Raw genomic sequence first — 115,343 nt, forward strand, 5'->3', positions numbered from 1 at the left:
TCTTCTGGAGCCCATAGGAAACATCCCTCCGGCTGAAGCGGAGGAACGATACTACGCCACGCTGGATCAACCGGCGGTGGCAGCATAACTTAAGCCAAACAGCCTCCGGCGAACCCGGCGCGGTTCAGACGGAAGCACATACTCAATCACAAATGCTGGCTTACAGTGGCTAGAAGGCTTTTCGGATCTTCCTGGAACGATTGCGAGTCCTGCGGCGCCATCGTCCAAACGAACGAGCGTCGCGCATGCTGCCAGAGCCCACAATGAAGAGCAGCTTGATGCATTCAAAACGCGATTGATGGAGCTGGAACCAGGCCAGTTCGAGCACTTCGTGAAAGCACTGCTCGACGCCATGGATTACGAAGATGTTCAAGTCACCAAACTCAGCGGCGACAAAGGTGTCGATGTGGTTGCGCGGGTCCAGTTCGGGATCACAGAGATCACCGAGGTGGTGCAAGTGAAGCGAACGGAAAGCACAATTGGCCGTCCAAAAGTAGATGAACTGCGCGGTGCGCTCCCTTACCACAAGGCCATTCGAGGAACGATCATCAGCTTGGGGAGCTTTGCGAAGGGTGCACAAGAAGGCGCATTGTTTGTGGGAGCGGCACCGATCACGTTGATCGACGGAAAACGCCTGTTGGAGCTCTGTACGAAGCACCAAGTGGGCGTGAAACGTCGCCCAGTGGAAATCTACGAGATTGACGAAGCATTCTTCCGAGAAAAATTCTCTGTAGAATCAGAGGTCACAGAAGACGGAACGGTTCCACTCGACTAACACTCAGGAGAAAGAGGCGTTCCTGTTCCGCTCGACCTATGAACTTTTACTGGAAACTAGAATCTGCAGCCCAGCGCTTTCTGTGTCTGTCAGAAAGTTAGTTTCGGTGTTTTATGATGGCAAACATCAGAACTCTACGCCTACGCTACCTTCAGCGAAATGTATCGCTAGGGCAGAAGATAGGGCAGATGTAAAGCCTATCTACAAGCACCTGATTCAATTGATCTTTTAAAGAAAAGTGGCGGAGAGGAAGGGATTCGAACCCTCGAGACCCTTCCGGGCCTACTCCCTTAGCAGGGGAGCGCCTTCGACCACTCGGCCACCTCTCCGGTCCGTTCCATTTAGAGGCGGAGGCCTTGGGAAGCAAGCCCTTTTTGGTCTGCGGCCGCTGTTTTCCACGTCCGGCGGGCGGATGTTTTCTCGAGACATACCGCGGCCTTTAAAGCCGGGTTCATTCCGGCTGTTTTTGCTAAAAACCGGCCCGCTTTCTTCAGGCGCCGTTTACGAAACGGAGAGGTCCAGGCGTGCAGATGCGGATCGGGACCGGATTTTTCACGGACTTGTCACGCTTGCCATGCACCACTTCACGTTGATCATGCCGCCGGAACCTGAGCGGACTGTTGACGTTTCCCGCGTTCCGAAACCCCTAGCGGCAACAAGAACCTTCGGAAAATCCGGTCCACCGATGGAACAATTGATAAACCAATTTGTTGGTAAATTATCCACTGGTGAATGAATTCATTACCGGTAACGGGAAAAGACGGGCAAGTAACCGGATGTCCCGGGAGGGTCGGCTGGTCGCGTGAGTTCGCCGGCTGTCGGGGAAACGGACGGCCCTGCCATCGCGATGCGGCCGGAGCCGGGACAGCGGGATTGTCTTGCCTGAAGCGCGGACCGGGATCCGCGCGCGGTTTCGAACAACAACAAGCTTCTGCAAAATGCGGAGGGTGATTGAGTGCACATCAAACGTATCGACCCGGCCAATATGAAGGGCCTGTCCGGTCAGCATATTCAGGAGCTCGAAGCGTTCCTCAAACATACGTCCGGCGTCCTGCGTCCGGGCATGCCGCTGTTCGATCGGGTGGTGTTCACCTCCGCGCAGGCCGACGGGGATCACATCCCGAAGATCGGCTATGTGGGCAAGAGCAGCTATATCCAGGACGTGATGTCCGGCCAGTTCGGTGCCGATTTCGCATCCGCGATCCGCAATCAGGATCCCCAGTTCGACGCCGCCGTGGCGGGAGGTTTCGCGCGGGCAGCCCAGGGTCACCGGGTTTGCGAACTGGTGGAAATGGAAGTCAGGCCGCCCGGCGCGCTCAAGGGCATTCCGGTCAGCTATTACCGGCTCATCGACCGCCTCTGGCTGGGCGCGCCCAGCCCGGTGCTCGTCAATCTGACTCTTCCGACACTGGCCCAGTTTCACGAACGTCAATTTTTGCAAGATAGAGTACATCTCTTGCAGAATTGAACAGGAACATGTCGTCCTGGCGCCTGTCCGGCGGAAGCTTGAGCCACTTCGTGGCATAAGGGTAAGTGTGCAGAGCGCCATAGACCTCGCCCAGGGACTTGCCCACCCTGTCGGCCCGTGCCAGGCCGACACTGGCGATGGCGCCGCGCCAGGTCACGAGTCCCAGATAGAGGTTCATTCTGGAAATCAGCGCCAGGCGTTCCAGCGACTTGCGCGCCGAAGCGTAGCCGGGCACGTTCAGCGCATCGCCGGAATAGATCACCTTGCCCTTGATCTTCATCATCGGGGGGCACTCCCACGACGGATCGACCGGAAACTCGCTGCCATAGATCCGCGCAAGCTGCGCCCTGTGGTAGTTCAGGTAATCCATGCCGCCGGTATCGAACAGCTGGCTGCAATAGAACGAGACCGGATTTCCATCCACCAGCGCGACATGACAAAAGCCGTTGTGCTTGTTGAAGTCGAAAAAACGGCTCTGGAAAAAGGGGGTGACATCCTTGCCGGCTTCGGTGAGAAGCGGTCCCACTTCCTCGAAATCGTTGAGGACCTGAACCGTGCAACCGAGTGCCAGAAGCCGCGAGCGGCAGGCAGAATATGCATTTATCAATGTTGCAATGTCGTCCGGCCCCAAGGAAAGTCCCCTCGAATCTGTGTGTCACAGGTTGGTATAATTGCGAGCGTTTAGAAATGGCAAAGATAAGTTTGCCAGCCGAATTCCGGCGGCATCCGGCTGATGACCTTCCGCGCCGCCATTGCGGCTACAAATTTATTTAAGATTTCTCAGGGAAATCCGGAAAATTTGAACAACCTCGCCCGATGGAACGGTGTCAGGCGACCTGAAAGGAACCGGTCCTCCGGCCCGCCGGTGGTGCCGGCAACCGGCCGGACGGGAGTGACGCCTCCCGTCGGCACACAGACTGCGCAACCTGACTGTGACCGGGAGCAGGGTCAACCAGCCATGACTTGCAGGGCAGAGCGCCTGCATCCGCAGGAGCGCACGCACCATAAATCCGACACAGTGTCCGGTCTGAAATCCTGACCGGAACTGCCGGGAAACAGGGGCGTATCTGTGGGGACCGCGGAACGGACATTTGTCAACAACCTGGTCGCGGACAGGTTTTCCTGGATCTGCGCAATCTGGCTCCATCTGCTGTTTTTCGCGCTTCTGAGCAGTCAGGCGGGGCGTGAGCGGACCGCCCTCCCCGCCCCCGAGCCGATCTCTGTCGAAATCATCGTTCAGCCCTTCCCCGTTCCCGAAGAACCGCCGCAGGCGCGCGAAAGGCCCGAGGCAGGAAATGCAGAGGCGCTGTCGGCGGCACCGGATCAAGGCCCCGCCGGGCCGACGGGCGCCCGCGAGCGGGAAACGATGCCAGGCGAACCGCCTGCAACCGGCGCCCCACGCGAAGAGCCCTCTGAAAGCGGCTGGGTCGTCGCCAGCGGATTTTATGCGGGAGATGTGTTGAGCGATCCGCGCTCGGCCCAGGCCCGGCAGGCGCTGACGTCGGTGACGGGAGACGACCGGATCGACCAGCTCTGCGCGCTGGAAGCCATGGAACAGGTCCGCCACAGTCGGCCGGGGTTCCGTCCGACGCGGGTCATGCCGCATGCCCGGCGCAATTCATTCCGGAAAGACAACCTGCTGCTTGCCCCCGCGGGTGCGCTGCGGAGCAATCGGATCTGGTATGAAATAGCCTACAGATGCCGGCTGGACGCCGGCGGTACGGCGATCATCGGTTTCGAATATGCGCTCGGCCCGCCGATCGTCCGGACGCTTTGGGACGAGCTCGGCCTTGCCCCGATCCACTGATTGCGGAAAGAAGCCTTCGTTCCGGCAGGCAGGCAGGGGTCCGACGCGATCCCGGGCAGTTTGCGGCCGCGTCAGACCGGACGATGTCGTTTCATTCTACCATCCGACAGGAACAAGCACCTGTTCGGCCGCAACGGAAGAAGGCTCTTCAGGGAGCGTGTCGCAGAACGATGAGAACCATCGATCAGGACGCGCGACGTGGCAGAACACTCTTCAGTTGCGGCCTTGCGCGACCTGTACCGGCCTGGCGGACAGCGGTGCGTGACCCGAACGACCAGCCAGACCGTTCCCCGCACCGCTTCCCGCCGGAAAGTCGGGCCAAGTCCCCGGACAGGTGCCTGTTCCTGTCGGACGATATGAAGCAGCCTTTGCCGGCCTCAATGCATCGAAAGCCATTCGCGAGCGGAACGCTGGGCTTCCGCGATTTCGGCCGGGCTCATTTCTCCGGAGATTTCCTTGCGGTAACGGACAGCTTCGCTGTTGCCCTTCAAGGCGGCAATGTTGAACCATTTGTGCGCGGTCACAAGATCCGTACTGCCGTGACGGCCGCAGGCGCTGTCCAGTCCCATCTGGAACAGGATATCGGCAGTTACCGGCTTTTCGCCCATGATGGCCATATCGGCCGAATGCATTTCAAAACGAGCCATAACGCTCCCCTTTCAATCTCTGTAAGACTTCCCTGGAGCACCCGGTGTTCCTGCGAACACAGACGAGATGCTCCACACCCCGTTATCGATCTACACATCCCGCATCCGGATTGGAAAACCGGGACATATACTGATCTAGAAACGCAAGCTTTTGCGAAGCTTTCCCTGTCGTTTCTTGAAAACTACTTGATCACCGGCACTTAAACGGCCAGTTAAAATGTAAGTTTAACGTAATGAGAACAAAATTTTAAATAAGTCTGAAATTCATATTTCCGTAAGCATGTGATTTCAAATTTCTCTTATAAATCAATAGCATTATCCGAAAAATCGACAGATACGATCAAGGTTTTGTTCACCATGGATTCGTTTCCCGGAAAATAGCGGCCGGGTTTCCGCCTTTTGCGATGGCGATGACGCCGGTCCGGAAACAACAGGACCAAATGTGTAAAAACCCGGCCTGCTGACGCCACGACACGGGTTTTCAGGCCTTTGCCAAGCGGATACATTACCTTTCCGTAAACGGAAGGTTATCCGTATTGGGAGGAAACATGCTGAAATCTGTTTTGACTGCCGCGATCGCCGCGGCCGGGTTCCTTGCCGCAGCGTCGGCGGGAGCGACCGCTGCCGACGCCCGGGGGGACTGGGTGCGCGCGAACGGGGCGTCCAAAATCCGCATCACCTCCTGTGGCAACGCGCTCTGCGGCAAGCTGATCTGGCTGCGCACGCCCCGCAACGACACCAAAAACCCGGATACCGCAAAGCGCGACAGGCCGCTGCTCGGCATCGACATCGTGCAGTCCATGAAGCCCACCGGAAAAGGCGGTCAGTGGAAGGGCAAGGTCTATAATGCCGAAGACGGCAAGACCTATACGGGTTTCATCGCCCTGGAAGGCGCCGAAAAGCTGAAACTCGAAGGCTGTGTCATGGGCGGGCTCATCTGCAAGGGGGAAACCTGGACCCGGGCGCAATAATTCTCTGGATTACCATCCGGACCGCCAACTCCTTGCACTGCGGACACAGCCCCGTCGCATTTGCCGGAAAGAAATTGTAGCGTAGTTCTTTCCAGCGCTGCGGCGGGGTGATTTCGTGCAGATTCTTTCCTTTTGTCTTTCGTCGACCACCGGCCCTGTCGGGCACACCGGAAGGCTCGTTCGGGCCGGTCTGATCGTTTCCGGCCTCCTTTTCGCAGGCGGGCACGCTTCGGCCGCTCCCGATATCAACGGCTCCTGGCGGACCCCGGCAGGTGCGGTGATCCGCATAACCGATTGCGGCAAGGTTCCCTGCGGCAAGATCGTGGACTTCAAACCGCCCAGAGGCCACACGGTTCAATCGACCCGGGACAGCAACAACAAGGATGCGTCCAAACGCAACCGCAAGGTTCTCGGTCTCAAGGTGCTCTGGCGCCTGAAGCCGGAAAGCAAAAGCTGGAGCGGCCGTGTCTACGATCCCCGCCGCGGCTTCAGCGCAAATGCCAGCGTTCGCAGGAAGAGCGCGTCCGAGCTGGAAGTCCAAGGCTGCGTGCGTGTGGTGTTCAATGTCTGCGAAAAGGAAATCTGGCGGAAGGTGAACTGACCAGACTGCTGGTTTCCAGCGCTATCCGGGTTGCCGGAACCACGTCGTCCGGAGGCATCGTCTCCCTCACACAAGCATCTTCTTGTAGCCCAGATGGCTCTGATCGTAGCCGAGGCGCTTGTAGAAATGGTGTGCGCCTTCCCGTTCCCTGTTGGACGTAAGCTGCAGCAGGCAGGCGTCCGCCTGTCTGGCGAGTTCCTCGGCCTTGTCCAGCATCAGGCGGCCGATACCGGTTCCGCGCTGGTCCAGGCGCACATGCACGCTTTCCAGCTCCACGCGCGGGCGGCCCTGGAAGGCGATACCCTTCAGGAAATGGATCTGGAAGGTGCCGACCACCTCACCGTCGCCATTCAAGGCCACATAGATATCGGCTTCCGGTGCAGCCCGCAGGGCGTCGAAGGCCGGACTGTAGTCCTGCCAGCGCTCATATTCCCTGCCCCGCCGCGCGCTCGTTGCCCCGGCATTGATGACAGCCACGATTTCGCGCAGATGTTCGGGGCGGGCTTTTTCGATCGTGATTTCGCGGCTCATGGCTCCCCCGCAGTTCTAGCCTGTTCAGGTTGGATCGAGGCTGTCTGTGCGGCCCCTATTGGCAGATCCGGCTGGCGGGATCGAGCTCCGCGACGCCCCACCAGGTGGTTCGCCAGCCGGGTGACTTCCAGAGATGTGGCCAGGAGCCGGTCAGATAGCGCGCGGAGACCGGGGCCTCCGCCGGCCAGAACGCGGCTTTTGCGAAGCGGGTCGCCGCCGGCACATCCGGCGCGCGTTCCCCCTCTTCCCAGACAAAGAAGCATTTTCCGCGCGGCGGGGTCCTTGCCGGGATCGCCTTGGTGACAACGCGGGCGTCCGGGAAGAGGACACGCAGGTTCCCGCCCGTGTAGCCGTCTTCGGCGATCAGCGTCGCATTCGCGGCGCCCAGCGCGCCGAGCGGTGCTTGCAGGTCCGCGTAAGGCTTCATGTGCCGGCATTTGCCGCCGCACCAGAAACGGTCGGGCGCGAGAATGCCCGGCACGCGGGCGAAAAAGGCAACAGCCACCAGGGCCAGCACGATGGCGCCAAGCCAGCGCCACTGGCTGCGGAAGCCGAAACGCTCGAGATCGGCGAACAGATAGACCGGCAGGAGCAGCAGCAGCGGATGCATGTGCCGTTCCTTCACATAGGTCGCGCCGGTCACGAGGATCAGCAGAGCCGTCAGGAGGATCATGAAGAGGACTGTTCGCCCGCATAGTCGCCCGACATCGCTGACCTGCGGCAGGAGCGGCTTCCTGCGGCCCAGATAGCGGGGCCAGAACAACAGCAACAGCAGCGGCACCAGTGGAACGGAGAAGCCGATCAGCCCGAAGGCCAGCTTGCCGAGCCCCTCGCCCGCGCGTGCGACATGGGAACTCTGTGCCGTGACCCCCATGGTCTGGGAGACGGAGGCCAGCAGCGTCAGCCCCTCGCTTGCGATCCACCAGGCATAGGGACTGTAGACGAGCGCGGCCGCGGCCGGGACAAGCAGAAGACCGGCAGTCCGGAGCCTCGGGCGCCAGTGGCTGTCGCTCACTGCGGCGGCAAACAGGGCCAGCACGAAAATCGGATAGGAATGCTTGCCGAGCAGACCGGCACCGGCACACAGGCCGAAGAGGAGATAAAAACCCAGCCTGCCCGTCTCCAGCGCCTTGACGAACATAAAGGCGCTTGCCGCACAGGCGGTCGTCAGCACCACCGTATGGGTGACGCCTTCATGCAGGTTCCAGCCGAACTGGTAGTAGAGCGAATAGGAAAAGGCGCATAACGCGGCCAGACGCGGATTGGAAACGGCCTTGCGGGCGATCAGGAACAGAAACAGCGCGGCAACTGAAATCAGGCCGTATTTGACGAAAAGCGCCGCCCAGATGGTCGGTCCGAAGACCTGCTGCGCGGTGAAGAGCAGCCATTCATACAGGGGCGGCTGGCGCAGCATGTAGCCCGGCTCCAGCGTCTGCACGAGCACGGTTTCGAACATGTCGTCCGTGCCGAGCACGGACGTCGACAGCGCGCGCAGCAGGAGATGGGCCAGACCCCAGGCGGCAACGACCGCCCAGACGCCGAACGGTGTTGCATAGAAGGGCGTTCTGGCGGGAAGGGTCTTTTCGGCGGAAATCATGAGCCCCGAAGCGTGGTGGAACGTCTTTCAGCCGTTTAACCCATTTGCCGGGTGTTTCCTAGGCCCGGCCTCAGAAATGAAGGTGGAATGGATTGGGTGAACCGGTCTTTCCCCAGGAGCGAACGCGCAGTAAACGGAGGGCATCTCCATGCCCTTACAGCGCTGCTGAGGAACCGTTCAATCTCAATTCTCCGGGACACGTAATCGCTTCACACCGCCCCATCAGCGTGCCTGAGCCCCGCTCCGCGCTCGCTCCTGAGGCGGTTTCGCCTTAATTTATGAGGTCACACCCAAAGGCGTCTGCGTCCATTCGAACGCAGACGGCACCGGGTTTCCGGACCTGCCGAACCTTTGCCGCCGCGTGAAGGCGGGTGCGGTTACTCCAGGCCGATCTTCTGCTTCAGCATGTCGCTGACCGCCTGCGGGTTGGCCTTGCCCTGGGACTGTTTCATCACCTGGCCGACAAACCAGCCGAGAAGTCCGGGTTTTTCCTTCGCCTGCTCGACCTTGTCCGGATTTGCGGCGATGATCCCGTCCACGATCGTCTCGATCGCACCGAGGTCGGTCACCTGCTTCATGCCGCGCTCTTCGACGATTTTCGCCGGGTCCCCGCCTTCGCTCCAGACGATCTCGAAGAGGTCCTTGGCAATCTTGCCGGAGATGACGCCTTCCTTGATGAGATCCACGATGCCACCCAGCTGGTCAGCGGAAACCGGGCTTTCGGAAAGGTCATGCCCCTCCTTGTTCAGACGGCCGAAGAGTTCGTTGATCACCCAGTTGGCCGCGAGCTTGGCGTCCCGTCCCCTGGCAACATTCTCGAAGAAATCGGCAGAGGCCTTTTCGGCCACCAGAATGTCGGCGTCATAGACGGACAGGCCATAGTCGGCGATGAAGCGGTTCTTCTTGTCGTCCGGCAGTTCCGGCAGATGCCGGGCCAGTTCGTCGACATAGTCTTGCGTGAATTCCAGCGGCAGCAGGTCCGGATCCGGGAAATAGCGGTAGTCATGCGCTTCTTCCTTGGAGCGCATGGAGCGGGTTTCGCCTTTCACCGAGTCGAACAGGCGGGTTTCCTGATCGATCGAACCGCCATCTTCCAGGATAGCGACCTGGCGGCGGGCTTCATATTCGATCGCCTGACCGACGAAGCGGATGGAGTTGACATTCTTGATCTCGCAGCGCGTGCCGAACTCCCCGCCCGGACGGCGGACGGAAACGTTGACGTCCGCCCGCATGGACCCCTGGTCCATGTTGCCGTCACAGGTACCGAGATAACGCAGGATGGTGCGCAGCTTGGTGAGATAGGCCTTGGCCTCATCCGCGCATCTCAGGTCCGGCTTGGAGACAATCTCCATCAGCGCGACGCCCGAGCGGTTCAGATCGACGAAGGACATGGTCGGATGCTGGTCATGCAGAGACTTGCCGGCATCCTGCTCCAGATGCAGGCGCTCGACGCCGATCTCGACCTGTTCGTCCGGCATGTCGAGCAGGACCTTGCCCTCACCGACGATCGGCTGCTTGAACTGGGAGATCTGATAGCCCTGCGGCAGATCCGGGTAGAAATAGTTCTTGCGGTCGAAAACGGATTTCAGATTGATTTCCGCCTTGAGGCCGAGGCCGGTGCGGATCGCCTGACGCACACATTCCTCGTTGATCACCGGCAGCATGCCGGGCATGGCCGCATCCACAAAGCTGACATTCCCGTTGGGGTCCTTGCCGAATTCGGTCGAGGCACCGGAAAAGAGCTTGGCCTGGGACGTCACCTGGGCATGAACCTCCATGCCGATCACGATTTCCCAATCGCCGGTCGCGCCCTTGATGAATTTCTTCGGATCGGGTGTGCGTACGTCGACAAGCGTCATGTTCGTCAAAAATCCTGTTCTGTTCCTGTCTGCGCCCGTTTCGGCAGCGGGGGAAACATTGCTGCGGTGCGCATTTCCAGCCGAATGATGCCTAGTCGGGAATTGCCCTGCCTGCAAGGTTTTCCTTGTCAGGATAAGCAGCTTTGCCAAGATTTTCCGATCCCGGTCCAAGGCGCACCGGGCGGTCGCGGCACATTTCAGCCCTCTTCGGACAGGCCATCCGGGCGCGGGGGATGCTGCGCCTGGCCCGTGCGCATGATGAAGCCGATCAGGACGGCCACGGCCTGATACAGCTCGATCGGAATTTCCTGGTCGACCTCGATCTGCGACAGGGCCTCGGCCATCATCGGGTTTTCCTCTATGGGAACCCCGGCCTTGCGCGCGACCGCCTCGATCTGCTCGGCAACCGTGCCTGCGCCCTTGGCGGAGACCAGAGGGGTGCCCTCCTTGTCATACTGAAGGGCAACAGCGAGCTTCTTTCCGGGTGTGCTTTTTTCCGTCACGTGTCTTTCCCGTCAGGATTGCCGGTCGATCAGAGCGCCATATCTGGCAGCGGTCGCAGGCGGCAGCCCGCGGATCAGCCTGAGTTCCTTCAGGTCCAGACCGGCATCCGCGAAGGCCGCCTCCATAGTATCGCGAACGGCGTTCAACTGGTCGAAGGTTTCCCGGCGATCGACCCAAAGACTGGCGTAGGTGCCCCCCCCGCGCAGGCTGATCGCCGCTTCGAGCGGGCCGGTTGCCGTCAGATCCATGGCAAACCGCAATCGCCATGCGGGCTCCGCGTCCTCTTCCCCGTCCTGTCCGCCGCCATCCCGGCCGATCTGCATCTGCATCACCGCCGTCTCCTGGCCCAGTGCAAGGGGAAGATCGAGCACAAGCTCCATGGGGCGCCCTGCCGACTGCGGGCGTTCGTCACCGGCAAGGCCCGAATTGACCAGCTGCGTCAGGCGCATGCGGGCAAGCGCCGAATCCGTTTCCTGAAGCAGCGACTGGAGATTCTGCGGCGTGTTTCCGGCCCAATACCCGCTCGCCCCCTGTTGTGCCTGGCCGCGCGGTGCCGCATGCCGGGACGGGGCCGCCGGTTGCCCGGCAGGGCGGGTGACCTGTGCCTCGGCTCCCAGTTGCTGCAACAGGCTCTTCAACGAAAGCAGCGCGGACTTCAGATCCGGAAGGGGTTGCGGACCGCCGCCGTCCGGTCGCAGCAGCTGTGCTTCCCGGAACTGTCCGGACAGGCGCACCGCCTGCTGGAGGTCCTTTCCTCCGGCGGTGGCCGGGTTCAACCTCAGTCCCAGAATTTGCTGCATGGCCTTGGCGACCGTATCGGGGAGAGAAACCTTGCCGGCGGCCTGCGCGTTCATCAGCGCCCCCGCCTGGGCAAAGAGCCCGCCGAGACCGGCCTGCTGCTCGGCGAGCGGCTGGCGCACCACGGCCGCCGCCTGCTGCAGCGCGGTTCCGCCCGTGGAAACAGAGTCCCCCGCCGGACCGGTCTGTGTGCGGGGTCCTCCGGTGGCCGGATAAGGCTGTGCGGGAATGGCGCGTGCGAGCGGTGTATCGGGCAGTGCACTCCGGAGGGTGGCGGCGGTTGCGGCGGGACGGTCCGGTCCGCTCACCCGGGTTTCGTTCCCGCGAACGACGGACTGTAGCTCTGTCTGCCCCCGGCCCGTTTCGGAACCCGCAGACACCGGGGTCGGGGCGGTTCCCGGTCCAGCCGGGCCCCCTTGCAGGGGCTGCCCGGCGGCAGGCTGCACACCGATTGTCGAAGCCGGCGCCGAAGGTGCCGTTCCCGGCCCGGAAAGCTGCCCGGAACCGGGAGCCGACGCCCCTTGTGGGCCGGAGCCCGGACTGACAGCGCTTCTGGAAGGCAGGGGCGGCGAAGCGACGGTCTCCGATGGGGCGCCTGTCTGCGGGACTGTCACCGATGCCGGCGGCGCCTGGCTCCCTGACGGAGATGGCAGGACGGTCCCGGCGGACGTCTGCCCGGAAGCGGAAGGAGGGCCTGAAGTCGCGGGGGGCGAAACGGGCTGCCCGCCGGCGCCCGTTGCCGCAGGCAGTGGCGTTGGCCCGCCCGACACGGGGACAGAGCTGCCCTGTCCGGACACAGCCGGCGCGGAGGGCGGAAGCGCCGGACTTCCAGCTGATACACCTCCAGCAGATGCAGACGCCAGACCGCCCTGCGGGCCGGGAGCCGGAGGCTGCCCACCCGCCGTTGCTCCTCCCTGAGGCGACGTCGCCGTCTGCGGAGCGGTGGCGGATCCCGTCTGACCGCCGGGCATCGAAGCGGCTGCGGGACGCGTGGAACCGGGGACGGCTCCCCCGGCCCCGTCCTGGGTGGAGAATGTCTGCACCAGATGGGTCAGCGCCGGATCGGAACGCGGAACAGTCCCGCTTCCCGCCGCTTGCGGAGTACCGGCAGGCACGCTCCCTCCGGCTCCGGGCTGGTTGCCCTGCGGCACGGGAGGAAGCTGTTCGGACCGGGGCGCCTGTGTGGACGCGTTCGATAATGTAATACGAATTTCCGGCTGCAGTTTGCTGCCAGACACCGTGACGGTGACATCGGCTCCGGGGGGGAGCGGAGCGGAGGCGCGCAGCTCGATGCGTGCGTCGGCCGTCGCCAGACGGATGACGCCACCCGGGAGATTAGCCTCCACCCTGGCCTTCATTTCCGTTCCCGGCTCCAGCCCCTGGGCGGAAGCACTGCCGCCCACCCCCTGGGAAACCGGCAGCGCAGTCACCGTTTCAACCATCACACCAACCCCTGGCGGTCCGCACAGTCAGAGAATCGCAAGCGGTGAGTATGGCCGGTTTGGGAATGCTTGCCCATACTTGACACGGATCAAGGCCTGGCCAATCCGGATCGTGCAGGTTTCGCCGATAGTCGGGCAAACCGGCAGAATACCCGCCTGCATGCAGTCTTCCCAGGTTTCCATGCGAATGCGGGTCGATCGTACGGATTTACATTCCAAATCCGTCCGGGAGAGGAGAACGACTGTGAACTGGATGGAGCGCCTTAACGAACGCGCGCAATTGATGGGCAGGATGATAGAGACCATCGGAGCAATGAAACAGGACAGGAGCAGTGCGCAGACAGATCTGGCGCTGCGCTCCGCTGCCATTCGCTGCATAAGATGCACGCATACGGAAACCTGCCGGAAGTGGCTGGAGGAACATCCGGAGGGCGCCGAAAAAGCCTTGCCGGAATGCCCGAACGCTTCCCTTTTCAACAGCTGGATCGATGACTGAGTTCCATCGCGGCAGATGCACCCGGAATCAGTTTCTTCTGCTGCGGATCCAATAGGCGAGACTGCCGGCCAGCAGACCGCCCGTGAACCGGAACGGAAACATCGCCAGGGCACCGGCATCCTGCGCGATCGGCTGCGGCAGATGCAGTATTTCGACGCCCGCTTCAAATATCAGCGACAAGGCGGCTGCGGCAAATCCCGCGATCCAGAGCTTTTGCGGTTGATCCGCGCGCCATCCCAGATAGGCGCCGATCAGCAGCGCAAACGGATTCAAAAGGCCCGATAGCCCGAGAAGATCTAGCCATGTGTGGGAGAGTATCGTCATGGCTTCCCTCTTACAGTCGGCGACATGAAAAAGCGAGACCTATCGCCTCGGGCAGCGCGCGCGACAAATTGCTACAGTATTTTTATTGCTTACATTAGACCGTCAGGTCAAATTGCCGCTCCATCGCGCGAGCTTACCCGAATATACAGAAACAACCAGCAACATAAACGGGTATTCACCTGACTGTTTTTCATTTTATTTGCGGAAGCGTTATGCTATCCTGATTTCTTAATGAAATAAAACTACCTACCCTCAGCGAACTCTTTGCAGATAAGATTTAAGCCTTATGTCAGCTCTTACATCCATTCAGGCGGATGACCCCACTGTTGAAGCTTTAAGTAAGTCCGATCGCAGACTTGCTATCCTGTGCAATAGTTGCGGCCGGTTCCGGTATATGAATCCGTCCCGATTTTCCGCCGGCAAGAAGGTTTCGGCCCTGAGCAAGACTCTTGCCTGCGGCTCCTGTGGTTCCAAGGATGTCAACGCGGTTGCCGTCTCGCGGAATCCGGGCAACGGTTACTGGCCCGCGGAATACAGCTGACCGCTGCAACGGCCGCCTTAGGGTATCCGCACTGCCAACAGCGTTGCGCCCCCCTCCCCTTCCCGCATGCCAAACGCCTCTCATCCATATGAGAGGCTTTATGCGCGTTTCACGCGAGACCCGGTAATTTCCGGCTGACAGCAGCCGGGCGATGCACACCAGCACTGCATGAGATCTGCTGCAGTGACCGAGAATCTGCATTCGAAATCGGGATTCTCAAAAATCAATGGACATTCCCAAAGCCGAACAGCGGGTCCTGCACCTGCGGGCTCAAGGCAGCTGCATTCTCGTGAAGAAGAAGAACGAGGACGGCCGTATTGTGAATTTCGAAACCCTCACGCGGGACGGATGGTACTGGGGAGGCTGCTCCATGCGCCTGTTCCGCAAGCTGAAGTACAAGCGCCTGATCGCCTCGAGCAGCGGTGGCCCTTACAAGGTCACCCGCCCGGGTCTGAGGCGGGTTCGCTCGCAAGCGGACAACCGACAAAAGGGGATTTTCCCGCCAACACCAAAATGCGCGCCGTCCTCCCGGCGCGCATGCTTTCAGCGCCTTGCGTTCGGACTGACCCGGTCCGCGCTTTCCTCGCCGTCAGCCTCCCTGTAATCGGACCGGTCGCCGAGCAGGTAGCGCGGCCCCCGGCCGTGCCGGGCGGCAGAGTCGCCGGCGTTGTACAGCCGGCAACTTTTCAGGGACAGGCAGCCGCAGCCGATACAGCTATCCAGCTTGTCCCGCAGCGCTTTCATGCGATCGATCCGCCGGTCCAGATGGCCGCGGAAATGTCTGCTGATGCGCGTCCAGTCAGCCTTTGTCGGCGCTCTGCCGTCAGGAAGCAGCGACAGCTGTTCGGCAATCTCGGCTATGGAAAAGCCGAATTCCTGCGCGATCATGACAAAGGACAGACGGCGGATGTCCGCGCGCAGAAAGCGGCGCTGGCCGCCGGCATTGCGGCTCGGGTGAACAAGGCCCTTTTCTTCATAGAACCGGATGGCGGACACGGACAGGCCGGTGCGTTCCGCCAGCTCGCCTATGGTGAGATCTCCTGCCCTGACAGGATTCTTCAACATTCCGGCCTCCCCCTCTTGACCTCAACTTAACTTGAGGAACTATCTCAGGTGTCCTGTTTGAGTCAAACCTAGAAAGGACACCCCATGAGCACTGCATTTCTGGAACATGTGAATGTCACGGTAAGCGATCCCGCGGCGACCGCAAAACGGCTGGAAGACTGGTTCGGCTGGAAAATCCGCTGGCAAGGCCCCAGCCTCGGTGGCGGGACGACCTGTCACATCGGCAACGAGAGCAGCTATGTCGCCGCCTATTCACCGCCGGACGCGACCGGACGGGCGGCAGGCGACAGCTACAGCCAGCGCGGTGGCCTCAATCACATCGCGGTCGTGGTGGAGGATCTCGACGAAACGGAAAAGCGCATAAAGTCCGGTGGCTACGAAACCCATAGTCATGCCGACTACGAGCCGGGCCGGCGTTTCTATTTCCACGACGACGACGGGATCGAATTCGAAGTGGTCAGCTACAGGACCTGAAACTGGCCTGATGACCGGATGAGCAGATACCGGCGGTGCGCGAACCTGCGCACCGCCGATCTCCTGTTACCTGGGGGCCATGCGGATGGCACCGTCGAGACGGATGGTTTCGCCATTGAGCATGTCGTTTTCGCAAATGGACCTGACAAGCCGCGCATATTCGGCGGCCTTGCCGAGACGCGAGGGAAACGGCACCTGCTGCCCCAGCGAGTCCTGGACCTCCTGGGAAAGTCCAAGCAGCATCGGCGTTTCGAAAATACCCGGCGCGATGGTCATCACCCGGATGCCGGATCTGGACAGATCCCGCGCCACAGGCAATGTCATGCCGGCGATCCCTGCCTTGGAGGCCGCATAAGCGACCTGGCCGATCTGGCCGTCGAAGGCGGCAACCGAAGCTGTCGACACGATCACGCCCCGTCCGCCGTCATCGGTACACGGCTCAAGCTCCGCCATGCCCGTCGCAGCGATCGAGATGCAGCGGAAAGAGCCGACGAGATTGACCGCGATCACCTTCTCGAACATGTCCATCGGATGCGCTTCGCCGCGAGAGGTCGTCTTGGCGACCGGTGCGATTCCGGCGCAATTGACCAGGATGCGCTCCTGGCCATGGGCTGCACGCGCCTTCTCGAAGCCGGCGACCACGCTGGCCTGATCGGTCACGTCGACATCGGCGAACAGGCCGCCGATCTCCGCGGCAACCGTTTCCCCCTGTTCGGCGTTGCGGTCAAAAAGGGTAACCTTGACGCCCTCCGAGGCAAGCATGCGGGCGGTTGCCGCCCCAAGGCCCGATGCTCCACCGGTCACGATGGCCGAGAAAGTTGAATCCAGCTTCATAATCACCTCCACAATCCATTGAAAATAATGGATTAAATCTCTTTTATTGACGGTTAGGTCAAACTATCGTGCAAGGTGACCGAGATTGACACCCCGGTCAAGCGCCTTTGCGTCGTCCCGCGCCATGGCGGCAGGTCAACGCGACAGCACGACAAGGTCGAGCGGTTGCGCCACACCGGGCACATCGGCTCCGGGACGCTCCTCGACCGGGGACATTCGCAAGCCCTGATCACGGGCCAGGTCCCAGGTAGGTCTGTCGGTCAAGACCCGGGTCGCCTGAATCTTGTTGGCGTCCTCCAGCTTCGCGGCCCTGTTGACCGCATCGCCGATGACGGTGAATTCCAGACGGGACTTCGATCCGATCACCCCCGCCGTGACCGTGCCCGCGGCAACCGCCGCGCCAACGCTCAAACGGCCGGGCCAGCCCGCCGCGGAAAATCGGGATTGGCCGGCATCGACACTTTCGACCAGACGCGTGGCCGCCCGCAATGCGTCGGCGGCATAGGTAGCAGAGGGCTGGATGGCACCGAATGTGGCCAGGATGCCGTCGCCCAGGAACTTGTCGACGCGTCCGCCCTCCTGAACGATCACGTCCACGACCAGGTTCTGGTACTCGGCAAGCACTGCCAGAACCGTCTCTGGCGGCAGGCCGGAGGATGTGGCCGTAAAGGCCCTGATGTCGGCAAAGAGGATCGCGGCATCCCGGAGAGTGCCCTCCCCGGTCTGCAGCTGCATTTCCGCGCCGGTGATCGACGCGGCTACTTCGGGCGAAAAGAAGCGGCGCAGGTCTGTCGCCGCCGCATGGTCGCGGGTGGCCTCGAAGAGCATCGACCGCCCCCGGTAGAGCACGGCGGAAAGAATGACGGTCACCGCCAGGATGACCATCGTCTTGTCGAGTTCCGCCCCGATCAGGATCGTGTTGCCGGTCAGATAGTCCACATAATTGCGGGTCACCCGCATGTGATCCATGTCCGCCAGAACCGCATAGAAGACCAGTCCCAGCCAGCCGGCAACGGCGGCAAGCCCCGTGGTCAGAACATAACGCGGATCGAACCTGAGCGCCCTCAAGGCAATGAAAATGAACACATACATCAGGGTCGGGGTCTTGAGATAGAATGTCGGATGCTGGCCGTACTGGATGTGGAAGGAAAATATCAGCCCGACCAGCAGCGCCATGTCGACGCCGATCGAGACCAGCAGATACCAGTTCGGAAGCTCGAACCTGTAGGACAGGACCAGTCGCGACACGGTGAAAAGGAAATAGATGCCCAGAGCGACCGGAACGAAATTGAACCCGGCCGATCCCTCCGCCCTCGGGGCAATCGCGTAAAGGGTCGAAAAGAAGAGCACCAGACCCAGCTGGACCCAGCCGATCAGCCGCTCCGATGATGCTTCACGGGCGCGAATTTCCGCCCGCACCCTGGCCGGAATGCCGGTCTCCGGCGGACCGCCGCGGAAAATATAGCGCAAGGTATCCAGAAATGAGCTCATGCTTGTCCAGTCGGGAGCCTGCTGTTTTCAGATAGACGCGGGATCGCTCAAGGGCCCAGGTCCGCTCAACCTTGCCGCTTCGAATGTTGCCGCTTGATGGCAAGTAGATCGGGGCGATTGACGGGAGTTTCAACTCTCGCGACCGAATGTGCAACACGCGCAACGGGAAAGTGAGCGATGCGTGACAACGCGCACCGGAAAGCCACCGCCGGACCCGACACCCGATCAACCGCATCTTTCGACTCTAGAAGCCCCCCTGCAGCCGCATTTGTTCGATTTTCCGGACAAGTTCGCTCTGGCGCCGGCAACCGGATTTGGCCAGGGATGCCTTGACCTGGTTTCGCACGGTATAGATGCTGACCTGACGGGTTTCAGCGATCTCGGCGAGGGTCAGGCCGTCGGCCAGCAGCAGTGCGGACCGGGCCTCGGCGTGACTGAGACCGAAAGCCAGCTGCAACTTTTCCTGTACGGACGCCGGGCTGACATCCTTCCTGATCGCCAGCAGGATGGCCGAGATCGACTTTGTCAGAAATCCCGGGAAAGGAGACCAGTCCAGATCTCCCATGCGCAGCCCCATGAGCCGGCAGGTCCAGCCCTGGCCCTGTCCGTCGACGAGACGCCAGCTTTTGAAGATATTCTGGTTCCCTTTGAGCTGAAGACGGGACAGCGTGGCGAATTGTCTTTGATCCTCCTCCGAGCGGAACTGAAGACGGCGGTTGAACCCGCAGCCCACCGGCGTTCCCTTTTCCAGCATCTTCTCCCCCGCGCGGCAGGCATGGTGGATCGTCATGGTTGGATCAACGACAAATATGGCCGTATCCGTGCCGAGCATGTGCTGTTCCGCGGCCCACTTTTCGAAGGACAGTCCGGATATCGCACGGCTTATTTCCAGCGACTGGCGAATAAGAGGCGAGATCGCCTTGCACAGGCGAAGCCATTCCTGCTCGTATTTGTCACGATCCTTCGCCCGCATATTGCCACCGATGAGCACCATACGGCCAGGATCGTTGACCACCATCGCCGCCCCTCCGCCATGGATATCCTCCAGCGGCCGGATTATGTCGGTGTAGAAACCGGTTTTCTTCAGTTTCTCTGGCGCACAGAGCTGATCCGTTGAGATGACATCGCCGACCGTGCATTTTCTGAAATTGGCCGCGAACGGATTCTTGTCGGCGTAATAGGTTTCATAGAGCTTCACGATGTCTGCATCGTAACCCGAGGAACAGGCAAGCGGCGCTGACCTGGTGAGCATATCATAGCCGATAATCTGGGTGCAGACGCGCGTACCGACCGCATTTCTCATTGCGTCGAGAAACTGCTGCCAGCGATCCGGATCCATCGCCGCAGCAACGACAAGATTCGAGAGATGTAGATATTTTTCCGCAGAAACGTGCACGATCCCCCCTTGGACCTGATGTCAATTATCCCGGCGGCTTCAGATCGTTTGGCATCAAACCTTTACATGAGCGTTTTGTCGCACCTTAGCCCAAATGGACCATGCACTTAATGTATACACCCTGTAAACAACTATTGATCGCATTGGACTGTCAATCGGGACGTGTTTTTCAAGCTCCGACTGACGGTTTCCCGGTTGCGCTACAGGAATTCCCGCATTCCTGCGACCGGCAATCGATCAACTTTTAAGCCATAGTGTTTTTTGGGCGGCCGTTTGGGCCGCCCTTTTTTTTCGCCGGATGGCCTGCAACAGGCACAGAAGATCACTGTCCGCGGGCGTTTCCACATTGACGGGCCGGCTTGTCACAAGGTGGCTTTCCCCGGCATGTGCCATGCGCCAGCTTGTCTGTGCGCCCCGGGAAAATCGGCCGGTTTCTGTGGTCCTCGAAAGATTTCAGTCATCCGGCGACCGCAGGCGGCATCTTTTCCGGAGCCCCTGAATACGAGTTCGCAGAACACTTCGCAGACAATGAAGTCCGGTGTCATGGAAGCCGGAACGCGGGAAAGGCGGGAAAAGGAGCGGGTTTCACGGGAATGCCCCTTTCCGCAGCCCGGCATCGGCAGCAGTTTCTTCCGCCCGCCCCCACTCCGTTCAGAGAATGAAAAATACAACCTGCCTGACACCTGGCGGCAAATTCAGCACGACCCCGGCGCCGGAAGCGCTTTTCATGCCAGGGGAAGCAAGGGTCCTGACGAAGGCCGTGACCATCCGCCCGGGCCGGTCCGTTCGCAAGAAGCCATCAGGGGCGCAGGATCATGCTTTCGCTCGCGACCAGCATGCCGGGATAGGCATCCTGCGCGGCAAGGCCGATCTCATCCAGTTCATCGTCCGTGCGGCGCGGGTCATGGTGGAAGAGAACCGGGGTCTTGACGTTTCCCGCCCTGGCAAGCTCGACCGCCTTTTGCCAGGTGGAATGTCCCCACCCCTTGAAGGTCGGATATTCCTCGTCCGTGAACATGGCATCGTAGATCATCACATCCGCGTCCCGGACGAATTCCGGCAGAGCGGCATCGATCTCCGGATCTCCGTGTTCATGGTCGGTGATGATGCAGATGGATTTGCCGTGATAGTCGAAACGGTAGCCACAGGCCCCGCCCGGGTGATTGAGGCGGGTGGTGCGGATCTCCAGATCATCCGTGCGGGGAATGGGGTCGCCGGCAGTGAAGGACTTGAACTCGACCGCTTTCAGGGTCTTGGCGGCGACCGGAAAGATCGGCGGCGACATGATGCGGCTGACAATTTCGATCAGGCTGGTGTCATCCTGAAAGTGCCCCGCCCAGGCAGTCACCTCGAAATTGGGATCGTAGGCCGGCTTGAAGAAAGGCAGTCCGCAAATGTGATCGAGATGCGTGTGGGTGAACAGCAGATCGAACGAGCGCGGCCTGCATCCGCACAGCTCCATGCCGAGGTTCCGCGCACCGGAGCCGCAATCGACGAGCACGAGTGCGTCACCTGCCCGGATCTCGAAACAGGAGGTTTCGCCTCCGTACCGCAAAGTGCTTGACCCGGGTGTCGGGGTCGAGCCCCGGACGCCCCAAAAGCGCAGCGAAAATTCCTCAGACACGTATTACTCCCTAACCGCCGCCAGCTCCCCGGCGCGCATCGGCCAGATCACGGGTCGTCCGTTCAAGCCGCAGCGCCAGTGTCCGCATGACTTCCAGCGAAATATCCGGAAACTCTTTGAGGAGTTTCAGAAAATCATCTTTCGAAACCGTTAGAACGTCCATGTTATTTGCAGCGACCAGCGTGGCCGTCCTCGGAACATCGCAAAGAATGGCGATTTCGCCGACAATGGAGTTCTCCGAAACCTGGGCGACCTTCTTCTCGCCCTCCGGCGTGTTGACCAGAACATCCGCATCGCCGGAGAGAATGATGAATGCGCAGTCTCCCTCTTCTCCCTGGGCACACAGGCGTTCACCGGCCGGATATTCCGTCCTGTCGCTGATGAATGCCAGAAGGCGCAATTTTGTTTCGTCGATACCATGAAACAGAGGAACCTTGCGCAGGGCTTCGACTTCGGCTTCCAACGTCATTTTCTACCTCCGGACGGAATGTGCAGGCTCCGGTCTATTCGCAATCGGGCACAAGTCCGGGGACTGTAGACCCACCGCGCTCCAGTATTCGTCGCCATATCGCTACCCTTTATCTGAAATCCGTCCCTGGTCCAGAATGAACCGCTGATCGAATTCTGCCGCTATATCGGCATTGGACGTACCGAACAGGAAAGTCTTGCCGGACAGTATTTCCTGCAGACCACGGCGCAATGCCTTGTCGTCTTCAGTCGTACCTGTGGCGATATCATCCAATATGGTGATTTTTGCATTTTTCAGAAGCCCCCGGACCAGCGCGATCCGGCGCCGCTGGCCTGCGGACAGACGGGACCCGGATACGCCGACATGGTAATCGAAGCCTGCGTAGATGATCGGACGCCGCAATCCGGTCTCTTCCACGATCGCGCGGATGACGTCGTCGATGCGACGGCGCGCATCCCGACGGTCGACCCTTGCCCGGCCGAAGAGAAGGTTGTCCTCGATGGTCAGCGGCGGCAGATAGACATCCGGATCGAAGGCGACGAAGCCGGGATTGTTCTTGACGACTGTTTGCAGGAAGGCCTTGCGCGCCTCGATGACCTCATCGCGGAACGCGTCGGTCATGATTCCCAGACGATGGCGGGCCGGGACCATCTTGAACGCCAGCCCCCTGAGTCTGGACCTGTCCGCGTCGCTCAGTCCCGGCCGCTGCTGGTCCGATTTGGCGATCCGCACGATCCGCTCGAATTCGGGGATTTCATCCTGGGTGATGAACGAATACGCGCCCAGAAGGCCGCTGTCTCCGGAGACGTTCGAAAACAGTTCCAGCATGGTCTCGGCGATCTTCAGGCCGACCTTCTGCAGCTTTTCGTCAAGCCCGGTCTCGGTGAGGAAGGCTCTGACCTCCGCCATTTCCGGCACCTGATCCATGGTGATTTCAGGATCGGCGGGAACGGCGAAGAACAGGTTGTCCGCAATATTCGCGCTCGCGTTGAAGCGATCGGGATGCCAGAGCTCCACCAGACCTTCGAGGGCCGGCTCCTGCAGGATCCTGGAGGCGAGACTCTTGCGCACATTCAGGATCTTCCCGGTGAAGGCGTCATCCATCGACGGATCGAAACGTGACTGCAGGCCGAGACGGTAGATATCCTTGTCGAGCCCCACGGATTCCAGAAGCTCCAGCGCCTTTTCGTCGAGCACATGGATGTTGTCGGCTCCTGCCGCTTCCAGGTCGTCCCAGACCGCCTCCAGATCGTAGACCGGATTGCGGGTTTCATTCGCTTCGCTGACACGCCGCTTGTACAGCCGCAGCTCTTCGCCTTCGCGTTGGGGCGGAATCAGCGGTCTGTGGCGCAATCCGTAATAGAGATTGTCGCGGATGGTCCCGGTCCACACGTGGACCGCACCTCCTACATAGGCAATCTCGCGGCCGAGAGTGGAATCCGTCAGCTTGTCGAGATCGTGGGGGCCAATGCAGATCTTGCCCGAGGAAGGCGACACCAGTCCCGCCGCCAGTTGCAGCACTTCCGAACGGCCGGAGCCGTCGGGTCCGGCAATGGCGCAGGCGGTGCCCGCCGGAACGGTCAGGGAGATGTCCATGACCTCCTGGCCGGCAGCCCCGCCGGAAAAACTGACATTGTCGAATACAAGATCGCCACTGAGCTCGACCTTGTCGTCCGCGGTCAGACGTTCGGTGTCGTAAAGGTCCGGCGGATCGAAATTCTCGACAACCGTCTGATACTTGACGCTGACATCGGCAGTCATCTGATAGAAGGACAGCAGCTCCTTCCAGGGACCGGCCAGATCCTTGTAGGCCGCGATCACCGCCAGCAGCGCACCGATGCTCAGGTTGCCTTCGATCACCAGATAGCCGCCGATCAGGTAGAAGAAGAACGGCGTCAGCTGGTTCATGAAGTTGTTGAGGAACTTGATGAGGAATTTCCGGTTGAAGATCTCGTAGCGGATCCGGAAATTCTCATAGAGGCGGTCGGAAATATCCGCCGAATGCCAGGCCGCGGCATCGTTGGCGTGGATCTCCGCCACACCGGTGATGCTCTCGCCCACCTTGTCGGCGATCACGCGGATATTGCGGACCCGCTGGCGCGACAGAATGACGACCCGCTTCTGCAGCATCGGGATGACATACCCCTGAATCGGATAGGAGCTGACCGCCGCCAGGCCCAGCAGCGGATCCTGCATGAAGATGAACCCGAGCTGGACCACCAGCATACCGCCCTGATAGGCGGGAAGCGCGAAGGCCTCGCCGATATATCCGCCGACATCCTCGACTTCCGACGTGATCATCGGGATGATTTCACCGGAGCTGACTTTGCGGAAATGCGGCAGCCGAAACCGCAGGACGCGCTGGAACAGTTCGAAACGCAGGCGCCTGAGCATGCGTTCGCCCAAACGTCCCTTGTAGACGTTCAGATAGAACTTCAGGCCATTGGAGACCACCACGAGGCCGAGAAAGGAAAAGCAGAGAAGCAGAAGGTAGGGGATCTGGTCGAAGTCGACGCCAAGTATCGAGCGGGGAAAGTTGGCACCCTGAACCGCGTCGTTGACGATCAGTTTCGGCAGCTCCAGAAGAACATAGACCACCGGGTAGGACAGCACTGTGACCAGAAGAATATAGATCTGTTGCCGGGCGCTATACTTCCAAATAAAGCTAAAAAGGCTTTTTTCCATCAGTTCATCCAAACAGACATGGATCAAATATGTGCAAACAGATCATATCTGGTATATTAACGATCCCAATTCGATGCGCCAGCCAGGATTAGCATTTGCCACAAGCACTTTGAAAGTGTCATCAGACCGTTCCCTGTCGAAAGTTTCATGTCAAGCCACAACGAGACGTGACAAAGACCGATCATTTGGGACATAAGGCTCTGAGCCACCCTCTGACGAAATAGGCTGAAATGGTATGAGTGAGTTTGTTCGGATACGAGGCGCAAAGTGGCAGGAGGCCCTTCGGCTTCCGGTACGTTACATCGTCGCAGCGGAGCAAAACATTCTTTCGGACAGGCTGCGATATCGGTTACGCTCCTCCTCGACACAGGCCACCGGGCAATTTCCGCTCGCCGTGCGGCTGGAGAGAACCTGCCACGATCTGGTGCACCTTTTCGGTCCGTTCAATAAGCATGCGGCTCACAGAAGCCTTACAATTCCAGGGGCATCATGAGTTCCAAGACGCCGAAGATTCTGATTTACAGCCACGATTCCTTCGGACTTGGCCATCTGCGGCGCTGCCGCGCGATTGCTCATTCCCTGGTCGGGGATTTTGATACGCTGTCCGTGCTCATCCTCTCGGGCTCGCCGATCATCGGCAGTTTCGAGTTCCGTTCGCGCGTCGATTTCGTCCGCATTCCGGGCGTCATCAAGCTGCGCGACGGCGAATACACGTCGCTTTCCCTGCACATCAACATCGACCAGACGCTGGCGATCCGCTCGTCGATCATCGAGCATACCGCCAAGGTCTTCGAGCCCGACATCTTCATTGTCGACAAGGAGCCGCTCGGATTGCGCGGCGAGGTGCTGCGCACGCTGGAAGCGCTCAAGGAGACGGACACGCGGCTGGTGCTCGGTCTGCGGGACGTGATGGACGACCCGGAGGTTCTCAAGGAAGAATGGGACCGCAAGAACGTCTATCCCGCGCTGAGGGATCTCTATGACGACATCTGGATCTACGGCCCGCAGGACATATGCGATCCGCTGGAAGGCATAAGCCTGCCGGATACTGTTGCGGACAAGCTGCGCTATACCGGTTACCTGCGCCGCGGCCTGCCGAATGCGGTCAAGGACAATCCGCCGCCAACCCCCTTCGGCGAAGAACCCTATATCCTGGTCACCCCCGGTGGCGGGGGCGACGGCGTCGAAATGGTGGACTGGGTGATGCGCGCCTATGAAACCCGCCAGCGCCCGCTTTTTCCCGCCCTGATCGTGCTCGGCCCGTTCATGCCGGCCGCGGCCGCGACCCAGTTCAGCGAGCGGGCGGAACATTTGCGCGACGTGGAGATCATCCGCTTCACGCCGCAGATCGAACCCTATCTCGCCCATGCCACGGCAATTGTCGGCATGGGAGGCTACAACACCTTCTGCGAGATCCTATCCTTCGACAAGCCGACACTGATGGTGCCGCGGGTGGTGCCGCGCCGGGAGCAGGCCATCCGCGCCGAACGGGCCGAACAAAGCGGCCTGCTCAAGGTCCTGCCGATCGACCGCTACCCGGATCCGGATCTCATGTCGGCCGCCCTGTCGGAACTTCCCGCGATGGCCGCTCCCTCCTCCGCCGGCGTCGACAATCTCCTTGGCGGACTTGAGGTCATCACCTCCCGGGTGGGTGAAATCTTCGAAGAACAACTGTCCGCCGACGGCCGCAAACTGGTCAATTTCTAACAGGCGGCCAGAGCCGCTTCCCATCCTGCAGCAAGAGTCCGTAAATGTCCCGTATCGCCGTTGTGGTCAAAGGCTACCCGCGCCTGTCCGAGACCTTCATTGCCCAGGAGATTCTCGGCCTGGAACGGCGGGGCATCGGCATTCTGATCGTCGCGCTGCGCAAGCCCTACGACCCCTACATTCACGAGCTGCACCGCCAGATTTCCGCCGAGGTGATGTATCTGCCCGAGTATGTGAAGGACGACCCGGCCCGGGTCGCCCGGGCCCGGCGCTGGGCCGAAAGACAGCCGACCCATGACGCTGCCAGGGCCCTGTTCGATGCGGATTTCGCCCGCCAGCCCAATGCGGACCGCCAGCGCCGCTGGGCGCAGGGCTGCGTGCTTGCCCACGAACTGCCAGACGACGTCTCCTGGATCTATACCCACTTTCTGCACACGCCCTGCTCGGCCGGCCGCTACGCGGCCCATCTTTCCGGACGCGGCTGGTCCTTTTCCGCCCATGCGAAGGACATCTGGACCAGTCCGGAATGGGACCTGAGAACCAAGATCAACGATGCGGCCTGGGGCGTCACCTGCACGCGCGTCAATGCCGACCATCTCAAAAACCTGTCGGACGACCCGGACAAGGTCGAGCTGCTTTATCACGGCCTGGATTTCTCCGGTTTTCCGATGCCCGATCCCGCCCCTGCCCGCCGCGACGGCACTGGTGAGCCGGTCCGGCTCGTCTCCGTCGGCCGGGCGGTGGAGAAGAAGGGCTATGACGACCTTCTTGCAGCGCTCGCCCGTCTGCCCGGGGGGCTCAACTGGCATTTCACCCATATCGGTGGCGGCGAACTGTCGGATGTCCTGAAGGCGGAAGCGGACGGACTTGGCCTTTCGGACAGGATCGACTGGCGCGGCGCGCAGCCGCGCGAGGAAGTGATTTCCGCCTGCCAGAAAGCCGATCTCTTCGTACTGCCGTCCAAACTGGCGAAATCCGGGGACCGGGACGGCCTGCCCAATGTTCTGATGGAAGCCCAGTCCATGGGGATTTGCTGCCTGTCGACGCACGTGTCGGCCATTCCGGAACTCATCAGGGACGGCGAGACCGGCGTTCTGGTCGCGCCCGGAACGCCGGGGGATCTTGCCGAGGCCCTGGAGAGTCTTGTCCGCGACCCGGACCGCCGCAACGTGCTCGGGCTGGCGGCCTCCCGCCGGGTCCGCGAGGAATTCGCCACCAACCCGGGCCTCGATCGCCTGGAAGAAAAGTTCCGGAAGGTGCTCTGAGTGCCCGGCCTGGAAGGATCCTCATGAAGATCGCCTTTACCGCGCCGATGAAACCGCTCGACCATCCCGTTCCCTCCGGCGACCGGACCATGGGACGGCTGATCGTCAAGGCTCTGCAGGCGGGCGGGCATGAGGTCAGTGTTGCCAGCACCTTCCGGTCCTGGCGCAAGGACGGCGGCGATGCGATCCAGTCGGACGTCAGGGCCGACGCCCTGCGCGAGGCGGAGCGGATCGCCGGCGACTGGCAGAAGAGCGGCTACCGGCCGGACCTGTTTCTGACCTATCACCTTTACCACAAGGCGCCGGACTGGATCGGCCCCGCGCTCGCCGACCGGTTCGGCCTGCCCTATGCCATTGTCGAGGCCAGCCGCGCCCCGAAACGTCGGACAGGCGACTGGGCCTTCGGCTTCGCCTCCGCCGACGCGGCTCTGCAGCGGGCCGACGCCGTGGCGGCCATCCATAATGCCGATGCCGAATGCCTGCGCGCGGTCGTTCCGGACGCGCGGCTGGAGGTGCTTCTACCGTTTCTCGACACCGCCCCCTACCGGCAGGCGGCCGAGACCGCAAAGCCGCTGGCGGCCCTGCCGCTGAAGCTGCTGGCAGTCGGCATGATGCGCGAGGGCGACAAGACCCGCTCCTATGAGGTTCTGGCCGCCGCCCTGCAGCAGATTCAGGACAGGGCCTGGCAATTGACGATCATCGGCGACGGGCCGAACAGGGATCATGTGCTGAAGCTGTTTCCACCGGACAAGATCGCCTGGCTGGGCGCCCTGCCCGAAGACCGGCTTGCCGTTCACTATGCGCGCCACGACCTGCTTGTCTGGCCGGCCATGCGCGAGGCCTATGGTCTCGTGCTTCTGGAAGCCCAGGCGGCGGGCATCGGGATTGTCGCCGGGGACACTTTCGGCGTGCCGGATATCGTCGTTGACGGCGAGACGGGCCTGCTTTCTGCGGAAGGTGACCCGCAGGGCTTCGCGGTCAACCTGGAACGCATTCTCGACGACCCTGCGCTGGCCGACAGGCTGGGGCATGCGGCCCGCCAGCATATCGAAAGCCGTCATTCTCTCGAGGCCGGATCGGCGCGGCTCGATGCCTTCGTGCGCAGGGCGGTGCGAAACCATGATGTGCGCAGGGAGACCGGTGCCCCATGAGCTTCAGGGCCTTCATTCATGTGCAGCATCTTCTGGGCACCGGCCATGTGGTCCGGGCAGCCAGCATCGGCAAGGCGCTTGCCGAAAGGGGCATGGAGGTCACGCTGGCCAGCGGCAACCGGATCCCGCCCACGCTGGACACCGGGGACCTGACGATCGTCGAGCTTCCGGCCTGCAAGAGCCCGGACGCAGCCTTCAAGCGCCTTGTCACTTTGGACGGTGAAGTTATTGACGAGGCTTGGAAATCCGCCCGTGTTAAAGCATCGATTCAAGCGTTCGGAGCGCAGGACTTCGACCTGCTGCTGACGGAGACCTATCCCTTCGGCCGGCGTCAGCTCGATTTCGAGCTGACGCCGCTTCTGGAAACCGCCAGGGCGCGGGCAAGACCGCCGCTCATCGCCACCTCCATTCGCGACATTCTCGTGCGCAAGAAGGACCTGTGGAAAGAGGAATGGATGGCGGATCAGGCGCTCAGGTTCTACGACCGCATCCTGATCCATTCCGATCCGGACTTCATCCGGCTTGCCGACAGTTTTCCCTTCGCGGAGCGTGTCGACCCTCTGGTGCGCTACACCAGCTATGTGGGCGGTGGCGCGCGGCCGGCGGCGGAGGGACGCGACGGCCAGGACGAGGTGATCATTTCCTGCGGCGGCGGCGCGGTCGCCGAAGGCCTGCTGTCCGCCGCCCTTGAGGCCCGCCCCCTGTCGCGGCGTGCGGAGGACACCTGCTGGCGGGTGCTGATCGGCCACGATGTGTCGCAGGAAGCCTTTGCGATCTACCAAAGGAACGCGGGCGACGGCGTGATCGTGGAGCGTGCCCGCAGGGATTTTCCCGAGCTGCTGAAACGGGCAAGGCTTTCGGTGAGCCAGGCCGGCTACAATACGGTGCTCGATATTCTCATCGCCGGGGTTCCGGCGGTTCTCGTGCCCTTTGCCCAGGCCAACGAGACGGAACAGAGCCAGCGGGCCGAAGCTCTGGCGCGCCATGGACGCGCCGTCGTGGCTCCGGAGGCAGGCCTGACGCCGGAGCGGCTGGCCGGTGCCATCGACGACGCCCTCGCCCTGCCCCGCAGTCACCACCGGGTGATGCTGGGCGGCGCGGAAAAGAGCGCCGACATTCTTCTGAACGATCTGGAGGGCCGCAAGGAATGACACCGGACCTGCAACGCTTCAGGGATGAACTGACCGCCCATCTGGACTGGTTTGCCGAGCGGGGCCGCAAGGTGCGCTTCTGGTGGCGGGACGACGATGCGGTCGAACCGACGCCGGCGCTCGAGCGCATGCTCGATCTGGCCAACCGGCACGATGTCGACATCGCCCTTGCGGTCATCCCGAAGGATGCCACCGCAGCGCTGGCCGACCGGCTAAGGGACGAGCCCCATGCCCATGTGCTGCAGCACGGCTGGCAGCACCGGAATTTTCAGCGCAAGGACCTGGGCGAGAAGGCGGCCGAACTCGGATCGCGCCGCGATCCTCAGGAACTGATGGCTCAGCTTGCCGACGGCAAGGCGCGGCTGGAAGACCTGTTCGGCGGAAAATTCATTGCCGCCATGGTGCCGCCGTGGAACCGGATCGATGCGGAAATATCCCGCCGCCTGCCGGACATCGGCCTGCCGGGCCTGTCCACCTTCACCTGGCACAATTTTCCCCGCCCCCATCAGATCCAGTCCCATGTGGACATCATCAAATGGAAGAAGCAGGTGCGTTTCATCGGCTGGGAAAGCGCCCGCCTGCGCTTCGACCTGCACCTGACCCGCCGCCGCAACACCGGCGGCGAACCGCTCGGCCTGCTGACGCACCATCTGGCCCATGACACGGGCTGCTTCGACTTCCTGGAAGAATTCCTGGCCATTGCCGCCCATCACGAGGGCGCCGAGTGGCCGGACGTGAGAGATTTGTTCACCGGGCCCAGCTCATCTTGTTAGGCGGTCTGCGGAGGCAGCCAAACGACTCTCTGCAAACGAGTGGACCCCGGCTCGGCGCTGCGCTTGGCCGGGGAGGCACGCTGGGGGAACCGGCGGACTTTCCGGGGGCACGGCGGGACTGCGGATCTGGCTGACAGGGACGGTGGCGGAGCGCGGTAATTTGCGGGGACGTTTGGTCCGGGTGCTGGTAGAGGTGCGCGCGGAGAGCTATTCCGCTGCGTCTGCGTGGTCCCGCAGGACCGAGCCGTAGTCCTTCCGCAACAGCGCCAGTTTCGGGTCGATATAGGTCTTGCAGAAGGGGCGCTCCGGGCCGTTCAGATAGTAGTTGCGGAAGCGCGCGTCGGAGGGCCTGAACGCGGCCAGGGTCAGGACTTTGGTCACCAGCGGGGCGTCGAAGCCGCGCTGCAGGGCGCGCAGCACGCGGCCGGTCTTCACCCCGGTTCCCGCGTCATAGACGTAGACCGCGCTGCGGTACTTGCCGCGCATCTTGTGGCGCGAGGTGCTGGCATGGGTGCGCAGATGGATCTCGATCAGGACCTCGAGCGGCAACACCGCCGGATCGAAGGTGACGATAACGGCTTCCGACCATGCGTCTTCCGGCGGATCGGAGCCGATGAAGCCCTGGTCCACCCGGGATATGCCCGCAATTGCCTGAAAGACGGCTTCGGTGCACCAATGGCAGCCGCCGCCGAGTCCGATTTTCACCATTGCCTCCGCAACCTGTCTCGCCGGCGCACAGTGTGCCGTGTCCTGACGGGGATGCAAAACGGCTCGGCAGAGATTCCCCCAGAGGAATCGGGAACGCGCAAGGACGGCCGCAGCCGGAACATCATCGGACCGGCTGCGACGTCCTGGCAGAATGCGCCTGTCAGGCCGTGTCGCCCAGGCCGGCCACCGGCGTCCGCTCTTGCACGGGGCGCAGCTTGAGCAGGACGAAACCGGCGATCAGCGTCATGCCCACATGCCCGACAAGGGACGACTGGGTATAGGCTCCGAAGCCCATCATGAAGCTTCGCCCGACCACCGGGGCAAGGAGCCCCTGGGCGACGAACCAGAGAACAAGGCCGGCGATCGCGCCGGAAAGAATCAGGTTCATCCGGGTGACCAGATGTGTCACCAGCACGAAGGATGAAAAGCCGATGGCGCCGATGGAAAAATGCACCAGAAACCCGATCCAGTAGGGAAGGCTCACGCCCAGGCCGATATTCGCCAGCGCAACGATCAGATTGGCCGGCTGCAGCACCACGCCGAAGATCAGGGGGGATATGAACCAGGCGTAGCCTTCGAAGGCAACTTCGGCCAGAAGGCCGGCGACAAGGAGATTTCGCAGTGTGATGGACATTGGTGGTCAGACTTTCCTGGACGGGTTTGGCGTTTCGCGATCATGATCGCCGCAGATAGGCACTGCGGCCCGGTTGCATAAGCCCGGGTGCCGTCAACGTGAACGCGGTTCATATCCCGTGAGCGGCGCGACGACCGTTGACGCCCCCATGTTGCGACATATCTCTCCCCGAAGCGGGAGCCGAATTGACAGCACCGGACCTGCGTCCTCATATGAGGTTCATCCCGTTTCAGGAGCCGCCCATGTCCGATCACGATCACGACCATTCGGATCTTTCCGACACCGAGCTGCGTGTCAGGGCGCTGGAAACCCTCCTGACCGAAAAGGGCTATATCGACCCGCCCGCTCTGGACGCGCTGATCGAGACCTACGAGACGAAGATCGGCCCGAAGAACGGCGCGATGGTCGTGGCCAGAACCTGGGTCGACCCGGACTACCGGCAAAGGCTGCTGGAAGACGCGACGGCGGCCATTGCCGAGTTCGGCTTCGCCGGGCGCCAGGGCGAGCATATGGTTGCGGTCGAGAACACCGACGAGACCCACAACATGGTCGTGTGCACCCTGTGTTCCTGCTATCCGTGGACCGTGCTCGGCCTGCCGCCGGTCTGGTACAAATCCGCGCCCTATCGCTCCCGTGCCGTGCGTGACCCGCGCGGAGTTCTGGAAGAATTCGGCGTCCGGCTGCCGCAGGGCAAGCACATCCGGGTGTGGGATTCCACCGCCGAGGTCCGCTATCTGGTCATCCCGCAACGGCCGCTGGGGACCGAGGACTGGAGCGAGGAGGATCTTGCCGGTCTCGTCACCCGCGACAGCATGATCGGCACCGGTCTGGCCATCGACCCGCTGCACAAGGAGCCCTCCGCATGAACGGCGCCCATGATCTCGGCGGACAGATGGGGTTCGGGCCGATAGCCCCGGAAGCGGATGCGCCGAACTTTCACGCCAGATGGGAAGAACGCGCCTTCGCCATCACCCTTGCCATGGGCGCCACCGGGTCATGGACCCTGGACGCCTCGCGCTACGCCCGCGAATCCCTGCCGCCGGCCGTCTATCTGTCCTCCAGCTACTACGAGATCTGGACCCGGGGGCTGGAGAAGCTCGTGGTCACCCATGGCCTGGCGACGGACGAGGAGGTGAAGCAGGGCAAGGTTCTGGTGGCGGCCAAACCGGTACAGCGGGTGCTGAAGGCGGAAGATGTGGCGGATACCCTGGCCAGAGGCGCCCCGGTGGACCGGCCCCGGCAGCAGGCGGCCAGATACCGGGTGGGTGACCGGGTGCATACCAAGCGCATTCATCCGGTAACCCATACCCGCCTGCCCCGCTATGCCCGCGACGTGGCCGGCAGGGTAGAGACCATTCACGGCGTCCACGTGTTTCCCGACAGCAACGCCCACGACAAGGGCGAACAGCCGGCCTGGCTCTACGGTGTTGCTTTCAAAGGCACAGATATCTGGGGGCCGGACAGCGACCCGACCCTGAGCCTGCACCTCGATCTGTGGGAGCCCTATCTTGACCTTGCCTGAGGACGCCGGATCGATCCGCGACGCATTGCCGGACCTGCCGCGGGACCGGGACGGCGATCCGGTCTTCAGCGCCCCGTGGGAAGCCCGGGTGTTCGCGATGACCGTCAAGGCCCATGAGGCCGGACTGTTTTCCTGGAAGGAGTGGACGCAGGCTCTCGGGGCGGAGATTGCCCGCACGGCCGACGATGCTCCGGATGCTCCCGGCTATTACGATCACTGGCTGGCCGCGTTCGAAGCCCTGTTGACGGCAAAGGGTGTTGCCGACGGGGGGCAACTGGCCGCCCTCAGGGATGCCTGGGACGCGGCTGCCCGGGCAACACCCCACGGCCAGCCCATCGAACTCGACAAGGGGCGGAGCTGACATGGAACTGAAGGTCCCGCCGGTGATTGTCGTGCTGGTCGCAGCCCTGCTGCTGTGGATCGGCGCCTGGCTGATGCCACATCTGACCCTCGCGCTTCCGGGCCGGCGACTGCTTGCAGTGCTGCTGATCCTCGCCGGCCTGATTTCCGGCCTTCAGGCCGTTCTGACATTCCGGCGGCGCACGACGACAACAAATCCCATGGCTCCGGAAACCGCCTCCGTCCTGGTCACCGACGGCGTTTACCGGTTCACCCGCAATCCGATGTATCTCGGCCTGCTGGCACTGCTGCTGGCCCTGGCCATCTGGCTCGGCACCCTGACAGCGCTGATCATCGTGCCGGGTTTCGTCTGGTACATGACCGAATTCCAGATCAAGCCCGAAGAAGAACGCCTCGGCACTCTCTTCGGCCCGCCCTATCGCGAATATCTGAGCCGGGTGCGCCGCTGGATCTGACGGTGCGGGTCCGAGGCCTGGTCAGTGGCAGGTCATGCACAGCGGGAGTCCATGTGATCCGGTCGGCTCGATGGAACGCATCCGGACCCGCCACATCGCGAAGGCCCTGCCCGATTGCTCCGCTCGTAGCTGCCCGTGCAAAGGGCAAAGCCCTGTCCCATCGTCCATTCTTTAGGCGGCGGCCTCCTGCCGGCTCAATAAAACAGGCGTTTCCCCGAAATATCGTGGCATGAAACTTGCGTGTACCCACAGGGTCAAAAGCCGCATTGGGGGACCAACATGAGCGGAAATGCCGCGCGTCTGAGCGCAATTTCAACGATCACATCGACACCGCCGGTTGAATCGGGGTTCGATTTCGCATCCAGCCCGACCAGCAGTGTCTGGGGCCAGAATGTCTTCAGCCTGAACGAGATGGAGCAGCGCCTTCCCAAGGCGATCTTCAAGTCTCTGAAGAATACCATCACGTCCGGAAAGCCGCTGGACATCGACACGGCCGATGCGGTCGCCGAGGCGATGAAAACCTGGGCGATTTCGAAAGGTGTCACCCATTACGCGCACGTCTTTTATCCGCTCACCGGCCTGACGGCCGAAAAGCACGATTCCTTCTTCGATCCGGACAGCAACGGCGGCACCATCGGCACCTTCGCCGGCAAGGCGCTGATCCAGGGCGAGCCCGACGGGTCGTCCTTCCCCAATGGCGGCATCCGCCAGACCTTCGAGGCACGCGGCTACACGATCTGGGACGTTACCAGCGCGGCCTATATCATCGAGAACCCCAACGGAACGACCCTGTGCATTCCGACGGCCTTCGTTTCCTGGACCGGTGAAGCGCTGGACAAGAAGACCCCGGTCCTCAGGTCGATGCAGGCCCTCAACAAACATGCGCAGCGGGTGCTGAGTTTCTTCGGCACAGACGGCCCCTTCGTCTCTTCCTCGGCCGGTGCCGAGCAGGAGTATTTTCTGGTCGACAACAATTTCTTCTATGCGCGCCCGGACCTGCTGGCCGCCGGCAGAACCCTGTTCGGTGCGCCTCCGCCCAAGGGCCAGGAATTCGACGATCACTATTTCGGCGCCATCCCGGAGCGGGTGCAGGCCTTCATGTTCGAAGTCGAGCGCGAATGCTTCAAGCTCGGCATTCCGGCCAAGACCCGTCACAACGAGGTCGCGCCCGGTCAGTTCGAGCTGGCCCCGGTCTATGAAATGGCCAATGTGGCCACCGACCACCAGCAGCTGGTCATGACCACCTTGAAGAAGGTGGCGCAGAAATACGGCATGACCTGCCTGCTGCACGAAAAGCCCTTTGCCGGTGTCAACGGCAGCGGCAAGCACGTGAACTTCTCGATGGGATCCCCGAAGGCGGGCAACCTGTTCGACCCCGGCGAAACACCGGCGGAAAACGCGCAGTTCCTCGTCTTCTGCGCCGCGATGATCTCGGCGGTCTACAAGCATGCCAAGCTGCTGCGCAACGTGGTCGCCTCCGCATCCAACGATCACCGCCTGGGCGCCAACGAGGCCCCGCCGGCCATCCTGTCCGTGTTCCTGGGCACCGAACTCAACCAGGTGATGGAATCCATCGTCAACGGCAGCCCGGTGACCTCGAAGAAAACGCCGCTCAACATCGGCGTCGATGTGCTGCCGCAGATCCCCAAGGATTCCGGCGACCGCAACCGCACCAGCCCGATGGCCTTCACCGGTAACCGGTTCGAATTCCGCGCGGTTGGCTCCAACCAGTCCATAGCCGGGCCGATGGTGGCCATGAACACCATCATGGCCGAAGCGCTCGACGAAGCCGCAACGGCACTGGAAGCTGCCGATACCAGCACGCAGGAAAAGCTCGGCGCGGCCGTCGCGGCCTATGTGAAGTCTGTCTGGCAGGACTGCTCGAACGTGGTCTTCAACGGCGACGGCTATGCGGACGAATGGCAGGTCGAGGCGGCAAAGCGCGGCCTTCCCAACCTCGTTGCGACGCCCGATGCCCTCGGTGTCCTCAAGGAACAGACCTACACCGACCTCTTCGCCAAATACGGCGTCCTGTCGGAACGGGAACTGGATTCGCGCTACGAGGTCTATGCCGAGCAATATGTTGCTAGCGTCAATGTGGAATCCAACCTGGTCGTGGAAATGGCCAAGACCATGGTCTTCCCGGCGGCGGTGCGCTACCAGGGCGAACTGGCGTCCAGCCTGGTCGACCTGAAGGCACTCGGCATCGAGGCCGACCATGACACCCTCATCAAGGTGACCGGCCTGATCAAGAAGCTTCAGGACTCCGTTGCGGAGCTGGAGGCCCTGAAGGCCAGCGAGCACGACGCGGAAAGCGTCGCCGCCCACTGCTTCATGATCAAGGACAAGGTGTTGCCGAAAATGGTGGAAGTCCGCGGTTACGTGGACGCCCTGGAGACCCTGGTCGCCGACGACCTGTGGCCCCTGCCGACCTATCAGGAGATGCTGTTCATCAGGTAGGAATTGGCATGTGAAACCTGACCTGTCCGGCGTCGTGCCGGGCAGGTTTCAAGGGCGGTCGAATGGGTTCCTGTCAACTGCGCCTGGTATAAGTGCGGGATTGCTGTCAGCAATACCGCTCGGGTCCGGCCCATTGGGCTTCCGAGTACCGGTCGCCGTGGGCCCAGCCGACCGGCAGCACCGCCTCGATACGCTCCAGATCCTCTGCCGTGAGGCTGAGGGCCGCGCCCGAGATGCACTCGCGCAGGTGATCCACGGACCGCGTTCCCGGGATCGGGATCACATGCGGTCCGCGGCTCAGCAGCCAGGCATTCGCCAGTCCCGCCGCCGTTGTGCCCATCTCTGCCGCCAGTTTGCGGAAGCCTTCCATGATGCGCAGGTTTTCGCTCAGGTTCGGTTCCGTGAAACGCGGGTTTGCGGCGAGGAACGGCAGATCGGCGATCCGCTCGCGCGGGATCGGGGCGTCCGTCAGCAGCGAGCGGCCCAGGGGCGAGAAGGCCACCATGGCGACACCGAGCTCCGCACAGGCCTGCACCAGTCCAAGATCGGGCGCCCGCGTGGAGAGCGAATATTCCGATTGAACGGCGGCGACAGAGAAGGCTGTCATGGCGCGCCGCAGGGTCGAGGGCGCGATTTCCGAAAGACCGATCGCGCGGGCCTTGCCCTTTTCGACCAGCCGGCCAAGATTGGCCGCCGTTTCCTCCGGGGTGAAGCGCGGATCGCGGCGATGGGCATAGAAGAGGTCCACGCACTCCACACCGAGCCGTTGCAACGACTTGTCCAGCTCGGTTTCCAGGTGCTCAGCCGAATTGTCAAAGCTGCGGTTGCCGTCCGCATCGCTTGTGATCGTGGCCTTTGTCGCGATGACGAACTCTTTGCGCGCGCCCGGATCGGCTTTCAGATAGGACCCGATGGCGTTTTCCGATTTCCCCATGCCGTAGACATTTGCCGTGTCCAGATGCGTGACACCCAGATCGCGGCAGGCATCAAGGACGGCGTGGCTCTCAGACTCGTTCGTCGGCCCGTACATGTCGGAAAAGGACATGGCACCATAGCCGATAGCGCCTATTTCCGGCCCATTGGCACCCAGTCTGCGTTTTTCCATCTTGCCCTCTATCCGTCGGAAAACCTGAAGAATTCTTTCTTAAGCCATTGTCCTGATCCCTGAAAGGGACGGATCCGAGAATCCTGGTGGCCAGGTTTTATCTGCCAAATACTTTGCGTGCTCATGGTCCCGGCGAAAGGTGAAGGGGAGACAGGCCTTTTGGTTGCGAGCACCCCGGAAATTCGGCTGATCTGATTATTCGGGCCAATTGCAATCGGCCCATTTCGGATGTTGGTGGGTTTGCAATGAACGGCAGGAACGGGTCCTTGTTGACGTTGGAGATTGGCGGAAAGAGGTGACCACTTCGAGATCACATCCGCTGTGCCAATGGTTTGGTAACCGTCGCGTGTCAGATCTTAGCTGAATATGCGCTCAAACACGTCCCGAACGGCTGTCGGTTGGCGACCGAGGAGCTTTTGCAGCGTCGGATCAAGGGTCGCAAATTCGCCAGCCCGTGCCGCGCGATAGTAGCCCACCATGACCGCGATGGCGCCTGCCGGAGCACCTGCACGCTGCGCGTTTTCCACCATGATGTCTTCGCTGACGAAGCACCGCTCAATCGTTCGTCCAGACGCTTCACCCGCCAAATGCGCAAGGTCGGTGAGGTCAAACGCCTCGTTCCCGGTCAGCGGTGGCGTCGGACCATCTATGAACTCGCGCCCGGCCAGCAGGAGAGCATCGACCGCAGCCAGGTCCTCGTGGGCCGTCCAGGCGACTTTGCCGTCCTCCGGGCCGGTCAATACGCCGCTCTCGAAGCCTTTCGCATTCATGGCGAGCATACTGTCAGCGTAGAACCCATGGCGCAGTGCGGTCCAGGCTATCCCGGCGCTTGCCAGCATCTTCTCAGTCGCGGCGTGATCGCGTCCCGGCGGGAACTGCGAGTCCGGAGAACTCGAGACCTGGCTGGTGTAGAACAGCCGCTGCACGCCCACCTCCTTGGCGACCGCAATGGCCGTTTCGTGTTGTTTCAGCGGATCTCCCCCCGTGGCCGCGGCATTGGAGGACACCAGCAGTATCCGTTCGGCATCTTCCCAGGCGTGGCGCAGGCTGTCGGGCTCAGAGTAGTCGCCACGCCGGACACGCACGCCGCGCTTGGCAAGGTCAGCCACTTTCTCCGGCGCGCGGACGCTGACGCCAATGCGCTCTGCAGGAACATTATGCAGCAGCGCATCGACGATCATGCGCCCCAACTTTCCGGAAGCTCCTGTAACGATAAGCATAATCCCGTCTCCAATCGTCTTTCCTGCGCCGCGCCATGGACGGCATTTCCATCAGCAGGCAACATGACTGTTCTCCTTAGGTTGGAAAACCCACCGAATTTCGAATACCTTGTTCTCTATGAAGAACAGTGTCTCCGTCGATGATCTCGCCGTCTTTCTCATGGTCCTCCGCGAGGGGGGCTTTCGGGCCGCAGCTCGAAGACTTGGTGTGGCTCCCTCCAAGATCAGCACGACAATCACCCGGGTCGAGGCACAGCTCGGCGTCCCGATGCTGCGCCGCACGACGCGCAGCCTGCATGCCACCGACGCAGGGCAACAGCTTGCGGATCGTATCGCACCATTGCTCTCAGAACTGGATGCGGCCTGTGTCGAGGCGGCCAACCTGGGCGGTGAGGTGAAGGGACGACTGAAACTGAACGTACCGGGGGCCGTAGTGCCGGATATCCTGCCACCGCTATTGGCCGAATACCGGACACGCCACCCCAGTGTGGAGGTTGAAATCATTGTGGAAAGCGACTTGATCGACATTGTCGCCGCAGGGTGCGACGCGGGCATCCGCTACGGCTCCCTGCTGGAACAGGACATGGTTTCGATCCCGATCGGACCGAGGAAGCAGCAGTTGGCGCTGGCGGCATCGCCCGCCTATCTGCAAGCCCACGGTGTCCCCCGGAAACCGGAAGAGCTGACCGCGCATGATGCGATCCGATATCGCCTGCCAGGCGGCCCATTGCTCCCATGGGACCTGCAATCCGGGAAACGGTCAGTCCGGGTCGAACCGGTCAACCGGCTTGTACTCAGTGTTGCTGCGCTCGACACGGGGCGAAGCTATGCGCGCAACGGGATCGGAATCATTTATGCATTCCGCAATTGGCTGGACGAAGACATGGCCACAGGCGCGCTTGTCCCCATTCTGCGGGACTGGTGGCCAACACAGGAGGGGCCGCACCTTTACTACCCGAGCCGCTCGGCTCCTGCCCCGCTACGGGCCTTCATAGATGTTTGCCGGTCCGGTGCCGTGACCCGTTGAACTGACACCAACTCAACGCGAGCAGATCGCGCCGATGCCATATTGACGTTCAGGGGCTGTGCGAACGGCAGCCTGACCCGCTGTATTGCCGTTGGTTCGGATCGCAGCGAAAGTCAATTTCCCGCCCATTGCAACACGCCTGAGCTAATCAGCGCCCCAGCCCAAAAGCCAGACCTGGCTTCTGCTCGCACTCAGACAGAACCGATCTCACCTCACCCGACCGGCTTGACCAGCCGCATGCGCCAGGTCACGCCCTTCTTGTCCGACACCAGCCGGTAGTCGTCCAGCACGTCCCATTGGCTGTCGTCGTCGGTGGCCTGCCACAGGGCGTTGATCAGGCGGTTGGCGCCCGATTCCGGCTTCTTCGGGGAATACATGGACAGGGCGATGACGCCGTCCGGTTTCAGGAACGGGCGGTAGCGGGCGACGAGGGCCGCCGGGTCTTCGGCGAAATGCAGGACCTCGTTGAAGACAATGGCCGAGAAGGTCTCGCCGTCCTTCGGCTCGAAGGTGTGCATGTCGCCTGCCCGCAGGCTCGCGATGGCCGGATCGACGTTGGCGATTTCGAGGGAGGCCGGGGAGAGATCCATGCCGACATAGCGCTTGATGCCCATGGGCTGCAGGCGCTCGTAGAGCAGCCCCTCGCCGCAGCCGATGTCCAGAACCTCGTCCATGGTACCGGTCAGGGAAAGCCACATGCCGATGATGCCGTAGCGGCCGCTTTCGGGCAGCGAGCGCAGAAAGGCCCAGCGCCCGGCTTCATATTCCTCATCCCAGCCTTCGGCGGTGGTGGCGTTTTTAGACATGGTGTTTCCTGACGGCAAAGGCGGGCCGCAAGGCCCGCCGGAACGAATGATTTTTCAGATGCATCACTTATAGGGATCTGCCGCATCGCGCAAACCGTCGCCGAGAAAATTGAACGCCAGAACCACGATGATGATCGGCAGCACCGGCGCCATCAGCCAGGGATAGACGGTGACGACGGAGATGTTCTGCGCCTCGTTCAGCAGAACGCCCCAGGAGACGGCGGGACGCCGCAGGCCCAGATTGAGGTAGGACAGCGCGGTTTCGCCCAGGATCATCGCCGGGATCGACAGGGTCGCGGAAGCGATGATGTGGCTGGTGAACCCGGGCAGCAGATGGCGGGTGATGACCCGTCCGGGCTTGGCGCCCATGAGCACCGCCGCCTTGGCGTATTCCTCCTCGCGCAGCGAAAGAAGCTTGGAGCGCACGGCACGCGCCAGCCCGGGCCAGTCGAGCAGGCCGAGGATGACCGTCAGGCCGAAATAGATCCAGACCGGGCTCCAGGTGACCGGCAGCGCCGCGGAGAGCGCCATCCACAGGGGCAGTTCCGGCAGGGAGCGGATGATCTCGATCATCCGCTGGATCATGTTGTCGAGGAAGCCGCCGAAATATCCGGCAATGCCGCCGAAGAACAGGCCGAGCACGATGGAGATGGTCACGCCGACAAGCCCCACCGTGAGCGACAGACGGGCGCCATAGACGAGGCCGGAGAACTGGTCGCGGCCCAGCCGGTCGGTGCCCAGAAGGAACAGGGTCCCCTCCTCCGCCGGACAGAACAGGTGAAAGCTGGTGTCGAACAGGCCCCAGAACTCGTAAGGGGCGCCGCTGCAGAAGAAACGGATCCGCTGCACGTCGCTCTTGTCGTCCGTGAAGACCCATTGCAGGGTTTCCATGTCGAGGGACGACTGCATGCCGTAGACGAACGGCCCCACCAGGCGGCCCTCATGGAACAGATGCACCGGCTGGGGCGGCGCGTAGAGATGGTCGCTGTCGCGCATGTTGGGCGTGTAGGGGGCGATCGTCTCGGCGAAGGGAACGCAGAGGTAGAAGAGGATCAGCACGACGCCGGACCAGACGGCGAGCTTGTGGCGCTTGAACTTCCACCACATGATCTTCCACTGGGAAGCCTGGTAGAAGCGCTCCTGCTCGGCCGTCATTTCCTCGGTGACCGCCGGATTGAACGGAGCCGGGTCGACGTAATGCTCGACGTCCCGATCCGGGGTCCTGTCTCTCAGGTCCATGCTCATGACGAAGCCCCCCCGCCTAGCCGTATCCGGGGATCAAGCACCGCCAGCAGCAGATCGGAAATCAGCATGCCGATGAGCGTGAGCACCGCGACGAAGAGAAGGATGAAGCCGGAGAGGAACTGGTCCTGCGACTGCAGCGCCGACAGCAGCACGGGGCCGACGGTCGGCAGGCTCATCACCACGGAGACGATCACCGACCCGGAGACCAGCGACGGGATCAGGTTGCCGATATCGGCGATGAAGGGATTGATGGCCATGCGCAGCGGGTATTTGACCAGTAGCTGGCTTTCCTTCAGGCCCTTCGCACGGCCCGTGGTGACATACTGCTTGTGCAGCTCGTCGAGAAGATTGGCGCGCAGGCGCCGGATCATGGCGGCGGTTCCGGAAGTGCCGATGACGATGGTCGGCACGATCAGATGCGCCAGCACCGACGTCGCCTTGCCGAGGCTCCACGGCTGATCGATGTATTCCGGCGCCATCAGTCCTCCGACGGACAGGCCGAACCAGCGGTTGAAGAGATACAGCAGGATGAGGGCCAGCAGGAAGTTGGGCGTCGCCAGCCCCAGATACCCCAGAAAGGTGAAGCCGTAATCGCCCCAGGAATACTGGCGCGTGGCGGAGTAGATGCCGATGGGGAAGGACACCACATAGACAAAGAGGATGGTGGCGAAGTTGAGCACGATGGTCAGCGGAAGCGTCGGGCCGATGACCTGGTCGACCGGCTTGTCGAACTCGAAGGACCAACCCCAGTTGCCCTGGATGAGCCCCTCGAAGCCATGCGGCCCGGGCCACAGGCCGACCCACACGAGATAGCGTTCGAAGAACGGCCGGTCGAGCGAGAATTCCCGGCGCAGGAATTCCAGCTTGGCAATGGAGGACTGCTCCCCGCTCGATTTCAGGGCCGCGATCTGGTTGGAAATGTAATCTCCGGAGGGAAGTTCAATGATGAAGAATATCAGCAGGCTGATCACCAACAGGGTCGGGATCATCATCAATATCCGGCGAAAAATGTAATACAGCACCTAATATCCCCTCTGCCCCGATAGTGTCCGCAAGGCAGTCCCCGGAGCAACCTGTTCTCGAGCGAAACCGGATTGCTCCAACACTTTATAACCGATCCGCTCTTCCGTGACCCCGGTCGATGCGCATTCACTCCGCTCGACCAGGGCGGAGGCGGTGCCGCCGGTTCGTTCAGACCCTGTCCCAACAAACCGGCCGCTGCTCCATGTCGCGCAACGCCGCAAGCCCTGCATCATCGCCCTTCGGGCTTACTTAGCCTTGTAGAACTCATCCATGCGGTGGATGCCGAAATGCGCGCCCGGATCCCAGCCGTAGATGCCTTCAAGCGGCACGTTGCCGACTTCCTTGATCACCACCGGCTGGGGAACGCTGGAGACCAGACCGATGTGGATGGTCTCGTCGGCATGGATCTGCAGCATTTCCTCCCAGATCTTCGTCCGCTCTTCCGCCGTCCGCGAGGTGAGCCAGGAATTGTACAGCTCCATCAGACGCTCGGCAGGTTCCCAGTCCGGCTTTTCGCCGCCTTCACCGCCGGTCTCGTAATAGTCGCCCCAGGCATTCCAGCTGAACCGGTCACCATGCACGGGGGCATAGTCCTCCGGCGGCATCTCGGACGTCGGGATACCGTTTTCGAACCCCCACCAGACGGACATGACCAGCTGGCCGGTAATCGCCCGCTCGCGCATGTTGTCGCGCTGGCTGGGCTTGGGAAACAGTTCCACGCCGACCTCGCCCCACATCTCGGTGACAAGTTCGAGGGCATCGTCCTGAACCTGTTCCTCGCCTGCGGTCTCGACGATGATTTCCAGCGGCCGGCCGTCCGGCATCAGGCGGATGCCATCGTCATTGCGCTCGGTCAGGCCGATTTCGTCCAGCAGCGCATTGGCCTGTTCCGGATCGTATTCAGCCCATTTGTTCGTGTATTCAACCTTGTAGAGCGGGCTGGCGGGCAGAACCGTATCATTGCCCGGCTTGCCGAGACCGAAGAACAGCACGCGGTTGAGCAGCTTGCGGTCGATCGCCAGCGACAGCGCATGGCGGAAGCGGGTGTCGCGCAGCAATTCACGCCAGACCGGATCCTTGACCGTCAGGTTCGGCAGGATGGAGATTTCCGATCCCTTGGTGTTGGCCCAGAGGGCCGTCGTGTAGTCGTTCTGCTTTTCACCCTTCTTCAGCACGGTGATGTCGGCGAAGTTGAGATTGCGCGCCTGAAGATTGCTCTCGCCCGCCTGGGCCTTCGCCGGGATCAGCTTGCCGTCGGCGACGGTCATGATGACCTCGTCGAGATAGGGAAGCTGCTGACCGGCGGTGTCGACGCGGTGATAATAGGGGTTGCGTTCCAGAACGAAGCGCAGATCGCTGTCGCCGCGCTTGCGCACCCAGGGCTGCAGGCTCGGCATATCAACGTTCTGGGCGTTGTACATGTCGTCCTTCTTGTTGTGCAGCGGCGCCCAGCTGCGGGCCTTCACCTTTTCCGCCTCGCTGGTGATGAACTCCGGATCGCCGTATTTTTCATGAAACTGCTTCAGGTAATGCGCCGGCCGGTAGATGAAGGGCGGGCGCGCCTTGGCCAGCTCCGGCAGGAAGAGCGGGTTGGGATCGTCCCAGGTGAAGCGCACCGTGGTCTCGTCCAGAACCTCGAAGACAGGGCCCTTGCCGTTGACTTCCAGGAACGGCGGCAGGCCCGCCGGATTGAGCATCTCGTTGCTGACCACATCCTCGAAATAATAGCGGATGTCCTCGGCGCCGAAGGGATGGCCGTCCGACCATTTGTGCCCCTTGCGGGTCTGCAGGGTGAATATCCGGCCGTCCTCGACCGTCACGTCCTTCAGGATGTCGGGAACGAGTTCAAGTTCCTCGTTGTAGCCGACCAGCCGGGCATAGCCCCAGACGTTGATCAGCCGGACATCCTTCGCGCGGCCGATCAGCGTGTCGATCGACCCGCCGTGGGTGCCGGTCTCGCGGCCCTTCGCTTCAAGGTCGACGATCAGGGGCTCGGCCGGGATCCGTTCGGCCACCGGAGGCAGCGAGGAATCGAGGCCCGGAGTTTCCTTCAGCTCCAGCGCGGCGAGCGGCCCCGCAATCAATGCGGCGGTCAGGAACAGACCCGCCCTTATGGAATTCAAGAGTGTCATGCTGCAGTCCCCTCAAGTGCCCCGGAATTCTTCAGGCCGGGTGCACAGACAAAATGATCCGGTTCCATTTCGACAAGCGACGGCACGACGCCGTCCGTCAGGCGGAAAGGTTCCGGCCAAAGTTGCGGCTCCGACGCCCTGTTGGCGTCGAGAGCTGCGAAATCCAGTTGCGCCGACAGGTCCGGTTCGGGAACCGCGGACAGGAGCGCCTTGGTATAGGGGTGAAGCGGATTGCCGGTCACCGTGCGCGTCTCGCCCACTTCCACGAGGCGGCCACGGCACATCACGGCGATCCGGTCCGCGAGATAATCCACCACCGCCAGATTGTGACTGACGAACAGATAGGTGAGATTGAGGTCCCGCTTCAGATCCTGCAGCAGGTTCAGGATCTGCGCCTGAACCGACACGTCCAGCGCGGAGGTCGGCTCGTCGCACAGGATGAATTCCGGATTGAGCGCGAGCGCGCGGGCAATGCCGATGCGCTGGCGCTGGCCGCCGGAGAAGGAATGCGGATAGCGGCGCAGGAAGCGCGGATCGAGGCCGACCAGATTCATCAGGCTGCGGGCGCGCTCCGCCCGCTCCTGCGGCGTGCCGATGCCGTGCACCTCGAAGGGCTCCATCAGGGTATCGTTGATCGTCCTGCGCGGGTTGAGCGAGGAAAACGGGTCCTGGAAGATCAGCTGCACCCGCCGGCGGTAATCCATCAGATCCGCGCCCTGCAGGGCGGCGATGTCCTCCAGCCCCTTGCCGCGGTTATAGAGAACCTTGCCGCCCTGCAGGTTGATCGCCCGCAGGATCGCCTTGGCGGCAGTGGTCTTGCCGGAGCCGGATTCGCCGACCAGTCCGAGACATTCGCCGCGGCGGATGGTCAGGTTGATGTCGTCCAGGGCGGTGAGAGTCTTGGGCTTGCCGCCGAGAAACGATCCCTTGCGCAAGGTGAATTTCTTGGTGACGCCGCGCATTTCCACCAGCGGCTCGCCGGGCGCGACGTCGCAATGCGGACGGTTGCGGGTCAGATCCTCCGACTTGAGGATGATCGGACGGATCGGCACCAGGCGCTCGTCCCTGTCCATGTGGAAACTCGGCACCGCATTGAGCAGGGCCTTCAGGTAATCGTGCCGGGGATCGGAAAAGAGCTGCCGGGCGGTGCCCTTCTCCATGATTCGGCCGTGGTAGATGACGGCGATCTCGTCAGCCATGTTGGCGACCACGCCAAAATCGTGGGTGATCAGCAGCACCGACATGCGCAGTTCGGCCTGAACCTCGCGCATGAGCTTGAGGATGTCGGCCTGGATGGTCACATCCAGTGCCGTAGTCGGTTCATCGGCGATCAGCAGGGCCGGCCGGCAGATCATCGCCATGGCGATCATGGCGCGCTGCCGCAGGCCGCCGGAGAGTTCGAACGGATAGGTGTCCAGCGCCCGCTCGGGATCGGGAAACTGCACCAGGCGGAGCATGTCCCGGGTCAGCTCGCGGGCCTGCGCGCCGGAGACATTGCGGTGCAGAAGCGCGGCTTCGCCGATCTGGTCGCCGATGGTGTGCAGCGGCGACAGGGATGTCATGGGTTCCTGAAAGATGATCGCGATGCGGTTGCCGCGCAGATGCCGCATGCGCGGTCCCTTGCGCTCCAGCGTGGCGATGTCAACGGGCGGCTCGGCGCCGGTCGGGTCCGCAAGGATCACCTTGCCCGAGCTGATCGACGCTGCATCGGGCAGCAGCCCCATGATCGTCTGGGAAATGACCGTCTTGCCCGAACCCGATTCCCCCACAAGCGCGACGGTCCGGTTTTCAGGCACCACGAACGACACATCGTCGACGGCCCGGACAGATCCTTCCGCTGTATTGAAATCAACTGTCAGTCCCTCGATCGAGAGAACATTCACCGCGCTTTTCCTTCCCGCCCAGGATTGACTTGGAGTGGCTTACCAACACCAACCGCAATTGATAGAAAGCCCTTGTTGCAATACAAAGACAACCAAAATCGCAGGAGGATAGCAATGCTGAAAAGCAGTCGAAGCGTCTGTGATTTGCGTCACATCCGCATAAAAATCCTTTTCTGTTCAGAATCTTGATCGCGCCGGCAATAATATTTGCGTTCTATTCGGCGGCGCTGACCGGCACGTCTTCCCTGATCGGAGCCCGGGATTCCTCCACCGGGAACGGATCCAACCAGTAGACCTCCATCAGGCCGCTGCGGCCGCGCAGATAATGCTCTCCGACCGGCCGGTGGTCACGCTCGTAAGGAAGCCGGGCAATGGTATCGGCGCTTGCCAGAATGGTGACCTCCGCATGTCCGGGGGTCTCCTTGCCAAGGGTCTGCAGACGCTCGGCCGCATTCACGGTGTCGCCGACGACGGTGTAGTTCCACCTGTCGAGCGCCCCGACGTTGCCCACGACGGCCTGTCCGGTGTGAATACCGACCCGCAGGAACATTTTCGGCCGACCGTTCTCCTCCGCCGCCTCGTTGGCCGCATGAAGGGCAGCGGCGATGCGCCGGACGGTCCGTACCGCCGCCTCGGCGTGGTCCGGCCGCTCGTCCGGAGCGCCCCAGAATGCCAGCATGCCGTCGCCCAGAAACTTGTCGACCGTGCCGCCCTCGTCCTCGACGGCTTTCACCAGAATCGCAAAATGATCGTTGAGAAGCTGCGCCGTCTCCTCAGCGCTCAGATGTTCGGACAGGGCGGTGAAGCCGACAATATCGGTAAAGACAATTGTCAGCTCCGCCTGCCGGGCTTCGGCCGCATTGCCGCCGCCAAGACGCATGAGCTTGATGAACAGGGATCGCGGCACATAGGTGTTCATGGCCTTGAGGCCTTCCACCATGGAATTGAACGCAACGGCGACCTGATCGATTTCGGCGACCCGGCTGCGCGGCAGGGGCTCGACCTCCGACAGGGACAGGGTGCCGACGCGTTGCGACTGCTTCGCAAGTTTGCGCAGGGGCCGGGCGACCCTGAGCCCCATGACGTAGGCAATCAGAACCGAAATCACCAGAGCGCCGAAGCCGACAAGCAAGGACCCCGACAAACGCCTGACTTCCCTGGAAATGGTTGCGCCGCGATAATACTGGCCGATGGTCCATGGCTGGTCGCTGAAGCCTTCGAGGCTGGCCTTCATGACGATATATTCCTCGCCATTGGCGTTGATGATCGACACCTCGATGCCCCTGTCAGCCGCTTTCCGGAATTCGTCCAGCAGCTCCTCATCGGCCAGGGACGCGAGAACCGGATCGCCGGCCGTCTCGTATGAGGCCGGCAATGCCTTCTTTATGCTGCCGCCGGTCTGAAGCCAGTTCTCGTCGGAATGCATGATCACTTCGCCGTTACCGGCGATGATGAAGACCGTATTGTCGATGCCTTCATCCTGTCCGGTCACGATATGGGCCAGGTCGTTCATGGAACTGGCGGCCGTCAGGACGCCGACGAGCTTGCCATCGCGAACCAGCGGAACGGACACATTCGCGAACAGGCCGACCTCATGGCGCACCACCGGCCCCCAGGTCGGCGGGCTGTCCGCCGTGATCGCCGGGAGTTTGGGCATCCCCATGCCCGGAGGCGGTACATCCGACTCGATCCGCCACAGTTTTCCCGAGGGAGACCGGTACATTCCGATACGCCGGCCCTCCAGATCGGTCACCGCCAGCGTGCTTACATCAGAGTTGGAATTCAGCGCAATCGACAGGTCTTCCAGGGTTTTCTTCGTGTCGTGGAAACCGATCTCCCCGTCGTCGAAATAGGGCTTCAGGCCGGTAACCGCTTTCTCCACCGATCTGAAATGCGTGCGAAGCTGGGTTTCCAGCGCTTCCGTGCTCAGGATGGCCTTGTCGTTGAGAAGGGAGAACGTGTTCCGGAAATTGGCCTGGACGGACAGGCCCAGCACCAGACCGATGGCTATCGCCACAAAGGCACCGAAGCCCAACCCGACAATAATTGTCAGGGGCAGCTTGATACGTCGGCCGGTGTGGTTTCTGGTCGCCATCGGGCGAGGTCCTTCTTCAGCAGTGATCAGACTACCTGCCAAAGTGTTGGCGTCAAATTAAGGCGAGTCCGGCAAGCTTTGTAACCGAACTGTCAACAATTGTATCAGGACCGGACCGTCGCTGTTTTTCGCAAGGCAAGGTTCTGCAGAAGTATTATTGTCTTGGCGTCGCGGATCTCTCCGGAACGGATCCTGTCCAGCGCCTCCGGAAGCGGCACGTGCAGGACTTCTATGTCCTCCCCTTCGCTCCTTTCACCGCCGCCTTCGGCGACCTTGTCCTGCAGATGGTATGTGCCGGCGAAAAAGGAAAGATATTCCGTCACGGACCCGGGGCTCATGTGGACGTCGAAGAGATGCTCCAGCCGGGAAACCTCGTAACCGGTTTCCTCGATCAGTTCGGCCCGCATCCGGTCCTCCGGCCGGGCTCCCTCCAGAAGACCCGCAGGCGTTTCGATCAGGAAAGGATCCCTGCCGCTCAGCCAGACCGGCAGGCGGAACTGCCTTGTCAGCAGGACACAATCCGTTTCGGGATTGTGAAGCAGGCAGGTCACGCCATTGCCCCGGTCATAGGCCTCGCGGGTCTGCTCCTGCCACGTTCCATCAGAGCGCCGGAAATCGAACCTGTATCTTGTCAGGGTTCCCCAGTCGTCGGACAGGACCCTTGTCTCCAGGATCTTCAGAAATTCCGGCTCGGCCATGACGATATCCAATGAGGAGGTTTGCGGAATGCCCACCGGCGGGCAGCAGGTCAGCGGGGCGCGTCATCGCCGCCGGCATCCGGCGCCAGACCGAGCTCGCTCAGGATTTCCTGCGTATGCTCTCCCAGCTCGGGGGCGGCGCGTTCCAGCACAAGCGAGCCGTTGCGGAACCGGATCGGTGTGCGAACCGAGGCCGCCGATCCGCCAGCGACACCAGAGGCGGGAAGGTCGACCTTCAGTCCCCTGTGCCTGACCTGCCTGTCGTTGAAGACATCTTCCACCGAATTGATCGGCCCGGCCGGCACCCCTTCCAGTTCCAGCGCATCCAGAAGATCGTCGCGCATCAGCGTCGCGGTCCGGGCGCTCAGAAGCGGAACCAGTTCCGACCTGGCCGCGACCCGCGCGGCGTTGGTGGCAAACCGCTGCTCCTGCGCCAGTTCCGGCAGCCCGAGCACGCCGCAGAGCCGCCCGAACTGGCCGTCATTGCCCACGGCGATGATCAGATGACCGTCCCGGGCGGGAAAAACCTGATAGGGCACGATATTCGGGTGGGCATTGCCGAGCCGTTTGGGGGACTTGCCTGAGACGAAATAGTTGAGGGCCTGGTTGGCGAGAACGCCGACCTGCGCATCCAGCAGGGCCATGTCCACCCATTCGCCCTCACCGGTTTCATCGCGCCGCCGCAGGGCCGCGAGAATTCCCACCACGCCGTAGAGGCCGGTAAAGATATCGGCGAAGGCAACGCCGATCTTCTGCGGGTCCCCGTCCGGTTCGCCGGTCAGGTCCATGATCCCGCCCATGCCCTGAATCATGAAGTCGTAGCCGGCACGATGCGCATAGGGCCCGTCCTGGCCGAATCCGGTGATCGAGCAGTAGACCAGCTGCGGATTGACCTGCCTCAGGCTGTCGTAATCCAGCCCGTATTTGGCAAGACCGCCGACCTTGAAATTCTCGATCAGGACATCCGCGTCCGCCACAAGCCTGCGCACGATGTCCTGACCTTCATCGGTGCGGAAATCGACCGTGATGGACCGTTTGCCGCGATTGCAGGCATGAAAATAGGCGGCGTCCCTCTCCTGTCCCGCCTCGTCCTTGAGAAAGGGCGGTCCCCAGCTTCTGGTGTCGTCCCCTTGCGGGCTTTCGACCTTGATTACATCCGCGCCGAGATCCGCCAGCGTCTGGCCGGTCCAGGGGCCGGCCAGAATCCGGGCGAGTTCGACAACCTTGATGCCTTTGAGCGGCGCGCTCATACGCGTTTCTCCGGTTTTCAGGCTTCCGCGGCCTTGCGGTAGATATGATAGCGGCCCTGATGAATGCCTTCCGGCTTCTCAAGGGTCTCGAAATTCGCCAGCTTGAGTTCAAGCGCCGTCAGAACGTAGCCGCCGACGGCCATGCGTTCATTGACCAGCGGCCCGAGCCAGTTGACGATGGCCAGATCGTTGGTCGGGTCGGCGGAGCCGATGTCGATATGGGCGAAGGCCGCCCTTGCACCGACGCGCGGGCCGCAGAAGGCCAGCGTGTCGCGAATGTCGCCCAGGATCATGTGCTCCGCATCCGGCGCACAGCTCGGATGACAGTTCATGGCGAAATCGAACACGAAGATTTCCTTGTTCGGGTAGATTTCACGCAGGTGATCGTAGGTGCGACCATTTCCCAGACCAAGCTCCAGGACAGGACCCTCGACTTCGTTGACCTTGTCGACCAGATATTCCAGCAGAATTTTCTGGGACGTCATTCGGCGGATGAAACTGTCCAAGCGGCTCATAAAAATGGTTCCTGTTACTGACAACTCCCCCCACATAGACAATGCCTTGCGTAAGGTCAAAGCAGTCTCCGCCAATTCACTGTTACGTTCGTCGAACCGAGCCGCCGGCCGGTCCGGAGGAACAGGACTTTGCCACAACCTCCGATCATGCTAACGGCTAGGCTTCCGGGTGGGACTCAGTGCCTCACCCGACATTTCGATTTGATCAGTTGATTTGCTTCAGGAGAACTTGATGCGTTCCGAAACGGCGCCGGCCATCCGGCTGGAAGACTATCGACCGCCCGCCTATCGCATCGACAAGGTTCATCTGAACGTCCTGCTCGACCCGGCGGCCACGGAGATCACGGCAACACTGTCGCTGTCCAGGGCCGAGGGAACGCGGGAAGGCACGCCGCTGGTTCTGGACGGCGACGAATTGTCCCTCACCGGGCTGAAGCTGAACGGCCAGGACCTGCCTGAAACCGCTTATGCGGCTGCCGCCGACCGGCTGGAAATCCTGACCCCGCCCGCCGCACCTTTCGAGCTGACCATCGTCACGCAGGTCAATCCGGACAGCAATACCAAGCTGATGGGGCTCTTCAGGTCTTCCGGCACCTATTGCACCCAGTGCGAGGCGGAAGGCTTCCGCCGCATCACCTATTTCCTGGACAGGCCCGATGTCCTGGCGGTCTATACGACCCGGCTGGAGGCGCCGAAAGCGGAGTGTCCGGTGCTGCTCGCCAACGGCAACCTCGTGGAGGAAGGCCCCGTCGAAGGGAGCGGCCGCCACTATGCCGTCTGGCACGACCCGCACCCCAAACCGGCCTATCTGTTCGCGCTGGTCGCCGGAGATCTCGCCAGGGTACCGGACAGCTTCACCACGGCCTCGGGCAAGGAAGTCGCGCTCAACATCTATGTGGAGCACGGCAAGGAGACCCGATGCGGCTGGGCAATGGACTCCCTCAAGCGCTCCATGCGCTGGGACGAGGAGACCTTCGGCCGCGAATACGACCTGGATGTCTTCAACATCGTCGCCGTGTCGGATTTCAACATGGGGGCCATGGAGAACAAGGGCCTCAACGTCTTCAACGACAAATACGTTCTTGCCGACCCGGAAACCGCGACCGATCAGGACTACGCCAATATCGAGGCAGTGATCGCGCATGAGTATTTCCACAACTGGACCGGTAACCGGATCACCTGCCGCGACTGGTTCCAGCTCTGCCTCAAGGAAGGCCTGACCGTGTTTCGCGACCAGGAATTCTCCGCCGACATGCGATCGCGTCCGGTGAAACGCATCGCCGATGTGAGCCTGCTCAAGTCCCACCAGTTCCCCGAGGACGCCGGGCCGCTGGCCCATCCGGTCCGGCCACGGCTCTATCACGAGATCAACAACTTCTACACGGCCACGGTCTACGAGAAGGGCGCCGAGGTCGTGCGCATGCTCAAGACGCTGCTGGGAGCCGAGACATTCCGCGCAGGACTTGACCTCTACTTCCAGCGCCATGACGGCGAGGCAACGACCATCGAAGCGTTTCTCGCCTGTTTCGAGGACGCCGCCGGCATCGATCTCGGCCAGTTCGCCCTGTGGTACGATCAGGCAGGCACCCCGGTGGTGACGGTCTCGACACGCTACGACCCGGAGCGCCAGACCTTTTCCGTCTCCCTTTCCCAGGAAATTCCGCCCGTGCCGGGCCAGGCTCCGACAAAGCCGGCGGTCATTCCGCTTCGTTTCGGCCTCATCGGCCCCAACGGCGAGGACATGGACATAGAGGCAGCGCCCGAAGGGGCCAGGATTTCCGGGGATGTCATCGTGCTGGAAAAGACGCATCAGGACGTCACCTTCCGCAACATTGCCTCCGCGCCGGTGCTTTCGCTGCTGCGCGGCTTCTCCGCGCCGGTGCGGCTCGATCACAAGCCGCGACCGGAAGAACTTCAGTTCCAGGCCGCCCAGGACAGCGACCCTTTCAACCGCTGGCAGGCGGTGCAGACCCTTGCCATGCAGGATCTCGTCCGGCTGGCGGGAGAATTCCGCAAGGGGGCAGATGCCACGCCTTCCGAAGATGTCATCCGGGTGTTCGGATCCGTCCTGACGGACACCTCCCTGGACCCGGCGCTCAAGGCTCAGGCGCTCACCCTGCCGAGCGAAGCCGATATCGCCCAGGAAATCGGCAAGAATGTCGACCCGGATGCTGTTCATGCGGCACGGCAGCGGCTTCGGCAGGCGGTTTCCAGCCAGCACGGCGACGCGTTCCTCGCCCTTCTCGCCACCGCGTCGCGCGAGGACGGCTACTCCCCGGATGCAGCCAGCGCCGGCAAACGCGCATTGTCCAATCGGGCTCTTTACTATTACGCGGCAGAAGGATCTGCCGACGCCGCCGCTCTCGTCTGGGACCGATATGCCTCCGCCGACAACATGACCGACCGGCTCGCGGCGCTGACCTTGCTCGTCCATGACCACATGCCACGGGAAACGGAGGCACTGGACCTGTACAAGGCGCGGCACGAGAGCAATTCGCTCGCCATGGACAAATGGTTCATGACCCAGGCCACGGCGCCGGGCGACGAGACTCTGGCGAAGGTCCGCGCCCTGATGACCCATCCGCTTTACGATGCCGGCAATCCCAACAAGGTTCGTGCCCTGCTGCAGTCCTTTGCAACCGGGAACCCGACCCAGTTCGCCCGCAAGGACGGCGCCGGGTTTGCGCTGATTGCCGAATCGGTTCTGGAGATCGACAAGCGTAATCCCCAGGTTGCCTCGCGCCTTCTCACCAGCTTCCGCTCCTGGCGCGCCCTTGACCCACAACGTTCTGCCCTTGCGGAATCTGCCCTCCTGAGGGTTTCTTCATGCGAAGATCTGTCGAGAGACAGCCGCGATATCGTCGACAGAACACTGCAATAGTCGGCAATACTGCAAGAGGTTAACGGGAGACCACAAAAACCGGCCAACCGTTAACCATTTTGTTCTTTTCTGGGGCTGGACAAAAACAAACCTTTTGATTCAAATGGAAGTGATTCGGGGCAAGCTCCGAGGCGGCGGAACTTGAGGCACACTTCCCATGGCGAGAGCATTGGCTGGCGACGCATCCGTGCGGCGCGGCGAGAAGGAGTCGGACGACACGACAAGCGCAAGCCAGACCGGCTTGCCCCTGCAGTCCCTGTTCGCCTCCCTTCTGGACGGCCTTTCCCGCACGGATGGCGTCATGCGGCGCGCCATTCCCGGCCTGGCGATCATCTTCATCATCATCCTTGCGATGTTTCGTGCCGGTGAGCTTGTCAACAGCTACTCCGAAACCCGCCAGAGCGCACAAAGCACACTCAGCCTCATGGCAACCGTCGTGGCCAACACTCTCGGCGACTCCGAGATTGCCCTGCCGGACGCCGGTTACAGGACCACACTCAAACGCCTTCTGGCCGACAGCCTGCCGGCCGGCGCGACCAGCAAGGGACGGATCTTCCTGGTGACGGACGAGGCGGGAACGGTCATCGCCTCCGCGCCTCCGCAGCCGGAGCTGGAAAGCCGTCCGGTCACCGACATTCTCAGCCCCTCGCAACCCCTGACCGTGTTCGGCGCAAGGGCCGGCGTGCTGTCGGTTCCCGCCGACATCGGCGGCAGCGACGGAGACGAACAGGTACTCGCCACGGTTCATCACCTCGACGGCCGCCTCGGCATGATTGCGGTGCTGCAGCCGGAAAATGACATCTATACCCGCTGGCGGGACGAGCTTTCGACGAATGTCACCTTGTTCGTCGGTACATCCCTCGTGCTGCTGGCGATGATCTACGGCTTCTTCAGCCAGGCAACCCGCGCCGAAGCGGCCGACGAGATGTACGCCGCCACACGGGCGCGGATCGACACTGCCCTGACCCATGGACGCTGCGGCCTGTTCGACTGGGATCTGTCCAGGGGCAGGATGTTCTGGTCCTCCTCGCTCTATGAACTTCTCGGGCGGGAACCGAAGGACGACATCCTGAGCTTTTCCGACGTCTCCGACATTACCCATCCGGACGACATCGATCTGCTCGGTCTCGCCGAGCATCTGCTGGAAAGCGGCGAAACACTCGTCGACGAGACATTCCGCATGCGCCACGCCGACGGCAGCTGGATCTGGCTGCGTGCACGGGGCGAGATCCAGTCCGAACCGGGCCGGGCCGAACCCCACCTGATCGGCATCTGCATCGACATTACCGAACAGCACAGACTGGCCGAACAGAGCCGGATGGCGGATCTTCGTCTGCGCGATGCGATCGAGACGATTTCGGAAGCCTTCGTGCTCTGGAATGCCAAGAACGAACTGGTGATCTGCAACTCCAACTATCAGGCGCTGCACAGCCTGCCGAATTCGGTGATCAAGGCGGGCACCCCCTACAAGGAGGTGATGGCCGCCGCGTCCAACGCGGAAGTGGCGCCGCAACCGGTCACTGTCACCCAGCGCGGCAATGCCCCGGACGGCTCCTATGAGGCGCAACTGGAAGACGGCCGCTGGCTGCAGATTTCCGAGCGCCGCACCAAGGACGGCGGCTTCGTTTCCGTCGGCACCGATATCACCGCATTGAAGAAACACGAAGAGAAGCTGCTGGAGTCGGAGCGCCGGCTGAAGGCCACCGTCACCGACCTGCAGAAATCCCGCCAGACACTGGAAGTACAGGCCCGTCAGCTCGTGGATCTGGCGGACAAGTACCAGGAAGAGAAAACCCGTGCGGAAGCGGCCAACAAGGCGAAATCCGAGTTCCTGGCCAATATTTCGCATGAACTCAGGACACCGCTCAACGCCATCATCGGCTTCTCGGACATCATGACCCAGGAGATGTTCGGGCCGATCGGAACGGAGCGCTACAACGACTACTGCAAGGACATCTATTCCTCGGGCACCTATCTTCTCAACGTGATCAACGACATTCTCGACATGTCCAAGATCGAAGCCGGCCGGATGACCATCGAGACGGAATCGATCAATGCCGCCGCGGCCGCGGAAGATGCCAGCCGCATCGTGACCGGTGCCGCCACGGAGAAGAACATCACGGTGACCGCCGATCTCGCCGCAGATGTCTCCGTTCAGGCGGACAGACGGGCCCTGAAACAGATCCTGCTCAACCTGCTCGCCAATGCGGTCAAATTCACGCCCGACAACGGCACAGTGACCCTCAGGGCCCGGCCACGCGGCGACAAGCTGCGCTTCGAAGTGAGCGATACCGGCATCGGCATCAGCGAACGGGACATCGAACGCCTCGCACAGCCTTTCGTCCAGGTAGAAAACCAGTTCACCAAGACCCACCAGGGCTCCGGTCTCGGTCTTGCCATCGCCCGCTCTCTGGTCGAACTGCACGGCGGCACCCTGACCATCCAGTCGGAAGTCAGGAAGGGTACGACGGTAAGCTTCACGCTGCCGCTGGCGGATCCGGAAGCCGCCTGAGCGGCAGCTTCTCCAGATCGGACCACGACAACAAGTCCGTCGGTCAACCTCCGTGTGCAGGTGGCGGCGGTGGCGGAGGGGGAGCGTTCAGGATCGGATCGCCCTGGGTTTCCGGGTGTTCCGCGTCCAGCCCGGCAAGCCGGAAAATCGTCTCCACCCGTTGTTCGAATTCCAATTTCTGCCCCATGTTCCGAACGGCATTCGCCTGCTTCTTCTGCTCGCCGGCGATGTCGAGACGCATCCCTTGTCTCGGGTTGGCGTTCTGAAACCTGGAGAGATTGACGCCTGTCCTGCTGAAATCCTGGCTCATTTCTTCCGGGAACTGCGTGCGTTCCAGCGCGATGAAGATGAGCGATGCCCGGTACATTCCGAAACTCTGGCCCTCCGCGTATCCTGCTTCGAATCTCTGGCTGTTCGGCCGTTCCGGATGAATGATCGGCGGTTCGGCGCCATGCCCGATGCCGGTGCCCGCAGAAGCCACCAGTTTCGGCAATTCCGAACCGAAGTACCTCAGGTTCCTTTTCTGATACTTGGTGATGATCCTGATGATCTGCTCACGTGTTTCCCTGCTGTCGCAGTAAACCAGGACCGTATCGGTCTTCACCGCCCCCGGTGCGGCAACCTTCGCGCTGCTGACACCCGGCAGATCCCAGATCTTTTTCAGGATCGCACTGAACGCATTCGCTCTCGTCGCCTCCTTCAGGTTCACATAGACACGTTCGGTGCATGCGGGCATCGGACGCTTCTGAAAATGAATGAAGGCACCGACCCATTCTCTGGGCTCCGGAAAATCTGTAAGGTCCCTCATTTCAGTCCATTCGTTCGTCTGGCAAATGTACCTGATACGGCCTCCAAGCTTGTTGTGCAGCTTCCTGTAGAGCGTCTCGGAGAATTTGGACATCGTCCTTTCGGAAACGCGCTTGCCCGCAGTCGCGCCGCAGATGTAGCCGTAAATCTCCCTGACCGCAGGGTTGCCTTTGACAAGATGCGTTTGTCCTTTCGGCCGGCCGGTGGCCCGGGCTCTCTCCATCAGCTCATTCCGCCGCAGCCAGGCCCAGTCGACAATGTTCTTCAAATCCCGATGCAGTGCCATTTGATCTCTCCTTGCACGGTTCATACTGTCAATATGAGGGACCGGCTCGGGCTATCCCTGTGCCGCGCGTCACCCCGCAGGTATGCGGCCCGGTGGTTTCTCTCCATTTGCCGCCTTCCCCCGGACAGGGTGAACAGTGCACCGCCGTTTTCCGGACTTCATGCGGATCATGTGAACCTGCAGACATCAGCCAGCGGGACCGACTGGGGCGATCCGGATCGCGAACCGCATTCCCCGAAAGAGTGGTCATATCGTTTCTCAGGACATGGAGAAGGATTCGCGCAAAACACAAAGGAGAGGAAACAGAAGGCACCCCGGCCTCAGGTCTCGCCGGTCGTCACCGGTCCCACAAGCCGGACGAATGCCGCCCGGACCCTTGCCTGGAGGTCGGCAAGTTCGGTTTCCAGGCGATCGAACGTGGGGCTTCCCGAGACCTGAACCAGGAGATTGAGCACACCTCCGGGCGCTTCCGCCGGAACAAATTTCCCGGTGAGGGTCAGGCGCAGAACCTGTGTCAGGCGCTGGTAGAGCCGCAAAGCCTCCAGAAGCAGTTCCGCCTCACCGACATCGAGACAGTCGGCATCACGCAGGAACTCCAGCGCCTGCTCGGTTCCCTGCGCCAGGACCGCCGGATTGTCCTGCGCGTTCGCAAGCTGCAGGCACTGGGCAATGAACTCGATATCCACCAGCCCGCCGGCGACCTGCTTCAGGTCCCAGATGTCTCTGGTGCCCTTTTCCTTCTCGATCCGGGCGCGCATGGTGCGTACGTCGTCGGCGAGCTTCTTCCTGTCGCGCGGCTGCGTCAGCGTCCCGCAGATGCTCTCGTAGATTCTTTTCCGGAACGTCTGGGATGTGGAGGCGATCACCCGTCCCCGGGTCAGGGCCATGTGCTCCCAGGTCCAAGCGTTCTTTTCCTGATAGTCGATGAAACCGTCCAGGTTGGTCGCCAGCGGACCGGCATTGCCGGAGGGCCGCAGGCGGAAGTCGACTTCATAGAGAGAGCCTTCCGCGGTCGGCGCGGACAAGGCGGTGACCAGACGCTGTGTCAGGCGGGTGTAATATTGGGGTATCGCCAGCGGCCGCTTGCCGTCCGACATCTTGACGTCAGGCGGAGCCTCGTAGAGCAGGATCAGATCGAGATCGGAAGCGGCGGTCATTTCCCGCCCCCCCAGCTTTCCCATGGCGAGCACGGCGACATTGCCGCCCGGCACTTCGCCGTGGCTTTCGCCCACGTGGCGCATCACCTGTCTCAGGATACGTTCAACCACCACCTCTGCAAGCCGGGCAAGCGCGAACCCCACCCGGTCGGCGGTCAGCGTGTCGGATATCAGGCGCAGACCGATCAGAAACTGCTGTTCCTGGGCAAATATCCTGGCCCGGTCCAGGGCCTCCTCGTAGAATCTTGCCTGCGCCAGCGTCCGGTCCAGACCGGTGCGGAACTCCTCGACGCTCGGCATCGCGCCGAAAAATGCCGGATCCAGAACGGCGTCGAGCACATGCACCCGTTTGGACACCGTCTCGGCCATGCGCGGCGCGGCGCCCATGGTCGTGGCGAGCAGCGTCAGCAGATGCGGATTGGATTTCAGCAGGGCAAAGAGCTGCACACCCGCCGGCAGTTTCGCCAGAAAGCTGTCGAAGGACCGCAGCGCCGCATCCGCGTTTTCCGTGGCGGCGAGCGCGCCCAGCAGGGCCGGATGCAGTTCCGTCAGCCGTTCCCGTGCCTGGGAAGACCGGGTGCACGGATAGCGGCCGTAGTGCCAGGACTTGACGAGAGCGGCGGCATCCGCAGGGTTCTTGAATCCAAGTCCGGCGAGCGTTTCCAGCGTGTCCGGGTCATGATCGTCGCCGGTGAAGACCAGATTGCCGAGTTCGGAGGACAGCGCCGGCTCGTCTTCAAAGAGCTCCGCGTAATGATGCTGAACCTTGCGCGCGTGTTCCAGAAACTCCGTTTCAAACGCCTGCAGATCGGCAAAACCCATCAGGGATGCAACACGTGTCACGCCTTCCCGGTCCTTGGGCAGAAGCTGGGTCTGCTCGTCGTTCAGCATCTGTATCCGGTGTTCGACATTGCGCAGGAAGCGGTAGGCTGCCGCCATCTCGTCACGGGCTTCCGGCCGGATCCAGTCGGCCGTGCACAGCGCATCCAGCATGTCGAGTGTCCGGCGCCCGCGAAGGGCCGGATTGCGGCCGCCTGCGATGAGCTGCTGTGTCTGGACGAAGAATTCGACCTCGCGGATGCCGCCTCGTCCGAGCTTCACATTGTGTCCTGCAACGGCGATGACGCTGTGGCCCTTGTGCATGTGGATCTGCCGCTTGATGGACTGCACATCCGCAATGGCGGCAAAATCGAGATACTTGCGCCAGATGAACGGCACGATCTCCTGCAGGAACTCCTCCCCGGCCGGAATATCGCCGGCGCAGGGGCGCGCCTTTATCAGCGCCGCGCGTTCCCAGTTCTGGCCGAGAGACTCGTAGTAGACGAGCGCGGCAGGAACGGACATGGCCAGGGGCGTCGCCCCGGGGTCGGGGCGCAGGCGCAGATCGGTCCGGAAGACATATCCGTCGGCGGTTCTGTCCTGCATGATCTTGACCAGACGCCGGGTCAGCCGGACGAATTCCACCGGCGCTTCCGCCGTGCCCGCCATGGGAGCCTTGTCCGGATCATAGAGAACGATCAGATCGATGTCGGAGGAATAATTCAGCTCGTTGGCGCCGTGCTTGCCCATGGCGAGCACGATCAGGCCACTGTCCTTCTCCGGCCTGTCCGGATCGAAGGGGGTGAACTTGTTGCGACGGGCAAGATCGCTCAGGCAGAAACGGATCGCGGCGGTCAGCGCCGCATCGGCAAAACCGGCCAGCGCCCCGGTCACCTGGTCGAGGTCCACCGCCCCGCAGACATCCGCAAGGCCGAGGGTCAGGGCCAGGTCCTGTTTCAGCAGACGCAGCGTCCGCATGATACCGGCCTCGTCCTCGGCGCGCGCGTCCGTGGCTTCGGCCAGAATGCGCCCGATCCGGAGTTCGGGGGGTTCCCTCAGAATGTCCAGAAGCCGCGGCGGATCGCCCAGCATGAGATCGCGCAGGAACGGCGAGTTGCCGATGACGCCTGTCAGGAAGCCCTTCATTTCCGGCCTGGCCTGTGCAAGCGCGGCGAGGGCATCCCCGGCATCGGCGTTCGCGAAAAGATCCTTCAGGAAAAGATCCGCATGGGCCGGATCCGGCGTGAGCGGAACGACCGAAATGCGATCGGCGAGAACGCCTTTTCCGCTTTCATTTTCCAAGGGATTTCCTTGCGTCATCGGATGTCCTGCCCCGCCCATCACCATGCCCGTCACCGACTGTTGCCAAGTCGATCCGGGCGGAAAGGCCCGGACCCTCATTGTTGAAGTGCAATTCTCCGCCATGCAAGCGCGCCACGGCCTTGACCAGGCTCAAGCCGAGACCCGTTCCCGGCTCGGACCGGCTTTCCTCGAGGCGGACAAAACGTTCCGTGACCCGGTCCTGGTCCTTTTGCGGGATACCGGGGCCATTGTCCGTGACGGCAAGAACGACGCGGCCGCCCTCCTCCTTCCCGGTCAGACGGATCAGCAGTTCACCGTTTTGCGAACGGCCATATTTCAGTGCGTTTTCAATCAGGTTCACCAGAACCTGGCTGATCAGATCCTTGTTGCAGTCCGCCCTGAGACCTGCAGGCACATCCGTTTCCAGCCGCCCGCCTTCATCCTCGACCAGGGGTTCGTACAGCTCGGCGATCTCCGCGACCAGCGTGTCGAGTTCCACCGGCCCCATGACCGATCCCGGAGCCGTGGATTCGATACGGGCGATCCGCAGGAGAGCATTGAAGATGCGCAGCAGATTGTCGGTCTCGTCGAGCGTGGCTTCCAGCGCCGCCCGATATCCCGCTTCCCCCTTCGCTTCGCGCAAAGCGGTCTCGACGCGGGTCCTGAGCCGGGTCAGCGGGGTCTTGAGGTCGTGGGCGATATTGTCGGTCACATCCCTCATCGACTGCATGAGCAGTTCAATGCGCTCCAGCATGGCGTTGAGACTGACGGCCAGACGGTCGAATTCATCCTCGTTTCCGGCCAGCGACAGCCGTCTCGACAGGTCGCCGTTCATGATCGTGCGGGCGGTGGCGGAGATCTCGTCGATACGCTTCATCACCCTGCGGCTGACGAACAGCCAGGTGATCGCCGCCATGATCACCACAAGGATCAGCCAGAGCCGGAGCCCGTTGGCCAGAAGATTGGAAAACAGCAGCTGGTCGCCGAGATCCCGGCCCACGAGCAGACGGAACCCGCCACGCAGCTCGAATATGCGCACCATGGCCTGACGCTCGATGTCTTCGGTATCCTGCCCGAGGCGCGTGTAGCGGACCCGGCGCAGCCCTCCGTCGGCCTCTTCCAGAACGACGGTCGGCAGGCGCGCGATGTTTCCGGCCAGGGCATTGCCCGCGAAATCGACCAGCAGATAGAGGCTGGCGTCCGGGTGGCGGGAGCGGCGGTCGATGGTGTCCACCAGATCGCGCAGCCCTCCCCTGACGTAGATGTCCGACAGCCCCTTCAGTTCCGCATCGACGGTCTGGACCACCTGTTCGGACATCAGCGTGTCGGTGCTGTTGGAGATATAAAACAGCAGAAATCCCGACATCACCGTGAACACGGCAATATAGAGCAACGACAGCTTGAAAGCTGTCGTACGGGTGAACCTAGTTACCCGAGTCACGAATCGTGTATCCGGCGCCGCGAATCGTATGCAGGAGCGGTGTATCAAATCCCTTGTCGATCTTGCCGCGCAGCCGGGAGATGTGGACATCGATCACATTCGTCTGCGGATCGAAATGGTATTCCCAGACATTTTCCAACAGCATCGTGCGCGTGACCACCTGGCCCGCGTGCTGCATGAGATACTCCAGAAGGCGGAACTCGCGCGGCTGGAGGGGGATGTCGGTCTCCCCGCGCCGGCAGGAGCGGGTCATACGGTCGAGGCTCAGATCGCCGACCGTGTAGGTCGTCTCCACCTGATGGGCCGATTTCGGCCGGCGGGCCAGAGCCTCCACCCGGGCCTGCAGCTCGGTGAATGCGTAGGGTTTGGGAAGATAGTCGTCCCCTCCGGCCTGAAGGCCCTTTACCCGGTCATCGACCTGACCCAGCGCGGACAGAATCAGGGCCGGCGTATGGTTGTTCTCCCGGCGCAGTTCCCTGATGAGCGAAAGCCCGTCGAGCTTCGGCAGCATCCGGTCGACGATGAGAATGTCGTAACTGCTGTCGATGGCCATCTGCAGCCCGGTCTGTCCGTCCGCCGCCTGATCGGCGGTATGGCCGAGTTCGCTCAGGCCCTTGACGAGATAGCCGGCAGCTTCGGGATCATCTTCAATGACAAGAATCCTCAACATACCCACCTTTTACTCTAAGTTGTGAACCAATAACAATGGCTGGCGGCGGCGAAGAATGTGATCCGCCGCCGCCAGTCATGCGGGGTTCAGAGCCCCCTGGCAAGGACCGGCCCGTCGGGGTTCGGGGCAGAGGGCAGACCGGTCCTGCCAGTCAGGTTACGGCTCCGGCGGGAGCCGGTTCCCGATCAGGCGACGTTCATGGGAAGGGCCACGAACCGGGTCGTGTCATTGGTTTCGACCCGGAAGAGCACCGCCTTGCGGCCATCCTTGTCGGCCTTTTCAAGAGCCTCGAGAACATCCGAGGGGCTGTCGACCTTCATGCCGGCGACTTCCAGAATGGTATCGCCGATGTTGAGGCCCTTTTCCGCAGCCGGGCTGTCCGGATCGATCTCGGCGATGACAACGCCATCCCCTTCAAGGCCGGCATCGGCCCTGGTGGTCAGTACGAGACCGAGCTCGTCCAGGCTGGTGCTGGTCTTTTCGGCCGGGGCGGCCGAGGCAACCTGTTCCTTTTCCTGAAGCCGGCCCAGTTTGACCGTCACGTCCTTCTCCTTGCCGTCGCGCCAGACGGTGACATCGATCCTGGTGTCCGGGTCATAGGAGGCAATGATCTTCGAAAGCTCACGCGGTCCCTTCACGCTCCTGCCCTCGACAGCCAGGATGGTGTCGCCTGAGCGCAGGCCAGCCTTCTCGGCCGGGCTGTCTTCCTGGGCTTCCGCAACAATCGCACCGCGGGCCTCATCGAGGCCGAGGCTTTCCGCGATGTCATCGGTGACGTTCTGGATCTGAACGCCCAGCCAGCCGCGAACAACGGTCCCGTCGTCCTTCAGCTCCATGATGACATCCTGGGCGGTCGACGCCGGGATCGCGAAGGCGATGCCGACATTGCCCCCGGACGGCGAGAAGATTGCGGCGTTCACGCCGATGACTTCCCCGTGCATGTTGAAGGCCGGACCGCCGGAGTTGCCGCGGTTCACCGGTGCGTCGATCTGGATGAAGTCGTCGTAGGGCCCGGCGCCGATATCACGGCCGCGCGCGGAGACGATACCGGCGGTCACCGATCCGCCGAGGCCGAAGGGGTTGCCGATGGCCACGGTCCATTCGCCGACCTGCGGTGCTTCATCGGCGAAATCCACATAGGTGAACTCCTTGTCGCTATCCACCTTCAGCAATGCCAGATCCGTGCGCTTGTCGGCGCCGATCAGGGTCGCGGAATATTCCTTGCCGTCCTGGTCGATGACCGTGAACTCGGTGCCCTTGTCAATCACGTGCTGGTTGGTGACGACATAACCGTCTTCGGAAATGAAGAAGCCGGAGCCCTGGGACATGCCGTATTGGCGCGGCGCACTGCGCTTCTTCTGTCCTTCTTCACCGCCACGGCCACCGAACTCGCGGAAAAACCGCTCAAACGGGTGCCCCTCTGGCAGTCCCTTGAAGAACTCACCGGGGCCGTCCGTGCCGCCGAAATTCATCATGCGCGGTTCCACGGCCTGTTTCACTTGAACGCTGACCACGGCCGGGCTGACCGTGCGCACGACCTCGGAGAAATCCGTCGGCGTCTGGGCGTCGACACGGACCGCATCCGCCAGCGCGAGCTGATTGGGGACAATGGTCTGCACGCTCATGACACCGGCGGCGCCGAGCACAACGGCTCCTGCCATCAGCCTGGCACGATGGGACCGCAAGAAAGAGACTGAGCCACGATTTTTCATATTTGCTTCCTCTACCGACATTCGATTTGAAGGTCATTCTGAACGCGAGCGGGGATTCGCGCTTTCTGTTCGCAGAGGAAGGTAGGTTACCCAGCCTTACGGCGACCTGTCGGCCGTATTACAATTTCGTAAGGTGGTCGCGGGAGGTTCGGGAAACAGAATCGGATCGTCTCCCGCCTGCCATGCCGGCCATTTGTGCATGATCGCCCGGAAGCGGTCGGAAACCTCGAAGGCGCCCAGCCAGGTCTTCAGACCCGGCCAGCTCTCGGCTTCGAACCAGTCCCTGTCCGTGTTGGCGAACTGGCGCACGAAAGGCAGAATGGCGAAATCGGCCAGCGAGGACCGCGCCCCGAACAACCAGGGGCCGGCTGTCAGCCGATCCTCGAGCTGACGCAGGAAGACGGACGCAAGAGCCCGCTCCTCCTCCCGGTCCGCATCCGGATAACGGGTATCATATTTGTAGCGGTCGAGATGGTGTTTGAAGGGGCCGTCGCAGATCCCGATCAGATCCGACATTCCCGTCCTGTCGCCTCCTTCCGGCAGGAGCCATCCTTCGGGGTCGTTGTCCCCGAGCGCCCAGAGCATGATGTCCAGGCTTTCGTCCAGAACCCTCTCCCCGTCCCTGAGGCAGGGAACCGTTGCGGTAGGAGAGGTTGCCAGGAATTCCGGTGCCTTGTCCCGCAGAAGGACTTCACGCAGCTCGACCGTCCGGCCGCTGCAGGCAATCGCCAGCCTTGCCCGCATGGCGTAGGGGCAGCGGCGAAAGGAATAGAGGATCGGATACTCGGACATACCCGTTCCATGACCCACGGCGGCATTTCCGTCAACGGTCTCCCTCGCCCGGAAAGGCACTGCAGCACCATCCGGGATGCGCCCCAATCAATCATAGGTAGTTTTGTCTAGTCATTTCCCCTCCCTTTACAGCTTATAAAGAAAATCTTGTGAAACTTACGGTGATAGGGTGTCACAATGACCAATTCGCTTGTCCAACTTGCGAGGGAAAGTTCCTCGAAGAAAAAGCATCAGCTTGCCGAGCATGTTGCGGACCTGCTCGCAGCAAGGGCGGATGACGGCACCTCCGAGGAAGCCGTACTTCTCAACGACATGCTGGAAGGCGTTTACAGCTCTCTTGAACCGGACACACGCCGGCAGATGTCCGAGCGCCTCGCTGATGTCGATGCAACGTCTTCCCGGCTGGCCGCCACGATCGCGGCGGACGACCTTCCTGTCGCCCAGGCCGTCCTCGAGCGTTCCCGATCACTCACGGAAACGGATCTTCTGAACATCGCCGAAACCAAGGGCCAGGGACACCTTCTGGCCATGGCCAAACGCGATCATGTCAGCAAGGACCTGAGCAAATTCATGCTCAAACGCGGCGACAAGGAGGTCAGGCATACTCTTGCCGCCAATCTGGGCGCCGATATCACAATGGCCGAGTTCGAGGCCCTGGTTAAGGACATGCCCCGGCAGCTCGGTGATCGCATCCGGCATCTGCGCAAATCCAACGAAGAGGTGCTTGAGGACCTTTTCAAGGACGATGGCGAAGTCGCCGCCGGTTCCGAGCTGACAAGGCGGCCGGCCAAGATCGGTCCGAAGGCCTGGCTGATGGGAATCCAGATGGGCAGGACCACCTTGAACAAGGCGGTCTATCAGCTGGCCGTGGAACACAATCTTCTGGACGCGGTCGCGCTTTTGTCCTTCTTCTCCGCCCTGGACATGAAATACGTCCACAAGCTCATGATCCGCTACGACAGCACCGGAATCGCCACGGTCTGCAGGGCCACGGGCATCGGCGCGAAGGAGTTCCAGGCGATCTGCAAGGAACGCTGCAAACATCTGAAATTTCCCGAAAGCACCGGAAGCAAGTGGCTCACCAATTACCACATGCTTGACGAGACGGATGCCAGGCGGCTGCTGGCCCTAATGAAGATCAGGCTGAAAACGGTCAGGCGGCAACAGGCGGCCTAACCGCGCGCCAACGTCAACGCCCTTCCCGCACCCTTCCTGGAACCGATTTCCCTTTCCGTCCACTTGAGTTCCCCTCGCCCAGGGCGTTTCCGAGAGGCGATGAACGGGCGACAGGCTCCGGTCTTTTGCGGCTCATCACGCAGCCCCCCTGCGTTTTCACCGGCAGCCCCCTCCGCCCGAAACTTGCGCCTCTTGTGAAGGACGGAATCAAATCGCCGGCCGACACAGTATCCATTACTTCACACAGGACACGGAAGTGTTTCTACGTAGATATTTTCAACAATAAGAAACCTAATTCATCTGATAAATCTACGAACATATATACGCCTTCCGTTCACGGTAATTTTTATCAGTAAATATAATTAGTACTTTCAGATAATCGAAACATTCATTTCTTGTTTTATCTTGTTGTAAACTTATGATCGATAATCATATCGCAAGAAAACCGGATGACCAATCATGATCACCAAACTTCTCAGTCTTGCTCAGGAAAGTTCCGCGGAAAAGCGGCATCAGCTGGTTGACCATGTCACGCGCCTGTTCGTATTGGGCGCGGACAGGTGCCAGGCGGAAGAGATCGCGATTTTCAACTCGGTGCTGGAAAGCATGCTTCCGACGATAGAGCCTGCCCAGAAAAAGGAAATCGCGGAAAAACTGGCTCCGGTCAACGGCACCTCACAGCAGCTTGCCAATGAGCTCGGTCGCGAGGAAATCGCGATCGCCCGGCCCATGCTCACCTCCTCGGAGGCCCTGGATGACGGCGATATTCTCACACTCGCGAAAACGATGGGCCAGGGACATCTTCTTGCCATTTCCAAGCGCCGGCGACTGGAATCACGGGTGACCGACGTCCTTCTGGAACGCGGGGAAACCCCGGTCAAGCAGTCAGTCGCCGCGAACTCTGGTGCTGAGTTTTCCACCTGGGGTGCCCGGCTGCTGATCAAGCTGGCAGAGAGGGACGACACGATCCGTGACGCGATGATGGAGCGTTCTGACATCACGGAAGACGATTACGACAAACTGATCGGTCTGATGCCGGAACCGCAGCAGGTCAGGATCCGTGCGCTGCGCGAGGAAAACGAAGCGCTCCTGCACGACCTTTTCCGCAAGGCCAGCAAGGTCGTCACCAGCACCAAACTGGAGCGCAAGGCGACGCGCATCTGCGCGAAAGTCACCTTGAAGGAAATTCGTGCCGGACAGCGCTCTCTGGGCAAGGCGATCACCCAGCTTGCGCTGTCCAACAATCTGTTCGACATCAGTTTCCTGCTCGCCGAGATGGCCGGCGTGGAGCAGAAATACGTGACAAATGTCATGCTCCGCTACGACGCCATGGGCGTTTCGATCCTGTGCCGTGCACTGGGAATCGAGGACGGCGAATATTCCTCATTGTGCCGGGCACGCGCCAACCTCAGCAAACAGCCGCAATCGACGCTGGACAAATGGGCGGCCGACTACGAGGCACTTTCGGACAAGGATGCCCGCCGTCTGCTCTCGTTCACGAAGATCCGGCTCGGCACGTTTCAAAAAGAGTCCCCCGAGGTATAGCGCGACGCCGGTCCTCAGGCCTTTTTCGTGACCTCGCGCGTCACGACCGCCGCTCCGGCCTCCAGCGTCTTGTGAACCGGGCACTTGTCGGCGATTTCCAACATGCGCTTGCGGGTGGCGTCATCCAGATCGCCTTCCAGGGAAATCAACCGTTCGAACCTGTCGATCCTTCCGCCACGCGCCCTGTCCTCCTGCGAACAGTCCTCGCAGTCCGCGGCATGCACCTTGCCGTGCAGGATGCGGGTTCCGATCCGGCCCACTTCGATGCCCTTCCTGTCGGCATACATGCGCAGCGTCATGACCGTGCAGGCTCCCAGCGCGGCCGACAGATAGCCGTAAGGTGACGGTCCGCTGTCCAGACCACCGACAGCCACGGGCTCGTCGGCCAGCAGCGTGTGCGCTCCGCTCGATACCGTGACCTGATATTTTCCCAGACCGGTTTCCGCAACGTCCACGCCGTCATCCACCTCATCGGCGGTCTTCTCCGTGCCCTTGTCGAGATATCGTCCGGCCCAGGCGGCGATCACCCTGGCCGCATAGGCGGCATCCTTTTCCTCAGACAGAAGGTGGTCGGCCGTGTCCAGCGAGACAAAGCTCTTCGGGTGCCGGGCGGCAACAAAGATATTGGTGGCATTGTCGATGCCGACCGTCTCGTCCAGCGGCGCATGCATGACCAGCAGGGCCTTGTGGAGTTCCGCGGTCTTTTCCCGGACCGACTGCGCCTGCAGGTCGTCCAGAAACTCGCTGCGGATCGTGAACCGGCGGCCGGCAAGCGTGACCTCCCCCGCCCCCTTCTCGCGGATCTCGTCAATGGACCCGTGGAAATTGTGCAGCACATGATCGGCGTCGGACGGGGCCCCGATCGTCACCACGGCCCGCGCTTCGGGAATATCGCCCGCCACCGCGAGCATCGCCGCGCCGCCGAGGGAATGGCCGATCAGGAGCTGCGGGGCCTGATGGTTCTTGCGGAGATAGTCGGCAGCCAGCTTCAGGTCCTCGACATTGGAGGAAAAGCCCGTGGAGGAAAAGTCGCCGCCGCTGCCGCCAAGCCCGGTGAAATCGAAGCGCAGCACCGCGATCCCCTGTGCGCTGAGCGCCGAAGCGATGTGGCGGGCGGCAACGATATCCTTGGAACAGGTAAAACAATGCGCAAAGAGCGCGAAGGCCGTGACCCTGCCGGCCGGAAGATCCAGCCGCGCCGCAAGCCGTGCGCCATGCGCACCATCGAATTCCAGTTTCAGCGGACGGTTTGCCATTCATGGGCCTCCTGGATGCCTTGATACCTTTGAAGCGGCCAACTTGCGGACGCGCAAGCGACCCCGAGCGGACATGCGTTGACCTCGCAGCCCATGAGGTAAACATGCCCCCGTGCCATGCAAGTCACAACTCGGTACAAGATCGTGAAGGGGCCGGGCCGTCAGGCAGGCTGCCGGCCTAGTCCTTGCCGTCCAGCAGTGCCTGCAGCCTGCGCTCTTCTTCCTCGGAAAGCTGCGCCTCCGGTCCGTCAGCAGGCTGCCCCGCTCTTGCTCGACGCTTGCGCATGGCGAGCCCGATCGCGAACAGGCCGGCGACCAGCGCGACAGGGCCGGCAGCCCACAGGGCCAGCGTGTGCCAGGCGAATCTGGGTTTCAGCAGGACGAACTCGCCATAGCGGGACACAAGATAGTCGATCACCTGGGCGTCGCTGTCGCCCGCCAGAAGCCGCTCGCGGACCAGGATGCGCAGATCCCTGGCAAGCGGCGCGTCGCTGTCGTCGATGGACTGGTTCTGGCACACCATGCAGCGCAATTCGGCGGACAGGTTCCGCGCCCGCGTCTCAAGGACCGGATCGTCGAGGATCTCGTCTGGGGCCACGGCCTGCGCAGGCCCCGCCAACAGGCAGAAGCACAGGAAAAGGCTGGTGAGAAGGGAGCGGATCATCGCATGTTACTCCGCCGCCGCCGGTGCGCCCGCAGGGCGTTTTCTGGACGGTTTCGGCGCGCCGACGCGAAGCCGCCTGTCGGCGATGGAAATGCCGCCCCCGAGCGCCATGATCACGCAGCCGATCCAGATCAGGGTGATCAGCGGCTTGAAATAGACCCGGACATCCACCGCCCCGTCACCGCGGCTTTCACCCAGCGACAGGTAAAGCTGCGAGAAGCCGGTGGTGTAGATGGCTGCCTCGGTCGTCGGCATCTGGCGGGCGGTATAGATTCGTTTGGAAGGATCCAGCCGGGTGACAATGGCTCCGCCCTGACGGACGGTGAAGTGGCCGACTTCCTCGTTGAAATTCGGACCGCGGCGCGGCGCCGCCCCGTCGAACGTCAGCTGATAGCCGGACAGTTCGACAACGTCTCCCGGCCGCATGGTCTCTATCCGCTCTTCCTGAAAGGCCGATGCGGTGACGACTCCCAGAACGGTCACGCCGATGCCGAAATGGGCCAAGGTGGTTCCCCAGGCAGATCCGGGCAATCCGACCAGACGGGCGAAGGCGCGCCTCGGACCGATCTCGACGATCTTCACCCGGGTGAGAATTTCGGCGACAGCGCCCGCCATCACCCAGACCGCGAGACCGACGCCCAGCGGGGCCAGAACCTTGTCCATGCCCCACAGCCAGAACGTGAAGAGCGTCAGCAGAAGGGCAAGGCCGAAGGCCGCGTAGAGCCGCTGGGATGCGGCCAGCAGGTCGCCGCGCTTCCAGGAGAGTACGGGACCGAAGGGCACGGCGATCAGGAGCGGCACCATCAGCGGTCCGAAGGTGAGGTTGAAGAAGGGCGCGCCGACGGAGATCTTTTCTCCCGTGACCGCATCCAGAAGCAGGGGATAGAGCGTGCCGACGAAGACCGCCGCACAGGCGGAGGTCAGGAACAGGTTGTTCAGAACCAGCGCCCCTTCCCGGCTGATCGGCGCGAAGAGCCCGCCCTGCTTGAGCGCCGGAGCCCTCCAGGCGTAGAGCGCGAGCGACCCGCCGATGAAGATGCACAGCAGGACCAGGATGAAGACACCGCGCGCCGGATCGGTGGCAAAGGCGTGGACGGAGGTCAGGACACCGGAGCGCACAAGGAAGGTTCCCAGCAGCGACAGGGAAAAGGTGAATATCGCCAGCAGGACCGTCCAGATCTTCAGGGCTTCGCGCCGCTCCATGACGATTGCCGAATGCAGAAGCGCCGTTCCGGCCAGCCAGGGCATCAGGCTGGCGTTTTCGACCGGGTCCCAGAACCACCAGCCGCCCCAGCCGAGCTCGTAGTAGGCCCAGTAGGACCCCATGGCGATGCCAAGGGTCAGGAAGCACCAGGCAAGCAGCGTCCAGGGCCGGACCCAGCGTGCCCAGGCGGCATCCGTGCGCCCCAGGATCAGAGCAGCAACGGCAAAGGAAAAGGTGATCGAGAACCCGACATAGCCGACATAGAGAAGCGGCGGATGGATTGCCAGACCGATATCCTGAAGGATCGGATTGAGGTCGGCGCCTTCCAGAGGCGGATTGACGACGCGGGCGAAGGGGTTGGACGTGGCCAGCAGGAACAGGATGAACCCGGTTGAGATCCAGCCCTGGACGGACAGTGTCGCGGCGCGCAGATCCTTCGGAAGATTTCCTCCGAAAAACCCGACCAGTGCGCCGAAGAACACCAGTATGAGCACCCACAGCAGCATCGAGCCTTCGTGATTGCCCCACACACCGGTGAACTTGTAGAGCAATGGCTTGGCGGAATGGGAGTTTTCCAGGACATTGAGCACCGAGAAATCGGCGCTCAGATAGGCGTTCGTCAACACGGCGAAGGACAGCAGCACCATGACGAAGGTCATCACGGACACCGGAGGGGCGACAGCCATCAGCCGGTCGTCCCCGGCAAGCGCACCCCACAGGGGGACGACGGATTGCACGAGCGACAGCGCGAAAGCCAGCACCAGCGCATAATGTCCGAATTCGACGATCATCGGCCTTCCCGTTCCCTGTTCACTGAAGCCATGAGATCAGTTGGCGCTTGTCTTTTCGCCGGCTTCTTCGCCCTGCCAATAGCCCTTGTCCTTGAGCGCTTCGGCGACTTCCTTCGGAATATAGTTCTCGTCGTGCTTCGCAAGCACGCTGTCGGCAACGAACACGCCGTCCGGCCCGACGATACCTTCGGTCACCACGCCCTGCCCCTCGCGGAACAGGTCCGGCAATATGCCCTTATAGGTCACGGGGACCGCGTTCTCCATGTCGGTGACGCGAAAGCTGACCTGCGCGTTGTCGGAGCGCACGACCGACCCGTCCTCCACGAGGCCGCCGAGCCGGATCCGCTGTCCGGGCGCAATCGCATTGTCGGCGATATCCGTCGGGCTCTGGAAAAAGACGATCTGATCGTTCAGGGCAAACAGGATCAGGCCGAGCGCCCCGGCAAGCACGGCACCGGCCGCGCCGATAAGGGTCAGTCTTCTTTGCTTACGTGTCATTCGCTTTCCGTCCGCTTTCCATTGCCTGCGGCCCCTGCAGGCGCGGAAATCCCTTCAATTGTCTCAAGACCCAGGTAGCCCCAGCTGCCGGGCGGCGTCGTTGATCGAGGACAAGTCTTCCGGGCTGCCTGCGTAGGCGGTCCGGGCGTCCCGGAGCGCGGTCTCCGCGCTCTGCCTTTCCCCCAGCACAATATAGGCCTGCATCAGCTGTTTCCATTCCGCCGCGGTCCCTCCGTCCGAGGCAAGCCGTTCGGCAAGACCGGTGACCATCGAGCGGATCATGGCCTGTCTGTCGCCGGCGCTCATGTCCTGCGAGGCGGTGATGTCCTCCTGCGACGGGCCGCGCGGCGGCGCTGTCTCACCGGCCGCGCCGGACGCTCCGGCCGGGGCTTCGAGGGCCGCGAGTTCCTGGCGCGCGGCACCCACCCAGGCTTCCGTGCCCTCGGCGTCGGCCAGAAGGTCGCGCCAGGCCTTCACCGCCTCGGCTTTCCGGCCTTCCTGCCCCAGGGCAAGCGCCAGGAAGAAGCGCGGCTTGACCGCGCTGGCATCCATCTCCACGGCCTGTTCGAACGCCTGCCGCGCCTCGGCAGTGACGAGCCCCTGGCTGGCGATGGTCAGGGCCTCGCCCATGTCGGTGAGCCAGTCCTGTCTCGGCCCCAGAAGACGGATGGCCTGCGCATAGGCGCGGGCGGAGTCCTGCGGCCGGCCGAGAGACAGATAGACCGGGGCAATCACCACCCAGCCCTGCCCGTCTTCCGGGTTTTCCGCCAGGTGACGCTCGACACGGGCCACGAGAACATCCACGGACTGTTCCTGCGCCGGCATGTCCAGCCTTGCGGCAAGCGGTGCGTCCGGCAGATCCGGAGCGCCGAAGACGAGATACAGGCCGACGGCCCCGACCGGCAGGGCGAAGAGCGCCATTGCCTGGACGAATCGCAGCCGTGCACCCGGGGCGATCCCACCGCTTTCCCGGGCATGTTTTTCATGGGCACCGAGCAGACGGCGGGCAATTTCCGTGCGCGCGGCAGCGGCGGCTTCCGGCTCGATCAGCCCCCGTTTCAGTTCGGTTTCTATGGTCTTGAGCTGGTCGCGGTAAACCGCCTCGTCCGCGGCCCCGGACGAGGCATCGCTCGACCGCCGGGTCCTCGACAGGGGAACGAGCACGGACAGGGCGGCGGCCGCTGTCATGACGGCTATCAGGATCCAGAATACCATGGTTGCACTATAGACAGTTCAAACCGGACAAAAGCAAGACGGCTCTGCTGTGACCGGCGGTCGCGGCAGACGAGCGTCTTTGACGACGGGAAGAACGGCTTTGCGCGGTCCGGGCTCCAAGGGCTTTATCTGTGGCCCAGCGCGCTGGCCACCAGCTTGCGCTCCGGACTGACCTCTCCCGAAGCGCTCAGTTTCCGCGCCTTGGCCACGGCGGTCTGCCGGCTGCGCCGGAGCTGGTCGGCATATTCGGAGCCGAAATAGATCTCCGACAGCATGATCGCCACATCGGCCGCGGCCAGATGGGCCTGCAGCTCTTTTCCCCGGGCCTTGCCGAGATCGGAGATCTGCGAGCGCGTAACGATTTCCAGCGTCTGTTCGACGGCCTGTCTGGTGCGTTTGCCGACCTCGTTCACCGCGAAGGTTTCCGAAGCGGTGCGCACCAGGGTGACGACGCGCAGGGTGCGCACCGCCTCGTCAATCGCGCTCTGGTCGACCTGCAGCTTGCCGGTGCGGTCGAATTTCGGCACCTGCAGCGCCCGGCGGACCGCCCCGTGGGCGTTGTTCAGCTCCGTCGTCACCACGTTGGAAATGCTGCGTTTGCTTTCCGCCAGGCGCTTGTGCCACTTGCCGGACAGGGACAGGTCCATGTCCCGCTCCACACCGCGCACAAGGGAATGGTATTCCAGCAGCGCCTGCGAGAAGGCAACCGGATCCGGATTGTTCCTGCAGTGTTCGAGCGCCAGGATCTGCAGCCGTTCCGCCTCGCTCATCACGACATCGACAAACGGCGCGAACTGCGAGTTCTCGATCGTCTTGGGATCCTCGTCACCGGCCAGACGGGCGGCGAATTTGCACAGGGCCGCCGGCGCATCGGAGCGGTCGATCAGGGCTGCGGCAATGACCGCGACATGATCGGGAAAGCGGTCGGAGCACTTGTCGACCAGCCGCAGGACATCCGTGTCCCGCTTCAGCCTCTGTTCGTTGATCCGGTCGGGAATGTTCTGCAGAAAGGGCACGAGCCAGCGCTCGGCCGAAAAGATCTTCTGGATGTCCCTGAGTTCGGCAATCCCGCGTTCCCCGCCGAGCTCGATGCCCATCCGGCGCCGTTCCGTCTCCGAAACCTCGCTGCGGTGAAGGGCCTCCCCCACCGCATCCACGGACCGGGTGCGCAGGGCCTGTACGAGAGCGGCGACCCGTTCGCCGCTGACCTCGGCATTGCCGGCCTGGTCCATGACGGTGCGGAAGTCGTTGGGCATGACGTCCCGGCCGAGCCACGTCCAGACCCGCGTGAGCATGCCGCGGTTGATACGTGCCTCCTGCCGGATCGGCAGGGTCTCGTTGATCAGGAAGTCCTCCAGCGGCGCGAAGAACATGCGCTGGATCTGGTTGCGTCTCTGGGAGCCGTCGGACATTTCCGGTGGTGTCGCATGGGGTCTGCGCAGGATGGCCAGCGCGGCAGCGAGAACGATCTGGAGATTCGGATCGGGGTCCTTTTGAAACCTGGCCCGTTCCATGTTCCGGACCAAGGCCTCGACCGCTTGCGGCCTGAGGCTACCCAGGTAGGATTTTATCTTATTCTCAAGCTGGGCCGAATGGGTCATTCACAGCGTCAATCGCGATCCAAGACCACGCGACGTTAGCTACATAAGTTTAAGCAAGTGTTGAGAATAATTTCAGGTTTCCGGAATACCCGCTTGACGGACACCTTGCGCGCGCCGGCCTATCCGATGACCTGCCAGCTGCCGCCGTCCGTTTCGCAGGCGGTGCCCCTGGCCTGAAGCATCCGTCCCTGCAGAACCATCTCGTGGGTGAATTCCCGGCAGCTTGTCTCGTTGACGAAATAGACCGGACCGGGACGCACCTGGCCGCTGCGGCCGGTGCGCTCGTTCTGCCAGGCGACGGCAACGCCGACACCGCGGGCCCGCAGGGCGCGGTCCTGGGCATCTTCGGCCGCACGGCGGTCGGAGGGGTCGAGCGCATTGCCCAGCTCGTTGTTCACCAGTACGGAAATGGCGGCATTGGCCTCGGACCCGGCCACATTGGATTGCGGATCGCCGAAAAACGATCCCCAGCCGGCAGTTTCCTTCGAGCCGGACGTCATCGAACATCCTGCCAGAACCGTGGCAAGCGCAAGACATGTGGCAGCGCGCAAAAACATGCTCGAAAGCTCCCGGAGCAATCTGTTTCCAGGCAGGTTCTCCTGACAATCAGGACGGCCGCTCGGACTCGGCAACCCGGCGCACTTCCCGGCGTCCTTTCGGACACGGGAGGCACCGGATGACAGGATAACCGGCAGAACCCGCAGATGATTCCTTGTTATTTTCAATTTGTGGCCGAACTTGGCCAGCGTCCAGTCTTTTGACAACGCCAGGTGCTTCAATTTCCATCACATTTCATTGCGGCCAGGGGACGGACGGCGGAAGTCCGCCGTCAAACCCGTCCCAGCGCCGGCAATGTCAGCCTTGCCTTCAGCCCGCCGAGCTCCGATCCGTCCATGTCCAGCGTTCCGCCGTAGAGCGCGGCCAGATCGGCCACGATCGACAGGCCGAGGCCGGTGCCGGGAACGGTTTCATCGAGCCGCCGGCCGCGCTTGACCGCCTCCGCCCTCTCATCGGGCGCCAGTCCGTTGCCGTCGTCCTCCACCTCGATGGTGAACATCTCCCGGCTGGTGGCCGGGTCGTTGAGGGGCGCCACGCGCACCGAAACCCGGCTGCTGGCCCATTTGCAGGCATTGTCGATGAGATTGCCCGCCATTTCCTCCAGATCCTGGCTTTCCCCGCGAAAGCGGATCGCGCCGGTCTGCTCGAAGCCGACGGACAGGCCCTTGTCCTGGTAGATCTTGTCCATGGCACGGATCAGCCTGGCAAGCACCGGTTCCGTTTCGCAGGACACGCCGATCACCCGGCGCTGCGCCGCCATGCGGGCGCGCTCCAGATGATGCTGGATCTGGGTGGACATGATGGCCGCCTGCTCGGACACCTTGTCGGCCAGCGGACCGCCACCGGCGGCGCGGGCCTCGTTCGAGATCACAGACAAAGGCGTCTTCAGCCCGTGCGCCAGATTGCCGACATGGGTGCGCGCCCGTTCGACGATCTCCCTGTTGGACACGATCAAGGCATTGAGCTCCACCGCCAGCGGCGCGATCTCGCGCGGCAGGTCCTCGTCGATCCGTTCCGCGTCGCCCTGGCGGACGGCCGACAGGGAGGCGCGCAGGTGGGCCAGCGGTTTCAGGCCGATGCGCACCTGCAGGAAGATCGCCAGGATCAGGCCGAGGCCGACGATGCACAAGGTCAGCGCGACCATGCGGGCGAATTCGTAGATATCGGCCCAGAACCCGGCCGTTGCCGCCCCCACGGCGATGACATACTGCGTCTCGCCGATGGAGATGCGCTGCTGCAGCACGCGGATTTCGTCGCCGCCGGGACCGGCCACGAAGCCGGCGCTGCTGTCCTTCTCGCCGATGTCCGGCACATTGAGCGGATCGCCCACGAGCGATTTCGACGCATAGAGGATCTCCGCCCTGCCCGCCTGGCGCACGGTCCAGTACCAGCCGGACAGCGGCAGGGAGAAGCGCGGGTCGCCGCTGTAGTCCGGATCGCTCAGCGTGGCGGGCGCCCCCTCCGCGCCGTCGCCCGTATCCAGCATGCCGGAAATCAGCGCGTTGAGGTGGATCTCCAGCTGGGTGTCGAAGGCGCGTTCACTTGCCCGCTGGTAGAGGCTGGCCAGAAAGACGCCGGCCAGGGCAAGGGCCACGGCGGACCACACGGCGGCAACGAAGACAAGGCGCGCGGCCAGCGAGCGCTGCCGGCCGCGCGGCGTCCGGCGCGCCGGGTCCGGCGTCTCCTCAGCTGTCACCGGCCGCTCCCAGCCGGTAGCCGAGACCGCGAATGGTCTCGATCAGGTCGGAGCCGATCTTCTTGCGCAGACGGCCGACAAAGACCTCGACCGTGTTGGAGTCCCGGTCGAAGTCCTGATCGTACAGATGTTCGGTGAGTTCCGTCCTGGAGATCACCTTGCCCTGGTGATGGAGCAGATAGGACAGCAGCCGGTATTCGTGGGAGGTCAGCTTGACCGGCGAGCCGTCCACGGTGACCCTTCCGGCACGCAGGTCGAGACGCACGGCACCGCAGGTCAGCTCGTTGGAGGCATGGCCGGCCGCCCGGCGCACCAGCGCGCGGACCCGGGCCAGCACTTCCTCCATGTGAAAGGGCTTGGCCACATAATCATCCGCCCCGGCGTCGATCCCCGAGACCTTGTCCGACCAGCGGTCGCGCGCCGTGAGGATCAGCACCGGCATGGTGCGCCCGTCGCGGCGCCAGTTTTCCAGAACCGACAGGCCGTCCAGGGTCGGCAGGCCGAGATCCAGGACAACGGCGTCATAGGGTTCGGTGTCGCCCAGATAATGCCCGTCCTCGCCGTCCGTGGCGCTGTCGACCACATAGCCGGCCTCTTCCAGGGCGGTGACGAGTTGGCGGTTCAGGTCGGTATCGTCTTCAACAACAAGAATGCGCATGGGGTCCGGTTTTTCCATTGACTGCGGTGATCGGGCCGCCCGCCCCCGGCTGGAGCGGCAGGCCCGGCATCCTGGCGGCTACCTGCCGGCGTTGACTGTGACCGTTGTCACCTTGCCGCCGTTCCTGACCGACAGCACATAGACATAGCCGCCGCCCTGCCGGCAGAGCTCCGCCTTCAGAATCTCGCCCTTCACCCGGCTGGCGACCGACCCGAGGGACGCCGCCTTGCCGCTGGCCACAACCTGGCGCGCCTCCCCCTGCGACAGACAGGCCGCCTGCGCCGGAGCCACCGCGGCGCACAGGAGGATCAGGAGTAAAAATATCTGTTTCACGGGTTCGATTCCGGTTCTGCTCACGAAGTGTCCGCAAGGTGTAATCAATTTCACATGAACGCAAGCTGAACCGGGTGTTTTGGGGATTTGGGGGGGGACCGTCAGGTTCCGGGCCATAGCGGACCTTCATATTACTGGCTGGTCTAACACCACGGGAATATGCTAACCGGCAAAAGAAGGCCAAAACCTCAACCGGGCTAACTTATAGACGCGCACTCTATGGGGAGCAGGTCAACGCGTGGCATCTGTTACACAAGCTTGGGCGATCAAATGTCAACATGGCATTTTCACCGGAGCAGCAGGCTGAGAAACGATAAGAGCAGACTGAATAAGCTGACAGAAACTGCGATCCACGAAAGGACTGGCTTTTGCACCAATTCTCGCTCCGCCGCTATATCGTGGCGCAGCTTTCGATGCCCTTCCAAGGTCAATACATGATCCCCAAACATTGATGATTCCCAGTATTCGCTATCTTCGCCGACCTCCGGCTTCTTCGGTATTGGAATCTGATATTTCTGGGCAGAACGCACGCGTTGTCTGGTTTCAATCTCATCTATTAACTGACGTGGTAGACCGACCTCGTGATGGTACTCCGATAAGATACTTCTATAGTCGTCCCACGGCGAACCTTTTTCTTTTGCCGCTTCGATTTTCGGTCGGTACAGATCTTCAAGCCGTTCGGTTTCATGTTGCGCCGAAATGATCTGGTGCCGTTCTTCTCGATATCTCAGCAAATTTTTGATCAGTAGATGCATATGCACTCCAGATATCTCGATGCCTGACGCCGGGTTGGATACTGGAACCATGTGGGACGCAGACATCGCTTACGGTAGTCCTCCCGTATCCGATCGACTTCTCTGTCGGCGCTTTCGGCCCTGAGCTGCCATTTAACACCCGTAAATTCAATGGCGGCTTCGCTCCTACATTGCGGTCATGCCGACGCTCGTTGCTTTCGCCCGGAAGCAGTCATCCCGCGTCATCACTTCCCCGTTGCGCAAGATGGGCCATCAGGCGCATGCAGTGCCCCATGGCAGTGGCGTCCACCCAAGGTCGGCTTCGATCCTCCGCCTGTACGGGGTGTCGATCTGCCGGGGCGCATGGCGGATATAGCGTTCGGCCTCGTCTTTCTTTGCACCTTCGAGCCCCTGTAAGTAGGAGAGGACCTGTTCAACGGTCGGGGCCACCGATTGTCCGTCGAACTGCGGGGGTAGTGCCGTCCACACCACGCCTTGCACGCCATGGGCCAAGGCCCAGCCCGGTAGGCCCGGTAGCGCCTCAGGCGTGGCTCCGCCCTGCGACCAGGTGGCCACCCAGTTGCCGTTCTGCGTCGCCTCGCGCGCCATCAGGTGCCGTTTCGCGAGCTCCAAATCGTCCGCGTCCATAATCGCCCAGAACGATCGCACCTCTGGTGCTGTCGGCTCCAGCACCAGAGTTATGCGCCCGTTTTTCGACTGGCGGGTGAATTCCACCCTCAACAGCGGCCCATCGTCAAACCACCCTCGGCGGATAGGAAGCTCGCGTGGATCCCAGATTAACGATCCCCAACCTAGGCATGCAATCGCCATTTCTCTTGCCCCTCTCATCAACGCTCCTGAACATGTCGCACATTCCAACCTCGCCTACCACCCAATGGCAGCGGCGGTGCTGCTGCGAGCGGCAAAGTGTTACCCAAATACCTTTGAGCTTCGCTTGTATATTTAAGGTTGCTGTTGCATAAGATACGCTTTCCCCGCTAATTGTTCGGTGAAACAACGGGGGAGGGAAGCATGGCGGTTACGGCAGCCTTTGGCTTCGATGAAAACGCTGACTTGGAGAGCAACCTTACCAAGTTAAAAACGCATCTCGGGTTGCATGACGCGACCCTGAGCGCACAGCTCACGACCTTCTACCCGGTCCTCCTCGATGAAACCTATAAGTCCTCGACCGTTTGGAATACTATGCTCCAAGCGATCGTTGATGCGGACGTCTTCGCCGCACAGCAAACCACAGCGCCCACACCTGCGGCAACTGGCGCAACCGCGACAGTTCCGCCCGCTGCCGGTCCCACTGGCTGGTTTCTGGAAGGTCTCAGCATTGAGGGCTTCCGTGGCATAAACAATGAGGGCAAGCCGCTTGAATTGAAGTTCAAGTCAGACAAGGTCAACAGCGTCTCCGCCGTAAACGGTGTGGGCAAAACATCTGTATATGATGCCATCCGGTATGCGATATCCGGGCGGCTGCCGTGGTTGGAAGAACTCCCTCCGGGCGATCGTGACGGTGATTACTACCTCAACCGATTCCATCCTGCCCAGACGGCGATTATAAAGCTTTCGCTCCGCGAAATGGCGACGAACCAGCCCTGTGAAATCGAGGTCAAGCGGGATAGCTCGGGAACTCGAACAGTATCCGCATCCGGCACTTGGGATGGCAACGCTATCCTTCATTCCCTCAATCGTGAGTTCGTGCTGCTCGACGGGCCGACCTTCCAAAACTTCATCGCGGCCAAACCCCAGGCGCGGGGCCGCACGTTTGCAGGTCTGCTGGGGCTCTCAGATTATAGCAGGATGCGCCAAGCCCTTGCGGCACTGGCAAATACGCGAGCGTTCAACAACCACTTCGGCGTGCAGGCCCATACACAAGCCCAAGCCCACGCGCAGAAAGGCGTCAATGACGCATGGGATGCCCTGAAACGCGATCACCTGATCCTGACGGGCGACGAATGGGGTACGATGCCCCTCGCTGATGGCCTCGCCAAGTGTTTCTCGGCACTGGAGCAGATCGGCCCGCTGAACGCACTCTGCGCAGGCAAGACGTTCAGTGAGATCGACGTGGACGCCTGTATCGAAGCCGTCAAGGCTGCCGAGGGCGGCCCGCAACGGGAGCGCCTCGGGGAATGTGTCCGGCTCCGGCAGGAACTGGTCACGCTGAACGTGCAGGCGCCCGATGCGGAGCGCACCAATCAGCTGGCGAATGTCGCGAAGAACCGCGAAGAGGCCGTAGTCAAGACGGCCGGCGATGTCATCCTCCAGCTCTATCAGGCAGGGGCCAAGGCTCTTGAGCTGCCTGAATGGGCGAACGCTGGTATATGCCCGCTGTGTGACAGTGCAGTTGCCCATGATCTTTATAGTCATGTCGGCACTAAGCTCTCCGCATTCACCGCACTCGACGAAGCAACCCAGGCGGTGGGCCTCGAATGGAACGAGGGGGGCTGGGCTGACCTGACAGGACTTGAGAAGCTGTTGGAACCCGATGCCACCAAGCGCCCGATCACTGCCCTGTCGGATACGGCGCAAAAGGGGGTGCTTACCGAGGCGCAGGCCAAGGACCTTGCCGTCTGGCTGCGGACGTTGCGCGAGCGCGCGGGTGCTCGGGATACTGCGCTGGAGAATGAGCAGCGTGAGCTGGAGAAGATCCTTCCCCAGTCTTCAGTTGAGGTGACGAAGAAGGTTGAGGCGGCCCGCCGGATGCAAGAGAGCCTCGGCAATCTCGACGCCGCACAGACTGACCTTGACCGGGAGAAGGCGCGCGCCAGCCGCGTGTCGCGTTTGAAGACATTTCTGGACCGGGCCTCGAACGATTTCGGGGTGGCAGAGGCGGCAATCAGCAAGGCCCGTCTGGCCGCCGTGGAACCCGTATTCAAGACCAACTTCGCGGAGATGTCGTTTTTCGGAGTCACGCCGGAGGTCGTCAAACGTGCCAACAGCGAGGATCTTCAAATCCGCTTGCAAGAGTTCCACGGGCTGGCCGACCTGTCACCCCAGGCGCTGTTGTCAGAAAGCTACCGCAATGCCTTTGCCATCGCGCTCTATCTTGCTGCTGCGTCACTGTACGGCGGGATGCCCAAGTTTATCGTGCTCGATGATGTGACTTCCAGCTTTGATGCGGGCCACCAGCTCTATCTGGTGGAATTGCTCCGGAAAAGCTTTGCCCGGCCAGCCAACCCGGACGGGCTGCAGGTGATCCTGTTGAGCCACGACACCATGTTGGAAAAGCTCTTCAACAAGCACACTGGCTCCGGCGTCTGGTGGCACCAGCGGCTCGAAGGCAACCCTCAGTTTGCGGTGCTGCCGCAAGCCGGCGCGGTGAACAAGGTGCGTGATCATACCATTTCATTGCTGCAGGCCGGACAGGCTGACTTCGCCAAAGAGGGAGTCCGGCAGTATCTCGAATACCGGCTGAGCGATCTCATCAGCAAGCTGCGCATCCCCGTACCTGTGGACGTTGCCTTCAATGACAACAAGCAGCTGACGGGGGAATTCCTCGGTGCGATCGACGCCGCCGTGAAACTCCACAAGGCGGGGGGATCCCTTATTCTCGAACCCGCTCAGGAGACGGGCTTGAACGCCAACATGGCGACGATTGTTGGAAACTTCACCAGTCACTGGGGAACAGGTCAAGCTCTGGCCTTCACAGCGCCGGCCCTGCTCGGCGTAATGAACGCGATCGACCAGTATTGCGACTGCTTTACTTTTGTCCCGAATCCCGGGGGGGCTCGGAAGTTGTACAAATCTCTTAGCCAGAAGCTGTGACCAGGATCATTGCGTCTAGTACTGGCCGTCAAACAGGTCGCCAGCGCCCGGGTCATGAGAAAGGCCAGTCGTCGGCGCCGCAAATGCTCGGGCCGGTCATAGATGTGGCACCGCTGGCAGAACACCCGGAGATTCTGCTGGTTATTATGACCGGGTTGTCGTCAAGGTGCGCCGTCGCCAGATAATCGAGCAAGCATGTATCGTCGGGGTGGTAGCAAACGGAAAGGAAATCCCAGGCAGTAACTCGGTCCGGCGATGAGCGGTGACAGCATCCGGTTGCTGTTCTCTCTTGATCTCTCAAAGCAGACAGTCCGTTGTCGGCCCCGTTTCGGACAATCGTTTCAATCGCAGCGAACGTCCGCTCCCCGCCCTGACCGGGCCTCCAATCAGCTACGGTCAGCGACAGCATTCGAGGTGATGAATGCAATCAGGCCCTCGCACACATCGTCACGCCGGGGGAAACTATCGGGACGTTCGGCGCCCTGGCGGATCGTGGCTTCGCCCCCGGGGAAGAAACGACAAGGCACGGGTCAGGTCTTTGCTGCGTAGCGCGCGCGAAGTTCCGCGAAAACCTGAGCTGCGGGAATGGCGGGGCCGCTGTCCAGACCGGCCTTGATCGCCGCGCGCAAGGCATCCAGCTCCTGGCGCTCCGTGTCCCGTTTGCGGGTCCGGTCGCGCCATGCCTCGCGGACGCCTTCGCTCGTCGAGGCATATTTTCCGCCGGCACCCGTCTGGCGCAGGGTTTCGGCCAGTTCGGCGGGCATGGTGATCCTCATTCGTTCAACTGCGGCCATAAGCGTCCCTCCAGCGGTCACCGCATATCTTTCATGCTTATGAGCCAGATGTCAGCGTGAGGGGCGCGCCTCACCGTGCCAGTTCGATGCCGAACATGCGACGCATGAGATCGACGAACAGGCCGAATGGTCGCGCGAGCAGGACCATGAGTACAATAGCCGAACCGATCGCGAAGAGAGCTTCCGACGCGCTCGCTCCCGCGATCATTAGCGTAGCCCCATAGACGGGGACCTGGAACACCAAAAAGGCGGCAATGTCCGCCGCCGCAGCGCTGAAATACCCTCGCGGTTGCACCTGTGAGAAAAGCCAGTCGCGCCACACGGTGTAGGGTCGTCCCGTGGCGATCATCACCGGGATCATGACAAGCCGGGTTGTCAGGACCGATGACAGGTCCATTCCCGCGATTACGAGTTCCGAAAAGGTTGCAAACACGGTGAAAAACACGATCGTGGCAATGGTGTCGATAATCGAGGTGCGCATGAAAACTCTTTAACATGCCAGGGGCACAAATAAATCAATCCGGCAGCCGCATCTGTGGACGCCCACTGACTGGAGCGATGCATTTGCGGTGATCGCCTGCCTGAAGGGCCGTCAGAAGGCGCACAACGAGGGCCGGGTCCAGTACGCCGTGCGGTTCGAGGTGGACTGCAAACAGAGCCGACGAGGGGACTGGATCCCCGCCTTCGCGGGGATGACAACCGGGAGAGGCGCAGACGAAGTTGCGCGCCAGTTCCCGTTCAAGCCCGGCGTTCGTTCCCGCAACTGGAGGCGTGCTCCCCCTACAGCGCCACCAGATCGTCCGTCTGCGGGTCGTCGTAGCGGCCCTTGAAGTGTTCGAAGATTTGCAGGGTGCGCCGGGCGATGCCGGTCCAGCCGAAGGAGCGGCGGGCGAAGCGGGCGCCTTCCACCGACAGGGTCTCGCGCAGCCAGGGATATTGCATCGGCATGTTGAGCATGGCGGCGAATTCCTCCGGACGCTTCGGGTCGGCGACCAGGGCATGGCGGCCGAATTCGATCTGGTCGAACAGGCCGCCGTGGACCGTGACCACGGTCGGCGTGCCGCAGGCCATCGCCTCCACTGCCGTCATGCCGAAGGGCTCGTAGCGGGAGGGCAATGCGAAGATGCCCGGCGCCCGGTAGAAATCGGCCAGATCCGCATCTTCCACATAGCCGCGCCAGCTGATGGCATCTGCAACGCCCATGTCGGCGGCCACCTGTTTCCACTGGTTGAGCAGAGCGATGTCGCTGTCGGAATTGGCACCGGCCGCCAGGACGAGGCGCGCGTCGGGCTGCAGCTTGAGAAGATGCGGCAGGCTTTCGATGATGAGGTCGTAGCCCTTGTTTTCCGCCGCCCGGCCGACGACGTAGATGTCCGTGTCGCGAATATCGTGCTTCTGCCGCGCCGCGGCCACCTTGTCCGGCGTGGAAGGCGTGAACCGGCCCTCGTCGATGCCCGGCGGAATCATGGTGATATGTTCCTTCGGCAGCTGGTAGTGCTCGACGATCAGGTCGGTCTGCTGCTCGGTGGTCGCGATCACGTGGTCGCAATTGCGGTAGAGCACGAATTCCTTCTGGATCCGTTCCTCGAACCGGTAGCCGGTCATTTCCTGCTTGCCGGCCCCGACCATGTCGTGACGCTTCCACCAGCCGAGGGAATGCGGCGTGTGGATATGGGGGATCTGCAGTTCCTCGGCGATCTTCTGACCGGAGACGCCCGCGTCCCAATAGTGGCTGTTGATGACGTCATATTCGATCTTGCGGTGCCGGATCATGGCCAGCGCATTGGTGACGAAATCGCCGTACCAGTCGTGCATGTCCTCCTTGCGGATGAACTCCCGGCCGCCGAAGGGCACGCGCACGACGCGCAGATTGTCGTTGATGACATCCTCTGCCGGCTGATCCTCGAACTGGCGGGTCATCACGTCGACCCGGTAGCCGAGGCGGGCAAATCTCTTGGCGAGCTCCAGCACGAACACAACCTGCCCGCCCGTGTCCGGCTTTCCCAGCTCGGGGGATCCGGCCACGTAACCGTGCAGCGAGATCATCAGCAGCGAACCGATATTGTGCTTAGTCATGAACTACCAACCTTTATTTGTTTGTGTTCCGGTCTCCGTCTTCCCAGGCGCTTCGTTTGGCTCTTGCAGTTCAGGCTGCCGCTTGGCGCAGCAATCCAAGTTTTATCAGTCCTTCCAGAACCCCGGCGGCATGGGGAGCGGCCGCACGATAGGTCTTGTCCCTCGGCATGGTGTCCAGAAGCTCCCGGCGCGCATTGCCGACGGCGATGGCCTTGCCGGCGGCCTCGAAGAGGGCCAGGTCGTTTCCCGAATCCCCGGCCGCCACGGTGTTTTCCATGGCAATGCCCAGGTGGCCGGCCAGGTGACGCATGGCGGCGTCCTTTCCGGCTCCGGGCGCGAGTATGTCGAGATCGCTCGCCCCTGAATAGATATATCTGAGCGGGATGCCTTCGCGGGCCAGCCGCTCCAGTATCCGTTGCACGTCCCCCTCGCCCGGCACCGCGAAACTGGCCTTTCCCTGTGTCTGGAAAATGTCCGCATGCGGCGCATAGCCCAACTCCGTCACCAGCGCGCGGACATCCCTGTCCGGCCAGTCCGCAAACTGCTTCTGCCAGCTCTCCAACCAGTAACGCCCCAGACGGATTTCGGTTCCCAGACCGGTGATGATCGCATCGGGCGCGAAATCCGCCGGAAATTCCTCCGCCAGGGTCCGGTCGACGCTGACCGCCGGACGGCTGGAGTTCAGGGCGAACTTCGCCCCGTCGGGGCGCTGCCTGAGCGCCTGCCAGAGACGGTCGAGATCCGCACGGTTCCCGGTCAGCGTGTCGTCGATGTCGCTGACCAGCAGCCAGGCATCCGGACTGTCAGGGTCGGGGGCCGCGTCCGCGCTCACAATCCCTCCACCTCCTCTTCGGGGGAGACATAGGTGGTGGTATAGACCTGCGCGGCGGTATCCTCGCTCACAGGACGGCGCAGGGTGCCGATTTCGACGTTCTTCAGGCAGACGGCGGCGCTTTCGGTGTAAAATCCGATGCCGCCCTCGGCGAAACTGTCGTCGACCAGGCTGAGAACCACCTGGCTGTCGATGGAGACCTCGATGTACATGCCATGGGCGATGACTTCGATCTGCCACGGTCCCTGACCGCCGCCGCGAAAATGCGCGTCCTGCAGCGGTGCGAAGCGGAAGGCGTGTTCGAATTCCGGTGTCGGATTGGCCCCCCATGCACGCATCTGCGCCATGCCATTGACCAGATCGAGCGACAGATAATAGCCGTCGCCGTCCTCATTGGTGCGCAGAACCAGCCCGGTCTTGCCGGAACCTTCCAGCATCAACTGTGTCCGGAGACGGAAATCCTCGTATTTTCCGGGCAAGAGAAAGGCTTCATAGCCGCTCTTGCAGGACAGATGCAGGCCGTCCGCCCGGTCGATCGCCGAGGCGTGGGGATTTCCGTAGAGAAATTTGCACTGATAGGAGGCCGTGACGCTTTCGCTGTGGGTCACCAGGGAGTCGAATCCCGAATAGGACTTGACCTTCAGCCGGCCGGCCTCGTCCCTCACCAGCCGCTTGGGCGGCGGCAGCAGCTTCTTGACGGATTCGCGGCCGTGGACGTTTTCCGTCTTGGAAAAGAAGTTGAAGAGAAGCAGGTCGCCGTCGGCGCGGCAGATCCGGCCGGCATAGTTGCCCGAGGGCAGGAGCACGTTGTCGAAGAAGTTCTCGTATGGCCCCAGCAGGGAATTCGCATACCAGTAGTGGATCTTGGTGTCCTCGCGGATCGACCCGAGGAGATAGTAGCGGTCGTCGAGCCTGAAGAGATTGGGCACCTCGACATCGTCGTAAAGGCCCGGCCGGTGCAGGGGCGCCTCGAAGCTGAAGCTGTCGGGCGCGGTCTCGCGCGCCAGCCCGACGCAGCCCCGGCGGATAATCGGTCCATCCTTCACCCGGGCCGAACTCAGCAGCAGCCGCTCGCCGGTTTCCTCGTCGCAATAGAAGAACGGATCGCGGAAACTCACCCAGCGGCGGCCCTCGTCGACGGAGCTTTCATAATGGGGCGACGGAATCTCGAGGGGATAGACACCGCCGTCACAGCGCTCCCACAGATACAGATCCTTCGACCGGGCAAGGCCGACCCGCTGGACCCGGCCATATTCGGAGCGCGCAAGGCCGGTGTAGAACATGCGCCATTCGCCCGGGCGGTCGGGATCGGCCGTCACATGCATGGTCCACAGCATGTCGTCGTCCCATTCGCCGGGCTCGCCGACAAACAGCGCGTTCTTGACGCGGCGCCAGGTCATGCCGTCGGAACTGACCGCATGGGCGATGAAGTCGTGATTTGGCAGAACCAGATGAAAGAGATGAAAAAGGCCGTCATGATAGACAACATCGACGTCGCCGATGTCAGACCTCAGAAATCCGTGGGATGCATACATGCTCCAACCCTGCCCAGTTGTATCGGTCCATTCAAGTCCTGTGGCCCATAAATTTGCATTGCAGCATTTAACGTCGCCTTTATGGCACGCCATCTTTGCATCCGGGGCGCCAAGCCGCTAACCTGTCACCGCAGCTCAGGATATGACCATGCCTTGCCGCTCTCGACTGCCGGACCTGCCCCGGCGCACGCCGTTTCCCTTCGCGGGCAGACGGTTCGGCGCGGCGCTGGTCTTCGGCCTGTGCGGCCTGCCGGCGCTTCTCACGGCGGCTCCCGCAGTGTCCTGTTCCCTCTCCCTGGTGCTGGCGATGGACGGATCGGCAAGTGTCGATGCCCGCGAACATGATCTACAGCTCAACGGCATGGCCGATGCCCTTGAAGACCCGGAGGTGATCGGGGCGATCGAGGCCGTCGGCGGCATCTGGGTGACGAGCTTCGAGTGGAGCGGCCGATACAAGCAGTTGCTCCAGCTCGACTGGCAGCATCTGGCGGACGCGCAAAGTGCGGAACGGGCGTCGGCGACCCTGCGCGGAGCCGCCAGGGGCTTCACGGAATTTCCCACGGCACTCGGATATGCGCTCGGATATGCGTCCGTGCGCATGAGGAAAGCACCGGAACCGTGTGCCCGGAAGGTGATCGATGTTGCCGGCGATGGCATCAACAACGAAGGTTTCGGCCCGCAGAGCGCCTATCGCGCCTTCGATTTCACGGATATCACCGTCAACGGCCTCGTGGTCGCCGGCGAGGACACCGCGGCGATCGACTACTACCGCGACAGCGTCATCAAGGGCCCGGGCGCGTTCATCGAGGTGGCGGACAGTTACGACGACTATGCCCGCGCGATGAAACGCAAGCTGCTGCGCGAGATCTTCGGCAGCGGCTATGCGGCCCTGCGCTGAGCGGCGGCCGCCGGCCGGGCCGCTTCAGCCGCGCTGCGGGCCGTGGCCCGCCTCTTCCATCAGACGGTAGAAATCCTTCAGCGTCTTGCCCGGCTCGCTGGAGAACCTGTCACCGGTCTCCCGGATTTCCCCGATCCGGTCAAGGCGGAACATGCGGAAGTCCTGCCGCAGCTCACACCAGGCCACCAGCGTCCAGACCTTGCCCCAGAACCACAGTCCCAACGGCCGGATCACCCGGCTGGAGGCGTCGCCCTTGCTGTCGCAATAGGCAATGGACAGACGCTTGCGGCCATCGGCCGCCGTTTCGAGGAAATCGATATAGGCCCGCACCTGCCCGGTCATTTCCGGCGCAACCGCGTGGATTTCCACGTCGCGGTGGCGCACGCGCATCCGTTCGGGCAGCACGGCGTCGATCTTGATCATCGCCTCCTCGGCGGCCCGCGCCATCGCGGCCCCGCCCCAGGCCCGGATCAGGCGCGCCCCGGCAAGCAGGGCGACGGTCTCGTCCCGGGTGAACATGAGCGGCGGCAGGTCGTAGCCGTCGCGCAGGATGTAGCCGACGCCGGCGGCCCCTTCGATGGGGACGCCGGAGGCCTGCAGGTCGACGATGTCGCGATAGATGGTCCGCTCGGACACCTCCAGCCATTCGGCCAGCTGACGGGCGCGGACGAGCCGGCCGCCCCGCAGATACTGCACGATCTGGAAGAGCCGGTCGGCGCGCCTCATGTCAGCCCATCCTCATGCTGCGAACAGGCCGATGGAATTGCCGTCGGGATCGATGCCATAGGCGAAGCGGCCCGCCGGAATGGCGACCGGATCGGAGATGACCTCGCCGCCCGCCCGGACAAAGCGTTCCATGGTGTCTTCAAGCGTGTCCGGACAGGCAAGATGGATGGTCGCCCCGCTTCCGCGTGCGGGCGGCTTGCCGGGATAAAGATGCCCGGCCCGGCCCCCGTCCCTGACCGGAAACATGGCAATTTCGTTCGGTCCCATATCCACGATACGCGTAAGCTCCGTTTGAAAGACGTCATTATAGAACGCGACCGCCTTGTCCAGATCCGAAACGGGTATCTCCGTCCAGACGGTGAAGTGATCGGGAATGAAAGTCATGCGGAATCTCCTTTGGCGCTGTGACAGGATCACCCTAGCAAGGCCCTCCTGACAGCCTTCTGTCAGGAGGCTGACAGCTGCGCGCGCCATCACGCCGCGGACCGACTGCACCGGAAACCGGCAGATCCCGAATTCACGGCGGACGGCAAATGCGCTCCACGGCGGGAGGCCTGCCGGTCCCGTCTGCGGTCCCCCGGGCACCCGGTATCCCCAGGCCTTTGAAAAATCAGCGGTACGATTGCCATGCGATTGATCTGTCTCAAGGAGGTTTGCCGCGGCAAACGGCACTTTGAAGACCTCAAAAGGAGGAAAGAATGAGCCACGTTCCCCACGAACTGCACGAAGAGTTTCCAGAGGCTGCCGAGATGATGCACGCCCTGAAGTCCAGTGACGCCCATTTTGCGCGTCTGGCGGAGGAATATCACACCGTGAACCGGCAGGTGCATCGCATCGAGACGGATCTTGAGCCGGCGACAGACGAGACCCTGGAGGACCTGAAAAAGACGCGTCTTTCCCTCAAAGACCAGATCGCCGCCTTCCTGGCGGCCGCGGCTAACACCGCGTCCTGAGCCCCTCCTTTTCAGGCCGGTGTTAGAGCCCGCGCTGCCCCCGTCCGGCGGCGCGGGCTCCCCCTGTCCCGAGAGACACGGTTTCCCGTTCCCCCTGGCCTCAAGGGCCGGCGGGGCATCGGGAGGAAGAGGATAGCCGTAAAAAGAAGGCGCCGCAGCTTGCATGAAGCCGGGCGCCAGTCTGGGGAGGAACGACCCTCATCGTTCACGGAAACATGTGGGTTCCGTAAGGTATAGTTGCAAGGCAAGACTGTGTGAGACTTGCGTGAAGACCGGCCCGGGCGGCACGGAAAAAGCGTGACAGTCATCACAGTTTTTCAAAATTTCCCTTTATTCTCAAAGGCGGTTGCCCGTCGCACTTCCTGAAAAACCGGCACTCCGCGCCGCCTGCGGACACGCATCTCAGCGATCCGCGAGAAAATGCGCCGCCACCTGTCGCTGATGCGGGTGCGTGCGGTGCTCGAACAGATAGATCCCCTGCCAGGTACCCAGCGCCATCCGACCGCCCGAAACAGGAATGGACAGGGACACCGGCATGAGCGCCGCCTTGATATGGGCAGGCATGTCGTCGGGCCCTTCGAACGTGTGCACCAGATAGCTCATGGAGGGATGATCCGCGGGAGGCACCAGGCGTTCGAAGAAGGCCTTCAGGTCCACCTGCACATCCGGATCGGCATTTTCCTGAACCAGCAGCGAACAGGAGGTGTGGCGGACAAACAGGGTCAGAAGACCGTCGCCTGCGTCCTCTTCGCCGAGCCAGCCCGCCACCTGACGGGTGAACTCGTAAAGGCCCTGTCCCCGGGTCCGGATCGAGAATGTGGTCTGCATGCGCACCTTCTTCAGGAAATGCAGCTGCCGCGCTCCTCGGCGGCGGATGCGTTTATGGCAACAGGCCGGACCGGCATAAGTGATCGGACCTCACGTTGCAAATCCCGCCAGAATATCCGCACCGCCTGTCCGGGCACGCGCAGCGGCTGACCGGATGTTTCCAGCGGTGCCAGGCCCGGCCGGCAAGACGGGACCGGCCTGCGAGTGACGCAACGGTGTCTTTTCAACGGCTCAGAGCTCCATTGCCGCTTTCCGGCCTTTTCTTTTTTTGCCCGGCCTGACAAAACTGTCAGCACAAGCTTTTCAAGGAGTCACCGACCCGTGTTTCCCCCTCGTTATACTGTATTTGTTCTGTGTATCCTTTTCGCCATCGTCAGCATCATTTTGATGTTTGCCGTTTCCGTCCACTTCCTCTGGCCGGCCCTGGCTTTCACGGCCCTGTCGGTCGTGGGTGTCTTCGACCTGCGCCAGACCCGGCACGCGGTCCTGCGGAACTATCCCGTGGCCGGGCACTTCCGGTACCTGTTCGAATCCATCCGCCCGGAACTGCGGCAATATTTCTTCGAAAGCAACCAGGACGGCAAACCCTTCTCGCGCGAGCGCCGCTCCATGGTCTACGACCGGGCCAAGAACATCGAGGATGTGCTTCCCTTCGGAACGGAACAGGACGTCTACGACGGTTCCTACTCCTGGGTGAACCATTCCATCTGCCCGAAACCGGTCAGCCACGAAGACCTTCGGGTCACCATCGGCGGTCCGGAATGCAAGCAGCCCTATTCGGCTTCGCTGTTCAATATTTCCGCCATGAGCTTCGGCGCGCTGTCGGGCAATGCCATTCTGGCGCTCAACAAGGGCGCCAAGGCGGGCAATTTCTTTCATGACACCGGTGAAGGCAGCGTGTCGCGCTATCACCGGGAAGGCGGCGGAGATCTCGTCTGGGAACTGGGAAGCGGCTATTTCGGCTGCCGGTCCGAGGATGGAACCTTCGATCCGGAAAAATTCCGCAGCCACGCGACCGATCCGCAGATCAAGATGATCGAAATCAAGCTCAGCCAGGGCGCCAAGCCGGGGCATGGCGGCGTGCTCCCCGGCCCCAAGGTCACGCGGGAGATCGCCGAGGCCCGGGGCATAGCCATCGGCCAGGACTGCATCTCGCCGGCGCATCACTCGGCCTTTTCCACGCCCATCGAGCTCCTGGAATTCATCCGGCAGCTCAGGGAGCTGTCCGAAGGCAAGCCGGTCGGTTTCAAGCTGTGCATCGGCCACCGCTGGGAATTCATGGCGATCGTGAAAGCCATGCTCAAGACCGGGATCAAGCCGGACTTCATCGTGGTCGACGGTTCGGAAGGCGGGACCGGCGCGGCGCCGATCGAATTTGCCAACCGGCTCGGGACACCCCTGCGCCAGGGACTGTCCTTCGTCCACAACTGCCTGGTCGGCACCGGCCTGCGCGATGACATCAAGATCGGCGCCAGCGGCAAGCTGTTCAGCGCCTTCGATATTGCCGGAACCATCTGTCTGGGCGCGGACTGGGTCAATTCGGCCCGCGGCTTCATGTTTGCCGTCGGCTGCATTCAGTCCCAGAGCTGCCACACCAACCGTTGCCCGACCGGGGTCGCCACCCAGGACCTGAAGCGTCAGCAGGCCCTGGTGGTTCCCGACAAGGCGGACAGGGTGAGCAATTTTCACCGCAACACGCTCAATGCGCTGATCGAATTCACCGCCGCCGCCGGCCTCGACCATCCGCGCGACTTCAAGCCGGAGCATTTCTATCTGCGTGAAGGCCTGCGCGAAATCATGCCCGCAAGTGTCGCCGTCACCTGGCTGCAAAAAGGCGCGCTGCTCGACGACGCGCACAATATTCCCGGCTATTCGACCTATTGGGACATGGCGGTGGCGGAAAATTTCGAACCGGCACGCTCCGTCGCCTCGGCCAAGGCCATGCATGCTCACCACGGCCATCGGTAGACACGGACGGTCCGAACAGCCCTTCGTGTCAGATCCCTTCGGCCAGGCGAACCGCGAATTCACCGGCTTCGTGCGAGCGGACCACCGCATGGCGGACGAGGTCGTCGAAATGTCCGGAGAACAGCTGCACGTGGCGGGTGTTGGAAAATGCCAGATAGCGCTGGCCCAGGTACAGCGCCGCCCATTTCTGGCCGAAGACGGTAAAAGGCGCCGAATACCGGTCGTTTGACCCGAACAGATGCAGGCGCAGCGAAGGGTAGAGGTCGTTCAGCGTCCGGCCCATCACCTCCAGCTGTTCGCGGCGGGCGGCGGCCGGCAGGCCGGCCCACATGCCCTCGCCTTCCGCAAAGCCTTCCAGGGTTTCCCTGGGCAAGGCGATCTCCATGTCGGATTCGGCACGGCTCAGAAGCGCCCGCTGGTCCCGTGTCCCGACTATCGCCTGATCGGCGGTGCGCAGCGTTTCGCCGGCATATTCGAAGGCAAGAACGGCTTCGGTCTTGAGCACATCCGGCAGATTGGCCGGAACGTGGCGGATCTTCGCCCCCACCGCATCCCGGTACCAGGCTAGCAGATGCTCGTCGACCGGATGGCGGTCGGTTTCGGCCACCTGAACCGCCTGATCGAGAATTTCCGCCGCGGCGCCCCGGTGCGTGGAGAGCCCCAGCAGCCAGTCCGACGACACGCTGAGCGCTGTCGCGATTGCCGCCAGAGCCTGGCCATTGGGCAGGCGCGGCGCGTCCTCGGACAGCAGTTGCGAGACCGTCGACCTGTCCAGCCCCGCCCCACGGGCCAGGTCGGAGCGGTTCATCTCCCGGCTGCGCAAGGCATCGGACAGGCGTTCGCGGAAGAGTTCGGCACGGTCTCTTTTATCCATGCCGGGAGTATTGTCCTCAGGATTTCGGAAAATCAACAGGCCGGCACATTTTCCCCTTCGTGCCGCGCAACGCGCAAGCGGATCACTCGGCCGCGCCAAGCGCCAGAAAACCGCCGGACTGGCGCTCCCAGAGCCGCGCATAAAGTCCGCCCCTGGCGAGAAGCTCGCAATGGCTGCCTTCCTCGATGATCCGGCCACCTTCCATGACCACCAGCCGGTCCAGGGCAGCGATGGTCGACAGCCTGTGGGCAACCGCCAGGGTGGTCCTGCCCTCCATCATCCGCGAAAGATTCTCCTGAATGACGAGTTCGGCCTCGCTGTCCAGGGCGGACGTGGCCTCGTCCAGGATGAGAATGGGCGCATCCTTCAGCAGAACCCTGGCGATGGCGATGCGCTGACGCTGGCCGCCGGAGAGCTTCACCCCCCTGTCGCCGACATGGGCATCCAGCCCCGTGCGGCCCTTGCTGTCCTTCTGCGCCTCGATGAAATCGAGCGCATCGGCGGCCTTGGCAATGCGGCGGATCTCCTCGTCATCCGCGTCCGGCCTGCCGTAGCGGATATTGTCGCGTATGGACCGGTTGAGCATCGAGATGTCCTGGGTAACCACCCCGATCCGGCCGCGCAACGAGGCCTGGGTAACGTCGCGGATATCCTGGCCGTCAATCGTTATGCGCCCGCCGGACACGTCACGCAGACGCATGAGCAGCGAAATCACGGTCGATTTTCCCGCGCCGGACAGGCCTACGAGACCGACCTTCTCCCCCGGCCGGATCGTCAGATCGAAGTTCCGCAGAACCGGTGCGCTGTCCTTGCGATAGGCGAAGCTCACATTCTCGAAGCGGACCCCGCCTTCCGGCACGGCGAGTTCGACAGCATCCGGTCTGTCGGTGATTGCGGGCCGGCTGGTCATGATCGGCATGGCGTCGCGGATGGTTCCAAGGGTGCTGGTGATCGACTGACCGACGCCGATAAAACTCGACGAGGCATGGGACAGCGACCGCGTGACCGTGAGGCCGGCGACGAAATCCCCGATGGTGACCCAGCCGCCGGTCATGCCCCAGAAGCCGATCGCGAGGACGGCCAGGACCATCAGAACATTGAGCGCATGGACGCTGCTGTCAGTCAGGATATACGACCGGTTTTCGCTGTGTCGGGTATCGATGGTCTCGCCGATGACCTTGCGAATGGCACCGGCCTCGGAATCCTCGGCCGCAAACAGCTTGACCATGGCGATGTTGGAATAGACATCCGTCATCGCGCCCGTCGCCCGGGAATTGGCGGCCGCCACCCTGGCCGCCCGCTGCATGTAGGTGGGAATGGCCATCCAGGCGACCAGGATGTTGGCGGCAATCCAGAAAAACACCGGCACTGCAAGCGGCCAGGCCAGCGCCAGCAGCAGCACAAAGGATCCCCCGAACTGGATGACCAGAAAGGGAACGGTCTCGATCGCCAGCATCATCTGGCGATGAACCGACATGGTCATCTGGGCGATCCGGGAGGCCACCTGCCCCGCGAAAGTGTCCTCGAAGAACGCAAGGTCCTGCGCCTCGACCGCCTTGTGGGCCTGCCAGCGCATCGCGGCAGGCAGAAGGATCCGCACGGTCTGGAAGGCGAATGTCTGCCGCAGCAGGAAGAGAAGCGGGTCGATGAGAGCAAAAAGCACGAAAATGCCGACCAGGAACCAGACATGGGTGTCGAGGAATTCCCCGGCTCCCTTCGCGGTGACACCGTCGACGATATAGGCGATGGCCCAGATCCCCGCCAGGCCGAGCCCGGAGGAGAACATGGCCAGCAGCGACACGATGACAAGCTGTGTCCGGAACATCCTGGCGAAATGCCAGACCAGATGCAGCGGACTCTTGTCCGGAAGCGGCTCCACCGGAAGATCGAGCGGTTTCAGATGCGCTTCGAAGGGCCTGAAATACCGGTCGACAAGCCGTGCCAGAAACGGCCTTGCGAATGACACCCGTCTAACTCCTCACCGGACTTGTCCTGCTGGCCCGGGTCATGCTCGTGGCTCGATCGTGTAGACACAACGGCGATCGCCGGAAAGCTGGTGTTCCGTGCGCGTCACGGCCACATCCGCTCCCAGAACATCCCTGAACAGGTTCAGTTCGGACCGGCAGAAGCCCTTGCAGGCGGTTGCCGCGACACAGATCGAGCAGTGGTTTTCAATCAGGAGATAGCCGTTCTCCGCTTCGGCCACCTCGGCCATGTAACCTTCCAGATTGCGCAACCCGGCCAGAAGTTCGACCTTCTCGGACAATCTGGAAGCCCCCCGCATGGCAGCGCCATAGGAGCGGCGGCTCTGGGCCTCCCTGTGGGCAATGAGCTTTTCAACACCATCCTCGCCGAACAGCTCGGTCAGACCGTTGAGCAGTGCCAGGCTCAGGTTCGAATGGTTGTCCGGAAACTGCTGATGGCCGGTGCCGGTCAGGTCCCAGATCCGCTTCGGCCGGCCGACGGAGCCCCTGACGTCCTCGAAGGCGACCAGGTTCTCCTGCCGGAGCCCGTCCAGATGCTGCCGGACAGCGACGGAGGTCACCTTCAAACCGTCCGCGAGTTCCGCAGCGGTCTGGGGCCCGGCGCTTTTCAGTGCGTTGAGCAGCCTGGTTCGGGTACGATCAGCCATGCGGATCTATATATCCCGATTATCCCATAAAAAAATAGATAGCTTATCTTATTGCGCCTCTCGGCGGCGCCTGTTGGCGGGGCCCTGTCGTCCCCAGTCTCTGAAGCGGGGGCTTTGAAACTGTTCTTGCCGGCTAGGCCTGCCGGCAATCTGCGTGCGTCCCCCGCGGCACCAGCCAAAAGATAAGAATGAGTCCGTTCCTTTGCGTCACCGAACTAATCGGCAAGTTCTTTTTCGCTCAGGGACCTGACTATCCGCTTTCAGGACATCTCCAAAACATTCGAAAATCATTTGTAACAAGCTACCTAACCAATAATTCACCCTCTATCCTGTACGAATAGACCATGCTGAAGAGATTGATGGACAGAATCAGGGCATTCACAAGATGGATGATGATCGATCCCCGCCACCCGGAGATCGCTCAGGCCCAGTATCGCGAACTGAAAACCCAGATCCCGTCGCTCTATGCGCTTCTGATGGTCAACGCCGTCGCGGTTTCCTACACCCACTTTGACAGTGCGCCCTTCTACCTGACGGTCGGCATCCTCACGCCCATCCTGCTTTTCACCTCCATCCGTCTCATCGTTTGGGCGAGTTCGCGTACAAAGGATCTCGGGCCGGACGAGGCGATCAAAAAGATGCGGCACACCGTCATCATGGGCAGTCTCGTGGCGGTGATCTATATCGCCTGGTCGCTCAGTCTCGACGGGTATGGCGGCGACGCCGAGCGCGGTCACATCGCGCTGTTCATCGCGATCACCGTGATCGGCTGCATCTTCTGCCTGATGAACCTGCCCCAGGCCGCACTGATGGTCATGTTCATCGTGACCCTGCCCTATCTCACCTATTACATCACGCTAGGCGAGGCTGTTTACACCGCCATCGCCCTGAATATCTTCCTGGTCTGCATTGTCGTCCTGCAGGTTCTGCTGCGCAGCTACAGGAGCTTCTGCAAACTTATCCAGTCACAGGCGGAGCTGGCGACCAAACAGCTCGAGACGGCACGGCTGAACGCGGAAAACGAACGCCTGGCGCAGACAGACGTCCTCACCAACCTGCCGAACCGCCGCTATTTCTTCAACCGGCTGGAACGCATGATCACGAAGGTCGAGAAGAGTGGAAAGCCGTTTGCCGTCGGGTTGATCGATCTGGACCATTTCAAGCCGATCAACGACACCTACGGTCACCAGACCGGCGACCAGCTGCTGTCGGAGGTGGGCAACCGTCTCAAGGCAATGGATCTGCCGGCCATCGAGGTCTCCCGGCTCGGCGGGGACGAATTCGGATTTCTCTATGTGGGCGACCTGAAGGACGCGGCACAGATCGGGCAGAAGATCTGCGCGCGGGTCAGCGAACCCTACAAGCTCGGCGACTTGCACCTGTCCGTGGGTGCGTCCTGCGGTATCGCCTTCTATCCGGAGGCGGGAAAAACCGCCCATGTGCTCTTCGACCGCTCCGACTACGCGCTATACAATTCCAAGACCACGACACGCGGCCGGACGACCGTCTACTCGAGCGACCACGAGGCACGCATCCGCTCCGAACGGGCCATTGAATCGGCGTTGCAGAGCGCCGATCTGGCGACGGAGTTCCAGATCCATCTTCAACCGATCATCTCCCTGCCGGATCAGAGCGTTGTCGGCTTCGAAGCCCTCGCGCGCTGGCGAAGCCCCACCCTCGACCAGGTGTCACCGGAGAAATTCATTCCGATCGCGGAACGCTCCGGAATGATTCATCGCCTCACGCTCTCGCTGTTCGACAAGGCCGTCCGGCAGATCAAGTCGCTTCCCGGTGAGCTGGGCCTGTCGTTCAATCTGTCCGCTCATGACGTCACCTCCGCCGAAACGGTGGATGCCCTGCTCGACGTCATCCGCCAGCACGCGTTCGACCCGTGCCTGATTACCTTCGAGATTACCGAGACAGCCGTTATTCGCAGCTACGAAGTGGCGGAAGTCTGCCTGCAGACCCTGCGCGAGGCAGGCGTCAAACTGGCGCTGGACGATTTCGGAACCGGCTACTCAAGCCTTGGCTATCTTCACCGGCTGCCGATCGATTGCGTGAAGATCGACCGCAGTTTCGTGTCGGGACTGGACGATCCGGTCGCCAAGGGCGTGGTGAAGTCCATCGTCAATCTCTGCCAGTCCATGCAAATGCGCTGCGTGGTGGAAGGCGTCGAGACTCTCGACCAGCTTGAAGTGCTTCAATCCCTGCAGTGCCGTCTGGTCCAGGGCTTTCATTTCAGCCCGGGCCTGCCCTTCGACGAAGTCCATGACAGTGCCCACAAGACCGGTACCGTCGCAGGCCTCCCCCTTGCGGGGCATCCGGGGAACACCAAGCTTCAGGTTTCCAGCGCCTGAGCAAACCGTTATTCCCCGAACAAGCGGATCGATCGGCAGGAGGATGCATGGCAGCGGGGACCAGAAGGCAGAAAGAGATGCGCAAGGCTCTGCGCGCCCTTCTGCCCCGCGTGCCGATGAGCGACGCGGAAGCCATCCTCGCGCTCGCCCTGGCCGGCCACCTGCGTCACCTGCCGCCCTCGATCGCCCTGTGGCAGGCGACCACGAGCCATGTCCGCCATGAACACACGGACTATGACACGCTTCTGGACGAGGGATACGACCGGGACGCGGCCCGCTTTTTCGTCGCCGGCGAGATGAACGACCGCCTGCGCGACTGGGGCTGCAACAGGGAAGTCCGGAGCGAAGACGGCCCGGAGGCATAGGCAAAGGCCGCCGCGCTATCCCCTGGGGCTGGTATAGATCCATTGCTGGGGAATATGGGCGCTCACCGCCTGCCCGGCGGAGATGACACCCGGCTTTTCGATGATTCCGACCAGTCCGCGCAAGCCTGCGGCCTGTTGCGCAAACAGGAGATCCAGTCCCTCCCGTCCGGGATAACGGGCCGCGACACTGGCGCCGGAAAAGCGGCAGGGCGTATTTTCGCCATCCACGCGGACGACGGCACCGCCTTCGAAGACCAGCCGTGTACGCGGCGGCACACGGGTGAAATTCGCAATGCCCGAAACCAGAATATTGCCGCCGATCCACTCGGGGCGAATGTCTTCCAGCTCCATGCGGGCGGCGATCCGGGCAAGGTCCTCAACGGAAAGAAGCGACACCTGTCTCTCGTTACACATCTGGGTTCCGCGCGGATACCAGGGCTCCCGGCCGCCCGACTTGCGGGTGAACCCTGCATGCCTGTCTCCGGGAATGCCTTCAAAGGTCACTTCCAGAGCGTCCACCGCAGCGGTCTGAAAGTCATCGGGTGCGGGCGTGCGGAAAACGCCCTCGACCGCCCCCGTCACCTTGAATTTCGGCATCACCTTTATGTCGTCGGGCCAAAGCGCAAGCTGTTCCGTCATGCAGATCTCCTGTCCGTTTCCCTCTGCATTCTAGGCCGGGGCCCAGGCAGGAACCAGCAAATCTCCTTGATGCATCCATCGGTTCCGTTGATCGGCCGGACCAGTGCTGAACCGGAGAAAGCGGTGCGCAAGTGCGCCGTATTTGCTCAACGCATGGTGTTGACGACAGCGCTGTTCCACATGCCGTCCTGGCGCAGTCCATCCAGACATTGCACGACCTTGCGGGCGTAATAGAGCATCGCGACCCAGTCGAACATGACCGGCGACCCGGCCGTCGCCGTCTCGGGCATGGCGGCCATCCAGTCCTCGACCAGTTTCGGATCGCTCTGCTTTTCTCGCCCCTGGAGCACGGCCTCGAATTCGGCCAGAATGCGATTGTCCATCCTGGCGACAATCGTGGCGATTGCCGGATCCGGGGGGCCCTCCCCGGCCTCTGCGAGAACGCTCGCACGTGCCTCGCGGTAAAGCGCGATATAGTCGGCCATCACCATGACCATCTCGTCGAGGCCGTTGGACGACTTCGAGAAGGACGACCAGGGCGCCTGCTCCATCCGGTAGGAGTCGGCTGTTGAAACCAGTCCGGATGCCATTTCGTTCAAGCGGGCATAGGCTGCCCGTTCCTCGTTGCCGGTCCAGTCCCTTGCGGTCAGGAATTGCGCACAGGCGGAAAGATAGGCGGTGGTGAGAGTGTGGACGCTTCCTCCCGTTCTCCTGGGAAACAGCAGCCAGGCGACACCGAGACCGATGCCCGCCCCGATCGCCGTGTCGTAAAGGCGGGCCCAGAAATCCATGAGCGGCAGATTCGCAACGGTCTGCAGACCCACCACGACCATGAAACTGATAAATCCGGCCGCGATTGCATAGTTGCGGTCGACGAAGACGATGATGACCGGGATCGACAGCACCGCCAGCGTGAGCCGAATGTCCGGGAAGCCGGACAGCAGGGGATCGACGGCCAGCGCAATCAGCACCCCGACGGCTGTCCCGATGGTCCGCTGCATGGACTTGCGGATGGTCGCGCCAAGGCTGTTGGTCAGAACGATGATGACCGTGAGCGTAACCCAATAGGCGTGGTTCAGACCGAAAATGGCTCCAAGACCGTAACCGAGCGTGGCTGCAACACCGGCCTGCAGGGCCAGGCGCCAGGAAAGTTTTCTCCAGTCTCCGGCTGCAGCCTCTTTCCCTGCTCCTTCAGGACCGGCGCCAAGCGGTGCGCGCTTCGATGAAAGCAGCGAAAGCCGCCTGAAAGCCTGGGCGATTCGGATGACCTGAAACTGGTCATCCCGCGAAAGCCCCGCGATTTCCCGCGTCCAGTCCTCATCGAGGGCGGCCGGTGCGGAGTCCTTGCCATGGGCGATATCATCACGGAGCTGCTGTACGGATTTGCGAAAACCGCGATTGCGCACAAGCCAGGTACGGCCTTGCGGAGAAAGCTGCCGGCCGGCATCCCGCGCAACCTCCAGGGCAAGCTGCATCATCATGGCAGCTTCCGGCGGCAGTCCTGTTGCAGAGCTTTCGTGGCCGATCAGTCCGGCGGAAAGCTGCAGTTCCGTCCTGAGGCCGGCGAGCTCCGCTCCCGACATGCCCTCCGATGAGGCCACATCTCCCTCGAGGGTCATACGTTCCAGCTGCCCGGCGACAGCCTGTCGGAATGTTCTTTCCACCCTCCGGCAAGTCCTTTCAGGGGAAGGTCGCCACAGAACAATGCGAATGCAGAAGGCCACTGCAGTCCCCACGACCGCCATGACCGGAAGCCACAGGCCGGGAGAATGAGACTGGCTGAAAACGAATACAAACAGCCAGGACATCGCAGTTGCGCGGCCGGCCCGTTGCCAGAACCCTCCCCATCCGTCCAGCGCGAAACCGAAGGCAATTGCCCCGATCCAGAGGATCTGCAGCACAAGGGGCGCCGACTTTCCGGACAGGGTACCGGCCAGTGCGCCTGCTGCGCATACGCAGGTGATGATCAGGCCCAGCCCGAGAATGCCCGCCGCTTCCTGCCGGCGCGTCGAGACAGGCGTGAACATGATGCAGAATGCGCCCGATGCAGCGGCCAGCACGGCCAGTGTGAACCCCGGCACGGATGTTTCGAAATGTCCGAGCTGTTCCCCCAGAGTTGCCGCGACAATGACGGTCAGCATCAGGTCCACGCCGCGCACAAGGCGGATGGCGCCCGGATCGTAGCGCGACAGATTCGCGATTTTTCGCCAGGCTTGCTGCAACATCGGCATGTCGGTCTCGCACCCTCACTCATTCCGGCGGAAAACGGCCGGCGCGATTCGAAGGATGAAGGTCTCCTTGCGGATCAGGCAACCCGTTCTTCGGAAGGGAAGTCTTCACAGGCATGTGCGTGAAAAGGAAAAGGCGGCCCGCACGGCCGCCTTTCCCGAATTCGCCAGCGGCATCCCCGATTAGCGGGTCAGCGGCTTGTACTTGATCCGGCGCGGGTCGGCGGCATGGGCACCCAGGCGGCGGACCTTGTCCTTTTCGTAGTCCTCGAAGTTGCCTTCAAACCATTCCACGTGGCTGTCGCCTTCGAAGGCGAGCATGTGGGTGGCAAGGCGGTCGAGGAACATGCGGTCATGCGAGATGACCACGGCACAGCCGGCATAGTTTTCCAGCGCGTCCTCGAGGGCCGCCAGGGTCTCGGTATCGAGATCGTTGGTCGGCTCATCGAGCAGCAGCACATTGGCGCCCTGCTTCAGGACCTTGGCCAGATGCACGCGGTTGCGCTGTCCGCCGGACAGATCGCCGACCTTGGCCTGCTGGGCCGGGCCCTTGAAGTTGAAGGACGAGCAATAGGCGCGAGAGTTGATTTCCTTGCCGTCGAGATAGATCACCTCGGCGCCGCCGGAGATTTCCTCCCAGACATTGTTGGCCGGATTGAGCGCATCGCGCGACTGGTCGACATAGCCCAGATGGACGCTGTCGCCGACGATGATCTCGCCGCTGTCCGGCTTTTCGTGACCGGTGAGCATCTTGAAGAGGGTGGACTTGCCGGCGCCGTTCGGACCGATGACACCGACGATGCCGCCGCGCGGCAGCTTGAAGGACAGATTGTCGATCAGCAGGCGGTCTTCGAAGCCTTTCGAGACATTCTTGACCTCGATGACATTGGCGCCGAGGCGCTCGCCCACCGGGATCAGGATCTGATCGATGGTCGGCATGCGCTCTTCCTGAGCGGTCAGCAGGTCTTCGAAGGCCCGGATACGGGCTTTCGACTTGGTCTGCCGGCCCTTGGGGCTCATGCCCATCCATTCGCGTTCACGGGCAATTGCACGGGAGCGCGCCATGTCTTCACGGCCTTCCTGCTCCATGCGCTTGGTCTTCTTCTCCAGATAGGCGGAGTAGTTGCCCTCGTAGGGAATGCCCGATCCGCGGTCGAGTTCCAGGATCCAGCCGGTGACATTGTCGAGGAAGTAGCGATCGTGGGTGATGATCAGGACGGATCCCTTGAACTCGCGCAGATGCCGCTCCAGCCAGTGAACGGTTTCCGCGTCCAGGTGGTTGGTCGGCTCATCAAGCAGCAGCAGGTCCGGCTCCGACAGGAGAAGCTGGCAGAGGGCGACACGGCGGCGCTCCCCTCCGGACAGGTTGTCGACGGCGGCATCGCCCGGCGGGCAGCGCAGGGCCTCCATGGCCATTTCCACCTGGCTTTCCAGGTTCCACAGGTCCTGGGCGTCGATCTCGTCCTGAAGCTGGGCGCCCTCGTCCGCGGTTTCGTCCGAGTAGTTCATCATCAGCTCGTTGTAGCGGTCGAGCTTGGCCTGCTTGTGGGCAACGCCTTCCATGACGTTTTCCATCACGGTCTTGGTCTCGTCCAGCTTCGGCTCCTGCGGAAGATAGCCGACCTTGGCGCCTTCGGCGGCCCAGGCCTCGCCGGTATATTCCTTGTCGAGACCGGCCATGATCTTCAGAAGCGTCGACTTGCCGGCCCCGTTCGGCCCGAGGATGCCGATCTTGGCGTCCGGGTAGAAGGACAGGTTGACGTTGTCGAGGACCTTCTTGTTGTTATAGGCCTTGGAGAGGCCATGCATGTGATAGATGAACTGGCGCGCCATGGGGCTCCGCTTCTCCACTTTGAAACAAGCTGTCGGGATCGATTGGATTTCTGCCCGGTCTTTTAGGGGAAATGGGCGTCCGGGGCAATGGGGGGAAGAGGGATAAGGAAACCCACGCCTTCAGTTGCCGGAGCATTGCGGACCAGCGCAGTCGAAACCACACGCCGATCCGGGACCACGGGCTTCGTTGCGAGCGCTGCGAAGACTTGCCAGAAAGCCGCGCCCTGATCCTGAAATATGGTCAAGCTGCAGATCGGAGATCGCGTTACCTCCCGTGTCCGGAACGACCGGGCCGCGGCCGACCGGCTTTCCGATCGCGATCCAGCCTTGAGACAACCGTACCCTGGCAGAGCAATTGGGTCTTTTTTCCCGGCGCGGTTGACCGTAAGCTTCAGGCGTATTTTCCTCAAAATCCTCTTCCCACCGGATCCGCCATGACACCCGTCGAAATCCTGATGCCCCGCCCCTTGCCGCCGCTCGTTCAGGAGAAGCTGGACGCGGAGTTTGTCGTTCACAAGCTGTTTCAGGCCGATGATCCGGAGGCCTTGCTGACGGAGGTCGGCGCGAGGATCCGCGGCGTGGCGGTCATGGGCGGCAAGATCGACGCCGCGTTTCTGGAAAAGCTGCCGAATGCGGAAATCGTTGCCAGTTTCGGGGTCGGATACGATCACATCAACACCGGCGACTGTCTCGCCGCCAGGGTCATGGTCACCCATACGCCGGACGTGCTGACAAGCGAAGTGGCCGATACGGCAATCGGCCTGCTGCTGATGACCGTGCGCGAGCTGGGCCAGGCGGAAAAATGGCTGCGCGACGGAAAATGGGTCAGCGAAGGCCCCTACCCGCTGACCCAGGCGACGCTCGAGAGCCGCAAGCTGGGCATTTTCGGTCTCGGGCGCATCGGCAAGGCCATTGCCCGGCGCGCGGAGGCCTTCGATCTCGAGGTTCACTATCACGGCCGCAGCCGGCAGGAGGGCGTGGACTATCCCTATCACCCCACCCTGAAGGAGCTGGCGGCCGCCTGCGACACGCTGATGGTGGTGGCGCCGGGCGGCGCGGCGACTCACCATGCGGTCAATGCCGAGGTTCTGGCCGCGCTGGGGCCGGAAGGCATCCTGATCAACATCGGCCGGGGCAGCGTCGTCGACGAGGCGGCGCTGATCGACGCGCTTGAAAAGGGCACCATCCACGGCGCCGGGCTGGACGTCTTCGAGGACGAACCCAATGTGCCGGAAAGGCTGCTGCAGCTTCCCAGGGTCACCCTGCTGCCCCATGTGGGCTCCGCCTCGCAGGCAACGCGCAACGCCATGGGGCAGCTGGTGGTTGACAATCTCAAAAGCTGGTTCGGGACCGGCAAGGCGGTGACGCCGGTGCCGGAGATGGGCTGACCCGCGCCGGACGTGGCAACCTTCGCCGACCGACGAGCTTCATCCGCCTTCTTTCACCGGACACCAGAAGGGTGTGAAGGTGCTGCCCATGTTCGCGCTGACCGTCATCATGAGCAGCATATCGGCAAAGGCGAAATCCGCCGAAGACGCCGGACAGGCCGGCATGACGGCAAGGCATCCGCCCTCGATGAAGGCCTCGTGGTCCGCGGCGAAGCGTGGCGTGAGGGCCTTCTTGTCGATGCTTTCAAACGCATGACGGACCATCTCGCGGTAATAACCGCAATTGCGCGCCCGCCGCGCGTCCCGCGTCTCCTGCGAAGCAGGGCGGGATATGCCGGCTCCGAGGATCAAGCCGCCCAGCGTCAGGATCCGGAACAGTTCATAACCAGACAAGCGACACTCCTTCGCTACTAGTACAGGCCGGTTCCGGGCAGGCAATGGGTCCTGCCCGGACAGCCTGTTCAATCGACCAGGCTGTCGGCAAGAGCCGCGCCGATTTCGGCGATTGCGGCGTTGCGCGCCTCGAAGGAAGCGGAGGTTCCGGTGATATAGACCGCGATCACCACCGGAGCGCGGCCCGTCGGCCAGATGACACCGATATCGTTGCGCGAGCCGTTGCCGCCCGCCCCCGTCTTGTCGGCAATCCGCCATTCCTGCGGAAGCCCGGCGCGCAGGGTGCTGTCGCCCACCTTGTTGCCTTCCATCCACCGAATGAGCTGCGCGCGCGCCCCGGTGCTCAAGGCATCGCCCAACAGGAGTTTTTCCAGGGTGGCCGCAGCCGCCACCGGCGTCGTCGTGTCCCGGTCATCTCCCGGATGGCCGGAATTCAGGCCCGGCTCGAGCCGGTCGAGACGGGTGTGCATGTCGCCAATCCGCCGCAGGAAGCCGTTAAGCCCGTCCGGGCCGCCGATCTGTTCAAACACGAGATTCGCGGCGGCATTGTCGCTGATGGTGACCGTCGCCTCGCAGAGCTCAAGAAGGGTCATGCCGCCCGATCCGACCTTCTTTTCGGTCACCGGGGAATAGGAAACCAGGTCCTCCCGGTGGATTTTCACCCGCGAGCCCGGATCCAGGTCACCCGCTTCGCCCTTGTCGAGAAGCGCTGCACAGAGAAACGCCTTGAAGGTGCTGTTGAGCGGAAAACGCTCGTCGCCGAGATGGCTCCAGCTTTTTCCGGTTTCCGTGTCGAGAACCGCGACACCCACCCGCGCCGGCAAGCGGCTGCCGATATGGTCGACGGCCGCCGCCAGCGGCGCCGGATCGAACGCGGCCGCAGCGGCGATGCCTCCGGGCAAGCCGGGAGCAAGTGCGGCAAAGGCAAGCGCAAGGGTCAACGCGCCACGGCGTTTCCTGTTCATCATCACATTCTCCGATTATCTGTTCCGTCCGCCTTGCCGCCCGCAATCCGCCCCCGGGACGTCCGGCTCAAGGTTTTCCGACCATGCCGCTGCCACAGTCATTACGCAAATGACGATTAATACCATCTGACATGAGAAAAACCTGGCCATCCGGAGACCGTCATGGACGTATCGCAATTGCCGCTGAACGCGCTGCGCGCCTTTGAGGCGTCCGCTCGCCTGAGCAGCTTCACCGCGGCCGGCCTTGAGCTGCGGGTCTCTCAAACCGCAATCAGCCATCAGGTGAAGGCCCTGGAAGACGTGCTGCAAGTCTCCCTGTTCGAGCGTCTGCCGCGCGGCGTTGCCCTGACCGACGAGGGGCATGCGCTGCTGCCGGTCCTCACCGATGCCTTCCGGCGAATGAGCGCGGCGCTCAGCCGGTTCGAGGACGGCAATTTCCGCGAGGTGCTGACGGTCGGCGCGGTCGGCACCTTCGCCACCGGCTGGCTGCTGCCGCGCCTGCCGGCGTTCACCCGGGCCCATCCGCATATCGACCTGCGCCTAAAGACCAACAACAACCGGGCGGACATGCTGGTCGACGGTCTGGACTGCTTCATCCGCTTCGGCGACGGCGCCTGGCATGCCACCAATGCGGAAAGGCTGATGGAGGCTCCGCTCGCTCCTCTTTGCGCACCCGAGATCGCGGCACGCCTGACTACCCCCGCCGACCTGTTGCGCGAGCCCCTGCTCAGATCCTACCGGATGGATGAATGGGCCATGTGGTTCCAGGCAGCGAAACTGCCGCCGCCGCGCACGCGCGGCTGGATGTTCGACAGTTCGCTCGCGATGGTCGAGGCCGCGGCCCAGGGCGCCGGCGTGGCGCTGGCTCCGGTCGCGATGTTCTCCCGCCACATCCGCTCCGGCCAGGTTCTGCAGCCCTTCAGCATCACCACCCGAACCGGCAGCTACTGGCTCACCTGGCTGAAGTCACGGGAGGAAACCGGCGCGATGCAGAAATTCCGCCAGTGGCTGACGGCGTCCGCGTCAGGGGCGGCAGAGAGCTGAAATCACCGGCGGCCGGCCGGCCCAATTGGGCAAGGTCCCGTCAATGATCTTCGGCGCCAGGCCTGTGCCCGACCACCATCTCGCGCTTGCCGGCAAAGCCGCCGGTCTTGGCAATCTGAAATCCAGCGGCCTGGAGATTGCGCCGGACCCAGCCGGCGGCAGTATAGGTCGCCAGTGTTCCGTTGGTGGCCGTGAGGGCGGCGGCGGCTTTCAGAAGACCGGCATCCCACAGCTCCGGGTTCTTCGCGGGACTGAAGCCGTCCAGATACCAGGCATCCACGGGCGCGATGACCGGCTCCCCCGCGCCCCCGCCATCCAGCCGGATGCTCCCGATCAGGGTCCGCGCATCGCCGATGCCGAGCAGCAGCTGCGCACCGTCGACGCTCAGCCGGTTCCAGCCCGGCTCCGGCTTCCAGACCGCGACGAGGTCCTGCGCAAGCCCCGTCACTTCCGGGAAGGCGGCAAGGGCGCGGCGAAGCTGGTCAGCCGTCATCGGGTAAAGCTCGAAGGACAGGAAGGTGAGTGCCGGCCCGGCGGGCACGGTTTGCAGAGCGGCAAGCGTGGTCAGGAAATTGAGACCGGTGCCGAAGCCGAATTCGGCAATCGTGAAGGCGTCGCGACCATGGAAGCGCTCGGGAAGGCCGTTGCCCTTGAGAAAAACGTGCCGGGTTTCCTCCAGCCCGCCGGCTCTGGAAAAATAGGTGTCGTCGAACCCCTGTGCCCTGGGCACATCGCCGTCGAGCCATTCCAGATCGGGCGCCTTGGTGGACATGGTTCCTGTTTCTGTTCGTTTTCGATAAAAGGGCAAACCGCCGGACTGCGCTGCGAAAGCCTTTGCCATGGCTGCGCTGCTCTCATAAGAGAGCCAGGCGGAACAATCAATCGACAAGGAGCCACCCGCATATGGCTGCACCCTCCACCGGACCTTACGACATCGCCGTAGCCGGGGCCGGTATTTTCGGCCTGTCCATAGCCCATGCGGCCATCAGGGCCGGGCTGAAGACGGTGGTGCTGGAAGCCGACCGGGTGGGGGCCGGGTCGAGCGGCGGGCTTCTGGGCGCGCTGATGCCGCATATGCCGGCACGCTGGAATCCGAAAAAGGAATTCCAGTTCCAGGCGCTTTCAGGTCTCGAGGGGCATGTCAGCCGGCTTGAAGCCGAGACCGGCCTGTCCTGCGGCTACCGCCGCTGCGGCCGCATCCTGCCGCTGACCACGGCGGACAGGCTTGCACATCATCGGGAGCGGGCGGAGGAAAGCAAGTTGCGCTGGCATCCCGACCGGAGCGGCTTCACCTATCAGGTGGAAGCACCCGGAAGCCGTTCGGACTGGCTGTATCCGGAGGCGGCCCCCTTCGGCATCGTCTATGAGACCCTGGCCGCCCGCATCTCCCCGCGCGCCTATCTTGCCGCCCTCGCCGCCCATGTACGCCGTCACGGCACCTTGATGGAGGGCGCCGAAGTGACCGGGTTCGATGAGACGACCCGCCAGGTGCAGCTTTCGGGCAGCGCCGCGCCGGTCGCGGCCGGATGCCTGGTCATCAGCGGCGGCTTCCGGGCCTTCGATCTGATCGAAAGCCTGACCGGCGAGAATGTCGGGCGGGGCGAAAAGGGCCAGGCCCTGCTTCTGGAAGGCGCGGGTCTTTCCGGCAGACCGGCGATCTACTGTGACGGGCTGTATGTGGTGCCCCATGACGACGGCACGGTCGCCGTCGGCAGCACATCAGACAGGGAGTTCACCGACAGCGCACCATCGCCCGAGCGCACGGACGAACTGCTGCGGCGCGCCACCGCCTTTTGCCCGGCCCTTGCCGGACGCGCGGTGCTGTCGCAATGGGCCGGCATCCGCCCGCGCTGCCACAAGCGCGACCCGCTCATCGGGCCGCTGCCGGGTTCCCATGCCATCCATGCGGCGACAGGCGGGTTCAAGATTTCTTTCGGGATTGCCCATCTGGTGGCCGACTGTCTGATCGCGGACATCACGGGCCGGGAAGCGGCGCACCGGCTTCCGGCCACCTTCCGGCCGGACAATCACTTCGGCACCAGCCGGCTCGACGCGGACGGATAGCCCCGGTCCGGGCGCCAAAGCTTCCAGTGATGACAGGCTGAGGAGCCGGGCTCAGACTATCGCGCAGCGCTCAAAGGGCGGCGGCAAGCGCATAAAGGGCGTAGATGCTCAACGAGATGGATCCCCAGAAGAGAAGGTTCTTCGCCACCATCAGGGGAACATGCACGGTCTCGTCCCGATGCGCCGTCTGCGTGGGCCGCATGTCCTCCCCCCGCTCGGCCGAGCAGGTTTCAGTTGCAGCTGTCATGGCCCTTGCCATTTCGACGATCCCTTAAATGACGGTGCGGCGATTCTTCGGAACGGATTCCGGATCCGCCTACCATAGCGTTTAAAAGACAAAGGGTTAAAACCCGCTTAAGATTACTATGAACGCAATCTTAAGCCACACCATCAAGAAATTGACAATATGCACATGTGATTCTGCCGTTTCGGGCTGCCGAAGCATGGCAGTTTTCCGAAATTCCCTATCGAAACAGCATGAAAGACAGATGAAAATGAGCCTGGAAAGCGTCCGAGAACATCTTGCCAGCGCAGCTCCCGAGCTGGAGGTCCTTGTCACGGCGGACAGCAGCGCCACCGTCGATCTGGCAGCAAGGGCTCATGGGGTCGCTCCGGGACAGATCGCCAAGACGCTCTCGTTCCAGGTCAAGGACCGGGTCTTTCTCGTGGTCGCCCGCGGTGATGCGCGCCTGGACAACAAGAAGGCCAAGGCCGCGTTCGGCGGCAAGGTGAAAATGCTGGGCCTGGAAGAGGTCGAAACACTGACCGGACATCCGGTCGGTGGCGTCTGCCCGTTCGGTCTCGCCCGGCCCCTGCCCGTCTATTGCGACATCTCTCTGAAGGATTTCAACGAGGTCATTCCGGCCGCCGGGGCCACCAACGCCGCTGTCCGGATTTCTCCTGTGCGGCTAGTGGAAATCACGGCCGGCGAGTGGGTGGATGTCTGCCAGCCGCCGCCAGAGATTTCCTGAACTTACCTGAATTCACCTGAATTTACCCGAAACCGCCGACCCGTGGGCCTGGAAACAGACCCTGTTCCGGTCGACTAACCTGCCGTGCTGCGTGTCTGAAATCCACCCTGACAGAGTGCATGACGCAAGCGGGTTTCATGGTCGTTTGCACTGTGCCGACGGTCACACGCACCCAGCCTTCGAGACAGCTAATTCCAAGCTAGGGAATACGCCTGCCAGACGCGTGTGCCCATGTTCGTCGATTTCAGACGTTTGCTCGAAAAGGCATTTACCGCATGATCAGAAAGATCACCGAAACCGAATTTCTCAATGCGCTTCTTGGAGATCGCCACTTCGCGGTTTACGCAAGGAATGTGGGCCCCTACGCGAATTATTTTGCGCGCGCGTTCTGGAAGGACAAGACCACTCTGCCGGCAACATTTGAGGACGCCCAGGCAAAAAAGGACAAGCTTCGGGAAATCGTGAAAGAGGCTTCCAAAAAGATGGTGCTGGAACAATCGAAGCTTGGAACCGTGCGCGGCCAGATGATGGGAATTTTCGGCAAGGCCCTGAACGGAACGCTCGGGAAAGAGCTCAGCCACCCCAGCAATCACATGGCTCCGGGTGCCTATCAGGCCAACGCCAATGATCACGATGCGATAAAGGCAGCCAAATGGATCATGTATGCGTCAGGTTCGCTCGAACACTTGAATTGTCCGGTCACCGAACACGACATTGTGGTGGCCATTCGGCATATCTCGACCGGAATTCCGTTGTTCTCAGCCGAAACAGTGAAATACATTCGGAAGAAGACCTATTTCGGTCCAAAGCAGTCCAACCTGAATTGGGGTTTGGCAAAATTGAAGAAACTCCGGCCCCGGCTTCCGCAGCGCCGGACAGATTACACCCATATCAACATGGATGAAATCGGGGACGTGCATGAGGCGAGGTACAGTACCTTTCCGGACAGCGCTGTCCGCTGGGCTGCAAAGGAACACCCCTATCCCGGAACCATTTCGGGGCGGTATTTTCTCTATAACAGCGTTTTCCCCAAGGCCGTGACCCTTGGTTGCCAATTTGCCGCGCGCGCCACAACCGACACCGATTTCCGGTGGCGTGGCGCAACGCCCCAGGACCTCGCGTGTTTCGCATTGGGGTCTTTTATCGCCACCCACCCTTTCAAGGACGGCAATGGCAGAACGGCCCGTGTCCTTTATGCCGGGGTCCTGCTTGCCCACCGGGAACCGTTTGTCGCTCCGACGGCTGGAATGGAACAACGTCTCCATGGCCTGACGACAGTGGAAATGGATACCCGCCTCCCACCCTCGCGGAACTTCGACTTCTTCAACACGATCTAGACCGCGTCCGGATGCTCAGATCCGGTAATAATCCCTGTACCAGTCCACAAACCGGCCAACGCCCTCCAGGACCGAGGTCTTCGGCCGGTAGCCGGTGAGGTGCTGAAGCAGGTCCGTGTTGGCCCAGGTGGCCGGCACGTCGCCGGCCTGCATCGGCATCAGATTGCGCTCCGCCTTCTTCCCGGTCGCCGCTTCGATCGCCGCGATGTAATCGGTCAGCTGCACGGGAGTGGAGTTGCCGATATTGACCACCCGCCAGGGCGCGACCGGGGACAGGCTGTCGCCCTCGGGCACCTCCTCGCCATCGGCGGGACGGACCGGAACCGCGTCGATCAGCAGACGGATGGCCTCGACGAGGTCTTCCACATAGGTGAAGTCCCGCTTCATGTCGCCGTGATTGTAGACATCGATCGGACGGTCCTCGAGAATCGCCTTCGTGAACTTGAACAGCGCCATGTCGGGCCGCCCCCACGGACCGTAGACGGTGAAGAAGCGGAACATGGTCACCGGCAACTGGTAGAGATGGGCATAGGAATGCGCCATCGATTCCGTTGCCTTCTTGGTCGCGGCATAGAACGACATCTGGTGGTCGGCCTTGTCCGTCTCCTTGTAGGGCATTTCGGTGTTGGCCCCATAGGCGGAAGAGGTCGAGGCCAGCAGCATGTGCTCGGGCGGAAAGGCCCTGGCCGCTTCCAGCAGCTCGAAGGTGCCGCAGATATTGCTTTCCAGATAGGAGCGCGGCGCCTCGATGGAGTAGCGCACGCCGGCCTGGGCGGCCAGATGGATGACGAAGTCCGGTTTTTCGGCGCTGAACAGCGACATGAGCAGATCGGCCGTCTCGACCCGGTCGTTGATGGCTCTGAAATGCTCATGCTGCAGCAGCATCTGCTGCCGGCGCTGTTTCAGACGGATATCGTAATAGTCCGTCATGGCGTCGAGGCCTATGACCCGGAAGCCGTCCTCAAGCAGGCGCGTGCACAGAAAGTAGCCGATAAATCCGGCCGAACCGGTCACCAAAACGGTTTTCATTCTCTGCATGAGGCCCTTCCACCCATAATCGAAGTCTGCAAGCGGTCTTAAAAGGCTTCGCCTGCCCGGGCAACGGCTAAGACAAAATTGTTTCCCGCATCGGGAACTTCCTCCCGCAATCATCCTGACAGACTTCCAGCCCGACGGAGCGCTGCGCGGTGCCGCCAGAGCGTGTTGCGGTTAAGCAGCTTCCTGAATTCAACTCAACGCGACAGGCTCCAGGCAGGGAGTTCCGCCGATGGGAGCGGCCTTCTGTGACGCCCAACTGCCCCTCTGCAAACGAGTGGACCCCGGCTCTGCACTGCGCTGCATCCGGGGAGGCACGCTGAGGAACCTGCGCGGCTGATCTGTTTTCTACAGGGGGCATCGTCTGCAGGTGTCACACAAGGGAAACCCTGCGGGCCTGACCGGCAGTCTGCTCCAGGCATCAACTCGATGAGCCGATGCCTGGAACGATCAACCCAACACGGGTTCTTGCCGGCCTTCGAAGGTCCCCGGACCGGAGAGCTAGATGCCTTCTCCCTGCTCGGAGAAACCGGCCAGGAAACCGTGCTCACGCAGGTAGGTGACGATTTCCTCGGCGACCTCCTCGGGGTCACGGCCGACGTTCCTGATGTGGATTTCCGGATTTTCCGGAGCCTCATAGGGACTGTCGATGCCGGTGAAGTTCTTGATCTCGCCCCGGTCGGCCTTGGCGTAGAGCCCTTTGGGATCGCGCTTGCGGCACTCCTCAATGGGCGTGTCGACAAAGACCTCGATGAATTCCCCCTCGCCCATCAGGTCACGGGCCAACCGGCGCTCGGACCGGAAGGGGGAAATGAAGGAGACAAGGGTGATCAGTCCGGCGTCGGTGAACAGCCGCGCGACCTCGCCCACCCGGCGGATATTCTCCACCCGGTCGGCATCGGTGAAGCCCAGGTCCTTGTTGAGGCCATGGCGCAGGTTGTC

Annotated in this window: 99 protein-coding genes, 1 tRNA gene and 1 pseudogene (1 of these 101 running past the window's edge); 34 read left to right on the forward strand and 67 right to left on the reverse strand. The window is 62.2% G+C overall.

The window, feature by feature from the left end; genetic code table 11:
• Positions 1 to 298 precede the first annotated feature (298 nt).
• The gene (locus tag DCO57_RS15065) at positions 299 to 775 is read left to right on the forward strand and encodes a restriction endonuclease (protein ID WP_116699738.1); all 477 of its coding nucleotides are present in this window, start codon (positions 299 to 301) and stop codon (positions 773 to 775) included.
• A gap of 239 nt (positions 776 to 1,014) precedes the next feature.
• Here the strand turns inward: DCO57_RS15065 and DCO57_RS15070 are convergent.
• A tRNA-Ser gene (locus DCO57_RS15070) sits at positions 1,015 to 1,104 on the reverse strand.
• Positions 1,105 to 1,730: 626 nt separating this feature from the next.
• On the opposite strand from DCO57_RS15070, the gene DCO57_RS23320 reads away from it, so the two are divergent.
• Entirely contained in the window at positions 1,731 to 2,243 is a 513-nt protein-coding gene (locus tag DCO57_RS23320) for a hypothetical protein (RefSeq protein WP_133192687.1), read from the forward strand.
• On the opposite strand, the gene DCO57_RS15080 is transcribed toward DCO57_RS23320, so the two are convergent.
• Positions 2,164 to 2,850: a hypothetical protein gene (locus tag DCO57_RS15080; RefSeq protein ID WP_133192688.1), complete on the reverse strand. Its 687-nt coding sequence runs from the start codon at positions 2,848 to 2,850 to the stop codon at positions 2,164 to 2,166. The two genes, DCO57_RS23320 and DCO57_RS15080, sit on opposite strands and share 80 nt — an antisense overlap.
• A 462-nt stretch (positions 2,851 to 3,312) precedes the next feature.
• Between DCO57_RS15080 and DCO57_RS15085 the strand changes: the two genes are divergently transcribed.
• Positions 3,313 to 4,050, forward strand: a complete 738-nt coding sequence (locus DCO57_RS15085) for a DUF930 domain-containing protein (protein WP_116699741.1) — start codon at positions 3,313 to 3,315, stop codon at positions 4,048 to 4,050.
• A gap of 377 nt (positions 4,051 to 4,427) precedes the next feature.
• Here DCO57_RS15085 and DCO57_RS15090 read toward each other — a convergent pair whose 3' ends face one another.
• Complete coding sequence (locus tag DCO57_RS15090; protein ID WP_208977965.1) at positions 4,428 to 4,697, reverse strand: sel1 repeat family protein; 270 nt, start codon at positions 4,695 to 4,697, stop codon at positions 4,428 to 4,430.
• A gap of 548 nt (positions 4,698 to 5,245) precedes the next feature.
• On the opposite strand from DCO57_RS15090, the gene DCO57_RS15100 reads away from it, so the two are divergent.
• The gene (locus tag DCO57_RS15100; protein ID WP_116699743.1) at positions 5,246 to 5,668 is read left to right on the forward strand and encodes a DUF2147 domain-containing protein; all 423 of its coding nucleotides are present in this window, start codon (positions 5,246 to 5,248) and stop codon (positions 5,666 to 5,668) included.
• Between the two features lie 115 nt (positions 5,669 to 5,783).
• Positions 5,784 to 6,269 carry a DUF2147 domain-containing protein gene (locus DCO57_RS15105; protein WP_208977966.1) on the forward strand — a complete coding sequence of 162 codons (486 nt, stop codon included), beginning with the start codon at positions 5,784 to 5,786 and terminating at the stop codon, positions 6,267 to 6,269.
• A gap of 66 nt (positions 6,270 to 6,335) precedes the next feature.
• On the opposite strand, the gene DCO57_RS15110 is transcribed toward DCO57_RS15105, so the two are convergent.
• From DCO57_RS15110 to DCO57_RS15130, 5 genes are all read right to left on the reverse strand, one after another.
• Entirely contained in the window at positions 6,336 to 6,800 is a 465-nt protein-coding gene (locus DCO57_RS15110) for a GNAT family N-acetyltransferase (RefSeq protein WP_116699744.1), read from the reverse strand.
• A 55-nt stretch (positions 6,801 to 6,855) separates the two neighbouring features.
• Entirely contained in the window at positions 6,856 to 8,397 is a 1,542-nt protein-coding gene (locus DCO57_RS15115) for a glycosyltransferase family 39 protein (protein ID WP_116699745.1), read from the reverse strand.
• A gap of 377 nt (positions 8,398 to 8,774) precedes the next feature.
• Positions 8,775 to 10,256, reverse strand: coding sequence for an Asp-tRNA(Asn)/Glu-tRNA(Gln) amidotransferase subunit GatB (gene gatB, locus DCO57_RS15120; protein ID WP_116699746.1), 1,482 nt, complete (start codon positions 10,254 to 10,256; stop codon positions 8,775 to 8,777).
• Between the two features lie 197 nt (positions 10,257 to 10,453).
• Positions 10,454 to 10,759, reverse strand: coding sequence for an EscU/YscU/HrcU family type III secretion system export apparatus switch protein (locus DCO57_RS15125; RefSeq protein ID WP_116699747.1), 306 nt, complete (start codon positions 10,757 to 10,759; stop codon positions 10,454 to 10,456).
• Between the two features lie 12 nt (positions 10,760 to 10,771).
• A complete protein-coding gene (locus DCO57_RS15130) occupies positions 10,772 to 11,866 on the reverse strand; it encodes a flagellar hook-length control protein FliK (protein ID WP_116699748.1) in 1,095 nt (364 codons plus the stop codon).
• A 982-nt stretch (positions 11,867 to 12,848) separates the two neighbouring features.
• Between DCO57_RS15130 and DCO57_RS23800 the strand changes: the two genes are divergently transcribed.
• Entirely contained in the window at positions 12,849 to 13,496 is a 648-nt protein-coding gene (locus DCO57_RS23800) for a DUF6455 family protein (protein ID WP_208977967.1), read from the forward strand.
• A gap of 27 nt (positions 13,497 to 13,523) precedes the next feature.
• Here DCO57_RS23800 and DCO57_RS15145 read toward each other — a convergent pair whose 3' ends face one another.
• Entirely contained in the window at positions 13,524 to 13,820 is a 297-nt protein-coding gene (locus tag DCO57_RS15145) for a phosphatidylglycerophosphatase (RefSeq protein WP_116699750.1), read from the reverse strand.
• 767 nt (positions 13,821 to 14,587) lie between these two features.
• Between DCO57_RS15145 and DCO57_RS15150 the strand changes: the two are divergent.
• A pseudogene (locus DCO57_RS15150) lies at positions 14,588 to 14,845 on the forward strand (YjhX family toxin); the annotation flags it as partial.
• Positions 14,846 to 14,904: 59 nt separating this feature from the next.
• Here the strand turns inward: DCO57_RS15150 and soxR are convergent.
• On the reverse strand, positions 14,905 to 15,426 hold the full coding sequence (gene soxR, locus DCO57_RS15155) for a redox-sensitive transcriptional activator SoxR (protein ID WP_116699752.1): 522 nt from the start codon (positions 15,424 to 15,426) through the stop codon (positions 14,905 to 14,907).
• A gap of 84 nt (positions 15,427 to 15,510) precedes the next feature.
• On the opposite strand from soxR, the gene DCO57_RS15160 reads away from it, so the two are divergent.
• On the forward strand, positions 15,511 to 15,900 hold the full coding sequence (locus DCO57_RS15160; RefSeq protein WP_116699753.1) for a VOC family protein: 390 nt from the start codon (positions 15,511 to 15,513) through the stop codon (positions 15,898 to 15,900).
• A 66-nt stretch (positions 15,901 to 15,966) separates the two neighbouring features.
• Here the strand turns inward: DCO57_RS15160 and DCO57_RS15165 are convergent, their stop codons facing one another.
• The 6 genes from DCO57_RS15165 to DCO57_RS15195 all read right to left on the reverse strand — a co-directional run bounded on the left by DCO57_RS15165 (position 15,967) and on the right by DCO57_RS15195 (position 24,399).
• Complete coding sequence (locus tag DCO57_RS15165; protein ID WP_116699754.1) at positions 15,967 to 16,734, reverse strand: SDR family NAD(P)-dependent oxidoreductase; 768 nt, start codon at positions 16,732 to 16,734, stop codon at positions 15,967 to 15,969.
• A gap of 135 nt (positions 16,735 to 16,869) precedes the next feature.
• The gene (locus DCO57_RS15170) at positions 16,870 to 18,225 is read right to left on the reverse strand and encodes an adenylate/guanylate cyclase domain-containing protein (RefSeq protein WP_116699755.1); all 1,356 of its coding nucleotides are present in this window, start codon (positions 18,223 to 18,225) and stop codon (positions 16,870 to 16,872) included.
• A gap of 244 nt (positions 18,226 to 18,469) precedes the next feature.
• A complete protein-coding gene (locus DCO57_RS15175; protein WP_116699756.1) occupies positions 18,470 to 19,621 on the reverse strand; it encodes a response regulator transcription factor in 1,152 nt (383 codons plus the stop codon).
• A 799-nt stretch (positions 19,622 to 20,420) separates the two neighbouring features.
• Positions 20,421 to 21,245: an MBL fold metallo-hydrolase gene (locus DCO57_RS15185; RefSeq protein WP_116699758.1), complete on the reverse strand. Its 825-nt coding sequence runs from the start codon at positions 21,243 to 21,245 to the stop codon at positions 20,421 to 20,423.
• A gap of 10 nt (positions 21,246 to 21,255) precedes the next feature.
• Positions 21,256 to 21,714, reverse strand: a complete 459-nt coding sequence (locus DCO57_RS15190) for a Crp/Fnr family transcriptional regulator (protein ID WP_116699759.1) — start codon at positions 21,712 to 21,714, stop codon at positions 21,256 to 21,258.
• 102 nt (positions 21,715 to 21,816) lie between these two features.
• Entirely contained in the window at positions 21,817 to 24,399 is a 2,583-nt protein-coding gene (locus DCO57_RS15195) for an ATP-binding cassette domain-containing protein (protein WP_116699760.1), read from the reverse strand.
• A 489-nt stretch (positions 24,400 to 24,888) separates the two neighbouring features.
• Between DCO57_RS15195 and DCO57_RS15200 the strand changes: the two genes are divergently transcribed.
• The 5 genes from DCO57_RS15200 to DCO57_RS15220 are packed head-to-tail and all read left to right on the forward strand — an operon-like array spanning position 24,889 to position 30,446.
• Positions 24,889 to 26,106, forward strand: coding sequence for a glycosyltransferase (locus DCO57_RS15200; protein WP_116699761.1), 1,218 nt, complete (start codon positions 24,889 to 24,891; stop codon positions 26,104 to 26,106).
• Between the two features lie 44 nt (positions 26,107 to 26,150).
• Positions 26,151 to 27,371, forward strand: a complete 1,221-nt coding sequence (locus tag DCO57_RS15205; RefSeq protein ID WP_116699762.1) for a glycosyltransferase family 4 protein — start codon at positions 26,151 to 26,153, stop codon at positions 27,369 to 27,371.
• A 23-nt stretch (positions 27,372 to 27,394) separates the two neighbouring features.
• Positions 27,395 to 28,522 (forward strand): glycosyltransferase family 4 protein, encoded by a 1,128-nt coding sequence (locus DCO57_RS15210; protein ID WP_116699763.1) that lies wholly within the window; start codon positions 27,395 to 27,397, stop codon positions 28,520 to 28,522.
• The gene (locus DCO57_RS15215; protein ID WP_116699764.1) at positions 28,519 to 29,673 is read left to right on the forward strand and encodes a glycosyltransferase; all 1,155 of its coding nucleotides are present in this window, start codon (positions 28,519 to 28,521) and stop codon (positions 29,671 to 29,673) included. Before DCO57_RS15210 ends, DCO57_RS15215 begins: the two co-directional genes overlap by 4 nt.
• Complete coding sequence (locus DCO57_RS15220) at positions 29,670 to 30,446, forward strand: polysaccharide deacetylase family protein (RefSeq protein WP_116699765.1); 777 nt, start codon at positions 29,670 to 29,672, stop codon at positions 30,444 to 30,446. The genes DCO57_RS15215 and DCO57_RS15220 overlap by 4 nt, the downstream gene beginning before the upstream one ends.
• A 207-nt stretch (positions 30,447 to 30,653) precedes the next feature.
• Here DCO57_RS15220 and DCO57_RS15225 read toward each other — a convergent pair whose 3' ends face one another.
• Both DCO57_RS15225 and DCO57_RS15230 read right to left on the reverse strand, forming a co-directional pair.
• Positions 30,654 to 31,154, reverse strand: coding sequence for a peptide-methionine (S)-S-oxide reductase (locus tag DCO57_RS15225; RefSeq protein ID WP_116699766.1), 501 nt, complete (start codon positions 31,152 to 31,154; stop codon positions 30,654 to 30,656).
• Positions 31,155 to 31,314: 160 nt separating this feature from the next.
• Positions 31,315 to 31,788, reverse strand: a complete 474-nt coding sequence (locus tag DCO57_RS15230) for a hypothetical protein (protein ID WP_116699767.1) — start codon at positions 31,786 to 31,788, stop codon at positions 31,315 to 31,317.
• Between the two features lie 242 nt (positions 31,789 to 32,030).
• Between DCO57_RS15230 and nthA the strand changes: the two genes are divergently transcribed.
• The 5 genes from nthA to DCO57_RS15255 all read left to right on the forward strand — a co-directional run bounded on the left by nthA (position 32,031) and on the right by DCO57_RS15255 (position 36,585).
• Positions 32,031 to 32,654: a nitrile hydratase subunit alpha gene (gene nthA, locus DCO57_RS15235; protein ID WP_116699839.1), complete on the forward strand. Its 624-nt coding sequence runs from the start codon at positions 32,031 to 32,033 to the stop codon at positions 32,652 to 32,654.
• Entirely contained in the window at positions 32,651 to 33,310 is a 660-nt protein-coding gene (nthB, locus tag DCO57_RS15240) for a nitrile hydratase subunit beta (RefSeq protein WP_116699768.1), read from the forward strand. Before nthA ends, nthB begins: the two co-directional genes overlap by 4 nt.
• The gene (locus DCO57_RS15245; RefSeq protein WP_244287952.1) at positions 33,297 to 33,671 is read left to right on the forward strand and encodes a nitrile hydratase accessory protein; all 375 of its coding nucleotides are present in this window, start codon (positions 33,297 to 33,299) and stop codon (positions 33,669 to 33,671) included. The genes nthB and DCO57_RS15245 overlap by 14 nt, the downstream gene beginning before the upstream one ends.
• 1 nt (position 33,672) lies before the next feature.
• On the forward strand, positions 33,673 to 34,125 hold the full coding sequence (locus tag DCO57_RS15250; RefSeq protein WP_208977968.1) for an isoprenylcysteine carboxylmethyltransferase family protein: 453 nt from the start codon (positions 33,673 to 33,675) through the stop codon (positions 34,123 to 34,125).
• Positions 34,126 to 34,404: 279 nt separating this feature from the next.
• Positions 34,405 to 36,585 carry a glutamine synthetase III gene (locus DCO57_RS15255; RefSeq protein ID WP_116699771.1) on the forward strand — a complete coding sequence of 727 codons (2,181 nt, stop codon included), beginning with the start codon at positions 34,405 to 34,407 and terminating at the stop codon, positions 36,583 to 36,585.
• Between the two features lie 106 nt (positions 36,586 to 36,691).
• On the opposite strand, the gene DCO57_RS15260 is transcribed toward DCO57_RS15255, so the two are convergent.
• Both DCO57_RS15260 and DCO57_RS15265 read right to left on the reverse strand, forming a co-directional pair.
• Complete coding sequence (locus tag DCO57_RS15260; protein ID WP_116699772.1) at positions 36,692 to 37,690, reverse strand: aldo/keto reductase; 999 nt, start codon at positions 37,688 to 37,690, stop codon at positions 36,692 to 36,694.
• Positions 37,691 to 38,046: 356 nt separating this feature from the next.
• Positions 38,047 to 38,910 (reverse strand): NAD(P)H-binding protein, encoded by an 864-nt coding sequence (locus DCO57_RS15265; RefSeq protein WP_116699773.1) that lies wholly within the window; start codon positions 38,908 to 38,910, stop codon positions 38,047 to 38,049.
• 118 nt (positions 38,911 to 39,028) lie between these two features.
• Here DCO57_RS15265 and DCO57_RS15270 point away from each other — a divergent pair, with 118 nt between their 5' ends.
• On the forward strand, positions 39,029 to 39,937 hold the full coding sequence (locus DCO57_RS15270; protein ID WP_116699774.1) for a LysR family transcriptional regulator: 909 nt from the start codon (positions 39,029 to 39,031) through the stop codon (positions 39,935 to 39,937).
• Between the two features lie 212 nt (positions 39,938 to 40,149).
• Here the strand turns inward: DCO57_RS15270 and DCO57_RS15275 are convergent, their stop codons facing one another.
• From DCO57_RS15275 to DCO57_RS15315, 9 genes are all read right to left on the reverse strand, one after another.
• A complete protein-coding gene (locus DCO57_RS15275; RefSeq protein WP_116699775.1) occupies positions 40,150 to 40,743 on the reverse strand; it encodes a class I SAM-dependent methyltransferase in 594 nt (197 codons plus the stop codon).
• A gap of 63 nt (positions 40,744 to 40,806) precedes the next feature.
• The gene (locus DCO57_RS15280; RefSeq protein WP_208977970.1) at positions 40,807 to 41,988 is read right to left on the reverse strand and encodes an ABC transporter permease; all 1,182 of its coding nucleotides are present in this window, start codon (positions 41,986 to 41,988) and stop codon (positions 40,807 to 40,809) included.
• Positions 41,985 to 43,010, reverse strand: coding sequence for an ABC transporter permease (locus DCO57_RS15285; protein WP_116699777.1), 1,026 nt, complete (start codon positions 43,008 to 43,010; stop codon positions 41,985 to 41,987). The genes DCO57_RS15280 and DCO57_RS15285 overlap by 4 nt, the downstream gene beginning before the upstream one ends.
• A 246-nt stretch (positions 43,011 to 43,256) precedes the next feature.
• Positions 43,257 to 45,143: an ABC transporter substrate-binding protein gene (locus tag DCO57_RS15290; protein WP_116699778.1), complete on the reverse strand. Its 1,887-nt coding sequence runs from the start codon at positions 45,141 to 45,143 to the stop codon at positions 43,257 to 43,259.
• Complete coding sequence (locus DCO57_RS15295; protein ID WP_116699779.1) at positions 45,140 to 47,026, reverse strand: ABC transporter ATP-binding protein; 1,887 nt, start codon at positions 47,024 to 47,026, stop codon at positions 45,140 to 45,142. Before DCO57_RS15295 ends, DCO57_RS15290 begins: the two co-directional genes overlap by 4 nt.
• A gap of 214 nt (positions 47,027 to 47,240) precedes the next feature.
• The gene (locus tag DCO57_RS15300) at positions 47,241 to 49,121 is read right to left on the reverse strand and encodes an adenylate/guanylate cyclase domain-containing protein (RefSeq protein WP_116699780.1); all 1,881 of its coding nucleotides are present in this window, start codon (positions 49,119 to 49,121) and stop codon (positions 47,241 to 47,243) included.
• A gap of 104 nt (positions 49,122 to 49,225) precedes the next feature.
• Positions 49,226 to 49,819 carry an NUDIX domain-containing protein gene (locus DCO57_RS15305; RefSeq protein ID WP_116699840.1) on the reverse strand — a complete coding sequence of 198 codons (594 nt, stop codon included), beginning with the start codon at positions 49,817 to 49,819 and terminating at the stop codon, positions 49,226 to 49,228.
• A 50-nt stretch (positions 49,820 to 49,869) separates the two neighbouring features.
• On the reverse strand, positions 49,870 to 51,069 hold the full coding sequence (locus DCO57_RS15310; protein ID WP_116699781.1) for a CaiB/BaiF CoA-transferase family protein: 1,200 nt from the start codon (positions 51,067 to 51,069) through the stop codon (positions 49,870 to 49,872).
• A 17-nt stretch (positions 51,070 to 51,086) separates the two neighbouring features.
• Positions 51,087 to 51,584 (reverse strand): class I SAM-dependent methyltransferase, encoded by a 498-nt coding sequence (locus DCO57_RS15315; protein ID WP_116699782.1) that lies wholly within the window; start codon positions 51,582 to 51,584, stop codon positions 51,087 to 51,089.
• A gap of 232 nt (positions 51,585 to 51,816) precedes the next feature.
• On the opposite strand from DCO57_RS15315, the gene pepN reads away from it, so the two are divergent.
• Entirely contained in the window at positions 51,817 to 54,465 is a 2,649-nt protein-coding gene (gene pepN, locus DCO57_RS15320) for an aminopeptidase N (protein WP_116699783.1), read from the forward strand.
• Positions 54,466 to 54,622: 157 nt separating this feature from the next.
• Positions 54,623 to 56,977 (forward strand): PAS domain-containing sensor histidine kinase, encoded by a 2,355-nt coding sequence (locus DCO57_RS15325; protein WP_116699784.1) that lies wholly within the window; start codon positions 54,623 to 54,625, stop codon positions 56,975 to 56,977.
• Positions 56,978 to 57,020: 43 nt separating this feature from the next.
• Here DCO57_RS15325 and DCO57_RS15330 read toward each other — a convergent pair whose 3' ends face one another.
• From DCO57_RS15330 to DCO57_RS15355, 6 genes are all read right to left on the reverse strand, one after another.
• Entirely contained in the window at positions 57,021 to 58,070 is a 1,050-nt protein-coding gene (locus tag DCO57_RS15330) for a T3SS effector HopA1 family protein (RefSeq protein WP_116699785.1), read from the reverse strand.
• Positions 58,071 to 58,390: 320 nt separating this feature from the next.
• Positions 58,391 to 61,348, reverse strand: a complete 2,958-nt coding sequence (locus DCO57_RS15335; RefSeq protein WP_244287953.1) for a bifunctional [glutamine synthetase] adenylyltransferase/[glutamine synthetase]-adenylyl-L-tyrosine phosphorylase — start codon at positions 61,346 to 61,348, stop codon at positions 58,391 to 58,393.
• A complete protein-coding gene (locus DCO57_RS15340) occupies positions 61,338 to 62,789 on the reverse strand; it encodes a HAMP domain-containing sensor histidine kinase (protein ID WP_116699787.1) in 1,452 nt (483 codons plus the stop codon). The genes DCO57_RS15335 and DCO57_RS15340 overlap by 11 nt, the downstream gene beginning before the upstream one ends.
• Positions 62,773 to 63,459, reverse strand: a complete 687-nt coding sequence (locus tag DCO57_RS15345) for a response regulator transcription factor (protein ID WP_116699788.1) — start codon at positions 63,457 to 63,459, stop codon at positions 62,773 to 62,775. The genes DCO57_RS15340 and DCO57_RS15345 overlap by 17 nt, the downstream gene beginning before the upstream one ends.
• A gap of 185 nt (positions 63,460 to 63,644) precedes the next feature.
• Positions 63,645 to 65,120 carry a Do family serine endopeptidase gene (locus DCO57_RS15350; RefSeq protein WP_244287954.1) on the reverse strand — a complete coding sequence of 492 codons (1,476 nt, stop codon included), beginning with the start codon at positions 65,118 to 65,120 and terminating at the stop codon, positions 63,645 to 63,647.
• 147 nt (positions 65,121 to 65,267) lie between these two features.
• A complete protein-coding gene (locus DCO57_RS15355) occupies positions 65,268 to 65,963 on the reverse strand; it encodes a glutathione S-transferase (RefSeq protein ID WP_116699790.1) in 696 nt (231 codons plus the stop codon).
• Positions 65,964 to 66,140: 177 nt separating this feature from the next.
• On the opposite strand from DCO57_RS15355, the gene DCO57_RS15360 reads away from it, so the two are divergent.
• Together DCO57_RS15360 and DCO57_RS15365 are read left to right on the forward strand one after the other, a co-directional pair.
• Positions 66,141 to 67,139 (forward strand): DUF2336 domain-containing protein, encoded by a 999-nt coding sequence (locus tag DCO57_RS15360; RefSeq protein WP_116699791.1) that lies wholly within the window; start codon positions 66,141 to 66,143, stop codon positions 67,137 to 67,139.
• A 459-nt stretch (positions 67,140 to 67,598) separates the two neighbouring features.
• Complete coding sequence (locus DCO57_RS15365) at positions 67,599 to 68,684, forward strand: DUF2336 domain-containing protein (RefSeq protein ID WP_116699792.1); 1,086 nt, start codon at positions 67,599 to 67,601, stop codon at positions 68,682 to 68,684.
• A gap of 14 nt (positions 68,685 to 68,698) precedes the next feature.
• Here the strand turns inward: DCO57_RS15365 and DCO57_RS15370 are convergent, their stop codons facing one another.
• The 12 genes from DCO57_RS15370 to DCO57_RS15425 form a co-directional block, all read right to left on the reverse strand.
• Positions 68,699 to 69,940, reverse strand: a complete 1,242-nt coding sequence (locus DCO57_RS15370) for a bifunctional alpha/beta hydrolase/OsmC family protein (RefSeq protein WP_116699793.1) — start codon at positions 69,938 to 69,940, stop codon at positions 68,699 to 68,701.
• 178 nt (positions 69,941 to 70,118) lie between these two features.
• The gene (locus DCO57_RS15375) at positions 70,119 to 70,601 is read right to left on the reverse strand and encodes a cytochrome c-type biogenesis protein (protein WP_208977975.1); all 483 of its coding nucleotides are present in this window, start codon (positions 70,599 to 70,601) and stop codon (positions 70,119 to 70,121) included.
• Between the two features lie 9 nt (positions 70,602 to 70,610).
• On the reverse strand, positions 70,611 to 72,599 hold the full coding sequence (locus DCO57_RS15380) for a heme lyase CcmF/NrfE family subunit (protein ID WP_116699795.1): 1,989 nt from the start codon (positions 72,597 to 72,599) through the stop codon (positions 70,611 to 70,613).
• Positions 72,600 to 72,635: 36 nt separating this feature from the next.
• Positions 72,636 to 73,097, reverse strand: a complete 462-nt coding sequence (ccmE, locus tag DCO57_RS15385) for a cytochrome c maturation protein CcmE (protein WP_116699796.1) — start codon at positions 73,095 to 73,097, stop codon at positions 72,636 to 72,638.
• A 63-nt stretch (positions 73,098 to 73,160) separates the two neighbouring features.
• A complete protein-coding gene (gene ccmI, locus DCO57_RS15390) occupies positions 73,161 to 74,312 on the reverse strand; it encodes a c-type cytochrome biogenesis protein CcmI (RefSeq protein ID WP_116699797.1) in 1,152 nt (383 codons plus the stop codon).
• A 125-nt stretch (positions 74,313 to 74,437) separates the two neighbouring features.
• Positions 74,438 to 75,826, reverse strand: coding sequence for a hypothetical protein (locus DCO57_RS15395; protein ID WP_208977971.1), 1,389 nt, complete (start codon positions 75,824 to 75,826; stop codon positions 74,438 to 74,440).
• A 206-nt stretch (positions 75,827 to 76,032) separates the two neighbouring features.
• The gene (locus DCO57_RS15400; RefSeq protein WP_116699799.1) at positions 76,033 to 76,470 is read right to left on the reverse strand and encodes an RT0821/Lpp0805 family surface protein; all 438 of its coding nucleotides are present in this window, start codon (positions 76,468 to 76,470) and stop codon (positions 76,033 to 76,035) included.
• A 272-nt stretch (positions 76,471 to 76,742) separates the two neighbouring features.
• Positions 76,743 to 78,167 (reverse strand): ATP-binding protein, encoded by a 1,425-nt coding sequence (locus DCO57_RS15405; RefSeq protein WP_116699800.1) that lies wholly within the window; start codon positions 78,165 to 78,167, stop codon positions 76,743 to 76,745.
• The gene (locus DCO57_RS15410) at positions 78,157 to 78,825 is read right to left on the reverse strand and encodes a response regulator transcription factor (protein WP_116699801.1); all 669 of its coding nucleotides are present in this window, start codon (positions 78,823 to 78,825) and stop codon (positions 78,157 to 78,159) included. Before DCO57_RS15410 ends, DCO57_RS15405 begins: the two co-directional genes overlap by 11 nt.
• 78 nt (positions 78,826 to 78,903) lie before the next feature.
• A complete protein-coding gene (locus DCO57_RS15415) occupies positions 78,904 to 79,158 on the reverse strand; it encodes a hypothetical protein (RefSeq protein ID WP_208977972.1) in 255 nt (84 codons plus the stop codon).
• 287 nt (positions 79,159 to 79,445) lie between these two features.
• Positions 79,446 to 79,913 carry a hypothetical protein gene (locus DCO57_RS15420; RefSeq protein ID WP_133192689.1) on the reverse strand — a complete coding sequence of 156 codons (468 nt, stop codon included), beginning with the start codon at positions 79,911 to 79,913 and terminating at the stop codon, positions 79,446 to 79,448.
• Between the two features lie 252 nt (positions 79,914 to 80,165).
• Positions 80,166 to 80,723, reverse strand: a complete 558-nt coding sequence (locus DCO57_RS15425; protein ID WP_116699803.1) for a hypothetical protein — start codon at positions 80,721 to 80,723, stop codon at positions 80,166 to 80,168.
• A 201-nt stretch (positions 80,724 to 80,924) separates the two neighbouring features.
• Between DCO57_RS15425 and DCO57_RS15430 the strand changes: the two genes are divergently transcribed.
• A complete protein-coding gene (locus DCO57_RS15430; RefSeq protein ID WP_116699804.1) occupies positions 80,925 to 83,666 on the forward strand; it encodes an AAA family ATPase in 2,742 nt (913 codons plus the stop codon).
• Between the two features lie 530 nt (positions 83,667 to 84,196).
• Here DCO57_RS15430 and DCO57_RS15435 read toward each other — a convergent pair.
• From DCO57_RS15435 to DCO57_RS15455, 5 genes are all read right to left on the reverse strand, one after another.
• On the reverse strand, positions 84,197 to 84,460 hold the full coding sequence (locus DCO57_RS15435) for a type II toxin-antitoxin system ParD family antitoxin (RefSeq protein ID WP_116699805.1): 264 nt from the start codon (positions 84,458 to 84,460) through the stop codon (positions 84,197 to 84,199).
• Positions 84,461 to 84,530: 70 nt separating this feature from the next.
• The gene (alaE, locus tag DCO57_RS15440; protein ID WP_116699806.1) at positions 84,531 to 84,941 is read right to left on the reverse strand and encodes an L-alanine exporter AlaE; all 411 of its coding nucleotides are present in this window, start codon (positions 84,939 to 84,941) and stop codon (positions 84,531 to 84,533) included.
• Positions 84,942 to 85,240: 299 nt separating this feature from the next.
• The gene (locus tag DCO57_RS15445; protein WP_116699807.1) at positions 85,241 to 86,536 is read right to left on the reverse strand and encodes a glycosyltransferase; all 1,296 of its coding nucleotides are present in this window, start codon (positions 86,534 to 86,536) and stop codon (positions 85,241 to 85,243) included.
• A 70-nt stretch (positions 86,537 to 86,606) separates the two neighbouring features.
• Positions 86,607 to 87,368 (reverse strand): HAD-IIB family hydrolase, encoded by a 762-nt coding sequence (locus DCO57_RS15450; RefSeq protein ID WP_116699808.1) that lies wholly within the window; start codon positions 87,366 to 87,368, stop codon positions 86,607 to 86,609.
• A complete protein-coding gene (locus DCO57_RS15455) occupies positions 87,365 to 88,903 on the reverse strand; it encodes a glycosyl hydrolase (RefSeq protein ID WP_116699809.1) in 1,539 nt (512 codons plus the stop codon). Before DCO57_RS15455 ends, DCO57_RS15450 begins: the two co-directional genes overlap by 4 nt.
• A 148-nt stretch (positions 88,904 to 89,051) precedes the next feature.
• On the opposite strand from DCO57_RS15455, the gene DCO57_RS15460 reads away from it, so the two are divergent.
• Complete coding sequence (locus tag DCO57_RS15460) at positions 89,052 to 89,801, forward strand: DUF1194 domain-containing protein (RefSeq protein ID WP_116699842.1); 750 nt, start codon at positions 89,052 to 89,054, stop codon at positions 89,799 to 89,801.
• Between the two features lie 24 nt (positions 89,802 to 89,825).
• On the opposite strand, the gene DCO57_RS15465 is transcribed toward DCO57_RS15460, so the two are convergent.
• A complete protein-coding gene (locus DCO57_RS15465; protein WP_116699810.1) occupies positions 89,826 to 90,527 on the reverse strand; it encodes a YafY family protein in 702 nt (233 codons plus the stop codon).
• A gap of 12 nt (positions 90,528 to 90,539) precedes the next feature.
• Positions 90,540 to 90,911 (reverse strand): VOC family protein, encoded by a 372-nt coding sequence (locus tag DCO57_RS15470; RefSeq protein WP_116699811.1) that lies wholly within the window; start codon positions 90,909 to 90,911, stop codon positions 90,540 to 90,542.
• 314 nt (positions 90,912 to 91,225) lie between these two features.
• Between DCO57_RS15470 and DCO57_RS15475 the strand changes: the two genes are divergently transcribed.
• Entirely contained in the window at positions 91,226 to 91,480 is a 255-nt protein-coding gene (locus DCO57_RS15475) for a DUF465 domain-containing protein (RefSeq protein ID WP_116699812.1), read from the forward strand.
• A gap of 402 nt (positions 91,481 to 91,882) precedes the next feature.
• Here the strand turns inward: DCO57_RS15475 and DCO57_RS15480 are convergent, their stop codons facing one another.
• The gene (locus DCO57_RS15480; protein WP_116699813.1) at positions 91,883 to 92,308 is read right to left on the reverse strand and encodes a secondary thiamine-phosphate synthase enzyme YjbQ; all 426 of its coding nucleotides are present in this window, start codon (positions 92,306 to 92,308) and stop codon (positions 91,883 to 91,885) included.
• 387 nt (positions 92,309 to 92,695) lie between these two features.
• Between DCO57_RS15480 and DCO57_RS15485 the strand changes: the two genes are divergently transcribed.
• A complete protein-coding gene (locus DCO57_RS15485) occupies positions 92,696 to 94,276 on the forward strand; it encodes an FMN-binding glutamate synthase family protein (protein WP_116699814.1) in 1,581 nt (526 codons plus the stop codon).
• Between the two features lie 28 nt (positions 94,277 to 94,304).
• On the opposite strand, the gene DCO57_RS15490 is transcribed toward DCO57_RS15485, so the two are convergent.
• From DCO57_RS15490 to DCO57_RS15500, 3 genes are all read right to left on the reverse strand, one after another.
• Positions 94,305 to 95,150, reverse strand: a complete 846-nt coding sequence (locus tag DCO57_RS15490) for a helix-turn-helix transcriptional regulator (RefSeq protein WP_116699843.1) — start codon at positions 95,148 to 95,150, stop codon at positions 94,305 to 94,307.
• A gap of 82 nt (positions 95,151 to 95,232) precedes the next feature.
• Positions 95,233 to 97,116 carry an ABC transporter ATP-binding protein gene (locus tag DCO57_RS15495; RefSeq protein WP_116699815.1) on the reverse strand — a complete coding sequence of 628 codons (1,884 nt, stop codon included), beginning with the start codon at positions 97,114 to 97,116 and terminating at the stop codon, positions 95,233 to 95,235.
• A gap of 39 nt (positions 97,117 to 97,155) precedes the next feature.
• A complete protein-coding gene (locus DCO57_RS15500; RefSeq protein ID WP_116699816.1) occupies positions 97,156 to 97,782 on the reverse strand; it encodes a metalloregulator ArsR/SmtB family transcription factor in 627 nt (208 codons plus the stop codon).
• Positions 97,783 to 98,141: 359 nt separating this feature from the next.
• On the opposite strand from DCO57_RS15500, the gene DCO57_RS15505 reads away from it, so the two are divergent.
• Together DCO57_RS15505 and DCO57_RS15510 are read left to right on the forward strand one after the other, a co-directional pair.
• The gene (locus DCO57_RS15505) at positions 98,142 to 100,139 is read left to right on the forward strand and encodes an EAL domain-containing protein (protein ID WP_208977973.1); all 1,998 of its coding nucleotides are present in this window, start codon (positions 98,142 to 98,144) and stop codon (positions 100,137 to 100,139) included.
• A gap of 47 nt (positions 100,140 to 100,186) precedes the next feature.
• On the forward strand, positions 100,187 to 100,504 hold the full coding sequence (locus tag DCO57_RS15510) for a DUF2293 domain-containing protein (protein WP_116699817.1): 318 nt from the start codon (positions 100,187 to 100,189) through the stop codon (positions 100,502 to 100,504).
• A gap of 15 nt (positions 100,505 to 100,519) precedes the next feature.
• On the opposite strand, the gene DCO57_RS15515 is transcribed toward DCO57_RS15510, so the two are convergent.
• From DCO57_RS15515 to ettA, 3 genes are all read right to left on the reverse strand, one after another.
• Complete coding sequence (locus DCO57_RS15515; RefSeq protein ID WP_116699818.1) at positions 100,520 to 101,143, reverse strand: MOSC domain-containing protein; 624 nt, start codon at positions 101,141 to 101,143, stop codon at positions 100,520 to 100,522.
• Positions 101,144 to 101,289: 146 nt separating this feature from the next.
• Positions 101,290 to 103,374: an FUSC family protein gene (locus DCO57_RS15520; RefSeq protein ID WP_116699819.1), complete on the reverse strand. Its 2,085-nt coding sequence runs from the start codon at positions 103,372 to 103,374 to the stop codon at positions 101,290 to 101,292.
• Positions 103,375 to 103,554: 180 nt separating this feature from the next.
• Positions 103,555 to 105,204 carry an energy-dependent translational throttle protein EttA gene (gene ettA / locus DCO57_RS15525; protein WP_116699820.1) on the reverse strand — a complete coding sequence of 550 codons (1,650 nt, stop codon included), beginning with the start codon at positions 105,202 to 105,204 and terminating at the stop codon, positions 103,555 to 103,557.
• Positions 105,205 to 105,638: 434 nt separating this feature from the next.
• Between ettA and DCO57_RS15530 the strand changes: the two genes are divergently transcribed.
• Positions 105,639 to 106,592: a 2-hydroxyacid dehydrogenase gene (locus DCO57_RS15530; RefSeq protein WP_116699821.1), complete on the forward strand. Its 954-nt coding sequence runs from the start codon at positions 105,639 to 105,641 to the stop codon at positions 106,590 to 106,592.
• A 39-nt stretch (positions 106,593 to 106,631) separates the two neighbouring features.
• Here DCO57_RS15530 and DCO57_RS15535 read toward each other — a convergent pair whose 3' ends face one another.
• Entirely contained in the window at positions 106,632 to 106,985 is a 354-nt protein-coding gene (locus DCO57_RS15535; protein ID WP_116699822.1) for a hypothetical protein, read from the reverse strand.
• 68 nt (positions 106,986 to 107,053) lie between these two features.
• A complete protein-coding gene (bla, locus tag DCO57_RS15540; protein WP_116699823.1) occupies positions 107,054 to 107,953 on the reverse strand; it encodes a class A beta-lactamase in 900 nt (299 codons plus the stop codon).
• A gap of 159 nt (positions 107,954 to 108,112) precedes the next feature.
• Here bla and DCO57_RS15545 point away from each other — a divergent pair, with 159 nt between their 5' ends.
• Positions 108,113 to 108,994 (forward strand): LysR family transcriptional regulator, encoded by an 882-nt coding sequence (locus tag DCO57_RS15545; RefSeq protein WP_116699824.1) that lies wholly within the window; start codon positions 108,113 to 108,115, stop codon positions 108,992 to 108,994.
• A gap of 40 nt (positions 108,995 to 109,034) precedes the next feature.
• On the opposite strand, the gene mnmD is transcribed toward DCO57_RS15545, so the two are convergent.
• Positions 109,035 to 109,766, reverse strand: a complete 732-nt coding sequence (gene mnmD / locus DCO57_RS15550; RefSeq protein WP_116699825.1) for a tRNA (5-methylaminomethyl-2-thiouridine)(34)-methyltransferase MnmD — start codon at positions 109,764 to 109,766, stop codon at positions 109,035 to 109,037.
• 131 nt (positions 109,767 to 109,897) lie between these two features.
• Between mnmD and DCO57_RS15555 the strand changes: the two genes are divergently transcribed.
• On the forward strand, positions 109,898 to 111,058 hold the full coding sequence (locus DCO57_RS15555; protein WP_116699826.1) for an FAD-dependent oxidoreductase: 1,161 nt from the start codon (positions 109,898 to 109,900) through the stop codon (positions 111,056 to 111,058).
• A gap of 70 nt (positions 111,059 to 111,128) precedes the next feature.
• On the opposite strand, the gene DCO57_RS23555 is transcribed toward DCO57_RS15555, so the two are convergent.
• The gene (locus tag DCO57_RS23555; protein ID WP_165814750.1) at positions 111,129 to 111,305 is read right to left on the reverse strand and encodes a hypothetical protein; all 177 of its coding nucleotides are present in this window, start codon (positions 111,303 to 111,305) and stop codon (positions 111,129 to 111,131) included.
• Between the two features lie 247 nt (positions 111,306 to 111,552).
• On the opposite strand from DCO57_RS23555, the gene DCO57_RS15560 reads away from it, so the two are divergent.
• Both DCO57_RS15560 and DCO57_RS15565 read left to right on the forward strand, forming a co-directional pair.
• Positions 111,553 to 112,029, forward strand: coding sequence for a YbaK/EbsC family protein (locus DCO57_RS15560; RefSeq protein ID WP_116699845.1), 477 nt, complete (start codon positions 111,553 to 111,555; stop codon positions 112,027 to 112,029).
• Between the two features lie 275 nt (positions 112,030 to 112,304).
• Positions 112,305 to 113,366 (forward strand): Fic family protein, encoded by a 1,062-nt coding sequence (locus DCO57_RS15565; protein WP_116699827.1) that lies wholly within the window; start codon positions 112,305 to 112,307, stop codon positions 113,364 to 113,366.
• Positions 113,367 to 113,381: 15 nt separating this feature from the next.
• On the opposite strand, the gene DCO57_RS15570 is transcribed toward DCO57_RS15565, so the two are convergent.
• Both DCO57_RS15570 and cysN read right to left on the reverse strand, forming a co-directional pair.
• Positions 113,382 to 114,395, reverse strand: a complete 1,014-nt coding sequence (locus DCO57_RS15570) for an NAD-dependent epimerase/dehydratase family protein (RefSeq protein ID WP_116699828.1) — start codon at positions 114,393 to 114,395, stop codon at positions 113,382 to 113,384.
• 507 nt (positions 114,396 to 114,902) lie between these two features.
• Positions 114,903 to 115,343, reverse strand: the 3' end of a protein-coding gene (cysN, locus tag DCO57_RS15575; RefSeq protein WP_116699829.1) for a sulfate adenylyltransferase subunit CysN. It continues 1,494 nt past the right edge of the window; only the last 441 of its 1,935 coding nucleotides appear in the window; its start codon lies off the right edge, out of view; it ends in the stop codon at positions 114,903 to 114,905.

Origin of the sequence: Labrenzia sp. 011, from assembly GCF_003075075.1 — a bacterium.
Lineage (GTDB): Bacteria > Pseudomonadota > Alphaproteobacteria > Rhizobiales > Stappiaceae > Roseibium.

Coding starts and splice junctions, on each gene's coding strand:
- DCO57_RS15315 (WP_116699782.1), bottom strand. CDS start 51,584: ATGAGCCGCTTGGACAGTTTCATCCGCCGAATGACGTCCCAGAAAATT.
- DCO57_RS15190 (WP_116699759.1), bottom strand. CDS start 21,714: ATGACGTTGGAAGCCGAAGTCGAAGCCCTGCGCAAGGTTCCTCTGTTT.
- DCO57_RS15255 (WP_116699771.1), top strand. CDS start 34,405: ATGAGCGGAAATGCCGCGCGTCTGAGCGCAATTTCAACGATCACATCG.
- DCO57_RS15160 (WP_116699753.1), top strand. CDS start 15,511: ATGAGCACTGCATTTCTGGAACATGTGAATGTCACGGTAAGCGATCCC.
- DCO57_RS15145 (WP_116699750.1), bottom strand. CDS start 13,820: ATGACGATACTCTCCCACACATGGCTAGATCTTCTCGGGCTATCGGGC.
- DCO57_RS15565 (WP_116699827.1), top strand. CDS start 112,305: ATGATCAGAAAGATCACCGAAACCGAATTTCTCAATGCGCTTCTTGGA.
- DCO57_RS15225 (WP_116699766.1), bottom strand. CDS start 31,154: ATGGTGAAAATCGGACTCGGCGGCGGCTGCCATTGGTGCACCGAAGCC.
- DCO57_RS15165 (WP_116699754.1), bottom strand. CDS start 16,734: ATGAAGCTGGATTCAACTTTCTCGGCCATCGTGACCGGTGGAGCATCG.
- ccmI (WP_116699797.1), bottom strand. CDS start 74,312: ATGGTATTCTGGATCCTGATAGCCGTCATGACAGCGGCCGCCGCCCTG.
- DCO57_RS23800 (WP_208977967.1), top strand. CDS start 12,849: ATGCGTGCGTCGGCCGTCGCCAGACGGATGACGCCACCCGGGAGATTA.
- DCO57_RS15445 (WP_116699807.1), bottom strand. CDS start 86,536: ATGACTAAGCACAATATCGGTTCGCTGCTGATGATCTCGCTGCACGGT.
- DCO57_RS15210 (WP_116699763.1), top strand. CDS start 27,395: ATGAAGATCGCCTTTACCGCGCCGATGAAACCGCTCGACCATCCCGTT.
- DCO57_RS15065 (WP_116699738.1), top strand. CDS start 299: ATGGAGCTGGAACCAGGCCAGTTCGAGCACTTCGTGAAAGCACTGCTC.
- DCO57_RS15370 (WP_116699793.1), bottom strand. CDS start 69,940: ATGGCAAACCGTCCGCTGAAACTGGAATTCGATGGTGCGCATGGCGCA.
- DCO57_RS15110 (WP_116699744.1), bottom strand. CDS start 6,800: ATGAGCCGCGAAATCACGATCGAAAAAGCCCGCCCCGAACATCTGCGC.
- pepN (WP_116699783.1), top strand. CDS start 51,817: ATGCGTTCCGAAACGGCGCCGGCCATCCGGCTGGAAGACTATCGACCG.
- DCO57_RS15360 (WP_116699791.1), top strand. CDS start 66,141: ATGACCAATTCGCTTGTCCAACTTGCGAGGGAAAGTTCCTCGAAGAAA.
- DCO57_RS15560 (WP_116699845.1), top strand. CDS start 111,553: ATGAGCCTGGAAAGCGTCCGAGAACATCTTGCCAGCGCAGCTCCCGAG.
- DCO57_RS15310 (WP_116699781.1), bottom strand. CDS start 51,069: ATGAGCGCGCCGCTCAAAGGCATCAAGGTTGTCGAACTCGCCCGGATT.
- DCO57_RS15230 (WP_116699767.1), bottom strand. CDS start 31,788: ATGTCCATCACACTGCGAAATCTCCTTGTCGCCGGCCTTCTGGCCGAA.
- DCO57_RS15485 (WP_116699814.1), top strand. CDS start 92,696: ATGTTTGCCGTTTCCGTCCACTTCCTCTGGCCGGCCCTGGCTTTCACG.
- DCO57_RS15555 (WP_116699826.1), top strand. CDS start 109,898: ATGGCTGCACCCTCCACCGGACCTTACGACATCGCCGTAGCCGGGGCC.
- DCO57_RS15305 (WP_116699840.1), bottom strand. CDS start 49,819: ATGGCCGAGCCGGAATTTCTGAAGATCCTGGAGACAAGGGTCCTGTCC.
- DCO57_RS15435 (WP_116699805.1), bottom strand. CDS start 84,460: ATGGCCGCAGTTGAACGAATGAGGATCACCATGCCCGCCGAACTGGCC.
- DCO57_RS15515 (WP_116699818.1), bottom strand. CDS start 101,143: ATGACGGAACAGCTTGCGCTTTGGCCCGACGACATAAAGGTGATGCCG.
- DCO57_RS15480 (WP_116699813.1), bottom strand. CDS start 92,308: ATGCAGACCACATTCTCGATCCGGACCCGGGGACAGGGCCTTTACGAG.
- alaE (WP_116699806.1), bottom strand. CDS start 84,941: ATGCGCACCTCGATTATCGACACCATTGCCACGATCGTGTTTTTCACC.
- DCO57_RS15260 (WP_116699772.1), bottom strand. CDS start 37,690: ATGGAAAAACGCAGACTGGGTGCCAATGGGCCGGAAATAGGCGCTATC.
- DCO57_RS15350 (WP_244287954.1), bottom strand. CDS start 65,120: ATGGCAGGAGCCGTTGTGCTCGGCGCCGCCGGTGTCATGAGCGTGCAG.
- DCO57_RS15200 (WP_116699761.1), top strand. CDS start 24,889: ATGAGTTCCAAGACGCCGAAGATTCTGATTTACAGCCACGATTCCTTC.
- nthB (WP_116699768.1), top strand. CDS start 32,651: ATGAACGGCGCCCATGATCTCGGCGGACAGATGGGGTTCGGGCCGATA.
- DCO57_RS15530 (WP_116699821.1), top strand. CDS start 105,639: ATGACACCCGTCGAAATCCTGATGCCCCGCCCCTTGCCGCCGCTCGTT.
- DCO57_RS15325 (WP_116699784.1), top strand. CDS start 54,623: ATGGCGAGAGCATTGGCTGGCGACGCATCCGTGCGGCGCGGCGAGAAG.
- DCO57_RS15090 (WP_208977965.1), bottom strand. CDS start 4,697: ATGGCTCGTTTTGAAATGCATTCGGCCGATATGGCCATCATGGGCGAA.
- DCO57_RS15115 (WP_116699745.1), bottom strand. CDS start 8,397: ATGATTTCCGCCGAAAAGACCCTTCCCGCCAGAACGCCCTTCTATGCA.
- DCO57_RS15430 (WP_116699804.1), top strand. CDS start 80,925: ATGGCGGTTACGGCAGCCTTTGGCTTCGATGAAAACGCTGACTTGGAG.
- DCO57_RS15460 (WP_116699842.1), top strand. CDS start 89,052: ATGCCTTGCCGCTCTCGACTGCCGGACCTGCCCCGGCGCACGCCGTTT.
- DCO57_RS15395 (WP_208977971.1), bottom strand. CDS start 75,826: ATGGAACGGGCCAGGTTTCAAAAGGACCCCGATCCGAATCTCCAGATC.
- DCO57_RS15300 (WP_116699780.1), bottom strand. CDS start 49,121: ATGGCGACCAGAAACCACACCGGCCGACGTATCAAGCTGCCCCTGACA.
- DCO57_RS15275 (WP_116699775.1), bottom strand. CDS start 40,743: ATGTCTAAAAACGCCACCACCGCCGAAGGCTGGGATGAGGAATATGAA.
- DCO57_RS15280 (WP_208977970.1), bottom strand. CDS start 41,988: ATGAGCATGGACCTGAGAGACAGGACCCCGGATCGGGACGTCGAGCAT.
- DCO57_RS15380 (WP_116699795.1), bottom strand. CDS start 72,599: ATGATCGTCGAATTCGGACATTATGCGCTGGTGCTGGCTTTCGCGCTG.
- DCO57_RS15520 (WP_116699819.1), bottom strand. CDS start 103,374: ATGCCGATGTTGCAGCAAGCCTGGCGAAAAATCGCGAATCTGTCGCGC.
- DCO57_RS15215 (WP_116699764.1), top strand. CDS start 28,519: ATGAGCTTCAGGGCCTTCATTCATGTGCAGCATCTTCTGGGCACCGGC.
- DCO57_RS15330 (WP_116699785.1), bottom strand. CDS start 58,070: ATGGCACTGCATCGGGATTTGAAGAACATTGTCGACTGGGCCTGGCTG.
- DCO57_RS15270 (WP_116699774.1), top strand. CDS start 39,029: ATGAAGAACAGTGTCTCCGTCGATGATCTCGCCGTCTTTCTCATGGTC.
- DCO57_RS15470 (WP_116699811.1), bottom strand. CDS start 90,911: ATGACTTTCATTCCCGATCACTTCACCGTCTGGACGGAGATACCCGTT.
- DCO57_RS15455 (WP_116699809.1), bottom strand. CDS start 88,903: ATGTATGCATCCCACGGATTTCTGAGGTCTGACATCGGCGACGTCGAT.
- DCO57_RS15420 (WP_133192689.1), bottom strand. CDS start 79,913: ATGCATCTACTGATCAAAAATTTGCTGAGATATCGAGAAGAACGGCAC.
- DCO57_RS15545 (WP_116699824.1), top strand. CDS start 108,113: ATGGACGTATCGCAATTGCCGCTGAACGCGCTGCGCGCCTTTGAGGCG.
- ettA (WP_116699820.1), bottom strand. CDS start 105,204: ATGGCGCGCCAGTTCATCTATCACATGCATGGCCTCTCCAAGGCCTAT.
- DCO57_RS15250 (WP_208977968.1), top strand. CDS start 33,673: ATGGAACTGAAGGTCCCGCCGGTGATTGTCGTGCTGGTCGCAGCCCTG.
- DCO57_RS15400 (WP_116699799.1), bottom strand. CDS start 76,470: ATGTTTTTGCGCGCTGCCACATGTCTTGCGCTTGCCACGGTTCTGGCA.
- DCO57_RS23555 (WP_165814750.1), bottom strand. CDS start 111,305: ATGACAGCTGCAACTGAAACCTGCTCGGCCGAGCGGGGGGAGGACATG.
- DCO57_RS15195 (WP_116699760.1), bottom strand. CDS start 24,399: ATGGAAAAAAGCCTTTTTAGCTTTATTTGGAAGTATAGCGCCCGGCAA.
- nthA (WP_116699839.1), top strand. CDS start 32,031: ATGTCCGATCACGATCACGACCATTCGGATCTTTCCGACACCGAGCTG.
- DCO57_RS15265 (WP_116699773.1), bottom strand. CDS start 38,910: ATGCTTATCGTTACAGGAGCTTCCGGAAAGTTGGGGCGCATGATCGTC.
- ccmE (WP_116699796.1), bottom strand. CDS start 73,097: ATGACACGTAAGCAAAGAAGACTGACCCTTATCGGCGCGGCCGGTGCC.
- DCO57_RS15290 (WP_116699778.1), bottom strand. CDS start 45,143: ATGACACTCTTGAATTCCATAAGGGCGGGTCTGTTCCTGACCGCCGCA.
- DCO57_RS15345 (WP_116699788.1), bottom strand. CDS start 63,459: ATGTTGAGGATTCTTGTCATTGAAGATGATCCCGAAGCTGCCGGCTAT.
- bla (WP_116699823.1), bottom strand. CDS start 107,953: ATGATGAACAGGAAACGCCGTGGCGCGTTGACCCTTGCGCTTGCCTTT.
- DCO57_RS15490 (WP_116699843.1), bottom strand. CDS start 95,150: ATGGATAAAAGAGACCGTGCCGAACTCTTCCGCGAACGCCTGTCCGAT.
- DCO57_RS15205 (WP_116699762.1), top strand. CDS start 26,151: ATGTCCCGTATCGCCGTTGTGGTCAAAGGCTACCCGCGCCTGTCCGAG.
- DCO57_RS15465 (WP_116699810.1), bottom strand. CDS start 90,527: ATGAGGCGCGCCGACCGGCTCTTCCAGATCGTGCAGTATCTGCGGGGC.
- DCO57_RS15475 (WP_116699812.1), top strand. CDS start 91,226: ATGAGCCACGTTCCCCACGAACTGCACGAAGAGTTTCCAGAGGCTGCC.
- DCO57_RS15170 (WP_116699755.1), bottom strand. CDS start 18,225: ATGAGCTCATTTCTGGATACCTTGCGCTATATTTTCCGCGGCGGTCCG.
- DCO57_RS15570 (WP_116699828.1), bottom strand. CDS start 114,395: ATGAAAACCGTTTTGGTGACCGGTTCGGCCGGATTTATCGGCTACTTT.
- gatB (WP_116699746.1), bottom strand. CDS start 10,256: ATGACGCTTGTCGACGTACGCACACCCGATCCGAAGAAATTCATCAAG.
- DCO57_RS15220 (WP_116699765.1), top strand. CDS start 29,670: ATGACACCGGACCTGCAACGCTTCAGGGATGAACTGACCGCCCATCTG.
- mnmD (WP_116699825.1), bottom strand. CDS start 109,766: ATGTCCACCAAGGCGCCCGATCTGGAATGGCTCGACGGCGATGTGCCC.
- DCO57_RS15500 (WP_116699816.1), bottom strand. CDS start 97,782: ATGGCTGATCGTACCCGAACCAGGCTGCTCAACGCACTGAAAAGCGCC.
- DCO57_RS15355 (WP_116699790.1), bottom strand. CDS start 65,963: ATGTCCGAGTATCCGATCCTCTATTCCTTTCGCCGCTGCCCCTACGCC.
- DCO57_RS15100 (WP_116699743.1), top strand. CDS start 5,246: ATGCTGAAATCTGTTTTGACTGCCGCGATCGCCGCGGCCGGGTTCCTT.
- soxR (WP_116699752.1), bottom strand. CDS start 15,426: ATGTTGAAGAATCCTGTCAGGGCAGGAGATCTCACCATAGGCGAGCTG.
- DCO57_RS15510 (WP_116699817.1), top strand. CDS start 100,187: ATGGCAGCGGGGACCAGAAGGCAGAAAGAGATGCGCAAGGCTCTGCGC.
- DCO57_RS15425 (WP_116699803.1), bottom strand. CDS start 80,723: ATGGCGATTGCATGCCTAGGTTGGGGATCGTTAATCTGGGATCCACGC.
- DCO57_RS15365 (WP_116699792.1), top strand. CDS start 67,599: ATGATCACCAAACTTCTCAGTCTTGCTCAGGAAAGTTCCGCGGAAAAG.
- DCO57_RS15505 (WP_208977973.1), top strand. CDS start 98,142: ATGGACAGAATCAGGGCATTCACAAGATGGATGATGATCGATCCCCGC.
- DCO57_RS15410 (WP_116699801.1), bottom strand. CDS start 78,825: ATGCGCATTCTTGTTGTTGAAGACGATACCGACCTGAACCGCCAACTC.